The following is a 110,399-nucleotide window of genomic DNA, read 5'->3' as shown; positions in this document are numbered from 1 at the left end:
ACCACGGCACCCGGGCCGGGCCGGGAACGGCTGCTCGCCGGCGCGGGGGCCGCGCGGCGGGTGCTCGGTGACGACGTGGTGCTCGACCCCGACGCCTTGGACGGAACGGTTCTGCGCGATCTGCGCTCGCTGCTGGCCAAGTTGAGCGCCACGGCGCCCCTGCTGATCCTCATCGACGACCTTCAGTGGGCGGACTCCTGGTCGCTGCGCTGGCTCGCCCATCTCGCCCCGCGGCTGGACGGGTTGCGACTGCTGCTCGTGTGCACCCTGCGGGACGGCGATCCGGGCTCGCGCGACCCCCTGGTGCACGAGGTGGTGGGCGCCTCGGCCCGGATTCTGCGTCCCGTGCCCCTGTCTCCGGCCGCCACCGGGGAACTCGTACGGGCGCGCTTGGGTGAACCCGCCGACGAAGACTTCGTCCACGCCTGCCACGACATGTCCCAGGGGCGTCCGCTGTTCCTTCTGTCCGTGCTGTCCGAAGTCGCCCTCATGGGCTGCCCGCCGGTCGCCGCGAGCACCGGCCTCGTGCACGCGACGCTCCCTGCGCAACTCCGCGACCGCTTACTGAACTGCCTGCTGCTCCAGCCGCAACCGGTCCGGGACGCGGCGGCCGCGATCGCCACGCTGGCCGGGCACGAGGAGCCCGCACTCCTCGGCCGCCTCGCCGGCCTCGACGACGTCGGCTTCACGACGGCGCTGCGCGTCCTGCACCAACTCGGCCTGACGGCCGGGGAGGACGAGGCGCGCTTCGCGCACCCGTCCGTACGGGAGGCCGTCGAATGCTCGATGAGCGCCGCCGAACGGCAGCGCTGGCAGGAGGCCGCCGCCGGGGTCCTGTACGACGCCGGGCTCCCGGCGGAGCAGGTCGCCGCCCAGCTGATGGCGATTCCGACGCCCCGGTACCCCTGGGCCGTCGCGGTGCTGCGCAGCGCGGCGGACACCGCACGGCGCAAAGGGAGGCCGGAACTGGCCGCCCGGTATCTGCGGCGGGCGCTGCTGGAAGCGGTCGAGCAGGACCGGACGAGGGCCCAACTGCTGGTCGAACTCGCAGGTGTCGAGCTGTCCTTCGATCCGCCGGCCGCCGAATCCCACATCGCGCAGGCACTGCCCCTGCTCCCCATGGCCCGTGACCGCGCTGCCGCGGTGCTGCGGCTCTCGCCCTGTGTGACCAGCCCCGTGACCCCGGCGGGGGCCGCCCTGCTCAGGCGCGCCGCCGAGGACCTCGTGGACCCGTACACGTGCGACGACCCCGGTGGCGAAGAGGCGCTGTCCCTGGAAGCCAGGCTGCGGTACACGGGCCTCGACGACTACGCCCAACTCGCCGACGCCGTCGGCAGGCTGCGCGTCCTGGAGCCCACGGTCCGCTCGCGCGGCGGCCGGGAACTGCTGGCCGTGCTGCTGCACGCGGCGACGCTCAGCGCCGACGGAGAGGCGTCGGAGATCGTACGGCAGGCTCGCGGCATCCTCGACTGGGAACCGGCGACCGCCACCGGCGGCGGCTCGGTGATGCAGTTGGTGATGTTCTCCCTGGTGGGCGCCGACGCCCTGCAGACGGCCGAGTCCTGGCTGAACGCCGCGGAGCGGAGCGGGTACGGGGACGACGGTGGGGACGATGCCATGGGGCATGCGCGGCGCGCGCTGTTCCACATCGCGCGTGGCCGGCTGCCTCAGGCCCGGGAGCAGGCGGAGCGAATCGCCGAACTGGCCGACACGATCGAGGAGGAGAGCCGTTGCTTCGTCTACGGCGTGCTGGGCGCACTGGCGTTGTCGGCGCGTGATGTGCACCTGGGTTCACGCATCGTGGCCGAGGCGGCCGGCCGGGCCCTCGGGCCGATCCCGGCCGCACTGCTGAGCCTGCTCCGGATGGCGGAACAGGCCCAGGCGGGCGCGGCCGACACGGCCCTGGAGACGGCCATGGAATGCGGTCGGCAACTGGAGTGCGCGGGGTGGCGCAATCCCGTTCTGTTCCCCTGGCGTCCTTGGGCGATCTCCCTCTCCCAGCAGCTCGGCGACCATCACCTGGCCCGGACCCTGGCGGCGGAGGAGTACGCGCGGGCCAGGGAGTGGGGAGCGCCGGTGGCCATCGGCCGGGCACTGCGGCTGCGCGCCCGTGCCGACGGGGCGGACGACCGGGTCGACCTGCTGCGGGAGGCCGTGGCAACACTCCGCGACTCCGCCAGCGAACTGGAACTCTTCATGGCCGTACGGGACTTGGGGCGGTTGCTGGGGGACGGTGCCGAGGGCCGGGAGGCGCTGCGCGAGGCCGGCGAGCTGGCGGAGTCCTGCGGCGTCCCTTGGCTGGCCGGGCCGGTCAGCGCGGAAGGCCGGCCCTCCGTCCCGGTCGTACGGACGGCGCTCACCCGTACCGAGAGCCGTGTGGCATCACTAGTTGTCAATGGGCTCACCAATCAGGAAATTGCAGCTGAACTCCAAGTGAGTGCCCGAGCCGTGGAAAAGCATCTGACAAACTCCTATCGTAAACTTGGCATTACGGGCAGGCGTGAGTTGGCCGCAGTTCTCCAGGAAACCGGCGTGCATGCTCCCGGCTGAACGGGCGTTTGGTGTGCCCGTTTCTGTCGAAAATGCCCTCTGACCTGCTCTTTCGTAACCGTACCGAACCTTGGGTGCGGTGTCCGGGCGGCCGACCGAACCTTCCCCCGCAACTCCACAGAATCGGCGGGATCGGGCCGGTTCACGTTGACCCGGTCACCGTTGGCTCTCTAGAGTTCCAGGTGTGGTTCCGGTGGTAAATGGCGAATTGAAAGGTCAGGGAAACCGCGTCCCCCTCGGCATTCCTCTTCCATGAGAGAGGAGAAAGGAAAGCACTGGAGGGCCGGCGAGTTTCCTGACCCGGAAGGCCATCGGAAGCTGATACCTGTTCACCCATCACATGAGTACCAACCGCTGCGCAGACCGACGGTGCGGTGACGGCGACGAGAGGTCGAAAACCGGCAACGTTGTCAGATGCGTGAGGCACTGTCCACCGCCACATTCGTTGGTGTGCGCCCTCCAGGCAGGGGCGCCCGGGCGCCCTCGTGCCGAACCGTCCTGTCGTGGCCCGAACCGATCGGGTCCACCGCGCGCGGAGTACACCCCCCACCGCACGAAGGGCGATCATGCCGCAGGTCACCAACTCACGACGTGAGACGAGTTCGTTCACGTCCACCCTCCCTGTTTCGAGGAAGGGGCAAGCCCGCGACCTCCTCGAGCACGACGGGTCGCCGCAGACCGCGATGCTCGACGAGGGCCGCCTCAACATGGCACGTCTCGACCGGGCGTTGACCATCCAACAGGCCAGCGAAGGGTTCTTCTGGCAGTTCGGAGGCTCGTCCGCGGAGTTGTGCGGCCGGACCTTCAGCGACCTCGTCCACCCCAGTGTCCAGCAGCCGCTGATGCGGCAGTTCACCGGCCTCATCGAGGGCCGGCGTGATCGCTTCGCCACCGACGTCATCGCGGTGGGACGGGACGACGCCACGTTCACCGTCCCTCTGACGGCCCTCATGGTGCGCGGCGGTCTCCCGGACGAGTCCTCGATCCTGGTCATGATACCCAGCGCACAGAACGACTCGGCCGACTCGGAGGTTGTCGGCGGACGCAACAAGAAGCTCCTGAGCCCGATCGACGCCCGGATACTCGAAGGCATAGCCTCCGGACTCTCCACGATCCCGCTCGCCTCACGACTGCACCTGAGCCGACAGGGCATCGAGTACCACGTGACCTGCCTGCTGCGGAAACTCCGGGTGCCGAACCGGGCGGCGCTGGTCTCCCGCGCGTACTCCATGGGCGTGCTCAAAGTCGGCGTCTGGCCCCCGAAGGTGGTCCCGGACTTCATCAAGGACTGACGTCGCGGGGGGCCTGCCCCAGGCCGGATGATGTCGGCCGCTCGCGCGGGCCGGGGAATGCCTCGGCCCGCACACGGCGGCTCACATCAAGAAATGAAGGCATGCATCGCCAACTCCCGTGATTTCGATTTCAGTTGTTGACGCCGCCCGCCGGTGGGGATACAACCCGGAGAGAGCGCTCTCACGCCTGCTACCGCTCCACCCCCACGCACGCCGAACCGGCTTGAGGAGACCCGTATGCAGACCTTCTCCGGCGCACTCACCCGCAGACCGGCGACCACCGCCCCGCGTTCCCGCATGGCGCTCGGCCTGGTCGTCGTCCTGCTCGCCGCCTGCTTGGCCGCTCTGACACCGTCGTCCGCACAGGCCGCGGACCAACTGCTGTCCCAGGGGCGGCCCGCCGTGGCGTCCTCGGTCGAGAACGACACCTTCCCGGCCGGTGCCGCGGTCGACGGCAACACCGGCACCCGCTGGTCCTCCGCCTTCTCCGACCCGCAATGGCTCCGCGTGGACCTGGGCTCCGTCCAGCAGTTGACCCGCGCCACGCTGAACTGGGAGGCCGCCTACGCCAAGGCCTACCAGATCCAGATCTCCACCGACGCGAACACCTGGACCACGGTCCACTCCACCACCACCGCCACCGGCGGCACCCAGAACCTCGCCATCACGGGCAGCGGCCGCTATGTGCGCTTCTACGGAACCGAGCGAGCCACCCCCTACGGCTACTCGCTGTGGGAGTTCCAGGTCTACGGACCCGGCGGCACCACCCCGCCGGACGACTTCTGGGGCGGCACCGGCGACATACCCGCCGCGAAGAACGCCGTCGAGGTGAAAATCCTCAACCGCACCAACGGCAAGTACCCCGACAGCCAGGTGTACTGGAGCTTCAACGGGCAGGTCCACTCCATCGCCGAGCAGCCCTACCTCGACATGCCGGCGAACTCGGCGGGCCGCATGTACTTCTACCTCGGCGCGCCGGGCGGCCCCTACTACGACTTCATCGAATTCACCGTCGGCAACAACGTCTTCAACGGCAACACGACCCGCGTCGACGCCTTCGGCCTCAAGCTCGCCATGCGCCTGCACACCAAGGACGGCTACGACGTCGAGGTCGGCGAGAACCGGCAGACCTTCGCCGAGGACCGCGCCACCACCTTCCAGCGCTTCACCAACGCCGTTCCGGACCAGTTCAAGGTACTGGCCCAGACCCAGGCCCCGTACCGGATCATCGCCCCCGGCAGCGACCCCAGCTTCCGCGCGGGCGGCGCGAACGCCAACTACTTCACCTCGTACGCCCAGTCCGTCGGTGTCAACGCGGCCACCTCCGACATCTTCGGCTGCGCCGCCTCCCTGGCCGGCAACCCCGACATGTGCGCCGCCCTCAACCGGCACGTCGCCACACTGCCGGCCTCCCAGCAGTCCGACCCGGCCCAGTACTACAAGGCGGCACCCGCCAACTACTACGCCAAGTTCTGGCACGACAACGCCATCAACCGGCTCGCCTACGGCTTCCCCTACGACGACGTGGCGGGCCAGTCCTCCTTCGTCTCCCACGGCAGCCCGCAGTGGCTGCTGGTCGCCGTCGGCTGGTAACTGCCGGCCCGACAGACAGCGTTCCAACAGGCAGCGTTCCGGCAGCCTCTAGCGAGGAGTTGCGGCCCCGGGTGTGGGAAATGCCCGGGGCCGTTCAGTGGTCGGTGTCGTGCGGACCGGGTCGGGCAGGGCCGTGCCGCGGGTGCCGGCCGTCGCCGTACGGCTGGGCGTGCGGTTCGGCGTGCGGCTCGGCGCGGGAGGGACCCTCCTGGTCGCGGACCCCTCCTGGGGGCGGGGGGTGGGGGTGTCCGAGGGAAACGCCGTCCGTGCGGTCGTGGGGGTGGGGGCGGGAGCCGGTGCGGTCGCGGGAGGCGGCGGGGCCAGGGGGACCGTGGGCGTGACGGGTGCGGCCGGGGCCGACAGATGCAGCGGCAGTACGACGATGGCGGCCACCGCACAGGTCAGCGCCGCTCCGGCCGCGGCCCTCAGCAGCTTGCGGCGGGCGGCCGCGCGACGGATCGCCTCGTACTGGCCGGGGGGCGGGCCGAGACGGCCGGACGGGGGCCGCAGGAGCACCGTGAGCGGGTCGTCGGGCGCGAACTCCGGGTCGTTGTCAAAGCGAGTGGTCAAGGCTTCTCCTGAGGTGGACGCGGAGCAGTTCTCGGGCCGCGTGGAGGTCGGCTTTGACGGTTCCTTCCTTGCGTCCGGTCAGCACGGACACCTGCCAGATCGGCATGTCAGCGTAGTAGTGGAGGAGGATCGGGACGCGCAGTCGTTCCGGCAGGGACTGCACGAGCAGGCGCACCGACGGGTCCGTCTGCTCGGTGTGGGGGCGGAGCGCGGCCTCGGTGGTGACGCGGCGCACGGCGCGGCGCTCGCGTTCCTGCTTGCGCCAGTGGTCGCGGACGATGTTGGCCGCGGTCACATAGAGGAACCCGCGGGGCTCCTCCACCGACGTCCAGCGGGCCCAGAGGCGGGTGAACGCCTCGGAGGCGATCTCGTGGGCCGTCTCGTCGTCGTCGACGAGCCGGCGGCACCAGCCGGCGAGGCGCGGGTACAGGGCGGCGAACAGTTCGGACGCTGCCTTGTCGCGGGACCGTTTCAACGCTCTCCAGGGTCGGGGTGCCGAGTCGGGCACAAGTGTGTCGGGGCCACGGGCGGGGCGGCGGCTCCCGGGGGAGGATGCCGGGCCGGCGGTGTCGCGTTCCGCCGGCCCGGCCGCCGTCGCGGGGTACCGGCCCGTCAGCGGAGGGTGGCAGTGAGGGCGGCGAACACGATCACGTTGTCGCGGTAGCCGTCGCCGTCGCGCGGGCCGCCGCAGGTGATGAGCCGCAACTCCGGGCGGTCCACGTTCCCGTAGACGTCTTCGGCCGGGAAGCGCGCCTTGGCCACCGTCCGGGTGGAAGCGACGGCGAACTGCGCCTGTGTGCCGTTCCCCAGGCGGGCGGTGATCGTCTCGCCGGTCCGCAGCCGGCCCAGGTGGCGGAAGACTCCGTCGCCGTAGGAACCGACCGTGACATGGCCGAGGACGACCGACGGCCCGAGCTGCCCCGGTGTGGGCGAGTACCGGTACCAGCCCGCCTGGTCGTGTGCGGTGACCGGGGGGACCTGCACGGTGCCGTCCGGTTCCAGACCGAGGCTCAGCAGCGGGGTGTCGACCCCGATGGCCGGGATCCGGAGCCGGACCGGGACCGAACGCCGCAGGGGGCGCGGGGAGCCGACGCCCGGCGTGACGTCTCCGGTGTCCGGAGTGCCGCCGCCGCGGGTGCCGGTGGGATGGACGGTCGCGGACCGGCCGTTCCCGCTGTCACCGCAGCCCGCGAGCAGCGCGGTCAGCGCCGCGGTGCCGAACGCGCGCCTGGAGAGCGGCGTCATGCCCCGGTCGCCCGGCGGCGGCGGACGACGAGCACGGCCCCGCCGGCCATGACGAGCGCCACGCCGACGCCGCCGCCGATCAGGCCGTCCCGGGAGCCGGATTCCTGGGCGGGGGTGGTGACACCGGTGTCGGGCGCGCCCGCCGGCACCGCGCGGACCTGGCTACGGGCCGGGGCGCGGGTCGGTTCGGCGACCGGCGCGGGGGTCGCGGAGTCGGCCTCCGCGGGGGTGGCGGCCCTGGTGGGGACCGGGGAGGGAGTGGCCCCGTCGGCGAAGGCGGGTGCGGTTCCCGCCAGCACGGCGGTGCAGGCAACCGCCGCGGCGGTGAGGATGGTTCGGCGCATCGGATCGCTCTCTTTCGTCGGCGCCCGCCGGTCGGCGGGCGGTTGTGGATCGAGCGGAGAGACGAGGCGGGGCGGGAGCAGGTTGTAAAGGAATAGCAAAGTCGTGTTCCGGTCGTCCGGCATACGGCTGCCGGGCCGCGGGCTGCCGTTTCAGTGCCGGGCAGCAGGAAACCCCGACCGCTCGGGACCACTGGATGCGGGAAGGCACCGCTGTCGAAACCGTGAGGAACGAAGCCATGAGCGGAACGAATCCGGGTCGTCACGAGGAAAGGGCGACCCGAAGGGACTCCGGGACGATCGGCCGCCGCTCCCCCCGGACCGGCACGGAACCGGTGACCGCGCAGAGCCCGCTCGGACTGCGCCTGCTTCTGTCAGGCGTGTTCGTCCCGGTCTTCGCCGCGGCGACCGCGTACTTCGCGGTGTGGGCGGCGGACTCGGGGTCGGGGGACAGCCCCGGGCCCGGCCCGCTGACCGCCATCGCCGTGGTGTGCGGGGTGCTCGCCCTCTTTGCGATGGTCGATCTAGTGGTCGTCGCGCGGCGGCTCAGGCGTGAATGAGGCACCGCCTCGACCACACGTTGAGCGGCCGGCCTGATCCTGCTATCCCGGTTGTGCGCCCCGCGCGACGGACGGGTGTCGCTGCGGCGGCGTGTGCATGACCGCGATGGCCGCGGCATCGTCGGCGAGCCGGCCCCCCACGTGTGCGAGGAGGTCGCCGTGCAGGCGCTGGAGCACGTCGCCGGGCGTGCGGTCACCCCACGTGGCGAGACGTTCGGCGAGCCGGTAGAAGGCGCCGGACTCGTCGCGGGCCTCGACAACGCCGTCGGTGTACAGCAGCAGCAGGTCGTCCTCCTCGAAGGGGAACGTGTCGAGGACGTACTGGCCGTCGTTGAACTCGCCGAGCCCGAGCGGTGGCGCCGACTCGCTGCGGTTGAGCGGCTCCACGATGCCGCCATGGAGCATCAGCGGCGGGGGGTGTCCGCAGTTGACCACGTGGACGCAGCCGCCGTGGTCGGGGAAGTCGAGGAGCACCGCCGTGATGAAGCGCTCCTCGCCGTCGTCTGCGCCGCTGTGCGGATCCCAGCTGACGCTGCCGTCCAGGTGTGCCGCGAGGGCGGGCAGGGACGCCTGGCGGTAGGCGAATCCGTAGAAGGACCCGAGCAGCATCGCGGCGTCCCCGACGGCCGCCAGCCCCTTGCCCCGGACGTCGCCGATGAGCAGCCGGGTACTGGTGCTGGTACGTGTCGCGGCGTACAGGTCACCGCCGATCTGTGCCTCGGCTTCGGCGGCGAGGTAGACCGAGGCGACCGTCAGTGGCCCGATGCGGTCCGGCAGCGGCCGCAGCAGGACCTTCTGCGCGGCCTCGGACACGGACCGCACCTGGCTCAGCACGCGCCTGTGCCGGTCGCGTACGGCCGTGAAGACGACCACCACGATCGCGCCGACGGCCAGCGCGGCGATCCCCGCGCTCCGGCTCTCGTCCCCCAGCGTGTGCTGGAGCGAGGCCACCGTGACACGGGCGCCCACGGCCAGGACACTGACCAGCGCGGTGAGCCGGGGGCCGGCGAACGCGGCGCTGACGGCGGGCGCCGCCATCAGCAGCGGTCCGAGCTCCACGTACGGCGGAGTCAGCGCGTCCGCGAGGGAGATCGCCGCGATCAGCGCGAACGGCAAGGCCACGAGGGCACGCTGCCCCCGCGCCTCCTCGAAGATGCCGCCGGCTCCCACGTCCGTCATATGGCCCTCACTGTGTGGCATACGGCGCCGCGCAAGGCTGGTGCCGCCGGGCCAAGGGTCCGGCCGCCGTTCGAATCCATAAAAGGCCTATATCAGACCGTACAGTGACAAAAGCTACCTGCCAGGTGGTGGGCCGGATGGTGGGTGGAGGGAAAGGTGGACTGGGACGCTGTCGTCGACGAGCTGTACGGCCTTCCGCCGGGCGACTTCACCGCCGCCCGCGACGAGCGGGCCAAGGCCGCCCGCGCGGCAGGCGATCCCGAGCTGGCCTCCCGAATCCGTCATCTGCGCCGCCCCACCCTGGCCGCGTGGGCCGGCAACCTGCTGGTGCGCGAGCGGCCGGACGAGGTCGAACGGCTGCTGGAGCTGGGTGCGGCGCTGAGGCAGGCCCACCAGGATCTGGACGGCGGGCAGCTCCGGGAGCTTTCGGCGCGACAGCACCGGCTCACCTCCGCCTTGGCCCGGCAGGCCGGCCGGCTGGCGGCCCAGGCCGGGCAGCGTATCGGCGACGACACCCGGCAGGAGGTCCAGGACACCCTGCACGCGGTACTGGCCGATCCCGAGGCGGCCGAGCAATGGGCGGAAGGGCGCCTGACGAAGCCGCTGAGCGCCCCGGTCGGCTTCCCCGCCTTTTTCTCAGCCACCGAGGAAGCTCCGGCCACCCGCCGCACCCGGCCCGCCGGCGAGGTGGCCGACCTGGACGCCGCGCGCGTCCGGCGCCGCGAGCAGCAAGAGCAACTTGAGCGAGCCCGGCAACTGGCCGCGGACGCCGAGCGGGAGCTCCACGACCGTGAGAACGAGCTGGCCGACGCCAAGGAGGAGCAGAGCCGGGCGGAGGAAGAGCAGCAGCGGGCCGAGCAGCGCGTCACCGAGCTGTCCCGGCAACTCGAACACGCCGAACGTGAGCAGCAGGTGGCCGGGGAAGCCGCCCACAAGGCCCGCGACCGCACACGGGACCTCGACGGGACGATGCGTGAGGCCCGGCGCCGGGCCAAGGGCGCCGCAGCCCGTGCCCGGAAGCTCGCCGAACAGGCACAGCAGCACAAGGGCTGAGAGAAAGGTGCTCAAGAAGCCTCCCACTTGGCCGCGAGCCGACATGGGCAGGATCATGTCGCCATGGCTGATCACCTCCATCCCGCGCCGCCGGCGGTAGTGCGGCTCACGCACTACACAGAGGCCGAGAAGAAGGAGATCCTCGGCGACGGCACCGATCCCTTCGGCGTCGCGTACGCAGGACTCACCTGGCTGCCGAAGGAACACCACTTCGGCGTCAGGCTGGAAGGCCGCCTCGTGGCGCATGCCGGGCTGCTCCGGCTGCCCATGTCCATCGGCGGTGACAGCACCGAAGTAGTAGGCGTCGGCGGAGTGGCCGTCGCACCGGATGTGCGGGGGCGCGGATTGGCGCGCCAAGTCGTCACGGCGGCCCTGGAGCACGCACGGACGATGGGACCGCGGCACGGACTTCTCTTCTGCCGCCGGCCCCTCGTCCCCCTCTACGAACGGCTCGGCTGGCGAGCGCTGGACCAGGACGTGCATGTCGAGCAACCCGGCGGGCCCGTGCTGATGCCGCTGCGGACCATGGTCACGCCCCTGCACGACCGGGCAGGCTGGCCGGCCGGAGCCGTACGCCTGCTGTCGTTCCCCATGTGACAGGGCGCCGCTGTCACTGCCGTGCGTCATGCTCTGCCCGTGAACGAGAACGCCTTCTGGCAGCTCATCGACGACTGCACACCGTCCGCGCCGGACCCGGACGCGGAACAACTGGCCGCGGCGCTGACGGACCGTCTCTCCGCGGAGACACAGGCGACGGTCGTCGGGTTCGCCGAGCAGCTGTCATGGGCCCTCTACCGGCTGGACCGCGAGGAGTACGGGCACGACCTGTCGGGGGACAGCTTCCTCTACACCCGCGCAGCCGTCGTGGCCGCCGGCCGGGACACGTACGCGGCGGTACTCCGCGACCCGCGCCTGTTCGCCCCCTACGCCGAAGACCTCGTCTGGGCGGAGCACCTGCTCCACGTGCCGGACGAGGCTTACCGGCGGGTCACCGGCGAGGAGTGGGATCGCGGTACCCGCTACTCCTACGAGTCCTACTCGAACTCCGCCGGGTGGGCCGACGCGTAGAGATCGAGGGGGACGCTCCCGCACCCTGCGGCATGGCACCCGTGACGACGTCTCGCGCGCGCGGCGGTCACGTGGGCCGGGCGCGCGGCGGACCGTGCCGTGCGGCCCGTGGCCGGTGGGTCCAAGCTGGGAGGGAGAGCTGCGAGGGAGAGGCCATGCGGGTGGGAGTGCTGACCGGAGGCGGCGACTGCCCCGGACTGAATGCGGTGATCCGCAGCGTCGTACGCAAGGGCGCGCAGGAGTACGCCTGGGAGTTCGTCGGGATCGCGGACGGCTGGGGCGGCGCCGTCAAGGACGTCACCCGTCCCCTGGACGTCGCGGCCGTGCGCGGGATCCTGCCGCTCGGCGGCACGATCCTCGGCTCCTCCCGCACCAACCCGCTCCGGCTCGACAGGGGCATCGACCGCATCCGCGAGACCCTCCGTGCGCACGAGATCGACGCTCTCGTCGTCATCGGCGGCGAGGACACGCTCAGCGTCGCGAGCGCGCTGTCCGACGCCGGGGTCGACCTGGTCGGCGTGCCCAAGACCATCGACAACGACGTGGGCGGCACCGACTACACCTTCGGCTTCGACACCGCGGTCGGCATCGCGACCGAAGCCATCGACCGCCTGCACACCACCGCGGAGTCGCACAAGCGCACGCTGGTCGTCGAGGTGATGGGGCGCCACTCGGGCTGGATCGCCCTGCACGCGGGCGTCGCCGGCGGCGCGAACGCCATCCTCATCCCGGAGGTGGAGTTCGATCTCGACCGGGTGTGCGCCTGGGTGGAGAGGCGTTTCGAGATCAACTACGCGCCGATCGTCGTCGTGGCGGAGGGGGCCGTCCCACGGGCCGGGCAGATGGTGGTCAAGGACGAGTCGCGCGACGAGTTCGGGCACGTGCGCCTGTCCGGGATCGGCGACTGGCTGGCCCGGGAGCTGGAGAGCCGTACCGAGAAGGAGGCGCGTACGACGGTGCTCGGCCACGTCCAGCGGGGCGGCACGCCGTCCGCCTACGACCGGTGGCTCGCCACCCGCTTCGGTCTGCACGCCGTGGAGGCCCTCAGGGACGGCGCCTTCGGCACGATGGTGGCCCTGCGCGGCACGGACGTCGTACGCGTCCCGCTCGCGGACGTGACGGGCACGAACAAGCTGGTCCCCATGGAGCTGTACGAGGAGTTCGACGTCTTCTTCGGCACCTGAGGTGCGGTCTGACGTGTGGTCACCCGTGAGGCACGACGACCACTGGACAGTGGGAGTGGTGCAGGACGGCGTGGGCCACGGGACCCAGCCGCTGCTCGGCCGCCCGCGGGCTCGCGTGCCGGCCGACGACGAGCAGACCGGCCCGCCGCGAGGCGTGCACCAGCGCGTAGGCCGGGTGGAGCAGGACGACGTCGGGCAGCACGGAGACGTCCGGATACCTCTCGCGCGGCTCCCGGAGCACGTCGGACAACCGCTGGACCTCCTCGTCCTCCCACGTCGCCCGGTCCTCCTCGGGCACCGCGAGCGCGGTCCAGAGCGGGGCGCCGGCGAGGGACCACGCGTGCACGGCCCGCAACCGGGCCTCACGGAGTCGAGCGGCACCGAAGGCGAAGCCCAGAGGGGACCCGGCCGCCGTGCGCACGTCGTCGACGCCCACGGCCACCTCGGCATCGTGCAGGGCGGCGGCGGGAGGCCGGGGCACGACCGCCACGGGACAGGGCGCGCAACTCGCCACCGCCAGCGCCGTCGAGCCCACCGCGAGGCCGTCGAATCCGCCGTCCCCCCGAGCCCCGACGACGAGGAGCTCGGCCGTCCGGGCAGCGGAGAGCAAGGCGGCCGGGGCGGAGCCGGCCACCTGCACGCCGCTCATCGCCACACCCGGACTCCCCGCGGCGAGACCCGCCTCGGCGCGCCCCAGCACCTCCTCGCCGGACCGCTGCCAGGAGAGGGCGACCGGTGGATCGGCGATGTCATCGGCGGGGGCGGGCACGGCGTGCACCAGACGAAGCTCCAGATCGCGGCGGGCCGCCTCCTCGGCCGCCCACTCGGCCGCGACGAGGCTCTCCCGGGACGCGTCGATCCCGGCCATGAGGAAACGGGTCATCCGGTCCTCCTTGCGGGCCGAAGCACCATTGTGGACGGGCCGTGACGGCGCCACCAGCCGGACCGGCCGGGCTCCCGGTGCCCTCCCCCGCAGGGGCCGATAATGTGGCTGGCAAGTGGGTGAGACGGCTTTCGGTGGTGCGCGGGGGTTTGGAGGGTCGCCGGTGGGTGGTTCCGGGGAGTCAGGGGAGGCCCGTGTGCGGCTGCCGCAGTTGCGGTTGGACGAGTTGCTGGGGGAGCTGCAGGCGCGTCTGGACGCGGCGCGGGGTACCCGGGACCGGGTGCACAGCCTGCTGGAGGCGGTGCTCGCGGTCGGTCGGGAGCTTGACCTGGAGCAGGTGCTGTACAGGATCGTGGACGCCGCGGCGACGCTGGTGGACGCCGAGTACGCGGCGCTGGGCGTGATCGGTCCCGACGGCAGCCGGTTGTCGGCGTTCCACACGGTCGGTGTGGGCGAGGAGCAGATCGGGCGGATCGGCGCGTACCCCGAAGGGCACGGGATCCTGGGCGAGCTGATCCGGCATCCGGAACCGCTGCGGCTGGCGAAGCTGTCGGAGCATCCGGCGTCGTACGGCTTCCCGGAGCACCATCCGCCGATGAACACGTTCCTCGGCGTTCCGATCCGGGTGCGGGACCAGGTCTTCGGCAATCTGTACCTGACCGAGAAGCGCGGCGGGCTGGAGTTCGACGAGGACGACGAGTCGGTGCTGGCCACGCTGGCCGTGGCGGCGGGCGTGGCGATCGACAACGCGCGGCTGTACGAGGAGTCGCGGCTGCGGGAGCGCTGGCTGCGGGCGATGGCGGAGATCACCCAGAGCCTGATGTCGGGTGCCGACCAGGCGGAGGTCCTCGGGCTGATCGCCGAGCGCGCGCGGGAGATCACGGGGGCGGCGCTGGCGGCGATGTCGACGCCGGTGAAGGGGACCGGCACGCTGAGTGTGGAGCTGGCGATCGGCCAGGAGGCGGAGGCGCACCGGGGGCTGGTGCTGCCGGTGGAGGGCACGCTGACCGGGGAGGCGTTCGCCGGCGGGGTGCCGGTGAGCAGCCCGGACATCGCGCGGGACCCGCGGGTGACGGCGGGTCCGCCGCGGTTTTCCGGCCTGGGTCCCGCCGTGGCGGTGCCGGTCGGCGATCCGGGCGATCATGTGCGCGGCGTGGTCCTGCTCGTGCGGGAGGCCGGCGGGACCGACTTCTCCGGCAAGGAGCTGGAGCTGCTGAAGGGATTCGCGGCGCAGGCCGCCGTGGCGATGGAACTCGCGGGACGGCGGCGGGACGCGGAGCAGATCACGCTCCTTGAGGACCGCGACCGGATCGCCAGGGACCTGCACGACCTGGCGATCCAGCGGCTGTTCGCGACGGGCATGACGTTGCAGAGCGCGGGCCGGTTCATCGACCATACGGGCGCCAAGGAGCGGGTGCTGCGGGCGGTGGACGACCTGGACGAGACCATCAAGATCATCAGGTCGACGATCTTCGGTCTGCGGGCGCACGACGACGAGGCGGGCGCCGGACTGCGGACGCGCGCGGTGCAGGTGGTCGGCGAGGCCGCGCCCGTGCTGGGGTTCGCGCCCGGGGTCCGGATGGAGGGGCTGCTTGACACCCATGTGTCCCGGGAGACCGCGGACGAGGTGGTGGCGGTCCTGTCGGAGGCGCTGACGAACGTCGCCCGGCACGCGCACGCCGACCGTGTGGACGTGGCGCTCGAGACCGACGGCCGCAGCGTGCGGCTGACGGTCACCGACAACGGCGTGGGGATTCCCGCCGACGGGCGCCGCAGCGGACTGGCCAACATGGCCGAACGGGCCCGCAGGCTGGGCGGCGGCCTGGAGTGGACCACACCCGAGGGCGGAGGCACCAGGCTGCTCTGGCACGCACCGGTGGGCACGACGGAGGCCCCGCGGCCTTCAGCGGGGGAGTGAGGGGGTTTCACCGGGGCGGTGGCCGGGGTTTGGCCGGGGGAGTGACGGGGGTTTCACCGGGTCGGTGACCGGGCTCCACCGGGGTGGTGGCTGGGGGTTTTACGGCGGGAGTGGCGGGGGTTTTACGGGGGCGGTGGCTGGGGCTTCATGGCGGGAGTGGCCGGGGTTGGGCCGGGGGAGTGACGGGGGTTTCACCGGGGCGGTGACCGGGCTCCACCGGGGTGGTGGCTGGGGTTTTACGGCGGGAGTGGCCGGGGTTTGACCGGGGGCAGTGACCGGGCTCCACCGGTGCAGTGGCCCGGACTTCAGCGGAGCAGTGACCCGGGCAGGGCTGCGCGGGTCTTATCAGCCGTGGTGTTCGTGCTCCGGGTGCACCACGACCACCGGGCAGGACGCGTGCTGGGCGCAGCGCTGGCTGACCGAGCCCAGCATCGCGCGGGCGAAGCCGCCGCGGCCCCGGCTGCCCACGACGAGGACGTCCGCCCCCGCCGAGGCGCGGATCAGTACCTCCGACGGATCGCCCTCGACCAGGTACTCCACCAGGTGCGCCGGGCGGTCGTCCGCGAAGACGGCGTGCAGTCCCTCCGCGAAGCGCTCCCGGGCCTGCTCCAGGTCGAACTCGGGATCGATCGCGGGTCCGGTCCAGCCGACGACCGACGGCGTGTCCCAGGCGTGGATCGCCTCCACGACGCCGCCGACGAGTTGGGCGTACTCCGCCGCCCAGCGCAGCGCCGCGCAGGAGGACGGCGAACCGTCCACGCCCACGACCACCCGGCGTCGCGGTTCGGAGGGTTGCATGGCCACCTCACTGAGCAGTCGTTGTCCCTACGTCCACGCTGCCCGGCCCGACACGACCGTGCCAGCCAGGGACCGCCCCGCCCGGCGGCCGGGTACGCGCGAGGCCACCCCGGTGGGGCTCGGTCAGGGGGCCGGTCGGCCCTGGTGCGGGACCAGCGGCCCATGGCCACCGCGCCGGGTGGCGGCGATTCTCGGAAGCGGATCAACTGATCACCGAAGTGCCCGTCGAGACAGCGTCGCAGGAGGTGGGAGACCATGCCCCGCACCGTAACCGTCGGTCTCGACGGTTCTCCCGAGAGCAGGGCCGCCGCCGAATGGGCGGCGCGGGAGGCGGAGCTGCTCGGGCTGCCGGTGCGGCTCGTCCATGTGGGGGAGCCGGTGCCCGAGCCCCTGGCGCAGGCACCGCTGCTCGGTGCGGAGACGTACCGGCACCGGACCGAGCGGGTGCCCCGCGAGGCCGCCGAGGGGCTGCGGTTGCGCCATCCGGGTGTCGAGGTGCGCGCCGAGCACCTGCCCGGCCGTCCCGCCGAGATCCTCACCGACGAGGCGGCCGACGCCGAACTGCTCGTGCTGGGCTCGCGCGCCCTCGGCGGGCTCGGCGGCTTCCTTGCCGGCTCGGTCGGGCTGTCCGTCGTGGCGCGCGCCGAGCGGCCCGTCGTCCTGGTGCGGGCCGGGGAACAGGCCGCCGACCAGCACGAGAGGGACCCCGCGGGCATTCCCTCCGCCGCGGCCGCCTTCCGGCCCGTCGTCCTGGGCCTGGACACCGCGCACCCGGACGAGGACCTGATCCGGTTCGCCTTCGAGGCGGCCGCGCGCCGGGGCACCTCGCTGCGCGTCGTGCACGGCTGGTACCCGCCGCTGTACTACGGCTACGGCGTGCCCGCCGACGCCGAACTGCTCACCTCGCCCACGGTGGCCGAGGCCGCCCGACTGACCGAGGCGCTGTGCCCCTGGCGGCGGAAGTACCCGGACGTCGAGGTCGCCGAGGTCTCCCGCCCCGGCAGCGCCGCGGAACTGCTCGTCGACGCCTCCCGCGAGGCATCCCTCGTCGTCGTGGGCCGGCGCGAGCGCCGCAACCCCCTGGGCGCCCGCATTGGCCACGTCACCCACTCCGTCCTGCACCATGCCGCCGCCCCCGTCGCGGTCGTCGCGCACGCCTGACCGGCACCACGAGCACGGCCCACCGAACACCACAGGACCCCACCCGAGGAGTGAGGATCATGAAGGCTGCGGTCGTACGGACCTTCGGCGAACCGCTGGTCGTCGAGGAGCGCCCGGACCCCGAGCCCGGACCCGGCCAGGTCCGCGCCCGCGTCGAGGCCTGCGGGTTGTGCCACACCGACATCCACGCCGCGCACGGCGACTGGCCGGTCAAGCCGAACCCGCCGTTCGTGCCCGGCCACGAGGGTGTCGGCCTCGTGGAGAAGCTCGGCGCGGGCGTCACCCACCTGTCCGTCGGGCAGCGGGTGGCCATGCCGTGGCTCGGCCATGCCTGCGGCCGCTGCGAGCACTGCCTGTCCGGCTGGGAGACGCTCTGCGAGCAGCAGATCAACACCGGATACGGCTGCGACGGCGGGTACGCCGAGAAGATGCTGGCCTGGGCCGACTTCGCGCAACCGGTGCCCGACGGCGTCAGTGCCCTCGACGCGGCCCCGCTGACCTGCGCGGGCGTCACCACGTACAAGGCGCTCAAGGTCGCCGGCGTCCGGCCGGCCCAGCTCGTCGCGGTCTCCGGGGTCGGCGGACTCGGCCACCTGGCCGTGCAGTACGCCAAGATCGCGGGCGCCCGGGTCGCCGCGATCGACGTCACAGACGACAAGCTCGAACTCGCCGCCGAACTCGGCGCGGACATCCTGATCGACGCCCGCACCCAGGACGTCGGCCAGGAGCTCAAACGGTACGGCGGCGCGCACGCGGCCATCGCCCTCGCGGTGAACGAGGCCGCCTTCGAGGCGGTGGCCTCCGGACTGCGGCGCGGCGGCAAGCTGGTCATGGTCGCCCTGCCCGCGCAGGGCACGGTCCGGGTCCCGATCTTCGACACCGTGCTCGGCGGCACCTCCGTGATCGGCTCGATCGTCGGCACCCGGCAGGACCTCGCCGAGGTCTTCCAACTGCACGCGGAGGGCCGCACCCGGGTCATCCGGGAGAGCCGGCCGCTCAGCTCCGTCAACGAGTCCATCGACGAGGTACTGCGCGGTCAGGTCAAGGCCCGCATCGTGTTCGACCTCGGAGAGGGAGGATGAGGACCATGGATCTGCCGCTGGTCGTCGGAGTCGACGGTTCCGAATCCAGCCTGCGGGCCGCGGACTGGGCCGCCGACGAGGCCGCCCTGCGCGCGGTGCCGCTGCGGGTGGTGTACGCCTCCCTCTGGGAGCGCTACGAGGGCGCCGCGCTCGCGCGTGAACTCGGCAAGCCGGACGGCCAGGTGGAGGCCGAGGAGGTCGTCGCGGCCGCCGCCCGGCGCGCCCGCGCCCGCCACCCCGACCTGCCGATCAGCCGGGCCGCGCTGCCCGAGGCGCCCGAGTACGCGCTGGTGCGGGAGGGCAAGAACGCCTCCGCCCTGGTCGTGGGCGCCCGCGGCCGCAGCGCGGTCGTCGACCTGCTGCTCGGTTCGGTCAGCCTGTTCGTGGCCGCGCACGCCGACTGCCCCGTGATCGTGATCCGCGGCAGCCACGACAACCAGGCCCGTTCCCCGGTGCACGGCCGCGTCGTCGTCGGTGTCGGGGACAGTTCCGCGGCCGCGGTGCGCTTCGCCGCCGAGGAGGCCCTGCGCCGCGGTGCCGAACTGGAGGCCGTACGGGCCTGGCGGTGCCCCGCGCACGAGACTCTCGACCATCCGCTGATCGGCGGGGAGCCCGAGCGGGTGTACGAGGAGCGGGCCGCCGACGCCCTGGAGGCCGCGCTGCGCGACCTGCCGCCGGAGGTGAAGGTGCGCCGGCGCACCGTGGAGGGTCCGGCCCGCCGGGTGCTGCTGGCCGCCGCGCCGGGCGCCGACCTGCTCGTGGTGGGAGTCCGGCGCCGGGCGGGACGGTTCGGGCTCCAGCTCGGCCGGGTCGCCCACACCGCCCTGCACCACTCGGCCTGCCCGGTGGCCGTGGTGCCCGAACGGGCCTGAGGTCACAGGTCCGCCGTGTGATCGGGGACGTAGGTCTGCAGATCGCGCGGCGGCCGCTCGTAGCCGGTCGGCGCCGGCCGCTCCGGCAACCGCAGCACCTTGGGTGAGATCTCGTGGTAGGGCACGGTGCCGAGCAGATGGGCGATCATGTTCAGCCGGGCGCGGCGCTTGTCGTCGCTCTCCACGACGTACCACGGTGCCTCGGAGATGTCCGTGTGCACCATCATCTCGTCCTTGGCCCGCGAGTACGCCTCCCAGTGGGTGATGGACTCCAGGTCCATGGGCGACAGCTTCCAGCGTCGCAGCGGGTCCTCCAGCCGGCGCAGGAAGCGCTCCTGCTGCACGGCGTCGCTCACCGAGAACCAGTACTTGCGCAGCAGGACCCCGTCCTCCACCAGCATCCGCTCGAAGATGGGGCACTGGCGCAGGAACCGCTGGTGCTCCTCCTTGGTGCAGAAGCCCATCACGTGTTCGACCCCGGCCCGGTTGTACCAGGACCGGTCGAACAGCACGATCTCCCCGGCGGCCGGCAGTTGCTCGACGTACCGCTGGAAGTACCACTGGGTGCGCTGGCGCTCGGTCGGCGCGGGCAGCGCCACGATCCGGGCGATGCGCGGGTTGAGGTGCTCGGTCACCCGCTTGATGGTGCCGCCCTTGCCGGCCGCGTCCCGCCCCTCGAACACCACGACCAGCCGGGCCCCGGTGACCCGCACCCACTCCTGGAGCCTCACCAACTCCGTCTGAAGGCGCAGCAGTTCGCTCTCGTACGTCTTGCGCGGCAGCGCCGCCCCTTTGTCGGCCCTCACAGCAGGACACCGTACTTCTTTTCCGGCGGGCGTCCGCGCACCCGTGCGTGCGGGGGCGGCGGACTCCGCTCACGCCGACGTCAGTGGCCTCGATGCCCCCTCCGGCCGGGCGAGATGGGTGGTGAACCAGTCCTGGGCCAGGTCCGCCGCCGCCTCCACCGTGTCCGGCTCGGTGAACAGGTCGGTGGCACCGGGCACGGGGACGACCTGGTGGTCGCAGCGCATCCAGTCCGCCGCGAGCCGGTTGAGTCCGAGGAGCCGGGTGTCCCGGGCACCGACGACGAACAGGCAGGGGGCGTGCACCCGGGCCAGCGCCGCGGGCGGGGCCAGGTCGGGGCGGCCGCCGAGGCAGACCACGGCGCGGATGTCGTCCTCCGCCGCCGCCTCCAGCACGGCGCCCGCGCACGTACCCGCCCCGCAGTGGCTCACGGGCAGGCCGGTCTCCCGGCGCAGCCAGTCGGTGGCGGCCCGCAGGCGCCGGGCCAGCAGCACGATGTCGAAGGCGTTGTGCGGGGTGCGGTCCTCGTCCTCGGTGAGCAGGTCGATCAGCAGCGTGCCCAGGCCCGCCCGGCGCAGGGCGGCGGCGACGCGCTGGTGGGCCGGCCGGTGCCGGCCGCTGCCGCAGCCGAGGGCGTAGGCGACCGCCACCGGCGGCGTGGGCGGCAGGGCCAGCCGTGCGGACAGGCGCACCGGACCGGCCGGCACCTCCACCTCCCGGTCCGGAGAAGGGGACTCCGAGGGGGATCCGGGGAGCGGCCCGGTGGCAGTCGTGGTGGCCCGCTGGGCCTCGGCCAGCAGGGTGGCGACCTCCGCGTCGGTGACCTGCCCGAAGTCCGCGTACCAGGCCCCGACCGAACCGAGGTGGCGCAGCGGCTGGAGGCAGACGACCCGGTCGGCCACCGTGCGCAGGTGCGGCAGCGCCGCCTCCGGCCCGACCGGGACCGCGAGGACCACACGCGCGGCGCCGCGGGCCCGCGCCACCCGGCAGGCGGCCTCGGCGGCGGCGCCGGTCGACAGCGAGTCGTCCACGACGAGCGCGGTCCGCCCGGCCACGGGCAGCGGCGGGCGGCTGTCGCGCAAGTGGCTCAGGCGCCGCTCCAGTTCGGCCCGCTCGGCGCGTTCGACGGTCTCCCGCTCGGCGGGATCCAGTCCGCTCTCCGCCAGGACGGCCCGGTCGATGACGCGTACCCCGTGCTCACCGAGGGCACCGAAACCGAGTTCCGGCTGCCAGGGCACGCGCAGTTTGCGCACCACGGCCAGGTCGAGCGGAGCGCCCAGGTGCCGGGCCGCCTCGAAGGCCACCGGAACGCCGCCCCGGGGCACTCCGAGCACCACCACGTCCTCGTCGCGCAGGAATTCCAGGTACCGGGCCAGGCGCCGTCCGGCGTCCGCGCGGTTCTCGTAGCGCATGCGCCGCCACCTCCTTGTACGTGGTCCCGGCGGCGCGGCGGCAGACCGCCTCGACTCCATTCGAACGCTTCCGGGACCCGAACGCCTCCGGGACGTCCGGGCCGGCAGGGGCGGCTCAGCTCGTCTTCTGGTCCCAGCGCGGGCCGACGAGCTCCCACTCCGCGCCCCACAGGTCGTGGCGGCGCCGGTCCAGCCGCCGGCGGACCAGGGCCGTCGATCCGTAGACCAGGCCGCCGAAGGCGAGCGCCACGGAGGTGCCGAACAGGGTGGCCTGCGCGGTCGCCTCCGCCGGGCCGGGCGGCTCGCTGGTCAGATGGCCCCGGCCGTCCTGCCAGACGGTGACCGCCGCACCGGCCGGCAGGTCCGTGCTCACCAGCGTCTGCCCGGTACGGGTGGTGCCGTCGGGGCCCGTCCAGCGGACCTTCGCCGGTGCCTGGTAGCTCGCGTTCTCCGTGGGCGTGGCCGCCGGGGCGGCCGTGAACAGCACGGCCCGGACCGGGTGCCGGTCGGCGCGCTGCCAGGCGAGTTCCTGGCCCGTGGCGCGCGCCGCCACCGTCCCGGCGACCGCCCCGCCGACCACGATCACCACCCACGTCACCAGGATCGCCCACGCCTCGACGATGTCCTCGTGGCGGCGCAGCGGATTGCGGCGCCACCGCCACAGCCTCCGCCGCGTGCGTCCGCGGCCCGTCCTGCCGCTCACCGGTCGTGCCTCCCCTTCTTTCGTTTCTTTCGTTTCTTCCGTTCTCGCCCGTTCGCCAGCCCGTGCATCGGACGTCCTTCCCCGCGCCGGCCCCCACCTTTCGTCCCACCGCGGTGGCTGCTCGTCCGCCGTTCATCCCTGGCCCGCGGCGACCACCCCTTGCCGGGGGACGGGCCCGGCGGCCGGGGTCCCCTCCCCGAACTCCGGCAGTACCTGGAAGACACCGGTCAGGCCGGTGTGGCGCAGGATCCGCCGGAAGGACGAACTGCCGCTGACCAGCCGCAGCCGGCCACCGCGGGCCGTGACACGGTTGCGGACCCGGCACAGCAGGCCCAGCCCGGCACAGTCGATGAAGGGCACCGGCCGCAGGTCGAGCACCAGGTCCGGCCGCGGCTTGTCGGTCAGCGCGTCGAGGCGCGCGACGAGGGACAGTCTCGTGACGAGGTCCACGTCGCCGCTCAGTGTCACGACGGTCGTGGTGCCGACCATGCGTTCCGCGTGGCTCACGGCGGGCCCGGTGGGACGTTCGGACATGTCGTCAGCCAAGCCGGTCCGGAGCGGTGAGGGGAAGGGCCGTTCGGTCCCCTCCGCGGCGGCCGAAGAGCCCGAGGCCGCACCGCCCCGCGGGCACCCGCCCCCGCGGGCGGCCGATGGGGCCGACCGGCCCATGCGGAACCCCGAACCGTCGGAGAAGCTGAAGGCGTGGGCGGTCCCGGTGGCGCGCCGGAGCGCGGGCCCCGCCCGCCGGCCGCGGACCGCCGGGTCCCGGCCGTCCGGCCATGAACGCCGTCCGTCCGCGAAGGTCGTCCGTCCGCGAAGGCCACCCAAGGCCACCCGTCCCCGGAGTGAAGAGGGTGAGGTTCGGCATGAAAGGCTACGTCTTCCACGGCCCCGGGCAGTCCGCCTGGGAGGAGGTCCCCGACCCGGACCTCGAGGAGGCCACCGACGCCGTCGTGCGCGTTGACGCCGTCACCATCTGCGGGACCGACCTGCACATCCTCAACGGCGACGTGCCCGAGGTCCGCCCCGGCACGGTGCTGGGGCACGAGGCCGTCGGCGAGATCGTCGAGGTCGGCGCCGAGGTGCGCAGCGTACGGCCCGGCGACCGGGTCCTCGTCTCCTGCATCACCGCCTGCGGCCGGTGCCGTTTCTGCCGCGAGGCCATGTACGGCCAGTGCCGCGGCGGCGGGGGCTGGATCCTCGGCCACCTGATCGACGGCACCCAGGCGGAGTTCGTCCGGGTGCCCTTCGCCGACCTCTCCGTGCATCCGCTGCCCGCCGCGGTGACCGACACGGACGCCGTGCTGCTGACCGACATCTTCCCGACCGCCTACGAGGTCGGCGTGCTCAACGGGCGGGTACGCCCCGGGGACACCGTCGTCGTGGTCGGCGCCGGACCCGTCGGCCTCGCGGCGATCGCCACCGCCCGGCTGTTCGCGCCCGAGCGCGTCATCGCCGTGGACCTGGCCGCCACCCGTCTGGAGGCCGCCCGCAAGCTCGGTGCCGAGGCCGTGGCCGATGCGCGCGAGGCCCCCGAACAGCTGGTCGACGACCTCACCGGAGGGCTCGGCGCGGACGTGGTCGTCGAGGCGGTGGGTGTACCGGAGACCTTCGAGCTGTGCACGCGCATGGTGCGGCCCGGAGGCCACGTGGCCAACGTCGGAGTGCACGGCAAACCCGCCACCCTGCACCTGGAAGACCTGTGGATCAAGAACGTGACCATCACCACGGGCCTGGTCGACACCCACTCCACGCCCACCCTGCTGCGGATGGCGGCGGCCGGCCGGCTGCCCACCTCCCAACTGGTCACCCACACGTTCCCGCTGGAGCGCATCGAGGAGGCCTACGACGTCTTCGGCCACGCCGCCGAGACGGGGGCGCTGAAGGTCGTGCTCGGTGGCCCGCGGCGCGAGGTCGTCCCGGTGCCCGCGGCCTGACGGGCCGGACGCCGGGCGCGGACCTCGTGCCCGGCCGCCGGGGCCGCCCCGGGACGGGGACACGCGGGAGAGGTGCAGAGGACACGCAGGAGACGCGGCGCGGAACGGCCGCTCGCGCTCCGCCAGGTGGAAAGACGGATGACTGATGTATCGCAACGACGGCTTCCGCGAGCTCGGGCGGCAGGAGTGCCTGCGGCTGCTGGCCAAGGCGCCGGTGGGCCGTATCGTCCATACGCGGCACGCCCTGCCCGCGGTGCTCCCGGTCAACTTCGCCCTGGACGGCGATGGCGCGGTGCTGCTGTGCACCTCGGCCACCTCCGAGCTGGTCCGTGCGATCGACGGTGCGGTGGTCGCCTTCGAGGCCGACGAGGTGGACGCGGTCGCGCACTCGGGCTGGAGCGTCGTCGTCACCGGCCCCGCCTCGGTGGTGACCGACCCCGCCGAGCACCGGCGCCTGCTCCACGGCGGCCCACGCTCCTGGGTGCCCTCGCCGCAGGTGGTCTTCGTCCGCATCGAACCGGAACTGGTCACGGGCCGGGAACTCGTCGGCGGACTCAGCGTGTACGGCCTGGACCACCTCGTCTGATCTTCGTGCCCGCCCCTCTTCGAGTCCGCCGGAGGACACCATGCAGGCTTCCCAGTACACCGTCGGCGACGTGATGACCCCGACCGTCGTCGCGCTGACCGGTGGAGCGATGTTCAAGGAGATCGTGCGGACCATGGAGCAGTGGGGTGTCAGCGCGATGCCCGTGCTGGACGGCCGGGGGCGGGTGCTCGGCGTCGTCTCCGAGGCCGACCTGCTGCGCAAGGAGGAGCTCCGCGACAACGATCCGGACCTGCCCGGAGGGTCGCCTCCCGTGGCCGGCTCGCGTTCGGCCAAGGCCCGGGCCGTGACCGCCGAGGAGCTGATGAACACCCCGGCCGTCACCGTGCACCCCGCCGCCACCCTGGGCCGGGCCGCCCGCCTCATGGCCCGGCACGGCGTCAAGCGCCTGCCGGTCGTCGGCGACGACGGTGTGCTCATCGGCATCGTCAGCCGTTCCGACCTGCTCAAGGTGTTCCTGCGTGGCGACGAGGACATCGCGGCGGAGGTCCGCCGCCAGGTCGTCGCCGCCGGGCTCTTGGCGGACTCGGTGGGCGTGGCGGTGTGCGAGGGGGTGGTCACGCTCACCGGCCGGGTCCCGGACGCCTCCCTGATCCCGCTCGCCATCCGCCTGGCGCGCAGCGTCGAGGGCGTGGTGGACGTGCGCTGCGACCTCACGGGACCGCGCCGCCGTCCCCTCCTGGAACCCGATCTGGTCGACGAGCGGCCGTCGTCGCCCGCCACGGGGACCGGCCCCGAGAGCTGACGGCGCGCGGACCGTTCGCGCCGAGCCGAGGCGAACCGGAAGACGGCGCGGTGGGAGGGCCGAACGGTCCCCGGAAGGACCGAACCGCTCTCGCGCCGTGTCCTACCGGATGCGACGGTGAAGGTGGGATGCGCTGCCGCAGGAGGCGGCAGCCCCGGCGGAAGGCGGTGGGGTCGGTGGAACTGCCCCTGGTCGTGGGTGTCGACGGGTCGGACCCGAGCCTGACGGCGGTGGACTGGGCGGTGAGTGAGGCCGCCCGGTTCGGTCTCCCGCTGCGCCTGGTGTACGCGTCCCTGTGGGAGCGGTACGAGGGCGCGGTGCCGTCCGGGACGGTGGAGCGTCCCTCGGAGCAGGTGATGGCGGAGCACATCGTCGCCTCCGCCGCGGAGCGCGCCCAGCGGCGCGACCCGGAGGTGAAGGTGTCCACCGACATCCTTCCGCAGGACACGGTCGCCGCCCTGCTGGGCGAGGCCGCCAACGCCTCCGTGCTGGTCACCGGCTCTCGCGGGCGGGGTCAGCTGAAGGGGCTGCTCCTGGGTTCGGTCGGTCTGGCCGTGGCGGCCCGGGCGCACTGCCCGGTGGTCGTGGTCCGGGGCGACCAGGCGGGCCTGGCCGGCAGCCACGAGCGGATCCTGCTCGCCGCCGGTGACTCCGACACCGGGCACGAGGCCGCGCGGTTCGCGTTCCGGGAGGCCGAGGTGCGCGACTGCGTCCTCGACGTCGTACGCACCTGGCGGCGCCCCGTGCACGAGGGCATCGGCAGCCCGGAGCTCGCCGAGGAGCCGGCCCGGCGGCAAGAGGAGCGGGCCGCCGCCGTGCTGGAGGAGCTGCTGCGCGAACCGGGGGCCGAGTACCCGACGGTGCGGGTGCGCCCCGCCACGGTCGAGGGCCCGGCGCACCGGGTGCTCGTGGACCGCTCGGCCGCCGCCGACCTGGTGATCGTCGGGGTCCGGCGCAGGGAGGGCCACTTCGGTCTCCAGCTGGGCCGGACGGCCCACACCCTCCTGCACCACGCGCACTGCCCGGTCGCCGTCGTACCGCAGCGGGTGTGACCGCGCCGTGCCGGAGACGACGGCTCGGACCTGGGCCTACGACGGCTACGACGCCGCGCAGGAGCGCCTGAGGGAGGCCCTGTGCGCCCTGGGCAACGGCCGCTTCGCCACACGCGGAGCCCTGCCGGAGTGCGCCGCGGACGAGGTGCACTACCCGGGCACCTACCTGGCCGGGTGCTACAACCGGATCGTCTCCCACGTCGCCGGCCGCCAGGTCGAGAACGAGGACCTGGTCAACCTGCCCGACTGGCTGCCGCTGCGCTTCCGCCTCGCGGGCGGCGCCTGGCTCACCCCGGACACGGCGCCGGTCCTCGAGCACCACCAGGTCCTGCACCTGGACCCGGGCGTGCTGGAGCGCCGCACCCGGTACGGGCTCGGCGACGGGCGGACGCTGACCGTGCGCCAGCAGCGGATCGTGCACATGGCCGACCCGTATCTGGCGGCCCTGCGCACCGAGTTCACCGCCGGGGGCGGCCCGGCTGATCTGGAGGTCGAGGCGGCGATCGACGGCGGTGTGACGAACGCCGGGGTGCGCCGCTACCAGGACCTGGACGGCCGCCACCTCACCCAGGTGCACACCGGCACCGCGGCCCCGGACACGGTGTGGCTGCGCTGCCGGACCCGAACCTCCGACATCCGGATCGGCCTGGCCGCCCGGCTGACCGCCGACCGGGCGGCCGGACCGGTCGGCACCCGGCACGAGCACCCGCGCGCGATCCAGCGGGTACGCCTGAGCCTGGTACCCGGCCGTACCGCCGCCCTGGACAAGACCGTCGCCCTGCACACGTCCCGCGACCTGGCGATCAGCGATCCGCTGGACGCGGCGATCGACCGGGTGGGCGCGGCGCCCGGCTTCGCCGGGCTGCTGGAGAGCCACCGGACGGCCTGGGGGCGGCTGTGGCGCCGGGCCGCCATCGACGTCCCCGGGGAGCCGGGGCGCATCCTGCGCCTGCACCTCTTCCACGTGCTCCAGACCCTCTCCCCGCACACCGCCGACCTGGACGTCGGCGTACCGGCCCGCGGCCTGCACGGCGAGGCCTACCGCGGCCACGTCTTCTGGGACGAGCTGTTCGTCCTGCCGTACCTGAACCTGCACTTCCCCGAGGTCTCCCGCGCCCTGCTGCACTACCGGCACCGGCGCCTGGAGCGGGCCTGCTCGGCGGCGCGCGCGATCGGCCGGCGCGGCGCGATGTTCCCATGGCAGAGCGGCAGCGACGGCCGGGAGGAGAGCCAGCGGCTGCACCTCAACCCCCGCTCGGGCCGCTGGCTGCCGGACCACTCCCACCTCCAGCGCCATGTCGGCTCGGCGGTGGCCTACAACGTGTGGCGGTACTGCGAGGCGAGCGGCGACGCGGAGTTCCTGCACACCAAGGGTGCCGAGACACTGTTCCAGATCGCCCGCTTCTGGGCCGACTCGGCCACCTGGGACGAGCGTCTGGGACGCCACCGCATCCTCGGCGTCATGGGCCCCGACGAGTACCACGACGCCTACCCGGACGCCGAGCGGCCCGGCCTCGACGACAACGCCTACACCAACGTCACGGCCGCCTGGGTGCTCGACCGCGCGCTGGAGGCGCTGCGCGTCCTGCCCGAGCCGCGCCGCCGTGAACTCGTCGAGCGCACCGGCGTGGACGGCGCCGAGCTGGACCAGTGGGAGCACGTCTCCCGCACGCTGCACGTGCCCTTCCACGACGGCGTCATCAGCCAGTTCGAGGGGTACGGCGGCCTGGCCGAGTTCGACTGGGCCGGATACCGCGAACGCTACGGCGACATCCGCCGCCTGGACCGGATCCTGGAGGCCGAGGGCGACAGCGTCAACCGCTACAAGGCGTCCAAGCAGGCCGACGTGCTCATGCTCGGCTACCTCTTCTCCCCGGCCGAGCTGCGCGCGCTCCTCGGCCGCCTGGGACATCGTTTCGACGAGGACCTGTGGCGGCGCACCGTCGACTACTACCTGGCCCGTACCTGCCACGGCTCCACCCTCAGCGGCCTGGTGCACGGCTGGGTCCTGGCCCGCGCCCGCCGCGCCGACGCGTGGGCCTTCGTCCAGGAGGCGCTGCGCAGCGACATCGCCGACGTCCAGGGCGGCACCACCGGCGAGGGCATCCACCTCGGCGCCATGGGCGGCACCCTCGACCTCGTACAGCGCGGACTGACCGGTCTGGAGACCCGTGAGGGCGCGCTGTGGCTCGATCCCGCCCCGCTGCCGGAGCTGTCCTCCTACGGCGTCTCGATCCGCTACCGGGGGCACTGGGGCGTGCGGCTGCGGCTGGAGCACGGCCGGATCCGGATCGCCGTGCCCGAGTCCGGCGGCTCGCCGATCGACGTGCGCCTGACCGACCGCGCCGTCGGCGTCCAGCCGGGCGAGACGTGCGCCCTGGTGCTGCCCGACTGAACCACGTTTCCGGACCTCTCCCGCACCCGCCGCCGAAGAGGCGCAGAAATACCCCGGGGGGTACTCGTGTTAGTGTCTGACGAGATACCCCTGGGGGTAATTCTTCGCTAGGAAGGGAGCATCCTGTGTTCTTCGTGGAGACGATCGAGCTGGCAGGACTCGGCAACCGCAGCTACCTGGCCGGAGGCGAGCGCACCGCCGTGGCGGTCGACCCGCCCAGGGACGTCGACCGGGTGCTGGCGGCGGCCGCCCGGCACGGGGTGCGCATCGCGTACGTCGTCGAGACGCACGTCCACAACGACTACGTCTCCGGCGGTCTGGAACTCGCCCGGCTGACCGGAGCCGACTACCTCGTCCCGGAAGGCGCCGACGTCCGCTTGGCGCGCACCCCCGTCCGCGACGGCGACACCGTGACCGTCGACGACGGCGCCCGGCTGACCCTGCACGCCATGGCCACCCCGGGACACACCCCGCACCACACCTCCTACGTCCTCCGGGAGGCCGGCACCGCCCGCGCCGCATTCACCGGCGGCTCACTGCTGATCGGCACCGTCGGCCGCCCCGACCTGGTCGAACCGCGGCTGACCGAGGGCCTGGCCCGCGCCCAGCATGCCTCCGCCCACCGGCTCGCCGCCGCACTGCCCGACGCCACCGCGGTACTGCCCACCCACGGCTTCGGCAGCTTCTGCTCCTCCGGTCAGGCGGAGGGCGACAGCACGACCATCGGCCGGGAGCGCGTGGTCAACGACGCGCTCACCCGGGACGTCGACACCTTCGTCGCCGACCTGCTCGCGAGCCTGGACGACATCCCCGCGTACTACACCCACATGGGACCGGCCAACGCCGCCGGACCCGCGCCGGTCGACCTCACCCCGCCCGCCGTCGCCGACCCCGAGGAGATAGCCGCCCGGCTGGCCGCGGGGGAGTGGGTCGTCGACCTGCGCAACCGGGTGGCCTTCGCCGAAGGGCACGTCGCGGGATCGTTCAACTTCGAGGCCGAGGGCAAGCTCGCCACCTACCTCGCCTGGCTGGTGCCCTGGGGCAAGCCGGTGACGCTGCTCGCCGAGACGCCCGCGCAACTGGCCGACGCGCAGCGCGAGCTGGCCAGGGTCGGCATCGACCGCCCGGCCGCCGCGGCCACCGGCGGGCCGTCCGCTTGGCTCCGCCCCGGCGAGGAGCCCGCCTCCTTCCCGCGGGCCACCTTCGCGGACCTCGCCGAGCGGCACCCGGGGGAGGGCGTCGTCGTACTGGACGTGCGACGCGACTCCGAACGCGCCGGGGGCTTCGTAGAGGGCTCGGTGCACATCCCCGTCCACCAGCTGCACCGGCGGACCGGAGAGGTCCCCGACGGCCAGGTGTGGGTGCACTGCGCGGGCGGCATGCGGGCCGCCGTGGCCGCCTCCCTGCTCGACGCGGTGGGCCGTGACGTGGTCGCGGTGGACGACGGGTTCGAGTCCGCGGAGAAGGCCGGACTCACCGTACGGACCGAACGGGAGGAGCAGTGCCGATGAGCCCGGTCCGCCGCGGTCCCGCCCGGATCACCGCCCCGGAGGCCGCCGCACGCACGGGCCACGCCCCGGCGGGCGGCGCGCCCGGCGGCGGATCCGGCGGCGCCGTGCTCCTGGACGTGAGGGAAGCGCGGGAATGGCGCGCGGGACACGCTCCCGGCGCGCTGCACCTCCCCCTGAGCGCGCTCGCCTCGGGCGCCGGCGTGCCACCCGAGGCGCGCGGGCGGCTCCTGGTCGTCGTCTGCCGCTCCGGCAACCGCTCCCGGCAGGCCGCCGAGCTGCTGTCCGCCCGAGGCGCCGACGCCGTCGACGTGATCGGCGGGATGCGGGACTGGGTACGGGCCGGACTGCCCGTGGTGGACCAGCGGGGCGAGGACGGCACGATCGCGTGAGTGCTCTGCTCCTCGCCCTGGCCGCCGGGGCCGTCATCGGCCTGGCGCTGGGCACGCTCGGGGGCGGCGGTAGCGTCCTGGCCGTCCCCGCCCTGATCTACCTGCTCGGCTTCACCCCGGTCGCGGCCACCACCGCGAGCCTGGTCATCGTCGCCGTCACCTCGGCCACCGCGCTCGTCGCACACGCCCGGGACGGCCATGTGCACTGGCGTACCGGTCTGCTGTTCGCCGCCGCGGGCGTCGGCCCGGCCCTGCTCGGCGGCGCGGTCGCCGGACGGCTGCCGGACGCCGTGCTCACCGCCGCCTTCGCGCTGATCGCGGCGGTCGCCGCGGCCCGGATGCTGCGCCCGCGCCCGGCGCCCGGGGCGGACCGCCCGGTCCGGCCCGGCCGGGCGGCGGCCGCCGGCGCCGGACTCGGCGCGATCACCGGCGTCCTCGGCGTCGGCGGCGGCTTCCTCGCCGTACCCGCCCTGGTGGGCGTGCTGTCCCTGCGCATGCGCGCGGCGGTGGGCACCAGCCTGCTGGTCATCACCGTCAACTCGCTGGCCGCGCTGGCGATGCGGGCCGGGACGGTCGACGGGCTGGACTGGGCGGTGATCGCGCCGTTCGCCGGTGCCGCGGTCCTCGCCGCGTGGGACGGCAAGCGGCTGGCCGCGAAGGTGTCCGGGCCGGCGTTGCAGCGGATCTTCGCCGTGGTGCTGCTGGCGGTGGCGGCGTTCATGCTCGTCGACGCGGTGGCCTGATGAGCGCCGACCGGCCGGCCCCCGTACCGGGCCGCGGGCGGCCCGCCCTCACGCCAGCGACAGGAACAGCTTCTCCATGCGGGCCCGCATCTGCGCGGGGTCCTGGCCGTTCGTCCGCCCTGCCTCGATGTCGGCCACGCACTTCTGCAGGCCGCTGGCGATGATGGCGAAACCGGCGCGGTCCAGAGCACGGGAGGCGGCGGCGAGCTGTGTCACGACCTCCTCGCAGTCCCGCCCCTCCTCGATCATCCGGATCACCCCGGAGATCTGGCCCTGCGCCCGGCGCAACCGGTTCAGCACGGCCTTGAGGTCCGTGCCCTCGAGCTCCAGTTCCACGATCACTCCTTGCAAAATACCCCTGGGGGTACTGTACGTCCGTCCTCGTGACGACGTCGACCACCCCACCGACCGGAAAGGACCCGTTCTGCCGTGACCGTTCCCTCCACCCCCGTCTCCCTCGCCGTCGAGCAGGCGCGCACCAGGCTCGACGAGCTGACCGTCATCGACGTGCGCACGCCCGGCGAGTATGCCTCGGGACACCTCCCCGGCGCTCTCAACATCCCGCTGGACCGTGTCCGGCAGGCGCTGCCCGAGATCCGGCACGCGGCGGGGCGCGGCGAGGTCCTCGTCGTCTGCGCCTCGGGCGCCCGCTCGGCCAAGGCCTGCGTGTACCTGGCCCGGCACGGCGTGGGCGCCGCCACCCTCGCCGGAGGCACCGGGGCCTGGGCGACAGCGGGTCACGAGCTGCACCGGCCGGCGGCCTGCGAGACCTCGGCCGGCTGGAGCATGGAACGCCAAGTGCGCTTCACCGCCGGATCGTTGGTGCTGCTCGGCGTGGTGCTCGGACTGCTCGTCCACCCGGCCTTCCTGATCCTGTCGGCGGGGGTGGCGGGCGGACTGGTCTTCTCCGCGCTCACCGACACCTGCGGCATGGCAGTCCTGCTCGCCAAGCTCCCCCACAACCGGCCGCGCGCGGCCCGGCTCGACGCGACGCTCGAGACGCTGCGGAGCAGGTGAGACCGGCGGGGCGGCCATCCGGCCGCCCCGCCGAGTCCGGCCGCCTCGGCTCCCACCGGGCCGGCGTTTCCGGCGATGCCGCCCTCCTGCGCGCCGGACCGGCCCCCGCAGGCCGTCCCGTGCGGCGCGGACTCATTCCTCGGGGCCCTCCTCGTGTTCCAGCAGGTGCCCCATGCGGTCGCAGAACAGATGGCCGAACAGCGCGCCGCCGTAGACGACGAACCCCGCGCCGACCAGCCAGGACTCCACCACCAGGATGGTGCCGATGGCGCCGTAGCTGACCGCGTTGGTCACGATCAGCGGGGTGAACACCAGGAACGAGAAGGCCCGCAGACCCACCAGACCCACCATGGTGGCGACGGCGCCGGGGAGGAGGAGCCGCCAGCGCACCTGGTGGCCGAGCAGGAAGTGCGGGCCCCACCAGAAGAACAGCACGCCGATGCCCACGCTCAGCAGCATGCGATAGGTCCCGTCGAACACGGTGCGGGTGAGCACCTGCACGTACAGGTACACCATGAGCGCGATCAGCCAGACGGCCTGCCGCCAGATCCGGTGCCACGGCCCGGCGGGCAGCCGCCACACCCGCTCGTAGCCGTTCTGCACGCTCGACGCGAAGGACACGCCGAACACCGCCAGCAGCACCAGACCCCACACGCTGGTGCTGCCGGCCACCTTGCGGGCCGGGCTGAAGACCTCGGAGAGCACGTCGGCGGACCGGCCGGACAGGTCCATGCCGTCCACCAGCCACAACGCGAACCCGCCGTGGTGCAGCGGATCGAGCGCGGCCACCACGATCAGCAACGGGGCGAGGGTGACCAGGGAGAGCGTGGCGAACCCCATCGCCCGGTGCATGAGCTCCAGCCGCTTGCCACGCCGGTAGAGCTCAGCGGCCCACCCCAGGTGTGTCGTCGGGCGGTCGGCGGACTCCCGCTCGCTCAACTCGGCCGCCGTGAGCGCCCGTCTTCGTGACCGGTGCCGCTCGACGCCGGGCGGGACGGAATGGGACGTGACATGGCGACGGCGCCTCCTCTCCGAGTCCCGGGTGACCGGCGCGCGGCCCGCGCATACCCATCATGGCGACCCGCCCGCCCGGCCGCACCCGGGCAGACGGGAATGCGGCGGCAGAGCTGGTGCTGCGACCGGAAAGGTTCACCGGCTCGCGACGCCCGGCACGGTACTCCCCCCAGCCTTCGGCCGGGGGTACCCCCACGCCGCGTTGTCGAGTCGCCCGAGTACATCCAGTACGCGGGTGACGCTCCGCCTTGCGATGCTCCTGCACTGCCTGAAGGGCGTGGGAGATGTCCCCAGCACCGGACGCCGCGAGCTTTCCGGCAAACCAATCCGGTCACAGCACTAGGTCGGACGGTCGCGCTGCACCGCGACCATGGTCACGTCGTCGCCGAGGCCTCTGCCCACGTGCCCCCGCAGGTCGCGCGAAGGCGCCGCGGCGGCGCACGTGCACGGCGGCCAGCTGGGGCCAGGTGGTGCGGGCGCGGTGCCGAACGGTTCGGCGCCGGTGCCTCCAAGGCGGAGGTCGCCAAGTATTTACGGGTGAGCGTGCGTTCGGTTCAGCGGTGGCGCCGGGCCTGGCAGGACGCCGGTACGGACGCTCTTCGGTCGGTGGGGCCGGTGTCCCTGCCCAGGCTGAGCGAGAAGCTGTTTGCGGTACTGGAGCGGGAACTGCGCCCTCCGGCGGGGACTGCGCCAGGTCCAGTACCAGCCCGACCTCATCGACGGATGCCTTACCGGCACCGGACTCACCCTGACGACACCACACCCACAACGTCATTAACGATGTGGCATGACGACACATTCGTTAATGAGTCCCTCAAATGGTGGATCCAGGCTCAAGCGTGACGCCTCCTGGACGATCACCTAATACATGATCTGTTTTGGCGTGTGCGTCGGCTCGGCCGAGAAGTTTCAGCGATTCGCAGTGCCCGGACTGCAGCGCATCTGCGAACCGGACAGCGTCGTGATCGAGCGCTCCTCGGAGACATCGATCTTCGAGGCGTACAACAAGGTGCTCGACGACGCGCGGGGCCGGAAGGACCTGGAAGCACTCGTGCTGCTGCATGAGGACACCGAGATCGTGGATGACGGTTTCGTCAAGAAGATCCGGGCGCGGCTCGATGAGCCTGATGTCGGCGTGATCGGGGTGGTTGGGGGGCGGGGGGTGAGGAGCCTGTCGTGGTGGGACTATTCCCCTGCGGGGCGTGTGGTCGAGACGAGGGGCCTGATCGACTTCCAGGATGGCGGCTGCGATGTCGACATGGTCGATGGCTTGATCATGGTGCTCTCGCCGCGCGCCGTGCAGCAGCTACGCTTTGACGAACAGGCGTTTACCGGGTTTCACGGCTACGACGCTGACATCTGTTTCCAGGCGCGTCGTGCTGGGATGCGCGTCGTTGTCGACGATCTCGAGGTGATTCACCACACCAAGGGCGGCTACGGAGATCGGGCCGCGTTCTTGGCTGCTGACCGCGCGTTTCGCGCGAAGTGGATCGCGGGGGCAGAGCCGGCCGCGGGCACACGGGCCCATCGCGTCGAGGAGTTGGGCGTGTACTACGAGGGGGACCGGCCAGACCTCCGAGCGCTCGTGCCCCAGACAGCGCGTCGAATTCTCGATGTCGGCTGCGGAACTGGTTCCCTCGGCGCCGCGCTCAAGACGGAGTTGGGGGCGTGGGTCGCCGGGGTTGAGCTCTTCCCGCAGGCGGCTGAGATCGCGGCGGGGCGTCTCGACGAGCTGATCGTCGCCGATCTCGATACCGTCTCGGACCTACCTGACAATCTCGATGCCGCCCTCTTCGGCGATGTGCTCGAGCATTTGCGTGACCCGGCCCGGCTGCTGTCAGTCGTTCGCCGCCACCTCGCCCCCCAGGGCGTGATCATCTGCTCAATCCCCAACGTCAAGCATTGGACGGTGCTTGCGCCGCTACTGGTCCAGGACCGCTGGCACTACGAGGATCAGGGGCTGCTCGATCGCACCCACATTCACTTCTTCACGCGGCACGAGTTCGACCAGATGCTCACCGCCACCGGCTTCGAGCCAGTGAGCGTGGCATGCCACGAGGTGCCGCTGCCCGCCAGCCTTGAGTCACTGGTGGACGTCGCCGTCGGCCTCGGGGCGGAGCGGGTTGAGACACACCGTCGCCTCAGCGCCTACCAATACCTCGTGGTCGCGCGCCGTCGCTGAGCGCCGGGGGCCGCTCACCAAAGGGTCTCTTGACGGTCGCCGGAAGGGTGGCCGGTCGCGATGGCGGCGGACTCCTCGCCCGGGGCGGCCGCAAGGATGGCGTCCCACCCGTGCTCGAAGCAGCTGCTCGCCCTCGGCCACGGCCGGCGGTGCTGTCCCCTCGCGCGCTCGCAGCCGCGACGGCGGGAGTACGGCGCCCGCCGCAGTCGGCAGCGCGCCCGCAGTCCCCGCCGGAGGGCGCGCATCAGGTGGGCGGGGTCGGTGAAGGCAGTGTTGGCCTGGCAGCGCCTGCGGAGCAGGGACCAGATGCCCTCGACGGGTTGAGGCGCGGCGCGTACGGAGGCAGGTAGTGGACGGTGACCCAGTCCTGGGCGTCGATGAACGCGCGTAAGCGACGGTCGCGGTGAACGTTGAGACTGTCCAAGACCAGGACGATCGGCTTGCCGAGTTGCTGGTGGGCCGCGATGAGCAGGTTGCGGTAGTCGGTCCACGCGAAGCTGCGTCGCCCACCCGCCTTGTGGTCCGGGTGGACCATGGGCCGGTAGATGAGCCGCGAGCGCTCGCCGGGTTTGTAGCAGGCCAGGGCCGCGATCGAGATCCGGCCCTGGGAGCGTCCCCTCACCGTGATGACCGGGGTGTCGCCACGACGGGACCAGGTGCGGGCGGTCGGCGGCGTCATCGAGAAGCCGGCCTCGTCCTCGAAGACGAGGGAGGCATCGGAGCGCCGCCGCGCTGCTTTCACGTGCGGGAAGGTCTCCTTCACCCACCCGGCCACGGCCACGTCCCCCGCTCGACCGCTCGCCGGGCCGGGACCTGGTGACTCCAGCCGTGACGACGCAGCATCTGGGAGACACCCGAGAGAGTGAACGACTTGTGGAACCGCCGTCCGATCAAGGTCTTGATCCGGGCCGGCGTCCAGGTCTGGTCCGGCCAGCCGTGCGCGACCGGCCCCTTGCCCAGTTCCTGCTCCAGTACCGCAAACAGCTTCTCGCTCAGCCTGGGCAGGGACACCGGCCCCGCTGACCGAAGACCGTCCGTGCCGGCGTCCTGCCAGGCCCGGCGCCACCGCTGAACCGAACGCTCCGTTACGGTGCTCCGCATGACCGGCGAAGCCCCTGCATGTCCCGAGTGCAGTCAGCCCATGCAGTCCGGCGGCTTCGTCCTCACCAAGCGGGAGGACGATGGCCGGCGGACTTGCCGGACACTGTGGCGGTGTACCGATCGGCATGTCTGGTGGGGCTGGATCGACCGGCCGGACGAGCCTTTGGAGGTCTGCCCGGTGCCGGAGCTGTTCGCGGACATCCAACGTTGACATCTACGACCGCGGACGGCGGCGACACCAGCGCCACGACCAACTCGTCGCCCTGCGCTCGCTGTTCACATGGGCCAAGCAGAACGGGCTGATCTTCCGCAACCCCACCAGCCGGATCAAGGTCGGGCAATACGAGTACGCCGTGCTGCAACCGCTCGTCCCCGAGCAGGTCGACCGCTCCGTCGCGGCGGCCACCACCCCGGCGACGCGGCTCATCCTCGCCCTCGCGGCGGTCCACGCCGCCCGGGTCGCCCAGATCGCCAACCTCATGCTCGACGACATCGACCTCGGCAACCGACGGCTGACCATCGCCGGACGCGTCCGCCCACTCGACGACCTCACCCGGAAGCTGCTGCTGGACTGGCTGAAGCACCGGCGAAACCGGTGGCCGAACACCGCGAACCTCCACCTACTGATCAACAACCAGACCGCCACGAAGACCAGCCGCGCCAGCAACCACTGGATCAGTGCCGCGATGCGCGGGCAGGACGCGACACTGGAACGGCTCCGCGTCGACCGCCAACTCGAAGAGGCCCTGACCCACGGGCCCGATCCACTCCACCTCGCCGAGGTGTTCGGACTCGATGAGAAGACCGCGATGCGTTACGCCGACTCGGCCCGTCAGCTGCTTCTGGCCTCGCCCGGTGAGCCCCCCGGCGGAACTGTCAGAGAAGCCGAATAAAGTCCAGTGACGTCCGTATCCAGTAGGAGAGACCGTGGCTCTCGACGCCGTTGAAGCGATCCGCCAGCTTCAAGACCGGAGTTCCGCCAAGCGCCGCTCGGCCGCGAAGCGACTTCGAAAACTGGGCGACTCAGATGCCGGTCCTGCCCTGCTCGAAGCCCTGAAGAATGAGGTGAGGGATCCGCGGACCTGGGAAACCCAGTACCAGATGACGATGGCGCTTGGTACTTGCGGCTCCCCGTCCGACCTTCCCTACCTGCGAGATCTCGTCCTTCAGCGCGACACTCTGCATGCGGTTCACACTGCCGGGGGCGACGCCGTCGTCCGGCTGAGCTACATGGAGCACTCCCACACCGAGGCGATTAGCTGGTGCATGAGTACCGGTAACGAGACTCTTGTGGGCGGAGCGTTGCAGGCCGTGGCCATGCTCCGGCTTGCCCTGGATCAGGAAACCGTGACCGACGTCCTCGACTTCATCGAAGCCAGGTCCCCACAGGATGGGATCTACTTCTGGCCCGCTGTTGCCGCGGCCGGCTGGACGGGGCAGCGAGCGCACGACTTCCTCGCCTCATGCGTCTCCAGCCCCCGATCCGATGTCGCCGAAGCCGCCACTAACTCCCTTGCCGGTAACTACGGCACCTACCGACCCTTGTAAGCGGTCCCGCACCCCGGGTTCGTCGTGAACCCGGGCCCACTCGCCTGAGAATCGGCTGTCAGACCCGTGGGTTCCTACCGAGAACCCATCAGTTTTCGCGAACTCACGGGGCTCTGGGGGGCTGAGGAACATCGGTGTCAGATCGTGCGCTGAGGGTACTGAGATCCTGCTGACCGCCGAGACCCTGGACGCGATCAACCTCATGCCACCCGAGTTCGCCTCCATGCTGCGCGAGGCCGTCCGGCGCGGTGAACTGCAGGACATGCGATAGCCGGTATCCGGCGAGCGAGGACACCCGCTGCGGGACCGCGACCGCCTCGGGCGGCACTCCGCCGGCCCGAGGCGGTCGCGCTCGCCGGGTGTCCGAGCCCGCCCGGGGCGCGGCGAGCGGGGTCAGTCGCCGTCGGCGGCGACGGAGACCCGCTCCCAGTCGGCCCAGGTCCGCAGCCGCTCGGCGTAGACCTGCTTGACCAGGTGGTGGGGCGCGGCGCCGAACAGGACGCGCAGCGGCGGCTGTTCGGCGTCGACGACCTCCAGCAGGGCGGTGGCGGCGGCCTTCGGGTCACCGTACTTCGTCCCGTCGGCCAGCGCGGCCAGCGCGTCGCGGGCCGGCTGGTAGGCGTCGATCGGCGCGGCGTGCGCGGCGGAGGGGCCGCTCCAGTCGGTGCCGAAGCCGCCCGGCTCGACCAGGGTGACCTTGATGCCGAAGCGGGCGACCTCCTGGGCGAGGGACTCCGTCATGCCTTCCAGCGCCCACTTGGAGGCGTGGTAGAGGCCCAGGGACGGGAAGGCGACGACGCCGCCCATGGAGGAGATCTGCACGATGTGCCCGCCGCCCTGGGCGCGCAGCAGGGGCAGCACGGCCTGGGTGACGTTGAGGGCGCCGAAGAAGTTGGTGTCCATCTGCGTGCGGGCCTGCTGCTCGGTGACTTCCTCGACCATGCCGAACAGGCCGTAGCCGGCGTTGTTGACCACGATGTCCAGGCGGCCGAAGTGCTCGTGCGCCGCGGTGACAGCGTCCTGGACGGCCTGGCGGTCGGTGACGTCCAGCTTCAGGGGGGACGGCGTCGCCGTGGGCGTCGACGAGGTCCTCGCGCTGGGCGAAGGATGCCTGGCCGCCGCCCCTGTATGTGCCGCGGAAATCGCGGAAATGGCGACCGGTGGCGCGTCCGGCGGAAGCGCGGTGGTCGGCGGCGGGGCGGTCGCGGCCGGGGCCTAGGCACTGACCGTAGGCAAGAGCATGCCGAAGGGGCCGGTGACCCTGTACGGTCCGTTCCACCGGCTCGCCGGTAGAAGGAGCCAGACGCCCGCGGTCGCTCAGATGATGGTCGAGTCCGGCGAGTTGTGGGGCCGGGCCCCGAAGCAGGGAGGCAGCGCCACCGCTCAGGCGTGGCGTGGTCCGTTTCCGAGGGACGCCAAGCCGGGAAGCGTGGAGTTCTACACCACCGTGAAGCCCAGGGCCTACGACCGCAGTCTGACAGGACAGGCCGCGTGGGAGGCTGAGAGGGAGCCTGACGTCAGGTCCTTCGAAAAGGACGGCGACGAATGGGCCTCCATCCCGATCATCATCACGGAGGCGAGGTAGGTATGGATCTGCGGAAGCTGGAGCCAGCAGGTCTGAAGCGGATCCGCGAACAGGATGTCAGCCCGCGTGACATCAGATGGCTCGTCCAGGTCGACGTCGAGCGTGCGGCACTCGAGGAGCGTTGGGGCGCGCCAGAGATCGCCCACGACGACTTCGCGGAGTGGTTCTGCTTCGCCTTCTCCCCGGCGGAGGGGGAGGCGTTCATCCTGCTGCTGCAGGTGGACCATCCCGTGGCCGGATTCGTCCTCAGCGTGACCAAGGGGCTCTTCTCCCCGGAGGCCGCCGAGCGGATTGTCCAGGCCCTGGACATTCCTGGTGCGCGGATCACTCGCACGAACTCCGAAGCCACCTCGTAGCATCCGACGCGCCCGGCGCGGGCCTCCCCTTCCCGGGGAATGGCCGCACCGGGCACAAGGCCGTTCGCCATCAACCTACGTCGCGCGAAGGTGCACCGCTCAACAAACGCGGGCGCCGTGTTAACCCAGTTCGTCCGAGAGGATCTGCATTATGGCGGTGGGGCCATCCAGATTGTCTCCTGGGCCGTGATGAACCGGGCGTCCAGCATCCAGGGTCCGATCGATCATACGGAGGGCAAGCGCAGGCTTCGTGGCGAAGCCGACCTCCTCGGGAATCCCGGCCAACCGGCAGCGGGCCGCATCCGTGATCCACGAGCGCGGCACATACAGTTCCCGGTCGATCGCCGCGTGCCCGCGTCGGCTGGAATAGGCGAGGTAGACGGCGACCTGGCTGTTCTCGATGCGCCCGGCAGTGCCGGTGTACTGGCGCTGCACGCCGACAGTGGCGGTGCCCTTCTTCAGGTCACCGGTCTCATCAACCACCAATACCGCACCCTCATCATGCAGTTACTCGAAGGCGAAGCCACACAGATCGTCCCGGACCGCATCGGCATCCCACTTCGTCCTCGACAACAGATGCTGCAGGCCGTACGGGCTGTCATCGCCGGCGTGCTCGGCCAGCGTCCAGCAATGCGTGGCAGGTCCGACAAGAGCCCGAGCACGAACTCCCGCGCCAGCCGCCGTGGTTCCACCCGGGTGAACCGTCCCGCGATGCGGCCCATCAGAGCCTCGAACATGTCCTGCCAGCAGGCTGGATCTACGCTGTGACCTGCGGCCACCGCCTGAACTTCTGTCTTCACACACCGATGATCACCGATGATCACCGGTGATCGCATCCGTATCGCATGCCGCCGATCATTGAGCAGAAGATGCCGGAGCATCGGTGCCGTGATCGGGCTGACTCAACCAAGCGACTACAAGGCAACAACGAGCACACAACGAGTGGGTGGCGACACTGCGGCCAGACGCCGCTTGCCCCTAACATCCGGGGCAGGGGGCCCCACGCGCACCCCGGGCAGGGGCTAATCATGTCGTCGACCACTTCACGTCCGGTGTTCCGGCACTTCGTCGGCGCCGTCGCGGTCGGCGTGGCCCTGGCCACAACCTCAGGATGCACGGTTCCCGCCGACGCCGTCGCCGGCATCTCCGTGACCGCCGACGGCCACCTGCTCGGCGTCATGATGGTCTGCGGACATCAGATCGATGGCGCGACCCTCTACGTGGACAGCGACGACGTCAACAAGCAGGTGACGGTCGGCTCATGGACCGCCGACCGCCCCCTCGCGCTGGGGCTCGCCACCTGGACCCTCGATTCACCTGCTGCTGGCTGGACCGCAACCAGATCCCTCGCTCCGCTCACCGCCAAGACCACCTACACGCTCTACGGGTGGACCAAAGACAACTCGTGGTCAGCGAACAGCATCTCCTTCACCCTGGCCGACCGGGACACGCTCACCCCGGGAAAGGTCCGCTACGACAGCGTCTCGAACAACGGCGACGAATCCACAATCACCGTCTCCATAGCGGAGTTCAAAGCCAAGGCCTGCCAGAACATGTAACGCTACGGCGCCTCCGACCAGGTCGAGGCGCTCCCGTTGTCGGGAGGCACGCGCTCAACCCTCGCCGCCGCAAGACACAAGATCACGATCTACAGGCGAGGCGGTAGGAGTCGGTGCCGGTCTCGATGATGGTGCCGTTGAAGGTGAGACGGTCGACGATGGCCGCGCAGAGGCGAGGGTCGGTGAACCAGATGGCTACGCTGGATCCGCAAGCTGGAGGAGGTTGCGATCTGTATGGGTGACGGGCACGGGCCCGGACGGTCTGAGCAGGAGGATGCGCTCGGAGCCGGATGGGAGAGGCACCGGCCCGCGGTTTTCGGTGTGGCCTACCGGCTGCTGGGGAGTGTCGCCGATGCCGAGGACGTGACCCAGGATGTGTGGCTGCGGGCGGCCGGAGCGGATCTGCAGGGCATCGGTGATCTGCGGGCCTGGCTGGTGACGGTGGCCGCGCGGCGGTCGTACGACATTCTCAAGAGTGCGCGCTTCCGCCGGGAGACCTATGTCGGACCGTGGCTGCCAGAGCCGCTGCTGACGGGGCCGGACGCGTCGCAGCCGGTACTCGCCGATGAGTCCGTCAGTTCGGCGATGCTCCTGATCATGGAGGAGCTGTCCCCGCCGGAGCGGGTGGCCTTCGTCCTGCACGACGTCTTCGGTCTTGAGTTCGGCCGGATCGCCGAAGTGCTGGACGTCTCTGTGCCGGGTGCCCGGCAGTTCGCCTCTCGGGCGCGACGGCGGGTGGCCAAGGCGAAGCAGTCCATGCCGCAGGCGTCGAAGGCGGAACGCGAACGCGTCCTCGCGGTTTTCCGCGCCGCCTACGAGGCCGGGGACCTGGCCGGCCTGGTCAGGCTCCTGCACCCGGACGTCGTCTACGTCACCGACGGCGGCGGCAAGGTCTCTGCGGCACGCAAGCTCATACACGGCGGCGAGCGCGTCGCCGAGGTTATGGTGCGTGTGGGGCGCCAGTGGCACCCGGACCGCATCGACTTCGCCGAGGTCGGCGGCGAGCTCGCCCTGGTGTTCTACCGCGAAGGCCGGGTCTACTCCGTCGACACGGTCCAGATCACAGACGGTCTGATCACCGCGTACCGCCGGGTCATCAATCCCGACAAACTCCTGCGCGTCTGAGCTGTCACACCCGGAGGGGCTACCTCGTCTCCCTGATGAGAACGCAAAACGGGCGATGACGATCATGCGGAACGGCAATACATCCACGTGCTGCATCTTCCCGATGACGAGCCGCTATGAGCCCTGCGTGTCGGGCTGCATGCTCGAGTCGCCCCTCCCAGTAAGGACCTGTATGCAAGCCATCACTGTCCGAGACCGTGACGCCGGTCTTGCCGGGATGTCCCTGACGGACATGCCCTACCTCCATGCGGCCGAGAATGACGTCATCGTGCGGGTGCACGCGGCGGGCTTCACCCCTGGCGAGCTGGACTGGCCGGGCACGTGGACCGATCGCGCCGGCCGCGACCGGACGCCGAGCGTGCCCGGGCACGAGCTGTCTGGTGTGGTCGCAGAGTTGGGGTATGGCACCACGGGCCTGAGCGTCGGCCAGCGGGTGTTCGGCCTGGCCGACTGGACCCGCAACGGCTCGCTCGCCGAGTACGCCGCGGTGGAAGCCCGCAACCTCGCGCCGCTGCCGGCGGACATCGACCACACCCTGGCCGCCTCACTGCCGATCTCCGGGCTGACCGCCTGGCAGGGCCTGTTCGACCACGGCCGCCTCACCACCGGCCAGACCGTCCTGATCCACGGCGCCGCGGGCGGCGTCGGCTCGATCGCGGTACAGCTCGCCCGCGAGGCCGGCGCCCGCGTCATCGGCACCGGCCGGTCCGCCGACCGGGACAGGGCACTCGCCCTGGGCGTCGACACCTTCCTGGACCTGCAGACCGAGAAGCTGGAGGACGCCGGCGAGGCCGACGTCGTGTTCGACGTGATCGGCGGCGACATCCTCGACCGCTCGGCCACCCTGGTCCGGGCCGGCGGCACGCTCGTCACCATCGCCATGCCGCCCAAGGTCCAGCCCAAGGACGGGCGGGCGGTCTTCTTCGTCGTCGAACCCGACCGCGCCCGGCTCACCGACCTCGCCCAGCGAGTAAGGGACGGCCGGCTCAAGCCGGCCGTCGGTGCTGTGCGGCCGCTCGCCGAAGCACCCGCTGCGTTCGCCCCCGGCAAGCGCACTCCGGGCAAGACGATCATCCGCGTCACGCAAGACCGAACAGGAGACCGATCGTGATCGGAATGCGGATCGCCGGTGGCTTGCTGACCGTCGCCACGCTGACTGCGGCCACGGCCTGCTCGACCTCCAACCAGCCTGCCCACGCCAAGGGGCCGACCGAGGCCGTGGCATCGACGCGCCCCTCCGAAACCCTCAAGCCGCTACTCCAGCAGGCCCTTCCGAATGTGAAGGGCAAGACGTTCACCTCGGCGGTCGTCGACTTCCCGCCCAACGCACGCGCGATGCCGCACCGGCACGGCCAGGCCTTCGTCTACGCCTACGTCCTCGAAGGCACCGTGCGCAGCAAGCTCGACGGCAAGCCCGTGAGCACCTACCACCAGGGCGAGAACTGGGTCGAGCAGCCGGGTGCCCACCACGTCCTCACGGAGAACACCAGCCGGACCAAACGGGCCAAGCTCCTGGTCATCTTCGTTTCCAACACCGGGGACAAGCTCAAGGTGGACGACCCGAGGTCGTAGCCCGGGGCACGCAGCGGGCGGCAACGCTCCGCACGAACTCTGCCCCGGCCGGAACAGTGCAGTGCGATGGCGCGGGCCAGGTCGCCCAGGGCCAGGTGGGAGCTGGCGACATTGGCACGGGCGTTGAGGGTGTGAGGGTGGTCCGGGCCGTGGATGCGCTCGAAGTCGGCCGACCACTATGGCCGGGACAACCTGGCGGCGCGGGGAAACATGCTGGCGGTGTCGACGCCGTTGCAGCAGATGGTGGACTGGTTCCGGGAGCACCCGGAGGGGTGAGGATCCAGTATTGCGCGGAGGCCGGCCCCCTCCGGGTGCGGCTGGTGGCACGGTCTTTCCGGCATGAGGTCCTGGCGTACTGAACTTTACGGAACAGACTGGCCGTCCCCAGCCAAGTGCCTAGAAGTGGCTGATCTCCGTACGAAAAGTGCCGGAACGGCGCTGCGCCGCTCCACCCCACGGCACTTGGCTGGGGAGCCAGTCTGTTCCGTAAAGTTCAGACGGTGGCGTCCAGGCCGGGGAGAGACGGCGGGGCAGCCCTTACTCCGAAGCACCAGGGCCACCGCGCCGTTCCTACGAACGGCGCCGTGTGACGCGTACGCGCACTGCACAGACGTCTGGTTCTGTTCACCAGATTCGGCTCTGGCTCAACTTCTGTGGTTCCGTGTCTGGCGCCAATTTGGGACCGGTCTACCGTGTCGCACCATGACAGTTTTGATCATCGGCGGCAGCGGCTTCCTGGGCGCCGAGTTGATCCGGCAGGCGATTTCGGCCGGGCACGCGACAGCCGCGACCTACGCGACCAAGCCCGGTAACACTTCCGAGGCCGCGTGGTACCCGCTGGACCTGCGGGATACCGGACGCGCGGACGACGTCATGGCCGAGGTTGACCCGTATCTTGTCGTCAACGCGTCGAGCGGCAAGGCCGACTGGGCGGTTACAGTGGAGGGCCCCGTCCGGCTGGCGATGGCGGCGGCGAAGTACGGAAGCCGCCTGGTCCACGTGTCCAGCGACGCGGTGTTCTCCGGCGCCCGAGTCCATTACGACGAGTCCTGCCTCCCAGACCCCGTCACCCCGTACGGTGCTGCGAAAGCGGCAGCGGAGACTGGAGTCCTACTCGTGAATCCGGAGGCCGTCGTCGCCCGCACGTCGCTGATCATCGGCGATGGGCGTTCCGTACACGAGCGCGTCGTGCACGAACTCGCCGCCGGCACCCGCGACGGCGTCCTGTTCACCGACGACATCCGCTGCCCGGTGCACGTCGCCGACCTGGCCGCCGCCCTTCTGGAACTGGCGTCGCACGACGCGGCCGGCATCCACCATCTCGCAGGGTCCGACGCTCTGAGCCGTCACGAGCTCGGCATCCTCATCGCCAGGCGTGACGGCCTCGACGCCTCCCGGCTGCCCACGGGCCTGCGGGCCGACAGCACACTTCCCGGCGCCCTCGACGTGCGCCTCGACAGCCGGGCTACCCAGAGGAATCTGCGCACCACGCTGCGCGGCGCTCACCAGTTCTGCATCGCACCAGCGTGACCGCCCGACCCGACGGCCTGCCTGGGCGAGATCAGGGATTGCTCAGCTCTGGCACACCGCCACAGAATGTGTGCCAGAGCCCGTTCTCGTGGACTGAGCCAGACGTCCGCCCTCGAGGACCGGGCCGCCGCCCGCAGTTCCTAAAGTGGCGCCACGAGCAGCAACACGATCCTCACCCCGGACCCGTACGCGATCCTCGACGGGTGGCTGTCCGGGGTGTACCGGCGGCCCGACGGCCAGGAAGTCCGCGGCCGCGCCTGGGACGCGGACACCCGCTACCGCTACGGGCTGCTGCTCGCCGGGATCGACGCTCCCGCCGACTGGCGCTGTGACTGGTTGCGCTACAACGGCGACTTGGTCTGGCACTTCGAGCCTACACATCCAGGACTGGGCCGCCCGCCTCACCAACCTGGACGGCACCCCCCTGGCGGCCGCCTCACGGGGCCGGGCGGTCTCCGCCGTCCGCAGCCTCTACAGGCACTGCGAGGAGGATCTCGGCGCCGCCCGCTGGAACCTCCCGCCCCGCCGCGCGCTGGCCGGTCCGACACCGCCGGCCGAGCGCGAGCGGTACACCCGGTTCCAGATGGACGCCCTGCGCACCGTCGCCGACCGCTACCGTGGCCCCCACGCCGAACGCACCGGCGATGAGGCGCGGGTGGGACCACATCACGATCCAGTGCTCCGGGTCGCGGCTTCGACCGTGCGACGAGACCACCACCTCCCCGCGGCCCGCCGTACCTCCCGCCACCGCGCGAAGACGGGAACGGGCCGGTCGCGCCGAGCCCCTCACGAGACCGGCACTCCCATCGTCGCGCCGCTGACGTGAACAGGCACACCGGGAGCACCGGTGGACGGGTCGGCTCAGGGCCCCCGGGTCCGTCCCGCCCCGTACAAAGCCGGGCGGCGGCTCGCCATACTGGACGAGGGCCTCCCCGCGGATCGGGCCGCGCCGGGACGGGCCAGGGGGCGGCCCGTCCGGCGGGCACGGCCCGGAGAGGCGGGGTACACGGCGACGGGGGCGGCGCGAGATGTCGGAGACCATGCTGATCCAGGGCCGTTACCGGCTGCTCGACACGATCGGGCGCGGCGGCATGGGGGAGGTCTGGAAGGCGCGGGACGAGTCGCTGGGCCGCTATGTCGCGGTGAAGTGCCTCAAGCCGCTCGGTCGGCACCACGACCCGTCCTTCACCCGCATGCTGCGCGAGCGGTTCCGGCGCGAGGCCCGGGTGGCCGCCGCGCTCCAGCACCGCGGGGTGACCGTGGTCCACGACTTCGGCGAGTCCGACGGCGTGCTCTACCTCGTGATGGAGATGCTCGACGGCCGCAACCTCGGACAGCTGCTGGAGGACAACGGCCACCGGCCCCTGACCGTGCCCGACATCGTCGAGATCGCCGAACAGGTCGCCGCCGCCCTCGCCTACACCCACCAACAGGGCATCGTGCACCGGGACCTGAAGCCGGCGAACATCATGCGCCTGACCGACGGCACGGTGAAGATCTGCGACTTCGGCATCGCCCGGCTCGGCCACGACATCGGCTTCACTGCCCGGCTGACCGGCACCGGCGTCGCCATGGGCACCCCGCACTACATGTCGCCGGAACAGATCGGCGGAACCGAGGTCGACCAGCGCAGCGACCTGTACTCGCTGGGCTGTGTGCTGTACGAACTCGCCACCGGGGTACCGCCGTTCGACTTCGACGACGCCTGGGCGATCCTCGTCGGCCACCGCGACACCCTGCCCGAGCCGCCACGCCGCCACCGCGCCGAACTCCCCGAGTACCTGGAGCGGATCGTCCTCGACCTGCTGGCCAAACTGCCCGAACAACGACCCGATGACGCACACGAGTTGAGCCGTCGCATCATCGCCGGCCGCACGGCGGCGCCGCGGTACGCGCCCACGGTGGCCACCCCGCTCCCCTGGCCCCGCCCGTCCGAGCCGGCCGGTCGTGACGCCCGCCTGCCGTCGTGGACGCGGGGCATGACGACCGGTCACAAGGCGGCGGGGGCGGGAGGACCGCGCACCGCACGCCCGGACGCGGCGGGCGGCCTGACGGGTGAGTGGACCCCACGTCCCGCCGCCGACGGCTCCGCGGAGACCGGGCGGACGCCCGGTGGACGGCCCGTCCCGCCGCCGGAGGCCGTCAGGGCGCTGGCCGACCGGCACCAGGCGGGCCTGAGTCTCGGCCGGCTCGGCCGCTGGGACGAGGCGGGCCAGGCGCACCGCGCGGTCGCCGGCGAGCGCGCCCGCCTCCTCGGCCCCGACCATCCCGATACCCTCGCCAGCCGCTACGAGCTCGCCTTCAGCCTCAGCCGCACCGGGCGCGCCGCCGAGGCGCTGCGCGAGTACAAGCAGGTGGCCGAGGCGCGCATCAGGGCCCTCGGCTCCGACCACCCGGACACACTCGCCGTGCGCCAGGAGATGGCGTACGTGCTGGGTCGCCTGGGCCGCCACTTCGACGCGCACCAGGTGTACACGGCGGTGCTCGCCGCGCGCGAGCGCATCATGGGCCCGGACCACCCCGACACCCTGCGCTGCCGGCACAACCTCGCCTTCAGCCTCAGCCGGCTCGGCCGCCTGGACGACTCCTACCGCATGGCCTGCCAGGTCGCCGCCGCCCGTGCCCGGGTGCTCGGGCCGCAGCACCCCGACACCCTGGTCACCAGGTTCGAAGTCGCCTACGCACTCGGACAGTTGGGACGGTGGGCGGAGGCCCTGGAGACCTACCGCGAGGTCGCCGAAGCACGCGCCCGGGCGCTGGGCTCCGACCACCCGGACACCCTGGCCGCCCGCTACGAGGTCGGCATCAGCCTGGGCCGGCTCGGCCGCAGCGCGGAGGCGCTCCAGCTCTACCGCGCCCTGATCGACGACCGCGCCCGGGTGCACGGCCCCACGCATCCCGAGACCCTGCGCGCCCGCCACGGTTTCGGGGTCAACCTCGGCCGGCTCGGCCGCTGGGAGGAGGCCCTCGCCGAGTCCCGCGACGTGTGCGTGATCCGCGGGCGCGCGCTCGGCCCCGACCACCCCGACACCCTCGTCAGCCGCCGCGAGGTCGCCGTGAGCCTCGGCTGGCTCGGCCGCTGGGCCGACGCGCTCACCGAGTACCGCGCCGTGGCCGACGCCCGCGAGCGCGTCCTGGGCGCAGACCACCCCGACACCCTCTCCAGCCGCACCGACGAGGCCCACTGCCTGGAACAGCTCGGCCGCGGCGGGGAGGCCGTCGAGCTGTACCGCAGGGTCGCCGTCCTGCGCGGGCAGCGCGCGGCCGACGGGCCCTAGGGTCCGTCGGCCGACCGAGCCCTGGTCGAAGTGGATCACCGCGTGTTACGAAGGACCATGAGCACACGCGAGGGACACGGGACGTACGACGCCGTCATCGTCGGCGGAGGGCACAACGGACTGGTCGCCGCCGCCTACCTGGCCCGGGCCGGACGGTCGGTGCTCGTGCTGGAGCGGCTGGACCACACCGGGGGCGCCGCCGTCTCCACCCGCCCGTTCGCCGGTGTGGACGCACGGCTGTCCCGCTACTCCTACCTGGTCAGCCTGCTGCCCCAGAAGATCGTCCAGGACCTGGGCCTGGACTTCCGGCTGCGCACCCGCACGATCTCCTCGTACACGCCCGTCGTGCGCGCGGGGCGGCCCACCGGTCTGCTCGTGGGCGGCGGCGAGGAGCGCACCCGCGAGGCGTTCGCCCGGCTCACCGGCTCCGACCGCGAGTGGGAGGAGTGGCAGCGCTTCTACGGCATGACCGGCCGCCTCGCCCGCCGGGTCTTCCCCACGCTCACCGAGCCGCTGCCCACCCGCGACGAACTGCGCCGCCGCGTCGACGACGAGGAGGCCTGGCGGATCCTGTTCGAGGAGCCGATCGGCGTCGCCGTCGAGGACCGCTTCGCCGACGACCTCGTACGCGGCGTGGTCCTCACCGACGCACTCATCGGCACCTTCACCGACGCCCACGACCCGTCCCTGGCACAGAACCGCTGCTTCCTGTACCACGTGATCGGCGGCGGCACCGGAGACTGGGACGTACCGGTCGGCGGCATGGGCGCCCTGACCGACGCCCTCGCCGCCGCGGCCCGCCGGGCCGGCGCCGTCATCGCCACCGGCCACGAGGCGGTACGGGTGGCGAGCGACGGGCGCGCCGCGGAGGTCACGTACCGCACTCGCGACGGCGAGGGCACCGTCGGCGCCCGGCACGTGCTGGTGAACGCCTCCCCGCAGGCCCTGGCCGCGCTGACCGGCGACGAGCCGCCGGAGCCCGCCGAGGGGGCCCAGCTGAAGGTGAACATGCTGCTCAAGCGGCTGCCCAGGCTCCGCGACACGACCGTCGACCCGCGCGAGGCCTTCGCCGGCACCTTCCACATCGCAGAGGGGTACCGGCAGCTCGCCGACGCCCACGCCCGGGCCGCCGCGGGTGAGCTGCCCGCCGCGCCGCCCTCCGAGATCTACTGCCACTCCCTGACCGACCCGACCATCCTCGGCCCCGACCTGGTCGAACAGGGCTACCAGACGCTCACCCTGTTCGGCCTGCACACGCCCGCCCGGCTCTTCGCGCGGGACAACGACGCCGTACGCGAGGAGCTGTTGAAGTCGACCCTCGCGCAGCTCGACGCGCACCTCGCCGAACCGCTCGCCGACTGCCTGGCCACCGACGGCGACGGACGGCCCTGCATCGAGGCCAAGACCCCGCTGGACCTGGAGCGGGACCTGGGCCTGCCCGGCGGCAACATCTTCCACCGGGAGCTGAGCTGGCCGTACGCCCAGGAGGGCACCGGCCGCTGGGGCGTGGAGACCCTGCACGCCAACGTGCTGCTGTGCGGCGCGGGCGCGGTGCGCGGCGGCGGGGTCAGCGGAGTGCCCGGGCACAACGCCGCCATGGCGGTACTCGAAGGGCGGGGCGCTTGAGGACGCACAACTCGCCCTCGCGCGCCCGGCGTGGAGAGGACCGGCGCCCCGCGGCCGGCGTGGTGAAGACCCGCGCCCCGCGCCCCCGCACGCCCCTCCGCTACCGGATCGCGGCGGTGTCCGCGGCCGCGGCGGGCAGGGTGTGCAGGGTTCCGCCGGAGGAGGCGGCGTGAACGCTGCGGCCACCGGGGGAGCAGGCCGTGGCCAGGATCTGGTCACTCATGCATGGTTGCGCTCGCTTACCCGACTTCGAGGGCCAGCAGTTGAAGACCCCCGATACGGCCGCCGACGCCCGCGGAGGCGGTCGGCGGCCGTTGTTGCACGTGAATCAGGCATGGAACGGCCAGGTGTCGATCTCGTCAGTCCGCGGAGGCCCTCCAGCCCTTCGCCTCGATCTGGGCCGAGTCCGCCGGGCGGGCCTCGTCGAACAGGACGGCGCGGCCGGTCTCGACCCGCTGAGCGTCGACGTAGGCGCCACGGCCCACGTACAGGCGGTCGGTCGTGTACCGCCAGCGCAGGGTCAGCCGCCCGGCCGCCGGGAGGTCGGCCGTGAGCCCGTGCCAGACCCGGCCCGAGTAGCCGGTGGCGATGCCCGCGGGGTGCCGCTCCGGCTCCTCGCCCCGGTGCCCGGTGGTGAACGGCACCGGCTGCCAGGTGGCGCCCCCGTCCGTCGTGCACTCCAGGACGAGCACGTCAGACCCGGGCTCGGTGTCCCACCACAGGTCGCACCGCAGCCGGGCGCCGCCGGTGGAGGTGTCGAGCGCGGGGAGGGCCAGAGTCGCCGTCGTGGCGTTCGCCATCCCGGAGAACCACGCCGTGCGGCCCCGCGTCGGACGGACCGGTACGGCCCGTGCCAGGTCGTTGCCGGTGGCGACGCGCGGAGCGGAGCCGGAGCGCCAGTTGCGCACCGGGTGCACGGAGTTGCCGAGGACGACCAGGAACGAGTCGGTGGTCGGGTCGAGGACCAGCGACGTGCCCGTGAAGCCGGTGTGCCCCGCGGTGCGCGGAGTGGCCATCGCGCCCATGTACCAGTGCTGGTGGAGCTCGAACCCCAGACCGTGCTCGTTGCCGGGGAAGGCGGTGTTGAAGTCGGTGAACATCAGCTCCACCGACTCGGGCCGCAGGATGCGGGTGTGCCCGTACGCGCCGCCGTTGAGCAGCGTACGGCCCAGGACCGCGAGGTCCCACGCGCAGGAGAACACGCCCGCGTGCCCCGCCACACCGCCGAGGCTGAAGGCGTTCTCGTCGTGCACCTCGCCCCACACCAGACCGCGGTCCAGGCCCGACCAGGGCTTGCGGGCGTCCTCGGTGGCCGCGATCCGTGGCTTCCAGGAGGCGGGCGGGTTGTAGCGGGTGCGGTCGAGGCCGAGCGGCCCGGTGATCCGCTCGTGCAACAAGGTGTCCAGCGCGCGTCCGGTGACCGCCTCCAGGACCAGCTGCATCGAGATCATGTTCAGGTCCGAGTACAGGTACGCGGTGCCGGGCGGGTTGATCGGCGCCTCGTTCCAGACGAGTTCCAGTTTCCCCTCGTACGTCGGGGCGTTGTACAGCGGGATCCAGGCGCGGAATCCCGAGGTGTGGGTGAGGAGTTGGCGGATGGTGACGTCCTGCTTGCCCGCGCGCCCGAAGTCCGGGAGGTAGGACGCGACCTTGCCCTCCAGCTCCAGCGTGCCCCGCTCGAGTTCCTGCACCGCGAGCATCGAGGTGAACAGCTTGGAGATCGAGGCCAGGTCGAAGACGGTGTCCCGGGTCATCGGTATCTGCTGTTCCGCCGGGAACTCCACGGCGGTGTCGGTCTTCTCGTCGTACGCCGAGTAGCGCACCGCCATGCCGATCGGCTCGTGCAGCGCCACGGTTGTGCCGCGCCCGGCGAGCAGCACGGCACCCGCGTACCAGGGATGCATCGGGGACGGGCCGAGGAACGCCTCGGCATCCTCGACGAGTTGGCGCAGCGGAGTGGCGAGCAGACCGGCCCGCTCGGGGGATCCGTGCCGCAGGGTGGGGCTGCCGTTCGCCGGCGCGGCGGCGGCCGGGCCCGCGGGCAGGGCCGCGAGCGCGAAAGCACCACCCAACGCCAGTGTTCCCAAGCCCAGTTGGCGGCGTGTCAGCCCGCCTGCCGCTCTGCCTGCCGCGCCGTCGGTCGTCATGAGGCCTCCCGCCCACCGTCTGAAAGTATCTTTCGGGGATGGTCGTGTGCGGTGAAACTTTCGTGTCAGGCGGGGGCTGTGTCAACGGTGCGTGCGCGCCTTGGGAGAACTGACCATACGTCAACTCATCACGGGCGGGCGGTCTCACGGAGGTTCTTGACCTCCCGCCGCGCCGGACCCAGGATCATCTGTCATGACCCCTGGACACGGCAGCACGGTCGACGGAGTCCTGCGGCGCAGCGCCCGCCGCACCCCGGCACGCGTCGCCGTCGAGTACGGCGAGCGCTCCTGGACGTACGCCGAACTCGACGACGCCGTCTCCCGCGCGGCGAACGTCCTGCTCGGCCAGGGCCTCGCCCCCGGCGACCGGGTCGGCGCCTACGGCCACAACTCGGACGCCTACCTGATCGGCTTCCTCGCCTGCGCCCGAGCGGGCCTGGTGCACGTGCCCGTCAACCAGAGCCTCACCGGCGACGACCTCGCCTACATCGTCGGCCAGTCGGGCAGCGCCCTGGTCCTCACCGACCCGGACCTGGCCGGACGACTCCCGGACGCCGCAAGGGCGTTGCCCCTGCGTGACGCAGGGGACTCGCTGCTCGCCCGGCTGCCGTCCACACCGCCCTACGACGGCCCCGAGCCGCGCTCCGAGGACCTCGTGCAACTGCTGTACACCTCGGGCACCACCGCCCTGCCCAAGGGCGCGATGATGACCCACCGGGCGCTGGTCCACGAGTACCTGAGCGCGATCACCGCGCTCGACCTCGCCGCGGGGGACCGCCCCGTCCACGCGCTGCCCCTCTACCACTCGGCGCAGATGCACGTGTTCCTGCTGCCGTACCTCGCCGTGGGCGCGACGAACATCGTCCTCGACGCGCCCGACGGTGACCGGATCCTCGACCTGGTCGAGGCCGGACGCGCGGACAGCCTGTTCGCCCCGCCCACGGTCTGGATCGGGCTGGCCAACCGCCCCGACTTCGCCACCCGCGACCTCGGCGGACTGCGCAAGGCGTACTACGGCGCGTCGATCATGCCGGTGCCGGTCCTGGAGCGTCTCCGGGAACGCCTGCCGGAACTCGCCTTCTACAACTGCTTCGGCCAGAGCGAGATCGGCCCCCTGGCCATGGTCCTCGGACCCGACGAGCACAAGGGCCGCATGGACTCCTGTGGCCGGCCGGTGCTCTTCGTGGACGCCCGCGTCGTCGACGAGGACGGCAAGGACGTCCCCGACGGCACACCCGGCGAAGTCGTCTACCGCTCACCGCAGTTGTGCCAGGGCTACTGGGACAGGCCCGAGGAGACCGAGGAGGCGTTCCGCGAGGGCTGGTTCCGCTCGGGCGACCTCGCCGTGCGCGACCCGCACGGCTACTACACGGTCGTCGACCGGGTGAAGGACGTCATCAACTCCGGTGGCGTACTGGTGGCTTCGCGCCAGGTCGAGGACGTCCTGTACGCGCACCCGCGGGTCGCCGAGGCGGCCGTGGTCGGCCTTCCCGACGAGCGGTGGATCGAGGCCGTCACCGCGTTCGTCGTCCGCTGCGGCGAGGTCACCGAGGCCGACCTGATCGCCCACGCCCGTGAGAAGCTGGCGTCGTTCAAGACCCCCAAGAAAGTGATCTTCGTGGACGCACTGCCGCGCAACGCCAGCGGGAAGATCCTCAAGAGGGAACTGCGCGACCGGTTCGGCGCGCGGTGACCGCGTACCCGTCGGCGGAGGCCGCCCCCGGCGTTCCCGCGCTGACCCTGCGCCCCTGGTGCGCTGCGGACGCCGCCGACCTGGTGGAGGCGTACCGGGACGAGACACTGCGCCGCTGGGGCGGTCCGGCCGTGGAGGACGAGACCGGCGCGGCCCGGTGGATCCGGGAGCGGCAACGGGACTGGGAGGCGGGGGACCGCTTCGCGTTCGCAGTCCTGGAGGCCCAGGGCCCCGAGGGCCGGGAGGGGCCCGAGGCGCGCGAGCGGTTGGTGGGCCACGCCGTCGTCAAGGGCGTCCGCCCCGGCGCCCCGTCCGCCGAGGTTGGCTACTGGACCGCGGCGCACGCGCGCGGCAGGGGAGTGGCACCCCGGGCCCTGCTGGCCCTGACCGACTGGGCCTTCGCCAGGTTCGCGGACGGGGGGCTGACCCGGCTGGAGCTGCTGCACCAGGTGGACAACACGGCTTCCTGCCGGGTCGCGCGGAAATGCGGCTACGAGCAGGCCGGGATCCTGCCGGCGGCGCCGCCCGACTACCCGCTCGACGGCCATCTGCACATCCGCGCACGGCTCCCGACGCGGTCTGACGCCCCTCCTGAAAAGTCCCCCTCACGTGGCCTGTTGACGCCGGGACTCGATGGCTAGGCTGACCCGCGGACGACGATTGGGGAGGAGCACGGACGTGGCCGAGACAACTGTCCAGCAGCACCCGCTCGCGGGATGGGACAAGCCGGAACTGGATCTCAGCAGCGCGCAGTGGCAGTCCAGCAGCGGCGGGCTGGGAGATGTCCAGATCGCCTTCGTCGAGGGATTCATCGCGATGCGCAACGGCGGCAGCCCGGAAAGCCCCTCCCTGATCTTCACCCCCGCGGAGTGGGGCGCGTTCATGTCAGGTGCGCGGCACGGGGAGTTCGATCTCACCTGACCGGACGCGACAGGGGGTGTTTCCCCTCGTGTTCGGGGACAGGGGACCTTGAAAGCCCTGCAGGGGCCGGCGGCCGAGTGACGCCGGCCCCGCGGGGAGGTCGCCATCCGGAGGAGAGGAACTCATGAGCACCCCACCGGTCGTCGCCGCCATCGACGGCTCCGACGACAGCCTGCGCGCCCTGGACTGGGCCCTCGACGCCGCCCGGCGGCGCGGGGCGCCCCTGCGGGCGGTCCACGTCCGTCAGTACGCGGCCCTGGCCCAGCCCGACGTCCTCGTCGCCGGACCGCCCGGCGACGACGGGGATCCGGTGCTCGACCAGGCACGCGCCCACCTGGGCGAGCGCACCTCCGGGACGGAGGTCGAGTACGCCGGTCTTGACGGGTTTCCGGGCGCGCTGCTGCCCGAACTCGGCGCCAACGCACAGCTGTTGGTACTCGGCTCACGGGGGCGCGGCGGCTTCGCCAGCCTGCTGCTCGGCTCCAGCAGCCTGGCCGCGGCCCGCGACGCCGAGTGCCCGGTCGTCGTGGTGCCCCGGCCCGGCCGCGAGGTCCACGGCGAGACGGCGGCCGGCCCGGGGCCGCGCGTGGTCGTCGGTGTCAACGCCGACAGCCCCGACGAGGCCTTGCTCGACTTCGCCTTCACGGAGGCCGCCCTGCGCGGGGCCCGGCTGCAGGTGGTCGCCGCCTACCCGTGGCCGCCCCCGGCCTGGGCGGCCCCGGCGGAAGTCACCACGCTCATGGTCGACCAGGACGCCGTGGAGAACGAGACCCGGACCCTGACCGAGGGCTTCCTCACCCCGCACCGCGCCCGCCACCCCGACGTGCTCGCCGAGCCCCACGTGGCGCCCGGCGACGCGGCCGGCCTGCTGGTCGCCGCCTCCCGCGACGCCGAACTGGTCGTGGTCGGGCGCCACCGCCGGCGCCTGCTGGCACCGGCCCGCATGATGGGCTCCGTCACCCAGGCCGTCCTGCTGCACGCGGCGAGCCCGATCGCGGTGATCCCCCCGTCATCGCCAGAGGAGTGACGACGGCCGCTCGGGTGACGGCTGGTGGGTGGCGCTGGTCACCGGGGAGTACGACAGGTTCCTGTCGCAAGGTGATGGCGCGGTCGCGGTCGAGGGGGGACCAGGAGGTGCGGCAGGTTTTCGTGTTCGGGCGATGTCGCCGTCGCCGTCGCCGCGGGAGGGGGTGACGGCGACACCGCCTGGTCACGGCGACCGGCTCCCCTGCCGTCGGCACGAGGCCGGACTCGCCGGGCCGGGACGCGCGGCGGTTCGCTCCGGTCCTCGCCCCGACCACCTCCGCCACGACGGCCGGCGTGGCACCTCCGCCGACCGGCCGCCGGCACCGAACCGAGCGCCGGGGCACCCGCCCCCGCCGCCGACCCCGCGCTCCTCGTCCACGCCGTGCGGCTTCCTCGTCCACGCCGTGCGACCCGGCCCGCCGAGCGACGCCGGCACCGACCCGCCCGCCGCGCGCACTCACATCCCGCCCACACGGCACTGGACCGAGGAGGCGGGCCACACCGCGGACGCGGTGGGGCTCGCTCACACCGCCCACGCGGTGGGGCCCGCCCATGCCGCTGATCGTCTTCCCGACCAGTGCCGACGGCCGGCGGAGACGAGCCGCCACCACGCGCGCCACCGTGTGCACGGCGCCGGGTGATTCCACCCCCGGTCGGTGGCCTCCCTCACGCCACGTGACAGGCCGGGGCACGTACCATGGCGGCATGTCGTTCCTCCGCCGCCGCAACGCCACGCCCGCCGGGCCCGACTTCGACGTCCTGGCCATGGACCCGGGCGACTGGCCCGGCAACCTGGGCGCCGGTCTGCTGCCCGCGCCCGACGGCACCTGCCAGGGCGTGTTCCTGCGTTACGACCTGTTCGGCGGCCGCGGCACCGCGATGATCATCGGCAATCTGCCCGAGGGCTCGGTCGCCCGCGAGGTCGCCGAGGGCGAGGTGCCCTTCGAGGTGGCGCAGCTGCTGCTGGCCCTGGAGAACGACGAGGAGGTCACCGTCGTCGGCAGCGAGGACATGCCCGTGCTCCAGGGCGACAACCTCCTGATCGTGCGCCGGCTCAAGCTCTCCGAGAGCCGTATCTCCTGCGTGCAGTTCGACCGCAGCGACGGCGTCCTGGTCACCATCGCCGCCTGGGACCGGCCGATCACCGACGACCTGTACGCCCTGCTCAAGCCGCTGCCCGCCGAGCTGTTCCAGCAGGGCTGACCGGGCGCCACGCGAAAGGGCCGGCCCTCACGGGACCGGCCCCTCACGTTCTCGTACGGTGGACGACCTCGGCCCGCTACCGGGACGACGGCTCCACCCGCACGTCCGCGGCCCGCACGAACGCCACTCGGTGGCCGAACTGGATCTGGTAGTACATGTCCTTGCCGACCACCACCCGGTGCGAGTCCGTGGTGAAGGTGGTCGAGTAGTAGTACTCACCCGGTTGCAGGTCGCCCACCGCGTACGTCTGGCCCGCGAGCAGCTTGTACGGCAGCGGCGACACCGCCTGGACGGGCACGCCCGCCGGATAGGCCCCTGCCTCCGGGTAGGCCCTGCCGTACACCGGCACGCTGTCCAGCCCGGCCTTCGGGGTCACCACCGTTCCGGCCGCGTCCACCGCCGTCTGCTGCTTCTCCGGGTTCTGGAACCAGGCCTTCTGGCCCAGGTACCAGATCGCCGTCCAGTCGCCCTGCCGGTCGGCGACCGCGTACTGCTGCCCGGTCTCCACCCGCGAGGCCACGTCGTTCACATCGATCGTCGACGGGCTGCCGCCCGGCCTGAGGCCGATGTCCTTGATCAGCGGCGAGGAGGTGTCGGGCTGCGAGTACAGCCGCACCTCGCTGGAGCCGTGCGCCGCGCACGGCTGGCCGCTGGTGACGCAGCCCGTGTACTCGGGCCGGTTTGCCTCGTAGTCGGGGCGGATCGTCACCAGGCCGCCGTTCTTGCCCGCGGAGGGCTCGAACGGGCGGCCCAGCAGCTTGAAGTAGTGCCGCCAGTCCCAGTACGGGCCCGGGTCGGTGTGCATGCCCGGGATGTTCGCGGTGGTCGGCCCGGGCACGGTGTCATGGCCGAGGATGTGCTGCCGGTCCAGCGGGATGTCGTACTTCCGCGCGAGGTACTTCACCAGCCGCGCCGAGGACCGGTACATCGCCTCCGTGTACCAGGCGTCCGGCGAGGCGAGGAAACCTTCGTGCTCCAGGCCGATCGACTTGGCGTTGATGTACCAGTTGCCCGCGTGCCAGGCCACGTCCTTGGCCTTCACATGCTGGGCGATGTGCCCGTCGGTGGAGCGCAGCGTGTAGTTCCAGGACACATAGGTGGGGTCCTGGATCAGGTTGAGGACGCCGTCCCAGCGGCCCTCCGTGTCGTGGATGACGATGTACCGGATGGACTGCGCCTTCGGCCGGTCGCCCAGATCGTGGTTGCCGTAGTCGTCACCGCCGAACTCCTCGTACGGCGCCGGGATCCACTCGCAGGACACCGAGGCCGGGCACTCCGTACCCTTCGCCGAGCGGTACGACAGGGCCGTCATCGCCAGCTGGGCGGTGCGAGGGGCGACGCCGGGCCGCGCGGCCAGGACGACCCGCTGGCCCGTATCGGTGGTGCGCCGCTCACCGGAGCGGATCACGTTGTACACATCGTCGGCGTAGGCCGCCGCCGTCGCGCGGTCGTCCGCGCCGGAGAACCGGGCCACCGCGCCGTACCAGGCAGCCGGATCCGCGCTCAGCGGCTCGCCGAGCTTCTTCTGGGCGGCCGCCAGCAGGGCCGCGCCGCCCGCGATGTTCGCCGACTCGTCCGCACGCAGCCGCCCGGCGGGGATCCCGGTCAGCTCGGCCGCCTCGGGCAGCGTCTTCAGCCGGGCGGGCAGGGCCGACTCCGCCGGCACCTTCGCCTCGGGGCGCAGGGCGGCCCGCGCGTCGTCCCCGCGCGCGTCCTCCGTGCCCTCGCCGTGGTGCGGGGCCTCGGCGAGCGCGGTGCGCGCGTCGGTCAGGTGCATCGGCCCGTAGCCGCCGGTCACGCTCGGGGCGCCGTCGTGCCCGTCCCAGCGCGACTGCAGATAGGACACGCCCAGCAGGACGCTGAGCGGCACGTGGTACTCGGCGGACGCGGATGCGAACGCCCGCTGTAACCTGCCGGTGTCATCCGTGGCGGCGCCCGCGGACGGGGTGCCGCCCAGCAGCGGCAGCAGCAGCGCCGCCGAGGCGACGACTCCCGCCGCGCTGCGCGTGCTTCTGCGTCTCGGCAGGGGTCGGGGGTCGATGGCGGATCCTCGCAATGCAGCCTCCTGGGGCGCTCGGGCGTAGCGGGGCGTGCGGGGTCGGCGTGGATCAGTGGTACCGGTTGTCCGACGATCCGTCAATCATGCGCGCAGCAAGGCGATTTCCCATGTCAAGCGGCATCTCGGCGAGTTTCGGCACGACGCCCCCAAGGCCTGCGCGGCGTCAGTGGCTTACACCAATGGCCCCTGCGGCCGCTACTCCGAAAGAGCCGAACGAGAGCCGGGCAAGGGGGGCGAAGGGGGCGGCCGGCGGAGATGTCCGGGCATGACAAAGGACCGCGGGCACCCGGGTCGATGGGTGCCCGCGGACCGTTGTCCCCGTCAGCGAGTGCCGACGGCTGCGCGTACGGCCCGGCGGGCCAGTTGGCAGTCGTCGTGGAGCCGCCGCAGCAGCAGCCGCTGTTCCTCGCCGGACGGAGCAGCACCCGGGTGGGCCGTGCCCGGTGCCGCCGGGGCCGTATCGTGCATGGAGCGCTGCACGGCCGTCTCGTAGGTGCGGATCTCCCGGGTGAGCACGAGCATCAGGTTCACCAGGAACGCGTCCCGCGTGGCGGGGCCCGCCGACTGGGCGATCTGGCTGATCTGCCGCCGTGCCAGCGGCGCGTCCCCGAGAACCGACCACAGCGTCGCCAGGTCGTAGCCCGGCAGGTACCAGCCCGCGTGCTCCCAGTCCACCAGCACGGGACCGGCCGGGGAGAGCAGGACGTTCGCGAGCAGCGCGTCGCCGTGGCAGAACTGGCCCATGCCCTGCCGGCCCGCGGCGTGCGCGATGCCGTGCAGCAGCTTCTGCAGGTCACCCAGGTCCCGGTCGGTGAGCAGACCCAGCTCGTGGTACCGGGAGATGCGGGCGGCGTAGTCCAGCGGGGCGTCGAACGTGCCCGCCGGCGGCCGCCAGGCGTTCAGCCGGCAGATCGCGCCCAGGGCAGCCCCGATGTCCGCCCGGGGCGGGGCCTCCACCGGGTGCCGTTGCAGAGCGGCCACCCGTCCCGGCGTCCGTTCGATCACCAGCGTGCAGTTGTCCGGGTCCGCCGCGATCAGCCGGGGCACCCGGACCGGGGGCCGATGCCGGACGAACGAGCGGTATGCGGCTATTTCATGCCGGTACCGCTCCGCCCACGCCGGGGAGTGGTCGAGTAAGCACTTGGCGACAGCCGTGCTGCGGCCGATGGTGCCGACGAGGAGCACGGACCGGCCGCTGCGGCGCAGCACCTGCACCGGAGAGAACTCCGGGCAGATCCGGTGCACCGAGGCGATCGCCGTGCGCAGTTGCGCGCCCTGCGGGCCGGACAGGTCGAGTCTCCCGCTCAATGGTTGTGTGCCGGGCCCCACGGCGTGCCGCGTCCGGCCGGCACCGAGCCCGGGGGCCGCCGGACGAAGGGGGTCGAGGTGGGGGCCGCCGGTGCCCGGGCGGGCACGCAGCGACCGGGGCGGGGCGGACACGGAGGACGATGCTGCATACATGTGGCGGGACCGATCCCTTCGTGTGCCTGATGCTTCAGCGCGCTCCCGGCCCGGCGCCCGGGTGCACCCTGGGGAATGTCCCTCGGCGACCGGGTCGGGGTGGCGCGTTCCTACCTGACACCCGGTGCGCACTGGCACACCATGTGGCGCACCCTGGCGAACCCTGGCGAATAGTCGCCCGGCAAGTCGCGGCGGGTCTACTGTCAACTCAGCCGAGTACCTGGGGGCTTGACGTGACAGGACAACCCAACACCCGTCTCGCGGACCTGTTCGGCCTGGCCGGCTGGTCCAAAGGGGAACTCGCGAGGCTGGTCAACCGGCAGGCGGCGGCCATGGGCCACCCCCAGCTGGCGACCGACACCTCTCGGGTGCGGCGCTGGATCGACATGGGAGAGATCCCGCGCGATCCCGTACCGCGAGTGCTGGCAGCCCTGTTCACCGAGCGTCTCGGCCGTGTCGTGACCATCGAGGACCTCGGTCTGGTGCGGCACGGGCGTACAGGGAAACGGCAGGTCGACGGGAGTGCGGAACATCCCGACGGAGTGCCGTGGGCGCCCGAGCGCACCGCCGTGGTCCTCACCGAATTCACGGGAATGGACCTCATGCTCAACCGACGCGGCTTGGTGGGCGCGGGCGCCGCGCTCGCCGCGGGCTCCGCACTCAGCAGCGCCATGCACGACTGGCTGCAATCCGATCCGACACTCAAGGCAGACACTCCAGCCCTCGACCATCCCCTGCACGCCGACCCCGCTGGGTTCGACCGCTACGACGCCGCCCCCATCGGGTCGCAGGAGATCGAGGAACTCGAACGCTCGGTGGAGGTGTTCCGAGCCTGGGACGCCGCCCGCGGCGGCGGGCTGCAACGCAAGGCCGTGGTCGGCCAGCTCAACGAGGTGGGCGGCATGCTCGCCTACCGCCACCCATCCCACCTCCAGCGGCGCCTGTGGGGCGTCGCCGCCAACCTCTCCGTCCTCGCCGGCTGGATGTCCCACGACGTCGGCCTGGAACCCACCGCCCAGAAGTACTTCGTCATCGCCGCCCATGCCGCCAGGGAGGGCGGCGACCGGCCGCGCGCCGGGGAGGCGCTGTCCCGCGCGGCGCGCCAGATGGTGCACCTGGGCCGGCCCGACGACGCGCTGGACCTGATGAAGCTCGCCCACTCCGGCGCGGGTGACCGCCTCCAGCCGCGCACCAAGGCGATGTTCCACACCATCGAGGCCTGGGCCCAGGCCTCGATGGGCAAGGGCCAGGCGATGCGCCGCACCCTCGGACAGGCGGAGGACCTCTTCGTCTCCGAAACCGGCGACGCGGAGCCGCTCGACTGGATGCAGACCTTCAAGGACGAGGACCTGTACGGGATGACGGCGCTCGCGTACCGCACGCTGGCGGAGCACGACCCGAACGCGGCCGCGCACGCCCAGCACTACGCGGAGAAGGCCCTGTCCCTGCGGGTCGACGGACGCGAGCGGTCGAAGATCTTCGACCATCTGTCCATGGCCTCCGCCTGCTTCATCGCGGACGACCCCGAACAGGCGGACCGGTACGCACGGTTGGCCCTGATGGCGATGGGATCGAACTCCTCCCGCCGCACCTGGGACCGGCTGCGCGAGATGTACCGGCTCACCGCCGAGTACGCCACCTATCCGAAGGTCGGCGAGTTGCGGGAGGAGATCCGGCTGGCCCTGCCCAAGCCGAAGGGCAGGAACACGGGCAGCGCACCGGCGTAGGGTCCCGGTTCCGTACGCGGGCTACGACGTCACTCGGGCGACCAGCACGCAGGCGTCGTCCTCGCGCCCGGTTCCGCCGAACTCCTCCACGACCGTCCGTAAGCACTCCTGCGCGCGGCGCGCCGCGGTGAACCGCGGGGCCAGGTCGAGCAGGCGGTGTGCGGTGGCCGTCCTTCCCTCACGCTCGGCTGCGCCGGAGCGCGCGGACTCCCGTCGCGGCACCAGTCCGTCGGTGTGCAGCAGGAGCAGGTCGCCCGTCTCCAGGGTCTCCTCGGCCTGCCCGTAGGAGGTTCCCGAGGCGGCGCCGAGCAGGACGCCGTCCGGGGCGTCCAGGATCCGCCCCGTCCCGCCGCGGAACAGCAGCGGGGCGGGGTGTCCTGCCCTCGCCCAGGTCAGGGTGCGGGTGGCGGGCCGGTAGCGGCAGCAGACGGCGCTGCCCAGGGCCGGCTGCACGGTGGCGTCCAGCAGTTGGTCGAGCCAGGTCATCAGCTGTCCCGGCCGGGCCCCCGCCATCGCCATGCCGCGCAGGGAACCCAGCAGCATCGCCGTGCCCGAGGTCATGCCCGGCCCGCGGCCGGTGAGTCCGCCGACGCTGAGCAGGGTGTCGCCGTCGGCCAGTTCCAGCGCGTCGTACCAGTCGGCCCCGATCGGCGTGCCGGTGGAGGACGGCAGGTGGTGGGCGGCCAGGTCGAGCCTCGGGCGGCCCCGGCGCGGGAGCCGCAGGGAGCCGCGCCACGGGGGGAGCGCGGCTTCCTGCGGCTCGACCGCGAGCCGGTGCTCGGTCTGCGTGCGACGCCGGTGGCGGTGCAGCGAGTCACGGGTCTCGCGCACCGCCGACTGACTGAGCCGCAGTTCGCTGACGTCCCGCAGCACCGCCCACATCGAGGCGGTGCCGCCGTCTGCGTCGAGCACGGGCTCGCCCATCATGTGCACCGCGCGGACGGCTCCGTCGGGCCGCACGATGCGGAACTCCCCGTCGATCGGCTTGGCGTCGACCAGGCAGTCGGTGACCATGGCGGTCAGCCGGGGCCGGTCCTCGTCCAGCACCACGGAGGGCAGTTCGTCGAGGGTGAGTGGGGGAACGGCGGGGTCGCGGCCGAGGATCAGGAACAACTCGCCCGACCAGGCGGCCTCGTCCGTCAGCAGGTTCCACTCGGCGCTGCCGACCCGGCTGAGCAGTGGACCGTGCGGTGGGGCGGTCGGCGTGCCGGACTCGGCCGCCGGTGCCGTGTGCACCGGTTCCGGGCCGTCCCGTAACTGCGCCAAGTGCTCGCCAATATCGCTGAGTTGGCGCAGCGCCAGGTCGCACAGCGCACGCTCCCACCGGCCCCGTGGATCCGAGGCGTCGCCCTGAGCGTCCCGCCGTACGGCGTCCACCTCGCCCTTGAGCCGGCGCGCCTGCGATATCAGCGCGTCGACCGGCCCGCGCCCTGGTGGCTGGGCGGGGGAGCGGTCCGCGGACACGTGGGGCGGCATGGCGCACTCCGATGCGGGGACGGTAGGGCCGAGGCGGCGGGAGGGACCGCTACGACTGTTGCACAGCCGGCGGCGCCCCGTAAGGGATTTGGCAAGACGCGATGCGAGGGTGCATCCGGCATATGCCACAGTCTTCCCCGGGCGGCTGACCGGCACTTTTGGTGTAGCCGCCCCGGTGGCCAAGGCGTAGACGACGTACGCGATTTGGCGGTCGTTCGGAGGCGGTGCCCGGATATTCAAGCGTGTGTTCTACGGTCGTGTGTTCCCTCCCGGCGGGCTGCCTGCCGCCGATCACCGAAGAAGTGACGTAGGTCACATGGATTGGTTGGGGCTCATGCGTAATGCGAACGGCCCCTTCGGGCTCCTAAGGACAACGGCACAACCGGCCGACCTGACGACCCGCAGGGGAGACCGACCATGGACACCACTCTCGAGCAGTCCGCCCGCGCCCGCCTGATCACCGCGGACGGGCGGGAACTCCCCGTGCCCGCCACCCTGCGCTACGCCTCCACCGACCCGCTGGCCGTGCACGTCGACTTCCCGCCCGAGGCCTCCCTCGACGGCGAGGCGGTCTCGTGGACCTTCGCCCGCGCCCTGCTGGAGGAAGGACTCGAAGGGCAGGCCGGGGCCGGGGACGTGCACCTGTGGCCGTGCGGAGGGTCCCGTACCGTGCTGGAGCTGCACTCGCCCGCCGGCCTGGCCCTGCTCCAGTTCGACACCCCGGCGCTGCGCCGCTTCCTGCTGCGCAGCTACGCGGTGGTCGCGTCCGGCCAGGAGGACCTCGCCACGGCCGTCGACCGCGGTCTGAGCGCCCTCTTCGGCACGGTCTGACCGGGCGGCCCGCCGCGCCGGGCCTCCCCGGAGGGGCCCCGGTGCCCGGCGCGGCCGTGCCCGCGCCGGCGTCAGTAGCGCAGCACTCCGGCGATCCCCTGCGCGTCGCCCAGGGTGCCGTCGGGAACGAAGCGCACGTCCGCGCCCGTCTCCAGGCACTGCTCGACGATCTCGTCCACGATGTCCTCGCGGGCGCCCGGCTCCTCGCTCTCCGCCGGAACCAGATGGCCGCCGGCGGAGTCGCGCACCGTCACGCGGTAGTTCTCCTCGACGGCCAGCAGCCGGATCCGGCCCTCCCGCGCGGTCTGCCAGACCTCGTCGACGCCGGCCGCGTACTCCTTGCGTCCGCGGGCCCCCTCCAGTTCCCGGGCCACCGCCTCGGTGTCGCCCCGCGTCTCCTCGCCGTGCACGGGCCCGATCGCCCGCCAGACGGCCTCGGGGGTGGCGTGCGCCAGACCGCCGTGCTGGACGGGCACCGCGCACTTGGCGACGCTGCCGACCTCCTCCAGGGCGGACAGCGCGGCCGGCTCGCCGGTGATGTACAGCCGGCGCGGATGCTCGCGCAGGACCGCGCTCATCGCGCCGTCCGCCTCCCGCAGGAACTGGCGGGTGCTCTGGTCCCGGAACGTGCTCGGCGCGTCGCCGATCTGCATCCGGCGCTCGGCGTCGAAGTTCTCGACGAGTTTCCTGGTCAGCGGGAAGCCGCCGGTGTGGTCCTCCGTGACCCGGTCGACGCCGCCGCTCCACAGCGTCACGCGGTCCGCGGAGACGGACAGTATCCAGAACGGGCGCTCGGCGGTCCGCGCGGAGACCAGGTTGCGGGTCAGGAAGGTGTCCGAGAGGACCACGCGCTCCGGAACGGTACGGGTCAGCGACCACACCTGGTGCTCGCCCGGGGCGGCGAAGATCGCCAGTCCGTCCTCGGCGTACGTCAGGTCCACCTCGGCGAGCGCCTGGTCGAGCTGCCGGACGACGTCGTTGCGCTGCTCCCGGCTGACCTGGGGGTTGGTCTCCAGTTGCCGCTTGGCCTCGGCCACGACGTTGCGCAGCCGGACCGGATCCTGTGCGTTGTCGGGCTCGCGGCGGTGTGTCGGCGTCAGCACCGACACCGCCGGGTAGGGGCGCGGACGCCGCAGCTCGGTGAGGATCGAGGGACTCAGCTCGTGCTCCATGACAGCACGATAGGTCCGATTCGCACTTCAGGCATTCGGGGCAACTCGACTGGCGCGCGGGGCCTTTCGCTGGTACGGCGCCGGAGGTGCCGCGGGCCCTGCGGCGTGCCCCGTCCGGGACCGCCCGCGAGCCGGGTCGCACGGGTCGGCGCGGCCCCGTTCGCCGACATTGGAGAAGTCTTTGCCCTTGCCCGGTTCCCGGCGCTCCACCCCTGGTACGAGGCCCTTTCCGCAATGTTCCGGAAGCAAAGTGCGGCCGGAACGAGCGGGCCACGGTGGCAACCGGGTGACGTCCGCGTTGACCGCGCTGGCCGCCCTCCGCCTGGCCGAGCAGGGCGAGAAGGTGCGCAGCTTCGCCGTCGATTTCGTCGGGCAGAGCGACCACTTCGTCGCCGACGACCTGCGCGCCACCCCCGACACGCCGTTCGTGCACGACGTGGCGCGCGCCGCCGGCACCGACCACCAGGACATCGTGCTCGACGCGCACGCCCTCGCCGACCCGGAGATCCGCCGGAAGGTGGTCCGCGCCCGCGACCTGCCGATGGGCTTCGGCGACATGGACTCCTCCCTGTACCTGCTCTTCCGCAGCATCCGGGACCACTCCACCGTCGCCCTGTCCGGCGAGTCCGCCGACGAGGTCTTCGGCGGCTACCAGCAGTTCTTCGACGAGGAGGCGCGCCGCGTCGACACCTTCCCCTGGCTGGTGCGCTTCCAGCGCGACTTCGGCGACGACGCCGGTGTCCTGCGCCCCGACCTCGCCCGGGCCCTCGACCTGCGCGCCTACGTCGCCGACGGCTACCGCACCGCCATCGGCGCCGTGAGCCGCCTCGACGGCGAGAGCGACTTCGAGTTCCGGATGCGGCAGATCTGCCACCTCCACCTGACCCGCTTCGTCCGGGCCCTGCTCGACCGCAAGGACCGGATGAGCATGGCGGTCGGCCTGGAGGTCCGCGTCCCCTACTGCGACCACCGCCTGGTCGAGTACGTCTACAACGCGCCCTGGGCCCTGAAGTCCTTCGACGGCCGGGAGAAGAGCCTGCTACGGGAGTCGACCGCGGACCTGCTGCCCAAGTCCGTCTACGACAGGGTCAAGAGCCCCTACCCGTCCACCCAGGACCCCAAGTACGCCCTCGCCCTCCAGGACCACGCCAAGGACCTGCTCGGCCGGCCGGGGCACCCGGTCTTCGACCTCGTGGACCAGGAACGGCTGCGCCGCCTCGCGCACAGCGACACCCCCCTCGGCGGCAACCAGGCGGCGCGACGCGGCCTGGAGCGGACGCTCGACCTGGCCGTCTGGCTGGACCTGTACCAGCCCCGGATCGTCTCCGGCTGAGGCCGGTCAGCCGCTCGCGTCCGGCTCCCGGTCCGCGCCGCACGAGCTGCCGTCGGCCGGCAGGGAGCCGTACAGCAGGAAGTCGTTCACCTTCTTGTGCACGCACCGGGAGGACAGGTACCCGGTGTGCCCGTCGGCCCGGTTGTCGAGCACCACGGCGGACGGGCCGAGCCGCCGCGCCGTCTCCAGCGTCCAGCGGTACGGGGTCGCCGGGTCGCCGCGGGTGCCGACCAGCAGCATCCTCGCCGTGTCGACGTTCTTCACCTTCTCGCGGATGAAGTCGGTGCCCTTGGGACGGCCGTAGCACATCAGCAGCTCGTTCAGCCGGGCGCGGCCGAAGACCGGCGAGGCCTGCTCGTACTCGGTACTCAGCCGGCCGAGGTCCCTGGTGAGCTGCGCGGCGCCGGGCCGGTCGGGGTCGTCGGCGCAGTTGACCGCCATGGTCGCGGCGGGCTGGTTGTCGGACGGTATCTCGGCGGAGCCGACCAGTCCGCCGTCCGCCGGACGCGGCGCGCTGCGCCGTTCCGGCAGGGCGCCGCCCCCGGCGGTGAAGGCCTCGATGCCGTGCGTGTCACCGTCCTCCACCAGGGAGGCCATCGCCCGTTCCAGGGTGGGCCACAACCGCCTGCTGTAGAGCGCCTGCCCGACGGCCCGGGCGAGGTCCTGCCCCGACAGCCTGCCGCCGAACCCGTTCGGCACCGGGTTCGCGTCGAGCGAGCGGACGAGCTGGACCATCTGGTCGCCGGCCGCGCGGCGGTCGTCGCCCAGCGGGCAGGCGAGGTCCCGCACGCACCAGTCGAGGAAGTCGTCGAGCGCGGTCTGCTGCGCCTCGGCGGCGACCAGCCCCTGCTCCGCCGGCGGCTCGGTCAGGGTGTCGACCCCGTCGAGGGCCATCCTGCCGACCTTGCCGGGGAACAGCGCCGCGTACACCGCGCCGAGCCGGGTGCCGTAGGAGAAGCCCAGGTAGTCGAGCCGGTCGTCGCCGAGCGCCTGACGGATCACGTCCAGGTCCCGGGCCGCGTCGACGGTGCCCATGTGCGCCTGGACCGGGCCCGAGCGCCGGGCGCACTCGGCGGCCGTCCGCTGCCAGGCCGTGAGTTTCTCGCGGGCGACCTTCGGGTCGCCGAGGTTCCCGTTCCCACTGGTCAGCTGCGAGGCCCGGTCGTCCGTGCCCAGGCCGCAGCCGACCGGAGAGGACCTGCCGACGCCCCGCGGGTCGAAGGCGACCACGTCGTAGCCGTTGGTCAGGTCCATGAACCGTCTGCCGTCGTTGGTCAGTCCGGGCACGCCCGCGACACCGGGGCCGCCGAAGTCGAGCAGCACCGAGCCCCGCGAGGGGCCGGTGGCCCGGTAGCGGGCCAGGGCGAGGTCGAGGCTGCCGGCGCCGGGGTGCGCGTAGTCGAGGGGAACGGTGACCTTGCCGCACTGCATGTCCTTCGGGGCGCCCGCCTCGCACGCCGACCACGCCACCCTCTGGCGGTAGAACCGGTTCAGGTCCGGCACGTCGCCGTCGGCCCCCGCGGGCAGTCCCGCGCCGAGAAGGACGAGCGTGGCGGCCCCGACGCACGCACCGCGCCGGGCCGCGCGCCGCGTCGACAGCTTGGCCAGCATGGGCGCCTCCAGCAACGCTCCGCCGCGGACCGGGAACAGGCCTTCGCCCACCTTAGGAGGCCCCTTTGAACGCCGCCTCCCGGCGGCCGGCCGCACGGTCGCCGCACCGGGACCCACCGCCCGGCATCGGCGGCTTCGCGCACGTTCGATAACAGGCCCCCCGATGGAGTGAAAGGACGACAGGCCATAACCCCAAATCCTTCACCAGCGTTTTACGGGATGCGGGTGAGCGCCCGCGACCATGTCTGGAAGGCAGGGAACCTATGAAACGGGTCACCCGGAACAGTGTGATCGCCGTGGCCGCCGCCTCCGGCGCGATGGCGATGGCCATGCCGGTGTCCGCCTTCGCGGCGGACGGCGGCGCCGCGGCGGAGGGTGCCGCGGTCGGCTCGCCCGGTGTGCTCTCCGGCAACACCATCCAGCTGCCGGTGGACGTTCCGGTGAACGTGTGCGGGAACACCGTGGACGTGGTGGGGCTTCTCAACCCCGCGGCGGGCAACCGGTGCGCCAACGCGTCCGACGGGAGGGACCGGAAGCCGGCAGCCGACGGCGCGGCGGCACAGGCAGGCTCACAGGATTCCCCGGGTGTGGTCTCCGGCAACACCATCCAGCTGCCCGTGCACGTTCCGGTGAACGTCACCGGCAACAGCGTGAACGTGGGGGGCATCGGCAACCCGGCCTCCGGCAACACGTCCACCAACACCCCGGGCGACCACGTCGCCCCGACGCCTGTGCCGCCCGTGCGGTCCGAGCCGCAGCCGCTGCCGAGGCCCGTGACGCATCCCGAGCCCGCGGCCGTGCCCCAGGCGCAGGCGTCGCTCGCCCACACCGGCGCGGATCAGACCGTGCCGGTAGCGGCCGCGGGGGCGGCCCTGGTGCTCGGCGGAGCCGTCCTGTACCGGCGTTTCCGGCCCGCCGCGTACCGCTGACGCGGCCCGCGACCGCGGCGGAGGCCCACCGGACCTGACCGGTGGGCCTCCGCCCGGTGGGGACCACGCCCGAGGGACCCGCACCGTAAACCTGTTGCCGTGGACGTCTGCGGTCTGTTCCAGTCGGCGTATGGATCACACCGCGGTACTCGCCCTGTACGACCGGGACCTGCGCGAGGGCGCTCGCCCCGACGGCCCCGGCCTGCGCGTGGAGCGCGCCGGGAAGGTGGTGCGCCAGGTCGGCGCGGAGCAGGACTGGAACGGCGTGCTGTGGTCGGACCTGGACGAGGCCTCCGTGGACGCCGCGATCGCCGAACAGACGGCCCGCTACGGCGAGTCCGGCCTCGCCTTCGAGTGGAAGGTGTACGGGCACGACCGCCCCGCGGACCTCGGGCGGCGCCTGCTGGCCGCCGGCTTCACCCCCGAGCCGCAGGAGGCGCTGATGGTCGGCGAGATCGCCGATCTGCACCTCGACGCCGACCCGCCCGAGGGCGTCCGCCTGCGCACGGTCACCGACGAGGCGGGTGTCGACCTGCTGGTCGGCGTGCACGAGCAGGCGTTCGGTACGGACGGCTCCCGTCTGCGCCACCGCCTCCTCGCCCGGCTCGCCGCCGAGCCGGACACGCTCGTCGCCGTCGTCGCCCTCGCCGGTGACGTGCCGGTGAGCGCGGCGCGCATGGAGCTGGTGCCCGGGACGCCGTTCGCGGGCCTGTGGGGCGGTGGCACCGCAGAGGGCTGGCGGGGCCGGGGCATCTACCGCGCCCTCGTCGCCCACCGCGCTCGTGCCGCCGCCGACCGCGGTTACCGCTATCTCCAGGTCGACGCCTCCAGCCAGAGCCGCCCCATCCTCGAACGCCTCGGCTTCGTCGCGCTGACCACCACGACGCCGTACGTGTACGAGCCGTGAGCCGCCTCCCGGACCGAACGGGGTCGCCGGCTCAGCGGTGACCCGCCTCCCGGGCCGAGCCGGGGTGCCGGCTCAGCGGTGACCCGCCTTCGCCCGGTCCAGCGCGGTGACACCCACCGCGGCGAGGGCGATCTGGATGAGCCACTCGATCCAGTCGACCCCCTTGGTGTCGGCGACACCGAGTGCGGAGGCGATCGCCGCACCGACCAGGGCGGCCACGATGCCGATGAGGATCGTCCAGAGAACGCCTATGTGCTGGCGGCCGGGAACGACGAGCCGTCCCAGGACACCGATGATCAAGCCGATGACGATGGCACTGATGATGCCGGTGATCTCCATCTTCCGCCCCTCTGCGTCGTGACCCCCGCGCCCTTCGAATGCCCGCTGGAACCGGAGCCACACCGGTCGGTTCCACCGCCCCGGCTTGACATGCAGGCAAATGCCTGCATAACTGGAGTGTGCAATCACGCGGCGACTCGGGGATGGACACGGTCTTCAAGGCACTCGCCGACGAGACCCGCAGACGGCTGCTGGACCGTCTGCACGAGCACAACGGGCTGACGCTGGGCGAGCTGTGCGCGCGCATCGACATGACGCGCCAGTCGGTCACCCAGCACCTGGCCGTACTGGAGGCCGCCAACCTGGTCAGCACGGTGCGGCGGGGGCGGGAGAAGCTGCACTACCTCAATCCGGTCCCGCTCCACGAGATCCAGGAGCGGTGGATCGACAAGTTCGAACGCCCGCGTCTGAGCGCGTTGGGCGCCGTGAAGCGACGAGCCGAGGAAGCCATGGCCAACCCGCCGAGCTATGTGTACGTCATCTACATCGAGAGCACGCCCGAAACGGTCTGGGACGCCCTCACGGACGCCGACCTGACCGCCGTGTACTGGGGCCACCGCAATGTCTCGGACTGGCGGCCCGGCTCCCGCTGGGAGCACGTCCGCACGGACGGTTCGGGCGTCGCCGACGTGGTCGGCGCCGTGGTCGAGGCCGACCGCCCCACCCGTCTGGTGACGACCTGGGCCGCGCCCGAGGACGCGGAGCGGCCCGACAGGCACTCCCGGGTCACCTTCGACATCCGGCCGCACGGGGACATCGTCCGCCTCACCGTCACCCACGAGGACCTCAACGACGAGGGCGAACTCGCCGACGTCTCGGGCGGTTGGCCCGCGGTCCTGTCCAATCTCAAGTCCCTCGTGGAGACGGGCAGTCCGCTTCCCCAGGAGCCCTGGCTGGTGCCCGGTCACTGACCCGGGGGAGCTGGTCCCGGGGCAGCCGGTCCGCTCACGCGCGGGCCGGTCCGGACTTCTCGCACCGTTCGTGCATCGCATACCGGTCCTCACCGCACGCCTGCGGCTCCAGGCGGCGGCGCAACTGGTGCAGGCCCCGGCGGGCGTGGCTCTTGACGGTGCCCAGCGGCCAGCCCGTGCGCGCCGCGATCTGCGTCTGGGTCAGGTCCTCGAAGAAGGCCAGACGCAGCACACGCCGCTGGGCGGCCGGGAGCCGGTCCAGCTCGTACCGGACCAGGACGCGGTCCAGGGCGGCCTCCGGCCGGCCGCCGGCCGGATCGGCGGTGCCCAGGGCCGACCCGGCGGCCGCGACCAGTTCCCCACGACGGGTCCGGGCGGACAGCGCGTCGGCGATCTTGCGCCGGGTGATGCCGACGATCCACCCGGCGAGCGGGCCGCGTTCGGGCCGGTAGCCGTGCCTGCCCCGCCAGACGCCGAGGAAGACCTGCTGGGTCACGTCCTCCGCCTCCTTGGGGTCTCCCAGGGACCGCCAGGCCAGCGTGTGCACCAGTGCCGACCAGCGGCGGTAGGCGGCGGCGAGGCAGGCGTCGTCGCCCGCCACCAGGCCGCGCGCGAGCTCCTCGTCGGGTGCCCGCGCGGACACCTCCGCGAGACGGTCCGCAGCGGAAGCACAAGCGGAAGCCGACGCGGCAGCGGGATGCGCGGTGTCGGTCAGGACGGAGGTCGGATGCGGTGTCATGACGACGGCTCCTGTGACGGTTCCCGGGGCTCGCCCCCGTGCCGCCATCGTGTGAGCCCCGGCGTGCCCCCTCAACTTGCATCGATCCTGCGTCGTTTCCCGGACGGGCGCGGCTCCTCACTCGCGTCCGCGGGCACGCTTGAAGCGGGCCAGTCCCTCGGACAGTTCCACGACCGGGTCCGGGTAGTCGAGGGCGGCCCGCGCCTGCCCCTGGAGCTTCCACGGCTCGTGCACGGCCGGCCCGTCCAGCCCGGCGAGTTCGGGCACCCAGCGGCGTACGTACGTGCCGTCGGGGTCGTACCGCTTGGCCTGGATGACCGGGTTGAGCACCCGGTTGGGCCGGGTGTCCGTGCCGGTGCCCGCCATCCACTGCCAGTTGAGCTGGTTGTTGGCGATGTCGCCGTCGACCAGGTACCGCAGGAAGTGCCGCGCGCCCACCCGCCAGTCGACGTACAGGGTCTTGGTGAGGAAGCTGGCGGTCAGCAGGCGGCCCCGGTTGTGCATCCAGCCCTCGTGCAGCAGCTGGCGCATGGACGCGTCGACGATCGGGTAGCCGGTGCGGCCCTCCCGCCACGCCTCGACGTCCTCGCGCGCCGATCGCTCGGACCGCCACCGGTCGTGCTTCGTGCGGTAGTCGGCGCTCGCCGCGGCGGGCCGCGCAGCCAGCACCTGGCGGTGGAAGTCGCGCCAGGCGAGCTGCCGTACGAAGGCCTCCGCGCCCGGACCGCCCGCGCCGCGGGCCCGGTGCACGAGCTCGACCGGCGAGAGGGTGCCGAAGTGCAGGTGAGGGGAGAGCCGGGACGTGGCGTCGCCGGCCAGGTCGTCGTGGCGCTCCTCGTAGGCGCCGACGCCGGAGCGCAGCCAGGCCGCCAACCGCTTGCGGCCCTCCGCCTCGCCGCCCGGCGCCAGTCCCGCCGACAGGTCCGCGGCGGCCGGCCGGGAAGGCAGCTCCTCGGAGGCGACGCCGTCCGGCACGCGGATGGTGCGGGGGGCGCCGAGCGGAGCGCGCAGCCGCTGCCCCGACCACTGCCGGAAGTAGGGGGTGAAGACGGCGAAGTGGTCCGAGGAGGACGGTGTCAGTGCGCCGGGTGTGACGACCGTGGTCACCGTGTCGTGCACGTGCAGCCGGCGTCCGTCCGCCTCCAACGCGCGCCGCAGCCGCTCCTCGCGGCGGTGGGCGAAGCCGCTGACGTCGGCCGCCATGTGGACCTCGTCGGCATCGGCGTCGCGGGCCACCTCGCACACCTGGTCGACGAGGCTGCCGCCGCGGACGACCAGCCGGCCGCCGCGCCAGCGCAGTTCCGCGTCGAGGCCGTGGAGGCAGTCGGCGAGGAACGCCAGCCGGTTCGGGGCGGCGAAGCCGGCCCCGTCCACGGCCCGGTCGCGGACGAACAGCGGGACGACGTGCCGGGAGCCGTCGAGGGCGGCGCGCAGCGGCGGGTGGTCGTGCACCCGCAGGTCGGCGGTGAACAGGACGACCGAGACGTTCATGTGCGGTCTCCGTGGAGGGGACGGGAAAGGCCGGACGGAGCGCTCCGGAACGCTCCGGAGCGCTCGGATCGCTTCGGGCGCGGCGCGTCCGGCGGATGCGGGCGTCAGCGCACGGAGGTGCGTTCCCCCGCCGGGGTGAGCCGGGCCTGCTCGGCCGCCGCCCCGGCGATGTTGCGCGCCATCCCGCCGAACACGAGCGCGTGGAAGGGCGAGACACTCCACCAGTAGGCGTGCCCCAGCAGCCCGTGCGGATGGAACACCGCGCGCTGGCGGTACAGCGTGCGGCCCCGGGCGTCGGTACCGACGCGCATCTCCAGCCAGGCCAGACCCGGCAGCCGCATCTCGGCCCGCAGCCGGAGCAGCAGTCCCGGCTCGATCTCCTCCACGCGCCAGAAGTCGAGCGAGTCGCCGGCCCGCAGCCGCTGCGCGTCACGGCGGCCCCGGCGCAGCCCGACCCCGCCCGCCAGCCGGTCGAGGCCGCCGCGCAGCGCCCAGGCGAGGGGGAAGGAGTACCAGCCGTGGTCGCCGCCGATGCCCTCGACGACCCGCCACAGGGCCTCGGGCGGGGCGTCCACCGTGCGTTCCCGCCGGTCCGTGTAGAGGCTGCCACCGGCCCAGTCGGGATCGGTGGGCAGGGGGTCGCTGGGCGCGCCGGGCACCGACGCGGACGACCAGCGGGTCGTCACCTGCGCGTCGCGGACCCGTCGCAGGGCCAGCCGCACCGCCTCGTCGAAGCCGATCGGATGCCCGGGAGGGTCGGGCACGTACCGCAGGATGTCGTGCTCGCGGCAGACCACTTCGTGGCGCAGCGACTCGGCGAGCGGCCGCGCGATGGCCGCCGGTACGGGGGTGACCAGGCCGATCCAGTGACTGGACAGACGGGGGGTGAGGACCGGGACGGGGACGATGACCCGGCGGGGCAGGCCCGCCACCGCCGCGTACCGCAGCATCATGTCCCGGTACGTCAGGACGTCCGGCCCGCCGATGTCGAAGGCCCGGTTCACGTCGGCGGGCATCCGCGCGCTGCCCACCAGGACGCGCAGGACGTCGCGCACGGCGATCGGCTGGATGCGGGTGCCCACCCAGCTGGGGGTGACCATCACGGGCAGGCGCTCGGTGAGGTAGCGCAGCATCTCGAAGGAGGCGGAGCCGGAGCCGATGATGACGGCGGCGCGCAGGACGGTGGTCGGCACACCCGAGGCCAGCAGGATGGCGCCGACCTCCGCACGCGAGCGCAGATGCGGGGACAGCTCCCGCCGCGGCACACCGGTGGGGGTCAGGCCGCCGAGGTAGACGACGCGCCGCACGCCCGCGGCCCGGGCCCGCTCCCCGAAGACGCGCGCGGCCCGGCGGTCGGTCTCCTCGAAGTCCTTGCCGGTGCCGAGGGCGTGCACCAGGTAGTAGGCGACGTCGACGTCCCGCAGGGCCGCGGCGACCGACTCCGGGTCGGTGACGTCCCCACGCACCACCTCCGTGCGAGCCGCCCACGGATGGTCGCGCAGCTTGCCGGGGGAGCGGGCCAGGCAACGCACCCGGTGGCCGGCGTCGAGCAGTTCCGGGACCAGCCGGCCGCCGATGTACCCCGTGGCGCCCGTCACCAGGCAGAGCGGCCCGTCGCCCGTGTCCTCACCGTTCATCGGCCTCGGTCCCTCGTATGTCGGTGCCTTGTGACCGTCCGGATCACTTCTCCATCACTTCCACCGGGACGGCCCTCGCGGATGCGTGCCCGGCGCTTTCCGTGGGCCGATCGCGTGGCCGAGGCTGCCGCAGCGCGCCGGCCGGGGAAAGGATTCCGCCGAGGCCGTCGGGCGAGGTGCCGGTGCGGCCCGCCGTTCGTGTACGAGGTGGGACGACGGCACGACGCCAAGGAGAACGTCATGAAGTACTACCTGCTCAGCGTGATCCAGCCGGCCGAGGGCGAGCCGCCCTCGGCCGAGGCGCTCGCGCGGATCATGCGCGACGTCGAGGGCTTCCACCAGGAGCTGCGCGAGGCGGGCGCCTGGGTCTTCGCCGGCGGGCTGCACGGCCCGGAGACCGCCGTCGTCCTGCGCCCCCGGGGCGGTGAGGTGCGGGTCACCGAAGGCCCCTACACCAAGGGCGACGAGTACCTGGGCGGCCTGTGCCTCATCAAGGCGTCCGACCTGGACGCGGCCCTGGAGTGGGGCCGGAAGGCCGGCCTGGCCACCACCCTCCCCATCGAGGTGCGGCCGTTCCTGCATCCGGCCGGGGACTGATGCCCGGCGCGGACGCCGTCGAGGCCGGCGCCGAGTACGGCCGCGCCGTCTCCGGCCCACCGGAGCAAGGGATTTGACTGGTCTATACCCTTGACTGGTACAGGCCAATGCGGTTGAGTGCCCCCAACCCCCCACCGCGGCCGCCCCCCACCGTGCCCGGTACTGCCGGCGCACGCACGCGAGGACCGGCTCCGTCCGGCCTCGCGGGGGTGCGGCCGTGCTTACCGGGTCCTCGAAGTCGTCCCGGGCGCCGACCTGTTCCGCTGACGTCCGGCCGCCGTGCGTGGTGTCATGCGCCTGACCATCCTGGCCGACGGTGTCATCGGCCGCCGGGGCGCTCTCCCGGGGGCGCGGCCACCGTCCGGACGAAGGGCACACCGCCATGCGCACCCCCCACGCGCTGCTCGCCACGACCGCGGCGCTCGCCGCCGTCGTGGCGCCCCCCGCTCCCGCGAGCGCCACGGCACAGGCTCCGGCCGCCGGGGCGTACTACGTCCAGAGCGTCACGACCGGTCTGGCCGCGGCGGCAGCCGGTGCCGGCGCCGTGGAACAGCACAACCCCAGGGGCGACGAGGACCACCAGCAGTGGAACCTGAGGGCGAACGGGCCGTCGTACGTCCTGGAGAACGCCGACCTGACCGGCACCTGCCTCGGCCGCTCGGGCGACCAGGCGCGCACCGTCGCCTGCGCCGGCGCGGAGGCGGCCTGGGAGATCGCACCGGCCGGAGACGACCAGTACACGCTCAAGTCACCCGGCATCGAACGCTACTTGACCGTCGCGGCCAAGCCGTCCGGCGCCAACTACCCCGCCCCGCTGGCCATCGGGTCCACGGGCGACCTGGCCCGCTGGTACCTCACCCCGGTGACGCCGAACACCCGGCCCATGCCGCCGGCGGACCGGCGCACCCTCGACCAGGTCACCTTCCTCACCGCCCACAACGCCTACGCCAACGGAGCCGACGGCGGCTTCGCCCCGCCGTTCGTCAACCTCTTCCCCAACCAGAGCCGCGGCATCGACCACCAACTCTCCGACGGTGTACGCGGGTTCATGCTGGACATCCACCAGACCCCGGACGGCGCGATCCTCTGCCACAACAGCTGCACGCTGGTCAGCAGGCCGGTCGCCCTGTGGGTGGACCTCCAGCGCATGGTGGACTTCCTGAAGGCGCACCCCGACCAGTTCGTCACCGTGTTCCTGGAGGACTACGTCGATCCGGGCGTCCTGCGCGCCGAACTCGCCCGTGTCCGCGGCCTGTCCGATGTGCTCTACCGGCCCGACCGGACCGGAGTGCGCAACGGCGGCTGGCCCCGGATGGCCGACCTGATCGCGGCGAACGACCGGCTGCTGATCTTCACCGACCACAGCCGCTCCGCCGACGAGGCCGCAGGCCTGACCCGGGACGGCTTCGGCGTGATGTACCAGCGCGAGTGGACGGTCGAGAACCACTGGTCGATGGGGCCGGGCCTCGGCGCGTCCGACTGGTCCTGCCACAGCCGCTGGTACGGCGCCGACCTCAACATCCCGCTGACGCACACCGAGCCGGGCTTCCGGCCGCTGTTCGTGATGAACCACTTCCGCGACAGCACGATCGCCGCCACGGCACAGACCGACAACACCAAACTCGCCGACCGCGCCCAGCGGTTCTGCGAGCCCGCAGCACGCAAGAAGCCCAACTTCCTCGCCGTGGACCGCTACGACCTGGGCGGCCCCGCGGCGGCCGTGGATGCGCTGAACACGCACGCATATCCCTGACATCCGCCCGTACGGCGCACGGGACCGCGGCACGCGGGTGTGCGAGACTCCGCCGATGACCTCCGAATCGATCACCGCGGACGCCGCGGGCACCTGGGAACTCGGCGGCCTGCCCGTCCACCGCATCGGCCTCGGCGCGATGCGGCTGACGGGCAGCGCCGCCTTCCACCTCGGCACACCGAGCGACAGGTCCCGCTCGATCGCCGTCCTGCGCCGGGCGGTCGAGCTCGGCGTGAACCACATCGACACGGCGGCCTTCTACTTCTCCGCCCGGCGCTCCGCCAACGAGCTGATCAACAGCGCCCTGTCGCCGTACCCGGACGGCCTGGTCGTCGTCACGAAGGTCGGTCCGTTCCGGAACTGCTCGGGGGAGTGGGGCCCCTCCGCGCGCCCCGACGACCTGCGCGGCCACGTCGAGGAGAACCTGCGTCAGCTCGGCCGCGACCACCTGGACGTGGTGAACCTGCGCCGGATGGGGCAGGACTCCATCGCCGAGCACTTCGGCGCGCTCGCCGAACTGCGCGAGGAGGGCCTGATCCGCCACCTCGGCATCTCCGACGTGGAGCCCCGCCACCTCGAAGAGGCCCGCGCCATCGCGCCGGTGGTGTGCGTGCAGAACCGCTTCGGGCTCGATCTCCACGACCCGGGCACCGACGAACTGCTGCGGGTCTGCGGCGAGGAGGGCATCGCCTTCGTGCCGTTCTTCGCCATCGCCGGGGAGGGCGGCTCCCAGGGGGCGGCGGGCGGTGCGCACGACGAGGAGGTCGCGGCCGTCGCGAAGGCCCACGACGCGACACCCGCACAGGTCCGGATCGCCTGGACCCTCCAGCAGGGCCCGCACGTACTGGCCATCCCCGGCACCGGCAACCCCGACCACCTCGCGGAGAACGTGGCCGCGGGCGCCCTGCGCCTCACAGAGGAGGAGATGGCCGGTCTCGACGCACTGCACACCGGGACCGACTGAGCGTCCTCCCGCGCCCGCCGGCCCCGGCCGCGGCGTCCGGTCACGGTCAGTCCAGCTGCCGGTGCAGGAACGCCACGGTGCTCTGCCAGGCGCGGTCCGCCGAGCCGGGCTCGTGGCTGGGGCGGTGGTCGTTGAAGAAGGCGTGGCCGGCCGGGTACAGGCGGAAGTCCGCGGTGACGCCCGACTGCCGCCGGATCGTCTCGCCCAGCTCCTCGACCTGCTCCGGCGAGATGCTCCGGTCCTGTTCCCCGTAGTGGCCGAGGAGCTGGGCGCGCAGCCCGGAGAAGTCGGGCAGCTCGCCGCGGACGACGCCGTAGAACGGCACGGCCGCGCTCACCCGCGGCTCGATCGCCGCGAGGTACAGCACGAACCCGCCACCCATGCAGAAGCCGACCGCGCCGACCGTGCCGGAGGTGACCTCTGGCAGGGACAGCAGATGACCGACGGCGCCGGAGAGCAGTTCGACACCGCGGGAGACCGGCAGGGCCTTCGTCATCCGCAGGGCTTCGTCGGCGTCGTGCGCCACGCTGCCGCCGTACAGGTCGGGTGCCAGGGCGACGAAGCCCTCGGCGGCGAGCCGGTCGGCCACGTCGGCGATGTGGTCCGTCAGCCCCCACCACTCCTGGATGACGAGGACGCCCGGACCGCTGCCCGACGGGGGCAGCGCGAGATAGCCGTGCGCGGTGACTCCCGCGCTCGGGAAGGTGACGTTCTGCCGGGCGGGCGTCTCGGCGGGCCTGGGCCGCTCGGACATGGCGCTCAACTCCTTGCCGGGTTGCGGATCGGCGCCCCGCCGGGGCTGACGGAGGGCCTCCACGGATCCTTACCGCGTTCGCCGTGCCGATTCCGCCCGCCGTTCACGGTCCGGTTCGCGCCCCTTCGTACGCTACTGCCGGCGGTCCGGTCGCGCGGCGGGCCGCCGGAGCGCACCAGGGCGCGGGTGCGCGCATCCCCGCGGCCATTCCCGGCGGCTCCTTCCATAATGGGCGGGCGGCGAGGCCGCGAGCGGATCACGGCGCCAGACTGACTACAATCATGTAGACGATCTACGACTGTGGGTGACGACGGGGTGAGGAAGTACCCATGACCGACGACGACAAGGATGAACGCAGGCCGGCCGGCGAGCTCGAAGCCAGCGTCATGGCCGTCCTGTGGGCGGCCGGCGCCCCCCGGACCCCCGGCCAGGTCCAGCTGGGCCTCGGCGCCGGGCTGGCCCGCACCACGGTCACCACCATCCTGACCCGGCTGCACGACAAGGGCGTGGTCGAGCGTCGCCGCCAGGGCCGGGGGTACGCCTACTACCCGGTCCAGGACGCGCACGGGCTGACCGCCCGCCGCATGCACTCCGAGCTCGACCGCGACACCGACCGCGAGACGGTCCTCGCCCGCTTCGTCGCCCAGCTCAACCCCGACGACGAGCGCGTCCTGCGCGACCTGCTCGAATCAGGTGAGCGATGACCCCAGCCCTGCTTCTGCTCCTGCCCCTGCTGCTGCCGTTCGCCGCGCCGGCGCTGGCCCGGCGCGCGCTCGACCGCCTCGCCCCCGTCACCGCGCTGTGGATGATCACCCTCTTCGCGGTCGTGCTCGCCGGCTGCTCCGTCGCCGCGCTCGGCGCCTTCGTCCTCTCCGGCCTGCTCAAGCTGCCCCTCGTCGCGGCGCTGGGCAAGCTCGTCCACCCGCTGCCCACCGCCTCCGACCTGGTGGTCGTCCCGACGGCCGCGGTCTCCGTCGGGGCGCTCGCCGTGTGCGCGTGGACGCTCGGGCGCGCCGCGCTCAGGGAGTTCCGCGCCTTCCGCAGCGCGCAGACGGAGGCCGGCCGCAGGCCCGCCGCCGGCGACCTGTGCGTGGTGGACTCCCCGCACCCGGACGCCTACGCGCTGCCCGGCCGCCCGCACCGCATCGTCGTCACCACCGCGATGCTCCGCAGCCTCGACGCGGCCGAGCGCGAGGCGCTGTTCGCCCACGAGCGGGCCCACAACCGGGGCGGGCACCACTACTTCCTGGCCGCCGCCGAGCTCGCCGCCCACTGCCATCCCGCGCTGCGGCGGGTCCGCGGGGCGATCCGCCTCGCGGCCGAGCGCGCGGCCGACGAGGCCGCGGCCGCGGCCGTCGGTGACCGCCGCCTGACCGCCCGCGCCATCGCGCGCGCCGCCCTGGCCGGCCAGGAGGCCCGCTCCGTGCGCCCGGAGTTCGCCCCCGCCGCCACCTCCGGCCCGGTCCCGCACCGCGTCAAGGCCCTCCTGACCGCCCCGCACGTCACGCGCCGCGCCGCGACCCGGATCGCCGCGCTGCTGATGGCCTGCGCCGCGGTCTCCTTCGCCGCCTCGGCGACCGGCATGATCGACTTCCATCACCGGGTCGAGGTCGCCCAGGGCGACACCTCCCGCTGAACCCCTGCCGACCGGTGCCCGGGATGACTGGCGCCAACGACGTTTTACGTATAACCTCACCCGACGATCGCCCGCTCCGAAAGGCCCCGATGAGACGCATCGCCCTGATCACCCTCGTCGTCGACGACTACGACGAGGCGATCCGCTTCTACACCGGAGCGCTCGGCTTCCGTCTCGCCGAGGACGCCCCGCGCCCGGACGGCTCCCGCTGGGTCGTCGTCGAACCGGGCGACGGGGCCGGGACCGCCCTGCTGCTGGCCCGAGCCGGGACCGCGCCCCAGCGCGCCCGGGTGGGCGATCAGACCGGCGGACGCGTCGGGTTCTTCCTGCACACCGACGACTTCGCCCGCGACCACGCCCGGATGCGGGCGGCGGGCGTGACCTTCCTGGAGGAGCCGCGCCGGGAGCCGTACGGCACGGTCGCCGTCTTCGAGGACCTGTACGGCAATCGCTGGGACCTGCTCCAGCCCGCCCCCGACGCGGGCTGACCCGCCGAACGCCACCACCGCCGAACACCATCACCGCTCGACTGCCCTAGGAAACGCCCCATGACCGCGCCCCGCATCGACACCGACACCCTCCGCCGGCTCCCCAAGGCCGTGCTGCACGACCACCTCGACGGCGGCCTGCGCCCCGCCACCGTCGTCGAACTCGCGGACGCGGTCGGCCACACCCTGCCCACCACCGACCCCGCCGAACTCGCCGCCTGGTACTACGACGCGGCCAACTCCGGCGACCTGGTCCGCTACATAGCCACCTTCGAGCACACCCTCGCCGTGATGCAGAACCGCGAGGGCCTGCTGCGCACCGCCGAGGAGTACGTCCTGGACCTGGCCGAGGACGGCGTCGTCTACGGCGAGGTCCGCTACGCCCCCGAACTGATGGTCAACGGCGGGCTGACCCTCACCGAGGTCGTGGAGACCGTCCAGGAGGGCCTCGCGGCGGGCATGGCCAAGGCGGCGGCCCAGGGCACGCCCGTCCGGGTCGGCACGCTGCTGTGCGGCATGCGGATGTTCGACCGCACCCGCGAGATCGCCGACCTGGCCGTCGCCCACCGCGACGCCGGTGTCGTCGGCTTCGACATCGCCGGCGCCGAGGACGGCTTCCCGCCCGCCGACCACCTGGACGCGTTCGAGCATCTGCGCCGCGAGAGCGTCCCGTTCACCATCCACGCCGGCGAGGCGCACGGCCTGCCCAGCATCCACCAGGCCCTCCAGGTGTGCGGCGCCCTGCGCATCGGGCACGGCGTGCGCATCACCGAGGACATCGTCGACGGCAAACTGGGCCGGCTGGCCGGCTGGGTGCGCGACCGCCGGATCGCCCTGGAGATGTGCCCGACCTCCAACCTCCAGACCGGCGCCGCCACCTCGATCGCCGAGCACCCCATCACCGAGCTGAAGGACCTCGGCTTCCGGGTCACCCTCAACACCGACAACCGCCTGGTGTCCGGCACCACGATGACCCGCGAGATGTCCCTGCTGGTCGAGCAGGCGGGCTGGACGGTCGAGGACCTGCGCACGGTCACGGTCAACGCCGTCAAGAGCGCCTTCATCCCCTTCGACGAGCGCGTGAGCCTGATCCGCGATGTGGTGTTGCCGGGCTACGAGTCCGCGCTCTGAAGCAGACCCCTGACGTAGGCGGCCTGTCCGGCGTGCTGGAGATCGTCGGACAGGACGCTGACCAGGCGCACGCCCAGGGTGACCGGGGGGTCCCAGCCCTCGTCGACGACGCTTTCCAGGTCCTTGGCGGTCAGTTGGCGCAAGGCCGTCAGGGTCTGCTCGTGCACGGCGTCGTAGTAGCCGGTCAGCAGCTCACCGGAGTCGACCCGTACCTCCGCGACCTTCGCCGGACTGTGCCCGTAGCCGGTGTCGTGGCGGTTCAGGGGGAGTCCGAAGCGCTTCTGCCAGTCCCGCGCCAGCCACACCTGGTCGAGGCCGAAGGCGTCGGCGACATGGTCGTCCTGTACGCGCGTGAGGTGCCAGACGAGCCAGGCCACGGAGTTGGCGTCGGCGGCGGGACGAGAGTTGAGCCAAGCGGCCGGCAGGCCGTCGACGACGGCATGGACCTCTTCCCGGATGCGGCCGTAGCCCTCGATGAGGATGTCCTTCGCGTGCATACGTCCACCTTGTCGCATCGCTTCCCGTCCCGCGTCCGGAACCCGGACTCCGTCAGACGGCTCCGGGCTCTTCCGGCCGGAGCAGGGTGATCAGGGCGCGGGCCGCCGGACTGGTGGCCTGTTCGGACGGCAGCAGGGCGACGGTCTCGTACTCCGTCTCCGCGGCGCCCTTGAGCGGCAGCGCGGTGAGCGAGGGCCGCTTGTGCCGGAAGTGGCGGGGGACGACGGCGATGCCCAGGTTCTCGTCGACCAGGTCGAGCAGGCCGTGCACGTCGTTGACCTCCAGGGCCACCGTGCGCCGGACGCCCGCGGCGGCGAAGGCGGCGTCCGTGGTCCGGCGCGGCCCCCAGTCCGGGTGGAAGTCGACGAAGACCTCGCCGTCCAGGTCCCGCGGCGTCAGGACGGCCTCGGCCGACGCGAGCCGGTGCCCCGGGTGACACAGCACCGTCATCGGCTCGCCGGCCAGGGACACCGAGCGCAACTGGTCGGTGTCCGCGCGGGTCCGGTAGGCGAACGCCAGGTCGAGCCGGCCGGCCGCGACCTCCTCCGCCAGCGCCCCCGAACCCGTCTGCCGCAGCCGTATCTCCACATCCGGATGCCGCCGCCGGAACGCGGCGAGCAGCCCGGCCACGTGCACCCCGGCGATGCACTGCTCGGTGCCCAGCGAGAGCGTGCCGCGCAGCACGCCCTGCACCGCCGCCACCGCCTCGTGCGCCGCCCGCACCTGCGCCAGGATCCGCTGCGCCTCGCCGAGCAGCGCGCGCCCGGCCTCCGTGAGCGTCACCCGGCGTGTGGTGCGCACGAACAGGGAGGTCTGCAACTCCCGCTCCAGCGCCCGGATCGACGCCGAGAGCCCCGACTGGGAGACCATCAGGCGTTCCGCCGCCCGGGTGAAGTGCCGGTCCTCGGCGACCGCGACGAAGTGCTGGAGATGACGCAGTTCCATGATTGAGCAGCGTAACCGTTGAATCCCATCGGATTCTCCTGTTGGACCGCTGCCCACGGGACGCGAGAGAGTGGGGACACCGGTTCCGCCGGAACCGTTCACCCCTGTGCCAACCCTGATGGAGTCGCGTTGTTCACCGCCCACCCCGACCGCTACGCGGACATGCCCTACCGGCGTACCGGACGCAGTGGCCTGAAGCTTCCCGCGCTGTCGCTCGGCCTGTGGCACAACTTCGGCCCGGACCGTCCGGTCGACACCCAGCGCGCCATCCTGCGCCGCGCCTTCGACCTCGGCGTCACCCACTTCGACCTGGCCAACAACTACGGCCCGCCGCCCGGCGCCGCCGAGTCCGCCCTCGGCGACGCGCTCCGCGCCGACTTCGTGCCGTACCGCGACGAGTTGGTGATCTCCACCAAGGCCGGCTACCTGATGTGGCCCGGCCCGTACGGCGAATGGGGCTCCCGCAAGTACCTGCTGTCCTCGCTCGACCAGAGCCTGAAGCGGATGGGCCTGGAGTACGTCGACATCTTCTACTCGCACCGCCCCGACCCGGACACCCCGCTGGAGGAGACCATGGGTGCCCTGCACTCGGCGGTCCAGCAGGGCAAGGCGCTCTACGTCGGCGTCTCCAACTACTCCGCGGAGCAGACCCGCGAGGCCGCCAGGATCCTGGGCGAACTGGGCACCCCGCTGCTGATCCATCAGCCCCGCTACTCGATGCTCGACCGGCGCCCCGAGGAGGAGGGCCTCCTGGACACCCTGGACGAGCTCCGGGTCGGCTCCATCGCCTACTCCCCGCTGGAGCAGGGCCTGCTCACCGACCGTTACCTCGACGGCATCCCCGAGGACTCCCGGGCGGCGAGCGACAGCCCCTTCCTCGACTCCGCCGCGGTGACCGGCGAACTGGTCGGCAAGCTGTGCGCGCTGGACGAGATCGCCAAGTCGCGTGGGCAGTCCCTGGCGCAGATGGCGCTGGCCTGGGTGCTGCGCGGCGGACGGGTCACCTCGGCCCTGGTCGGCGCGAGCAGCCCGCGACAGCTGGAGGACAGCGTCGCCGCGACGCGGTCCCTGGACTTCGACGCGGAGGAGCTGGCCCGCATCGACGCGCTCGTCGCGTCGTAGGACGCCTTCGGCCCACGACACGGGCCGGATGCGCGCTCGTACCGGCCCCGGCGGACACCCCGCCGGGGCCGGCCCTCGTCCCCGGGCGGGCACCCGGTCACCTCATGCCCCGGCGGGCACCCGGTCGAGGAAGCCGAGTACGGTCCGGATCCTGCCCTCGGCGTCCAGGGTGACCACGTCGGACCCGGCGACCGGCGCGGAGCCTCCTCCAGAGGGGGTACCCCCAGCCTCGCTCACCAGCTCCCAGGAGAAGCGTGCCGTGTGATGGTGCCCGTCGACGGCCCCGGTGAGCCGGAAGGCGAACCCGGGGAACTGCTCGCGGGCGGCGGTGATGACGGCGGTGATCTCTTCGTGGCCTCCGGCGTCGGTCAGGGGATCGGTGTAGCTGCCGTTCGGGGTCCAGGCGTCGGCCACGGCCTTCGTCCGGGCCTGGGTGTCCGGCGCGTTCCACGCCTCGAAGTAGCGGGTGACGGCGATCGTGTACCGGTCGGTCTGCGCGGACATGCTGAATCAGCCTCCATCGAGGTCGTCAACGCTGGTCGGAGCCCGGGTCCCGGTGATCGGCGACCCGATGGGACCACCCTGCCGCGCGGGTGTCGCCGGGGTCGATTACCGCGCGGGTCATGCCCGCGCGGTCACGGACTGTCGCGCTTTCGGCCACCTGGCGTGATGAATATGCCAGGAGACTGGCTGGAAAGTCGTGGTGACAGTGGTTCAGCAGTGAACATACTCGAATTCAGGGGCACTTCACCGCATAAAAGCCGTACGCAGGGCGAGGCGGGGCCGGCCGGGCGGCGACGCTACGGGGGAGGAGCAGTGCACGACGAATTCCTGTGCCATGTCACCGCGTACGGGGTGTGTGACGGCCGTCGCATCGGCGTACCGCTCGGCACCTACCGGGCGCCCACCCTGGCCCTGGCCCTGTGGTGGCTGCGTGACCGCGCCTCCTGGATCGCCGAGCGGCTCGACCCCGGCCCCGACACCCCCCATGTCCCGCCGGGCGCTCTGGTCCCGGTGCCGGAGTCCGTGCCCGACGTCCCCGGCATCCTGCGGGCCTGGTGCGCCGACCTTGCTCAACAGGGGATCGCGGCGGACGAGTTGACCGAGGGAAGGCTGGTGCGGATCGCCGCCAGTGACGAGACCACGGAATACGAGCTGCTCGCCGAGTCGGTGGACGCGCTGCGCATGCACCGGACCCTGCCCGCGCTCGTCATGCCGATGGCCTGACCGCCCGGTGACGTGACCGGTGCGCCGGCAGAGCACCCAGGAAGCCCGTGACCAGACCCCACAGGGCGGCGAGGCCCAGCGCACCCCAGAACCGGGGACGCAGCAGCAGCTCTCCGGAGAGGTTGCCGCCCACGTCTCCGATGCCGAGGAGCGACAGACCGTAGTGCGCGGAGATCCGGCCCACGGCACAGATCGTCAGGACCGTCAGCACCAGGGCGACGGCCATGCGCAGGGCGTGCCGCCAGGCCGGCGTCCCGGCCGGGGAACGCGCCGCCATCAGGAACGCGGCACCCAGCAGCAGCACCGCGTCCACGACCACCAGCCACCACACGCGGCCGTCGTGCTCGGCGAGCGTGCGCAGGTTGAGCGTGGAGACGTCCGGCGTGCGCAGCACCTCGTCGAGCAGCCGCGGCATCGGCAGCCCGAACGGGCCGTCCACCCGGCCGTCCCAGGTGGCTCCCAGGCCGATGGTGAACACCGGCCAGACCACGTTCGGCAGCCCGAGCAGGATCACGGCGAAGTGCTCCGCCGGGCGCCCGCGGGTGGCCGCCGTCACCAGCGCGACGACCAGTCCCACGGCCACGCACGCGAGCAGCAGGGCCACCATGGCGTACGCCGCCGGACGCACCGACTCCCGCCATCGCAGCAGCCGCGGCGGCAACGGCGCCCCGGGTGCCACCAGCAGGGCCAGCACCAGCACGCCCGCCAGCCACAGCAGCCCGAAGACCACGGTCAGCGGCACCTGCGCGGCGAAGCCGACCTCCGGCGCGGCGCCGAACAGGCCGCCGATGGCGCCGAGCACCCCGTTGCCCAGGTCGATGGCGAAGGTCTGCCGGGCGCCCAGCGCCAGTCCGATCAGCGCGAGCAGCCACAGGACGGCGATCCGGGCGGCCCACCCGGCCAGTTCCCGCGCCCCGGCCACCGCACGGTGCCGCAGCGGCCGCAGAAAGCCCGCGGCGACGACGAGCGCGCCGGCCAGCGTGACCGACAGCGGCATCACCGTGATGCCCGCGTGGGTCCGGGCGAGATCGCCCGCGTCGCCCGACAGCTCCACGCTGCCGCCGACCGACGTCACCAGGGTCGCGGCGACCACCCGGGGGAAGGCGTTGTCGGGAAGGCCAGCCGCACCGGCCGCCCACAGCCCGAGCGCGGCGACCACACCCATGGCCACCACCGCGGCCAGTACCGTGGCCAGGGCCTGTGCCCAGCCGTGGCGGGCCGCCGACGGGACCGGGGGGCTCACGGGGCTCACACCGCAACGCTATGCAGGACCCCGGCGCCGCGCCTGCCGGAAGGTCCGTCCGCGTCCGCCGGCGGGCGGGGACTGCCGGGCGCGGCTCGGGGTAACAGCACAGGTGCAGCAGTGTCCGGCCTGGCCGGCTTCCCGAGAGAGACACGCATGACCGACCATCTGGACGGGGCAGTGATAGCGACTGGCTTCGACGTTCCCGTGGAACCGCTCCGGCGGGCGACGCACTACACCGGCGAACCGGGTTGCATCGCCGAGGCGCGTTCCTTCGCCGCGCACTTCCTGGAGCAGCTCAGGACCGAGTGGTGCGCCGAGATCGGCCGCCGCTGCGGCGACGCGCTCATGCTGGTGGTCAGCGAACTGGTCACCAACGCCGACCGGCACAGCGACGGGCCGTACATCCTGGAACTGGAGGGTACGGACAACGCGGTGAACGTGTGCGTGTACGACAGCAGCGCCGTACTGCCCCAGCGCTTTCCCCGGGATCCGCGGCGCGTGGGCCGGCACGGCCTGGAGATCGTGCACGCGCTGGCACTGGAAGTGACCGTGGAACGCGTCCCGGTGGGCAAGCGGGTCCGCGCGCTGGTCGAGCTCGGCGGCGAGTGACCGGCGCGCGACGGCGCGAGCGACCGGGAAGTGACGGACGCGTGACCGGCGCGGACGCGCCGGTGGACGCTAGGCGCAGCCCAGTTCGCCGAGCATGCCCTGGCGCAGCTGGGTGATGATCCGCTTGATCAGCCGGGAGACGTGCATCTGCGAGCAGCCGAGCCGTTCGCCGATCTCCGCCTGGGTGGCCTCCTCCACGAACCGCAGATGGATGATCTCCCGGTCGCGTTCACTGAGCCCGGCCACCAGCGGCGCGAGGGCGTGGAAGTCCTCGACCAGCCTGATCCCGTCCTCCTCCACGCCGATGAAGTCGGCGAGCACCGCCTCGCCGTCCTCGGGTCCTTCACCGGTGAGGGCGGCGTCCAGCGACGCGGAGTTGTAGCCGTTGGAGGCGATCTGGGCCTCGACGACCTGGTCCTCGGAGACGTTCATGAGCGTGGCGAGCTCGGCGACCGTCGGGTCCCGGTCCAGGCGGCTGGACAGCTCCTCGCGCGCCCGGGCCAGTTCCACCCGCAGCTCCTGAAGCCGCCGCGGCACGTGCACCGCCCACGTGGTGTCGCGGAAGAACCGCTTGATCTCGCCGACGATGTAGGGCAGGGCGAAGGAGGTGAACTCCACCTCGCGCGACAGCTCGAACCGGTCGATGGCCTTGATCAGGCCTATCATCCCGGTCTGGACGATGTCCTCCATGTCGTCGCCGCGGTTGCGGAACCGGCCGGCCGCGAACCGCACCAGCGACATGTTCATCTCGATGAGCGTGTTGCGGGCGTACTGGTACTCGTGCGTGCCCTCGTCGAGTTCGGTCAGGCGCCGGAAGAAGTGGCGGGACAGCTCGCGCGCGTCACGCGGAGCGACCGACCGCGGGTTCTCCACCCCCGGCAGCGGCTCGCCACCCGTCACGGCCTGCCGGGTCTCCTCGACCGCTGCCCCGGACCGGATCGCGGTGGTGTCCATCGCCTCTCCCACGTAAGTCACGGCTCGCCCTCTGCCTCGTCGGCCTGCGTACGTCTGTTCCGGCGCCGGCGGCACCGGGCGGTTGCGCGACCCCCGGGTACCCGGCCCGCCGGAATGTATGCGCGCCGCCGGCCTCGGGGGTCGCGCTCCGCTCCCTGCCTGCCGGGCCGTTGGAGCTGCGGGTACCCGCAGTGACCCGGCGCATGCCCTTCGTGTGCCGGGCGGCGCGAATTCGCCGGTACGAGGCGGGGGTGACGGGGGATGAGGAGGGAGGCCCGGCCGCGAATTCACCCAGGGCGCAACCGCCCTCCCTTCCGCCCGCGTTCGGGACTCCTAGGCTGAGGGGATGAGTGAACGAGCGCCGAACCAAGCCCGCGTCATCCCCCTGCGACCGCCGGCCGCGCGCCCGGGGCCGTCCCGTCCGGCACCCGAACGTCCCGCGCAGGGCCGCACTCCGGCGGCGGCGCCGAGGGAACCCCTCTGGCGCGATCTCGTCGGCGACGTCCTGCGCCGCGAGCGGCGGGCGCAGGAGCGCACGCTCAAGGACGTCGCGGACGCGGCGCGGATCTCGATGCCGTATCTGTCGGAGATCGAGCGCGGCCGCAAGGAGGCCTCCTCGGAGGTCCTCGCGGCCGCGGCGCAGGCGCTCGGCTTCGGCCTCGGCGACCTGCTCTCACTCGCCCAGGACGAGCTGGCGCGGACCGTACGAAGCGGCGCCGTGCGCGGCCGCGGCCCGTCCGTCCCCCGTTATGACGGACTCTGCCTGGCCGCCTGACGGCCGCACCCGGGCCGGTGCCTCGGAGCCGCGAGCCGGACCCGCGGGAGGCGCCGGCCCGCGCGGGTCAGACCCGCGCGAGGCGCCGGCTCAGCACCTCGTCCGCCAGCCCGTACGCCACCGCCTCCTCGGCGGTGAACACCTTGTCCCGGTCCATGTCCGCGCGCAGCGTCGCCGCGTCGTGGCCGGTGTGCCGGGACAGCACCTCCTCGACCTGGGAGCGGATCCGGCTCATCTCCCTGGCCTGGAGCGCCAGATCGGAGACCGTGCCCTGCCGGCCGCCGGTGGCCGGCTGCCCCAGCAGCACCCGGGCGTGCTCCAGCACGAACCGCCGCCCCGGGTCGCCGCCCGCCAGCAGCACCGCCGCCGTCGAGGCCGCCTGCCCCACGCAGAACGTGGAGATCGGCGCCTGTACGAACGTCATCGTGTCGTAGATGGCCATCAGCGAAGTGAACGATCCACCGGGCGAGTTGAGGTAGATCGCGATCTCCTGGTCCGGGGCCGCCGACTCCAGGTGGAGCAGCTGGGCGATGACGACGCCTGCGACGCCGTCGTCGATCTCGGTGCCGAGGAAGACGATGCGTTCGTTCAGCAGCCTGCTGAACACGTCGTAGGACCGCTCACCCTGCGCGGTCCGCTCGACCACGTACGGAACCGTGTACGACCCCATGTCACAACCCCATCCGTCGGCGCGAGTGGGCCGGGCGGATGTCGGCGAGCGACTCCACCACGCGGTCCACCATCCCGTACTCCCTGGCCTGTTCGGCGGTGAACCAGCGGTCCCGGTCGCCGTCCCGCGAGATCGTCTCCTCGCTCTGCCCGGTGTGCTCGGCGGTGATCCGCTCGATGGTCCGCTTGGTGTGCTCCAGGTTCTCCGCCTGGATCTCGATGTCCGCGGTGGTGCCGCCGATGCCCGCCGACGGCTGGTGCATCATGATCCGCGCGTTCGGCAGCGCGAAGCGCTTGCCGCGCGCCCCCACCGCGAGCAGGAACTGGCCCATGCTGGCGGCGAATCCCATCGCCAGTGTCGACACGTCGTTCGGGATGAGCCGCATCGTGTCGTAGACGGCCAGCCCCGCGGTGACGGATCCGCCGGGGCTGTTGATGTACAGGGCGATGTCGGTGCGCGGGTCCTCGGCCGACAGCAGCAGCAGTTGGGCGCACACCCGGTTGGCCGACACCTCGTCGACCTGGGTGCCCAGGAACACGATCCGCTGGGCGAGCAGCCCGGCCGCGAGGTCGTCGTCGAACCGGCTGGGCGGGGTGTCGTGCTCCTCGGCGCGCGGCGCGAGCGCGCCGGGTGGGAGCAGTGCGGTCGGTGGGGTCATCGGGTCTCCTTGTCGTGGCACGGATGCCGTCGACCCCACTGTCGGCCCGGAGCCACCGCCGCGTACGTTTTCTCTGCCGGTGGCAGATTCGCCACCGGCAGAGCGGTCCCGTCAGCCCTTCTCGCGCAACTGCCGGAAGAACGCCCGCACATCCGCGACCAGCAGGTCCGGCTCCTCCATCGCCGCGAAGTGACCGCCCCGGTCGAACCGCGTCCACCGCACGATGTTCTCGGTGCGCTCCGCCCTGTGCCGCAGCGGGACCTGCAACTCGGCGGGGAAGACGGCGACCGCGGTCGGCGCGGTCGACGGCTCGGCGGGCGCGGCGGCCCGGCCGGAGGCGTGCGCACGCTCGTAGTAGATCCGCGCGGACGAACCGGCCGTCCCGGTCAGCCAGTACAGCATCACGTCGGTGAGCAGCCGGTCCCGGTCGACGGCCTCCTCCGGCAGCTCCTCGGAGTCCGTCCACTCGCGGAACTTCTCGACGATCCAGGCGAGTTGGCCGACCGGAGAGTCGGTGAGCGCGTACGCCAGGGTCTGCGGGCGGGTCGCCTGCAGCATCGCGTAGCCCGTGCCCTCCCGCTGCCAGGCGTCCCAGCGCCGCCACGACGCGAGCGTCCGCTCCCGTTCCTCCGAGCCGAGCCCGGCCAGCTCCTCCCCGGTCGGCTCGGTGGACTGCTGTGCGCCCGGCAGCAGGTTCAGGTGGACGCCGATCATCCGGCCGGGGTGGGCGCGGCCCAGCTCGCGGGAGATCGCCGCGCCCCAGTCGCCGCCCTGCGCGCCGAACCGCTCGTAGCCGAGCCGCCGCATCAGCTCGGCCCACGCGTCGGCGACCCGTCCCGCCTCCCAGCCCCGCTCGGTGGTGGGCCCGGACAGCCCGAAGCCCGGAATGGTCGGCAGTACGACGTGGAAGGCGTCGGCCGGGTCGCCGCCGTGGGCGGCCGGGTCGGTGAGCGGGCCCACGATGTCGAGGAACTCGACGATCGAGCCCGGCCAGCCGTGCGTGACGACCAGCGCGGTGGCGTCCGGCTCAGGGGAGCGGATGTGGGCGAAGTGCACGTTCGCCCCGTCGATCGTGGTCGTGAACTGCGGCCACCGGTTCAGCAGCGCCTCGGCCGCCCGCCAGTCGTAGTCGTGCCGCCAGTACCGTACGAGCTCGCGCAGGTAGCCGACAGGAACGCCGTAGTCCCAGCCCGCGCCCGGAAGCTCGTTCGGCCAGCGGGTGCGGTCGAGGCGGTCGTGGAGGTCGTCCAGATCGCTCTGCGGGACGCTGAGCCGGAAGGGCCGGATGCCGTAGGCGGTCGGTGACGTCGTCATGCCCGCGATGCTAGTTCGGGCCGCCGGAGCACCCCGCGGATTTTCTTCGGATCCGCCGATGAGTTTCGCGGCGCGGGCCGGTCGATACACACGACCGCGTCGCACACTCCAGGAGGAACCCGTGGCCACCGAAGGATTCACCACCTGTCTCTGGTTCGACGGCCAGGCCGAAGAGGCCGCCCACTACTACGTCTCGATCTTCAAGAACTCCGCCATCGGGCGGATCGGCCGCTACACGGAGGCCGGGCCCGGCCCGGCCGGATCGGTGATCGCGGTCGACTTCGTGGCCAACGGCCAGAAGTTCGTGGCGCTGAACGGCGGTCCCCAGTTCACGTTCAACGAGTCGATCTCCTTCCAGATCTACTGCGAGAGCCAGGAGGAGATCGACCACTACTGGACCAAGCTCACCGAGAACGGCGGCGAGCCCGGCCCCTGCGGCTGGCTCAAGGACAAGTACGGCGTCTCCTGGCAGGTGGTCCCGGACAGGCTCATCGACATGATCGGCGACCCCGACGCCGAGAAGGCGGCCCGCACCACGCGGGCGATGCTCGCCATGCGCAAGCTCGACATCGCGGCCCTGGAAAGGGCCTACGCGGGCGAGTGACGGCGGGCGGCGGGGCCGGTCCACCCATCCGGGGGAGTGGACCGGCCCCACCCTTGCGCGCACGGGCCCGGCGCGAGGTGCGGGCCCCGGGTCAGGACAGGTCGTTCACCAGCACCGCGGCCCCGTCGAACCGGCCGGCCTTGAGGTCCTCCAGCGCCTGCGGGGCCTCGGAGAGCGGATAGGTGTGCGTGGTGGCGCGCACCCCGTGCCGGGCGGCCAGGGCGAGGAAGTCCCGGCCGTCCTCGCGCGTGTTCGAGGTGACGCTGCGCAGCTCCTTCTCGTAGAAGAGCTCGCTCTCGTAGCGCAGCGGCGGTGTGTCGCTCAGGTGGATGCCGGCCACCGACAGGACGCCGCCGCGGTCGAGGGCCCGCAGCGCCACGGGCACCAGATCGCCCACGGGGGCGAACAGGATCGCGCTGTCCAGCGGCTCGGGGGGCACCGCGTACGCGTCCTGGGCCGAGGCCGTGCCCAGCTCCAGCGCGAGCCGCCGCGCGGCCGCCCCGCGGGTCATGACGTGCACCCTGGCGCCCTCCGCGAGTGCCACCTGCGCGCACAGGTGGGCGCTGCCGCCGAACCCGTACAGGCCGAGGCGCCCGCCGGGCGGCAGCGCGGCCCGGCGCAGCGCCCGGTAGCCGATGATGCCCGCGCACAGCAGCGGCGCGAGCGCGACGTCGTCGACCTCGCCGGGCAGCCGGTAGGCGAAGGCGGCCGGGACGGTCGTGTACTCGGCGTAGCCGCCGTCGGCGTCCCAGCCGGTGTACCGGGAGGCCGGGCACAGGTTCTCCGCGCCGCGCAGACAGTACGCGCAGGTGCCGTCGGTGCGGCGCAGCCAGGCCACGCCCACCCGGTCGCCGGGCGCGAAGCCGTTCACCGCCCGCCCCTGACCCGCGACCACGCCCACGACCTCGTGGCCGGGTGTGACCCCGGGCCTGTGCACCGGCAGATCGCCCTCGGTCACGTGCAGATCGGTGCGGCACACCCCGCACGCGCGCACGTGCACCAGCAGTTCGTCGTCCCCCGGCACGGGAATCGGCTTCTCCGCCAGCCGCAACGGGCGCTCCTCCACCGGCCGGGGCCCGGTCACCGTCCACGCACGCATCGTGCCGTCCGTCATCTCGCGCCCCGTCCGCCGAAGGCCGCCCGGTCCACCCGTGTCCGGTACACCCCTGTCCGTCCCAGTGTGGAACAGGCGGGCCCGCTCAGCGCGCGACCGGACCCGGCAGTCACTAGCGTGAGGACGGGACACATCACCGAACGGGAGAGGGCGGCGGCCATGGCGGTACGACCCGAGGGAACCCCCTGCTGGGCCGATGCGATGTTCAGCGACCTCGAGGGGGCCAAGAGCTTCTACGCCGACGTCCTCGGCTGGACCTTCGGCGAGTCCTCGTCGGAGTACGGCAACTACACCCAGGCCTACGCGGACGGCAAGGCGGTGGCCGCCGTCGTACCGCCCATGCCCGGGCCGGAGGGGCAGTCGCAGTGGTGCCTGTACTTCGCCTCGCCGGACGCCGCCGCCACCGCCCGCAGGATCCGCGACAAGGGCGGCGAGGTGCTGATGGAGCCCATGCAGGTCGGCGACTTCGGCACCATGTGCCTGGCCCGGGAGCCCAGCGGCGCCGTGTTCGGCGTGTGGCAGGGCGGCACCCACGAGGGCTTCGAGGCGACCGCGGTGCCCGGCGCCTACTGCTGGGCGGAGGTCTTCACCCGCGAGCCCGCGAAGGCCGACGCATTCCTCTGCGCCGTCTTCGGCTACACCGCCAAGCAGCTCCAGGACGAGGCGATCGACTTCCGCCTGTTCGACGTGGGCGGCGAGACGGTCCTCGGCCGGATGACGATGACGGACGACTTCCCGCCCGAGGTGCCGTCGTACATCAACGTCTACTTCACCGTCGCGAACTGCGACGACGCCGTCGCCGCCGCAACCAGCAGGGGCGGTGTGCTGCGGTTCGGTCCGCACGACAGCCCCTTCGGCCGGTTCGCGGCGCTCACCGATCCGCAGGGTGCGAACTTCTCGGTGATCGACATCACCACGACGCAGGGGGAGAAGCCGCAGGTGGCGGACGTCTCCTAGGCGGCGGTCCGAAGGGCCCGGCCGGCGTGGCATGATCGGGCCCATGCGTGAACGTGTGGTGGCCGCCTGCGACGGGGCGTCGAAGGGAAATCCGGGTCCGGCGGGCTGGGCATGGGTCGTTTCGGACGATGCCGGGACCCCCGTCCGCTGGGAGGCGGGAGCGCTCGGCACCGCCACCAACAACGTCGCCGAACTCACCGCGCTGGAGCGGCTGTTGACGGCGACCGACGCGGACGTGCCACTTGAGGTGCGGATGGACTCGCAGTACGCGATGAAGGCCGTGACCACCTGGCTGCCCGGCTGGAAGCGCAACGGCTGGAAGACGGCCGCGGGCAAGCCGGTCGCCAACCAGGAACTGGTCGTGCGGATCGACGAGCTGCTCCAGGGCCGCTCGGTCGACTTCCGCTACGTGCCCGCCCACCAGGTCGACGGCGACCCGCTGAACGACTTCGCGGACCGGGCGGCCAGCCAGGCGGCGAGCGCGCAGCAGTCCGCGGGCAGCGCCCTCGGCTCGCCGGAGCCGCCGCCGGCCGCCCCCGCGTCCGCCGCCCCGCGCCGCCGCGCGAACGGGACCAAGGCGGCACGGCCGCGCGCCGGCGGCGCCTCGTCCCGCACGATCAAGGCGAAGTTCGCCGGCCGCTGCGTGTGCGGCCGCTCCTACGCGGCCGGCGAGTCCATCGCCCGCAACGACCAGGGCTGGGGCCACCCGGAGTGCCGCACGGCGGCCGCCGGATAGCCCCGGTCGGCGCGCACAGGGCGCCGGCTCCCGCGGCCGCCGCCGGCGCTCCTGCCCGGGTGAGCACCCGGAGCGGCCCGGCCCGCGCGGGCGGACCGCTGATGACAGACTGTCGCCATGGACGAACGTGAATTCGGCAGGTCGCACCAGCACGCGTCGGTCGTCGGGCTCGGCACCTGGCAACTGGGCGCCGACTGGGGCGACGTGGACGAGAAGGAAGCCCTCTCCGTCCTGGAGGCGGCCGCCGAGTCCGGGGTGACCTTCTTCGACACGGCCGACGTCTACGGCGACGGGCGCAGCGAGTCGGCCATCGCCACCTTCCTCGGCAGCCGGCCGGACCACCACGTGCTGGTCGCCACCAAGATGGGCCGGCGCGTCGACCAGATCCCGGAGAACTACGTCCTGGACAACTTCCGCGCCTGGAACGACCGTTCGCGGCGCAACCTGGGCGTCGACCGCATCGACCTGGTGCAGCTGCACTGCCCGCCCACCCCCGTGTACTCCAGCGACGCGGTGTTCGACGCGCTGGACACCCTGGTGGAGGAGGAGCGGATCGCCGCCTACGGCGTCAGCGTGGAGACCTGCGCCGAGGCGCTGACGGCGATCGCCCGGCCGAACGTGGCCAGCGTGCAGATCATCCTCAACCCGTTCCGCATGAAGCCGCTGCGCGAGGTGCTGCCCGCGGCGCGGGAGGCGGGCGTCGGCATCATCGCCCGGGTCCCGCTCGCCTCCGGGCTGCTGTCGGGCAAGTACACCAAGGACACCGTCTTCGCCGCCGACGACCACCGCACCTTCAACCGGCACGGCGAGGCCTTCGACCAGGGCGAGACCTTCTCCGGCGTCGACTTCGCCACGGGCGTGGAGGCCGCGGCCGAGTTCGCCGCGCTCGCCCCCGAGGGCTGGACCCCGGCCCAGCTCGCGCTGCGCTGGATCATCCAGCAGCCCGGCGTCACCACGGTCATCCCGGGCGCCCGCTCACCGGAGCAGGCACGCGCGAACGCCGCCGCCGGGAAGTTGCCCCCGTTGGGCGAGGAGATCCTCGCGGCGATCCGGGACCTCTACGAGCGCCGGATCAAGGACCAGGTGGAGGTTCGCTGGTAGCAGCGGGTCGGGAACCGCTCGCCGGGGAACCCGCACGACACAGGGGCCGGGCCGGGAGGCGGGCCGGCCCCGGGGGCCGGAAGCCGGGAGGCGGAATGGCGGTGACGGGAGACGGTGACGCGGGGCGCCGGGGGCGCCACGAGACCGAGGAGGAGCGGGCCGATCGCAGATGGGTGGAGCTCATCCAGGAGGTGCGGGTGGCCCAGACGGGTGTGCAGATCCTCTTCGGCTTCCTGCTCACCGTCGTGTTCCAGCCGAAGTACGACCACCTGAGCCACACCGACCATGTGATCTACGTCGTCACCGTCGTCCTCGGCGCCGCGACGACCGGCGCGCTCACCGGCCCGGTGTCCCTGCACCGCCTGGTCGCCGGGCACCGGATCAAACCCCAGGCCGTGGCCTGGGCCTCACGGCTGACCTTCGTCGGTCTCCTCCTGCTGCTCGCCACCATGACCTCCTCCCTGCTGCTCATCCTCAGGGTGGCGACGCGCGGGGGGTTCGTGTCCTGGCTGGTCGCCGCGGTGGTGGCCTGGTACCTGCTGTGCTGGTTCGCGCTGCCCCTGTGGACCCGGCGCCGCCACACCACCCGGTGAGGCGGCGGCACCTAGTGCCGTGCCGGGCGTCGCAAGCCGGTGAACCTTTCCGGTCGCAGCACTAGCTCAGCTCCCCGCGAGCACCTCCGCGAGGAAGTCGTCGACACCGGTCTCCTCCTCGCCCGGCGCCACCACGGCATGGGTCTCGCGCAGGAAGGCGGCGACGGCGGACGCCCACACGAACACCGTCGCGTGCTGCCGTCCCCCGTCGGCGTGGGCGTCGCCGTAGAACTCCATGCACAGCTCCTCCGACGCGCCGCCGGCGACGGGGCGGAAGCGGACGTCGCCGACGCCGACAGGCTTCGTCAGCCCCTCGCCGAGCATGCCCCGGTCCACCTTCCACCGGGCCAGCACCCGCCCGTCGTGGGCGAAGACGACCGTGACGGCGAACGGCTCGTCGGCGTCGTACCCCAGGTGCGCCAGCACGGGGAAGCGCTCCGTGCCGTACGCCTGCAACTGCACCACCAGACTCTTGTGCACCAACGCGTTCACGATTTCGGCCCTCCGAGGACGACATCGGGACGTAGAACCCTCTGGTACCCCTGATCCGCGCGAGATTCCCGGACATCCGACCGGATCTCCCCGCGCCGCGACGGCCGGGACCGGGGCGCGCGGGGCGCGTGTCAGCGCAGTCCGAACCGGTCCGCCCAGGACATGACGTCGGCGACCGCCGCGTTGCCGCCGCACACCACCAGTCCGAGCCGGACGTCCGGGCCCATCCGCTCCCGCACGTGCCGGGCGGCCGGCAGCAGGCAGCCCGCCGCGGGCTCGGCCCAGACCTTGGCGTGCTCGGCGAGGTCGAGGCAGCCTCGCACGGCCTCCCGGTCGGGCACCACGAGCACCTCGTGGACGAGGGCGCGGACATGGTCGTACGTCAGCTGCGACACCGTCGGCGCGCTCAGCGTCGTCACGATCGAGGAGAGGGCGACCGGCACCGGGCCGCCGGACGCCAGCGCCGCGGACATGGCCTGGGCGCCCTCGGTCTCCACGCCCCAGATCCGCACCCCGGGCCGCAGTGCGTGCAGCGCCGCGGCGACGCCCGCGATCAGCCCGCCGCCACCGATGCTGACGAGCACGTCGGTCAGCTCGCCGGCGTCCGCGGCCAGCTCCAGGCCGACGGTGCCCTGGCCGGCGACCACCACCTCGTCGTCGAAGGGATGGACCAGGGTGAGCCCCTCGTCCCGCAGCCGTGCGGCCGTGGCGAACGCCTCGTCCATGCCGTCGGTCAGCCGCACCGACGCCCCGGCCTCCTCCGCGATCGCGACCGACCGGGCGGGCGCCGAGCGCGGCATGACGACGGTGGCCTTCACATGCAGCGCGGCGGCCATCACCGCGAGCGCGATCCCGTGGTTGCCGCCGCTGACCGCGACCACGCCCGCGGCCCGCTCCGCCTCGTCGAGCGAGAGCAGTCGCGCCGTCGCGCCGCGCGCCTTGAAGGAGCCCGTGCGCTGCAGCAGCTCCAGCTTCGCGGTCACCGGGGCACCGAGCAGCGCGGACAGGCCGGGACTCGGCACGGTGGGGGTGCGCACGACGTGTCCGGCGATCCGCTCGGCCGCAATTTCGATCTCCGAGATGCCGATCAAGGCAGTCCACCTTTCCGGCGCGGGTGGTGATCCGCGCCGACCCGACCCTCACCTGCCGGGGGCGCGCAGGTCAACAGGTCTGGCCCGATCCCGGCCCGCGAGAGGGGCCGGCTTTTCAGTGCTGCTGCGGCCGGTGCGGCGTCGCCTCGCTCGGCCGGACGACGACGACCCCCTCGCCCTCCAGCATCAGCTGCACCGCCTCGCCCGACCCGCCGCGCAGCATCGAGCCGAACGACTGCGAGCGGTGCAGCGACGTCCGGAGGCGGGCGGTCCAGCCGACGACCGCGTTCGTGTCGACGTACACCGGCTGCTGCGGCGTGACCGGTATGACCAGCGGGCTGCCCTCGCACACCAGGCCCAGGAGTCCCTGCCCGGTGAACACGCTGTTGAACAGCCCGCCGCCCGCTATGCCCGAGCCCTTGACCGTCTTGATCTGGTACGACAGCGTCGCGTCGAAGCACAGCACGTTGCGGCCGTTGACGGTGAACTCGTCACCCGGGTCGACCTCGACGACGAAGCAGTTCTGGGCCTCCTGCGCGAACCAGGCCTCGCCCTGCCCGCGCACCGCCATCAGCGGCAGCCCCTCCCCGGTGACCGCGCGCTTGAGCATGCCGCCGACGCCCTGGCCCTTGCGCTCGAACCGCAGATCGCCGCGGTAGGCCACCATCGAGCCCTGGCGGGCGAACATCTCGCCGTCCACCGTGTACTTGACGCACTTGGAGTTCTCGACGGACATGCCCGGCGCGGTCGCGGGGCCCACCACGTACTCACTGGAAAACAGGTCACCCTTCATGCGGGCATCCTGGCCCGGAGGCGCCCGTTCCGCCAAGGTCACTTGGCGAGGTCGTACTCCACGGCCCTACCGGGCAGTTGGGCGGTGCCGCGCACCTTCGTCCGCTTGCCGCAGAACGCCGACTCCAGTGTGCGCAGCATCGTCCGGTGCACCGCGCCGTTGTTGGAGGTGTTGGCGAGCGCGGCCAGGCTGCGTCTGCCGTCCTTGCTCGTGAACGCGTAGGTGTAGTAGCCCTGCACGGCGCCGGTGTGCCCGTACACCGACACCCCGCACGACAGGTCGCGGCGGCGCAGCCCGAGCCCGTACGCCTGGGCCGTGCCCGCCGGGATCCACCGCTCCATCTGGTCCAGTTGCGCGGGGGGCAGCAGCCGTCCGCCCAGCAGCGCCGAGAAGAACGTGTTGAGGTCGCGGGTGCTGGAGATGAGCGCGCCGGCGCTCTGCGCCCAGGACGCCGTCTGCTCGGTGGCGTCGACCAGGGGCGACTTGGCCTTGTCGGGGGTGAGATAGCCGTGCGCGTACCGGCCGGGGATCTGCATGGCGGGGTGGACGTAGAAGGTGTCGCTCAGCTTCAGCGGCTTGATGATGCGGTTCTCGTACGCGGTGCGCACCGAGTGGCCGGTCAGCTTCTCGATGAGCATGCCGACGACGACGAAGTTGGTGTTGGAGTAGGAGTAGGCGGTGCCGGGCGCCTGGGTGCGCGGGTGTTTCAGGGACACGGCGAGCAACTGGCGGTAGGTGAACACCCTGGTGCGCACGGCCTCGAAGCCGGACACGCTCCCGGCGAACATCTCGTTGCTGTAGTCGTACAGACCGCTGCGGTGGCTGAGCACGTGCCGCACCGTGATCCGGTCGTCGGGCAGCAGTCCCGGCAGGTAGCGGTTGACCGGGTTGTCGAGCTTCACCCGGCCCTCGGCGGCCAGTTGCAGCAGGACGACCGCGGAGAAGCTCTTGGTGACGCTGCCGATGCGGAACCGGTCGGCCGTGTTGATCCAGTCCCCGGTCCCGCGGTCGGCGACTCCCTCCATGGCCTTGTAGACCGTGGGGTGGTCGTCGTAGGACGAGCGGTGGTCGTCGATCCGCGCCATGGCGCCCGGCGCGCCCTGCTTCAGCGCCGTGCGCAGGAGGGTGCCGAGTGCCGCCGTGTCCGGCGCGGGCAGCGCGTCCGGTGCCGCTGTCCCGGGCCGGTGGCCCGCCGCGTGCGCCGGTCCCGCCAGCAGGGCCAGCACCAGCGATCCGAGTACCGCACCGCTGCCCACCGTTCGTGAGGCCATACGCTTTTCTCCCGTCTCCGTCCGCGCGGTGATCCGTGCGAGATCGATCACATTCGGGCAACGCAACCTTCTCCCATCCGGTCACATCTCCACAGACGACACACAGTTGGTCCTTCGCCGATCACTGAGTGGGATGGATTGGCAAAGGATTGTCCTGTACCGCACGGAATGGATCATTCGTGCTTTACATGTGCATGATCCATCCATGAGAGTTCCGTCCCGGGGGCCCGACCAGCTCCCATGGCGCACCGGCGCCATCTCCCGGCGGCCGGCGATCCGGGCCTCCGCCACGAACGAAGGAACTCCCGAGAGTGCACAGACCCCATATACGCACCGTGGCGCTCGCCGTCGCGGTGGCGACGGCCGTCACGGGCCTGGCCGGCCCGGCGCTGGCCGCCCCCGCCGGGGGGCAGGACCACACCGTGTCGTCCGCAGGCACCTCCACCGCCTCGGTGGTGGCCGCCGCCGTCGCCGCGGCCTTCGCCCACGCGTCGGCGACCGGCGTCACCCAGGGGGACGAACTGCGGGCGCAGGACGTGCTGTTCGACCCCGAGGGCGCGCGCCACGTCCGGTTCATACGCACCCACCGGGGACTGCCGGTCCTCGGCGGCGACCTCGTCGTCCACCTCGACCGGCAGCTGAGGTACACCGGCGTCACCCGGGCCGCCGGCCACACCGTCCGGCCCGCCGCCACCCGGGCCGCGCTGACCCCGCGACAGGCGGCGGCCAGGGCCGCCTCGGCCGCCCACGGCGAGGCGGGCACCGCGCGGCTCGTCGTGGACGCCCGCGGCGGAGCCTCCGCCCTCGCCTACGCGGTGCGGGTCACCTTCCCCGCGACCACCGAGAGCGGCGGCTCCCGGACCGTCGTCGTCGACGCCGTCACCGGCGAGGTGCGCAGCGACACGCCCGACCGGGACGAGTTCCTCTCGCCCAGGCTGGTCGAGACCCTGCGCAGGCGCGGCGAGACGCTCGACCCGGCCACCGGCAGCGTCCCGCCGGCCGCCGCCCTCGCCGCGACGCCGTCGGCCGTGGCCGCCGGCTACCCGCGGACCGCGACGGGCACCGGCTCCTCCCTGTTCGTGGGCAAGGTCTCCCTGACCACCACCCAGACGGCGAGCAAGAGCTTCCTGCTGAAGGACCCCAGCCGGTACGGCACGGAGACCCGGGACGCCAAGAACAAGCCGCTGGAGAACTTCGCGCGGGGTACGAAGTTCACCAGCACCACCAACAAGTGGGGCAACGGCGCCGTCTCCAGCCGCGCCAGCGCCGCCGTCGACGCGCAGTACGGCATCACCAGGACCCTGGACTTCTACAAGAAGTCCTTCGGGCGCAAGGGCATCAAGAACAACAGCAAGGGTGCCCAGGCCATGGTCCACTTCGGCAACAAGGTCGCCAACGCGTTCTGGGACCCGGCGTGCACCTGCATGCTGTACGGCGACGGCGACGGCCTGATGTTCAAGAAGCCGCTCGTCGCCCTCGACGTCACCGGCCACGAACTCACCCACGGGGTCGTCGACGCCACCGCCGGACTGGAACCCACCTTCGTGGACTACGCCGGCAACCAGTACGGCGAGCCCGGGTCGCTGAACGAGTCACTGGCCGACATCTTCGGTTCCGGCGTCGAGTTCCACGCCAACAACCCGAAGAACCCGCCGAACTACCTGATCGGCGAGAAGCTGGGCCTGGCGCAGAAGTTCCTGCGCCGGCTCGACCGGCCGTCCCTGGACAAGCTCGAGGGCGCGATCGACTACTGGTCGCCCGAGGTGTACTTCACCGAGGTGCACGCCGGTTCCGGCGTCTCCTCGCACGCGTACTACCTGCTCGCCGAGGGCAGCGGCAGCAAGCAGATCGGCGCCGTCACCTACAACTCGCCCACCTACGACGGACTGCCGGTCAAGGGCATCGGCCGCACCAAGGCCACGGCCGTGTTCTACCGGGCGCTCACCCGCTACATGGTCTCCACGACCGACTTCCACGACGCGCGCGTCGCGACGCTGAAGGCGGCCAAGGACCTCTACGGCGCGACCGGCACCGAGTACAAGGCGGTGGACCGGGCCTGGGCCGCGGTCAACGTCACCGCCGCCAACACACCGGCCGCCCGCCGCTGACAGACCGTCCGAACGCGGTGACCCGGATGCCCCGCCCGGGCGGGGCATCCGCACGTACGGCAGGGGGCGCGGCTCAGCGCAGGGTGTCCGCCCAGTTCGCCGGGACGCGTCCCTCCGGGCCCGGGGCCGGCTGGTTCGCCGGGTGGCTCTCGGGCGGCGCGAGTTCGGGTCCGGACTCGTAGAACTCGTTCGTGTCGTAGTTCCAGAACCAGCCCTCGCCGGGCTCGTAGCTGCGGATCACAGGGTGACCGGTGGCCCGGTGGTGGGCGGTGGCGTGCTTGCCGGGGGAGTCGTCGCAGCAGCCGATGTGGCCGCAGCGGGCGCAGCGCCGCAGATGGAACCACCAGCCGCCGGCCGTGTCGCACTCGGCGCAGCCGGTGCCGCTGGGCGGCACGCTGGGGTCGATTCCGGTGTCACGGGTCATGTCGGCTCCTCGGATGTCGGGTGGTCCTCGGCGGTGAGCGGCGGTCCGGCCGCCATTTCGTCGTCTTCCCCGGCGCTCAGCGGCAGCAGCACCTGGAACCGGGTGTCGCCGGGCACCGAGTCCACACGGAGGGCGCCGTGGTGCTTGTTGACGACGATCCGCCAGGAGATGTCCAGCCCCAGGCCGGTGCCCTGGCCGACTGGCTTGGTGGTGAAGAACGGGTCGAAGATGCGGTCCCGGATCTCCGGCGGCACCCCCGGCCCGGTGTCCCGGAACTCGACCAGCAGCCGGTCGTCGTGGAGCGCGGTCCGCACGGTCAGCGTGCCCTCGCCGCCCGCGCCGTCCATGGCGGACACCGCGTTGTCGATCAGATTGGTCCACACCTGGTTGAGTTCGGCCGGGTAGGCGGGGACCCGCGGCAGCGTACGGTCGTACTCCTTGACGACATCGATACGCGGACCGATCTTGCCCGACAGCATCAGCAGGGTGCTGTCGAGGAGTTCGTGCACATCGGCGACCTGGTAGGGGGCACGGTCCAGCTGGGAGTACTGCTTGGCGGCGTCCACGAGACGGGAGATCCGGGTGGTGGAGTCCGCGATCTCGTCCATCAGCAGCTCCGTCTCCACCGTGTAGTTGAGCCACCCCACGGCACCCGGCAGGATCTCCTCGTCGACGGCCGCCGCGACCTGCTCCAGCCAGTCGACGTCCAGCCCCGCCTGCACGAAGGCGGGGGCCAACTGCGTGCCCTGCTCGACGCCGTGGTCCTCCAGCCAGTCGGTGAGGGCGTCCTCGCGGTCGGCCGCCTGGAGCGGGCTGAGGTCCGGGGCCTTGGCGACCCGCTCGGCCGTACGCTCCTGGATCTCCATCAGGCTGGTCAACTGGTCCCGCGAGAACGGACCCTCGGCGATCAAGGCGAGCTTGCGCCGCATCTTGGCCACCCGCTCCCGTAGCGTCGCGGTGGCCCGGACGGCCGCCGCCGCGGGGTTGTTGAGCTCATGGGTCAGTCCGGCGGACAGCGAGCCGAGTGCCAGCAGCCGCTCACGCTGCCCGACGGCCGCCTGGGTGCTCTTGGACCCGAAGAACAGCCCCTCCAGCAGGTGCACCGCCATCGGGAACCATTCCCGCATGATGTCCGCGAACGCGTCGGCGGGCAGCACGAAGAACCGCGTCGGCTCCGTGACCCGCATCGAGTTGATGTAGACCTGCCGCAGCCGGTCCCCGAGGTAGGCCTGCATGGCGCCCGAGTACACCCCACGCTGCGAGGTTCGGATGACCTCCACGTCGTCTCCGCCGACCCGGCGGGAGAGCACCACCGTGCCCTCGATCATCACGTAGAAGCAGGTGGCCGGCTCGCCCTCGGTGTACACCGGGCCGGCGTCGAACATCTCCACCCGCCCCTCGGCGCACAGCCGGCCCATCTGCTCGGGCCGGAGCTTCTCGAACAGGAACAGCGAGCCGATCTCACCGGGGCTGCACGGCATCCGCCGGCCGCTCACGACTGCTCCAGGTAACGGTGGACGAGCAACACGGCCATGGCTCCCTCTCCGACGGCGGACGCGACCCGCTTGGCGGACTCCGCCCGCGCGTCACCGGCGACGAACACGCCGGGCACGCTGGTCTCCAGGTGGTACGGCGGCCGGTCCAGCTCCCACCCGGGGGGCGGCCGGCCGTCGGCGGTGAGGTCGGGCCCGGACAGGATGAAACCGCGCCCGTCCCGCAGCACCGTGCCGCCCAGCCAGTCGGTCCGCGGCGCCGCGCCGATGAACACGAACATCCACTGGGTGTCGACGAGTTCGGTCTCCCCGGTGGCCGTGTCGCGCAGGGCCAGCTTCTCCAGGTGGCCCGAGCCGTGCGCGGCGTCCACGACGGTGCCCGTGCGCACCGTGATGTTGGGGGCCTCTTCGATCTGCTGGATCAGGTAGTACGACATCGACGCCGCCAGTGACGCCCCGCGCACCAGCAGGGTCACCGACTTCGCGCCCCGGGACAGGTACATCGCGGCCTGCCCGGCGGAGTTGGCGCCGCCGACGATGTAGATGTCCTGCCCCTGGCAGGAGGGCGCCTCGGTCAGCGCCGAGCCGTAGAACACCCCACACCCCGTCAGCTCCTCCACGCCGGGCGCCGGGAGCTGCCGGTAGGACACGCCGGTCGCCAGGATCACGCTGTGCGCGGCGACCGCCGAACCGTCGGAGAACCGCACGATCCGCGCCGCGCCGCAGATCTCCAGGCCGGTCACCTCGCGCGCGGTCAGGATCTCCGCGCCGAACCTCGTCGCCTGCCGGCGGGCCCGGTCGGTGAGCTGGGCGCCGGAGACGCCGTTCGGGAACCCGAGGTAGTTCTCGATCCGGGAGCTCTGCCCCGCCTGCCCGCCGGTCGCCGAGCGCTCCACGAGCACCGTCCGCAGCCCCTCGGAGGCCCCGTAGACGGCCGCGCCGAGCCCCGCCGGGCCGCCACCGACCACCACCAGGTCGTAGAAGTCGGCCGCCGGCGTCGTCGCGAGCCCCACGTGGGCCGCGAGTTCGGCCGGCTCCGGTTCGAGCAGCGGGGTGCCGTCCGGGGTGACCACCAGCGGCAGCCGCTGACCGTCCTGCCCGGCCGCGGCCAGCAGCCGCCTGCCCTCCGGTTCGTCCGAGGAGTACCAGCGATACGGCACCTGGTTGCGGGCCAGGAACTCCCGCACCTGGGAGGACCGCGCCGACCAGCGGTGCCCGACCACCTTCGTGCTCGGCACCGGCCGGTAGTCGCCGGCCCGCCAGACCTGGAGCAGGTCGTCCAGGACCGGGTACAGCTTCTCCTCGGGCGGGTCCCAGGGCTTGAGCAGGTAGTGGTCGAGGTCGACGACGTTGATCGCGTCGATCGCCGCGTCGGTGTCCGCGTACGCGGTCAGCAGAACCCGCCGGGCGCCCGGGTGGATGTCCAGGGCGCGTTCGAGGAACTCGATGCCGTTCATCCGCGGCATGCGGAAGTCGGCCAGGATGACGGCGACGGGGTCGCCGCGCAGCTTCAGCTCGCGCAGCGCGTCCAGCGCGGACTCGCCGGACTCGGCGCGCACGATCCGGTACGACCCGCCGTAGCGCCGCCTGAGGTCCCGGGCGACGGCGCGGGAGACCCCCGGATCGTCGTCCACGGTCATGATGACGGTCCGGGCCTGCTCCACGGCCTGTGTCATCCGGCTGTCACCCCGCGTGCTCGGATCGGCTGCCCGGTGCGCCCCCGTCGTCACCACGCCGGCTCCTGCCCATCGTATGTGCGGCCGTCCCGCTTCGCCCGGGTACGCGGCAGGCGATCGCCCCGGCCGCCCGCTCCGGTGATCGGCCGGTAGGGGAGACTGGCACCGAGAACGGCTCACCACACAGGGAGGCACACGGCATGACGCGCCCGATCACGGCAGGGGTGGACGGATCGGAGGAGAGCCTCGCCGCACTGGCGTGGGCCGCCCGGGAGGCCGAGCGCCGCGGGCTGCCGCTGCGCCTGGTGCGGGCCTGGCGCCACGAGGTGCACGACGCCTTCGACGCGGGCGACCGGGACACCCAGCGCCAGTGGGTGCGCGAGTCGGTCGCCGGGGCCGCCCGGACCGTCACCGAGTGCCATCCCGGCCTGACCGTGACCGCCGACGCCGTGGAGGACGACACCGTGCCGGCCCTGCTCGGCGCCGCGGCGGAGTCGGAGGCGCTGGTGCTCGGCTCACGCGGACGGGGCGCCCTCGTCGGGTTCCTGGTCGGCTCCGTCGGACAGCAGGTGATCGCCGGGACCGAACGGCCCGTCGTCCTGGTGCGCACAGGAGACCGGCCGGCCGCCGAGGCCGCGGGCCGGGAGGTCGTCGTGGGCCAGCAGGGCGCCCCCGAGGACAGCGCCGCGGCCCTGGAGTTCGCGTTCGGGACCGCCGCCGCGCGCGGCGCCGGGGTGCGGGCGGTACGCGCCTGGACGCTGCCGCCGGTGTTCGCCTACAGCCCCGGCTCGCTCAAGCTGCTCGACGAGGCCGGCGGGCTGGAACCGTACGAGCGGAAGGCGCTGGCCGCGGCGCTCCAGCCGTGGCGGGAGCGCTTCCCGGACGTCCCCGTCGTCGAGCACGTAGAGATGGGCAGCGCGGGCCAGGTGCTGCTGGCCGCGGCCGAGCACGCCCAGCTGCTGGTCGTGGGCCGCCGGGCGCGCCGCACCGCGGTGGGCGCGCGGATCGGCTCCGTCGCGAGCGGGATGCTGCACCACGCCGGCTGCCCGGTGGCCGTCGTCCCGCACCCGTGAGTCACCCGGGCGCCGTGTCCGGCGCCCGGCGTGCCCCGGGCAGGACGTTCCTGACGTAGTCCTGCACCGCGGTGTCGAGGCCGATGTCGTGCTGCGCCCGCTCGGACAGGTACCAGCGGTGCTCCAGCAGCTCGTGGTACAGCTCGGCCGGGTCCATGGTGCCGCGTAGCTCGCCCGGCACCGCCCGCACGGTGGGACGGAACACCTCCCGCACCCAGCGGTGCGCCAGCACCTCCGGACGCGCGGCGAGCGAATGCCCGCCGCCCGGCTCCGGCCGGGTGCCGCCCGGCGCGTAGTCGTCCTGGGTGGCCATCCAGCTCTCCAGGTCGGTCAGCAGCCGTCGCGCCTGGTTCTCCTCGGTGTCCAGGCCGGTCAGGCGCAGCAACTGCCGCTGGTGGTGGCCGGCGTCGACGACCTTGGGCACGAAGGTGACCGTGTCGCCGGTGGTGGAGCTCTCGATCTGCATCTCGGCCACGTCGAAGCCGAGGTCGTTGAGCCGTCTGATCCGGCGCTCGATGTAGTGGTACTTGCCCGCCGGGTAGACCGAGGTGCGGGTCAGCTCCTGCCACAGGCCGCGGTAGCGGGCGCAGATCTCGGTGCCGAACTCGACCGGGTCCACCGAGGGGTGCAGCGCCCCGGAGGCCTCCAGGTCCAGCAGCTCGCCGCTGATGTTGACGCGGGCCAGGTCGAGGTCGTACTCCCGCTGTCCGGGGCTCAGCCGCCGGTGCAGCTCGCCGGTCTCGGCGTCCACCAGGTAGGCGGCGTACGCGCCGGCGTCGCGC

At 72.6% G+C, this 110,399-nt stretch carries 108 protein-coding genes and 5 pseudogenes (2 of these 113 only partly in view); 67 read left to right on the top strand and 46 right to left on the bottom strand.

What is annotated here, in order from left to right:
• The 3 genes from ACWEK3_RS12075 to ACWEK3_RS12065 form a co-directional block, all read left to right on the top strand.
• On the top strand, positions 1-2,550 hold the 3' portion of the coding sequence (locus ACWEK3_RS12075; protein ID WP_453249613.1) for an ATP-binding protein. It extends 240 nt beyond the left edge of the window; 2,550 of the gene's 2,790 nt are visible here — the last part of the coding sequence; its start codon lies beyond the left edge, outside the window; its stop codon occupies positions 2,548-2,550.
• A gap of 707 nt (positions 2,551-3,257) precedes the next feature.
• A complete protein-coding gene (locus ACWEK3_RS12070) occupies positions 3,258-3,842 on the top strand; it encodes a LuxR C-terminal-related transcriptional regulator (RefSeq protein WP_453249642.1) in 585 nt (194 codons plus the stop codon).
• A 237-nt stretch (positions 3,843-4,079) separates the two neighbouring features.
• The gene (locus ACWEK3_RS12065) at positions 4,080-5,435 is read left to right on the top strand and encodes a beta-1,3-glucanase family protein (protein WP_453249612.1); all 1,356 of its coding nucleotides are present in this window, start codon (positions 4,080-4,082) and stop codon (positions 5,433-5,435) included.
• 48 nt (positions 5,436-5,483) lie between these two features.
• On the opposite strand, the gene ACWEK3_RS12060 is transcribed toward ACWEK3_RS12065, so the two are convergent.
• The 4 genes from ACWEK3_RS12060 to ACWEK3_RS12045 all read right to left on the bottom strand — a co-directional run bounded on the left by ACWEK3_RS12060 (position 5,484) and on the right by ACWEK3_RS12045 (position 7,594).
• Positions 5,484-6,005, bottom strand: a complete 522-nt coding sequence (locus tag ACWEK3_RS12060; RefSeq protein WP_450539851.1) for a hypothetical protein — start codon at positions 6,003-6,005, stop codon at positions 5,484-5,486.
• The gene (locus ACWEK3_RS12055; protein ID WP_141364263.1) at positions 5,989-6,480 is read right to left on the bottom strand and encodes an RNA polymerase sigma factor; all 492 of its coding nucleotides are present in this window, start codon (positions 6,478-6,480) and stop codon (positions 5,989-5,991) included. The genes ACWEK3_RS12060 and ACWEK3_RS12055 overlap by 17 nt, the downstream gene beginning before the upstream one ends.
• A gap of 137 nt (positions 6,481-6,617) precedes the next feature.
• A complete protein-coding gene (locus tag ACWEK3_RS12050) occupies positions 6,618-7,250 on the bottom strand; it encodes a class F sortase (RefSeq protein WP_450539852.1) in 633 nt (210 codons plus the stop codon).
• A complete protein-coding gene (locus tag ACWEK3_RS12045; RefSeq protein ID WP_450539854.1) occupies positions 7,247-7,594 on the bottom strand; it encodes a sortase-dependent protein in 348 nt (115 codons plus the stop codon). The genes ACWEK3_RS12050 and ACWEK3_RS12045 overlap by 4 nt, the downstream gene beginning before the upstream one ends.
• 236 nt (positions 7,595-7,830) lie before the next feature.
• On the opposite strand from ACWEK3_RS12045, the gene ACWEK3_RS12040 reads away from it, so the two are divergent.
• The gene (locus tag ACWEK3_RS12040) at positions 7,831-8,151 is read left to right on the top strand and encodes a DUF6343 family protein (protein ID WP_450539856.1); all 321 of its coding nucleotides are present in this window, start codon (positions 7,831-7,833) and stop codon (positions 8,149-8,151) included.
• 42 nt (positions 8,152-8,193) lie between these two features.
• Here the strand turns inward: ACWEK3_RS12040 and ACWEK3_RS12035 are convergent, their stop codons facing one another.
• Positions 8,194-9,330: a PP2C family protein-serine/threonine phosphatase gene (locus ACWEK3_RS12035; protein ID WP_450539858.1), complete on the bottom strand. Its 1,137-nt coding sequence runs from the start codon at positions 9,328-9,330 to the stop codon at positions 8,194-8,196.
• A gap of 156 nt (positions 9,331-9,486) precedes the next feature.
• Between ACWEK3_RS12035 and ACWEK3_RS12030 the strand changes: the two genes are divergently transcribed.
• The 4 genes from ACWEK3_RS12030 (at position 9,487) to ACWEK3_RS12015 (ending at position 12,635) form a co-directional block, all read left to right on the top strand.
• Positions 9,487-10,383 (top strand): hypothetical protein, encoded by an 897-nt coding sequence (locus ACWEK3_RS12030; RefSeq protein ID WP_453249611.1) that lies wholly within the window; start codon positions 9,487-9,489, stop codon positions 10,381-10,383.
• Between the two features lie 63 nt (positions 10,384-10,446).
• Entirely contained in the window at positions 10,447-10,980 is a 534-nt protein-coding gene (locus ACWEK3_RS12025; protein WP_390875778.1) for a GNAT family N-acetyltransferase, read from the top strand.
• A 39-nt stretch (positions 10,981-11,019) separates the two neighbouring features.
• Positions 11,020-11,451, top strand: coding sequence for a DUF4240 domain-containing protein (locus ACWEK3_RS12020; protein ID WP_453249610.1), 432 nt, complete (start codon positions 11,020-11,022; stop codon positions 11,449-11,451).
• A 155-nt stretch (positions 11,452-11,606) separates the two neighbouring features.
• Positions 11,607-12,635 carry a 6-phosphofructokinase gene (locus ACWEK3_RS12015; RefSeq protein WP_390729452.1) on the top strand — a complete coding sequence of 343 codons (1,029 nt, stop codon included), beginning with the start codon at positions 11,607-11,609 and terminating at the stop codon, positions 12,633-12,635.
• Positions 12,636-12,654: 19 nt separating this feature from the next.
• On the opposite strand, the gene ACWEK3_RS12010 is transcribed toward ACWEK3_RS12015, so the two are convergent.
• Entirely contained in the window at positions 12,655-13,518 is an 864-nt protein-coding gene (locus tag ACWEK3_RS12010) for a universal stress protein (RefSeq protein WP_450539865.1), read from the bottom strand.
• Positions 13,519-13,714: 196 nt separating this feature from the next.
• Here ACWEK3_RS12010 and ACWEK3_RS12005 point away from each other — a divergent pair, with 196 nt between their 5' ends.
• Entirely contained in the window at positions 13,715-15,436 is a 1,722-nt protein-coding gene (locus ACWEK3_RS12005; RefSeq protein ID WP_453249609.1) for a sensor histidine kinase, read from the top strand.
• A gap of 345 nt (positions 15,437-15,781) precedes the next feature.
• Here the strand turns inward: ACWEK3_RS12005 and ACWEK3_RS12000 are convergent, their stop codons facing one another.
• Positions 15,782-16,234: a universal stress protein gene (locus tag ACWEK3_RS12000; RefSeq protein WP_384093151.1), complete on the bottom strand. Its 453-nt coding sequence runs from the start codon at positions 16,232-16,234 to the stop codon at positions 15,782-15,784.
• Between the two features lie 255 nt (positions 16,235-16,489).
• Between ACWEK3_RS12000 and ACWEK3_RS11995 the strand changes: the two genes are divergently transcribed.
• Genes ACWEK3_RS11995 through ACWEK3_RS11985 form a run of 3 tightly spaced genes read left to right on the top strand, consistent with a single transcriptional unit; the run spans position 16,490 to position 19,349 of the window.
• Positions 16,490-17,395, top strand: a complete 906-nt coding sequence (locus ACWEK3_RS11995) for a universal stress protein (RefSeq protein ID WP_453249608.1) — start codon at positions 16,490-16,492, stop codon at positions 17,393-17,395.
• 59 nt (positions 17,396-17,454) lie between these two features.
• Positions 17,455-18,477, top strand: a complete 1,023-nt coding sequence (locus ACWEK3_RS11990; protein ID WP_453249607.1) for a zinc-dependent alcohol dehydrogenase — start codon at positions 17,455-17,457, stop codon at positions 18,475-18,477.
• A gap of 5 nt (positions 18,478-18,482) precedes the next feature.
• Positions 18,483-19,349: a universal stress protein gene (locus ACWEK3_RS11985; RefSeq protein ID WP_450539870.1), complete on the top strand. Its 867-nt coding sequence runs from the start codon at positions 18,483-18,485 to the stop codon at positions 19,347-19,349.
• Between the two features lie 2 nt (positions 19,350-19,351).
• Here ACWEK3_RS11985 and ppk2 read toward each other — a convergent pair whose 3' ends face one another.
• The 4 genes from ppk2 to ACWEK3_RS11965 all read right to left on the bottom strand — a co-directional run bounded on the left by ppk2 (position 19,352) and on the right by ACWEK3_RS11965 (position 22,802).
• Positions 19,352-20,155: a polyphosphate kinase 2 gene (gene ppk2, locus ACWEK3_RS11980; protein WP_450539872.1), complete on the bottom strand. Its 804-nt coding sequence runs from the start codon at positions 20,153-20,155 to the stop codon at positions 19,352-19,354.
• A 69-nt stretch (positions 20,156-20,224) separates the two neighbouring features.
• Positions 20,225-21,565 (bottom strand): phosphoribosyltransferase family protein, encoded by a 1,341-nt coding sequence (locus tag ACWEK3_RS11975; protein WP_450539874.1) that lies wholly within the window; start codon positions 21,563-21,565, stop codon positions 20,225-20,227.
• A gap of 115 nt (positions 21,566-21,680) precedes the next feature.
• Positions 21,681-22,268, bottom strand: a complete 588-nt coding sequence (locus ACWEK3_RS11970; RefSeq protein ID WP_453249606.1) for an Rv1733c family protein — start codon at positions 22,266-22,268, stop codon at positions 21,681-21,683.
• 132 nt (positions 22,269-22,400) lie between these two features.
• Positions 22,401-22,802 carry an STAS domain-containing protein gene (locus ACWEK3_RS11965; RefSeq protein ID WP_450539878.1) on the bottom strand — a complete coding sequence of 134 codons (402 nt, stop codon included), beginning with the start codon at positions 22,800-22,802 and terminating at the stop codon, positions 22,401-22,403.
• 332 nt (positions 22,803-23,134) lie between these two features.
• On the opposite strand from ACWEK3_RS11965, the gene ACWEK3_RS11960 reads away from it, so the two are divergent.
• The 8 genes from ACWEK3_RS11960 to ACWEK3_RS11925 all read left to right on the top strand — a co-directional run bounded on the left by ACWEK3_RS11960 (position 23,135) and on the right by ACWEK3_RS11925 (position 31,644).
• Positions 23,135-24,205 (top strand): zinc-dependent alcohol dehydrogenase family protein, encoded by a 1,071-nt coding sequence (locus ACWEK3_RS11960; RefSeq protein WP_453249605.1) that lies wholly within the window; start codon positions 23,135-23,137, stop codon positions 24,203-24,205.
• Between the two features lie 145 nt (positions 24,206-24,350).
• Positions 24,351-24,791: a pyridoxamine 5'-phosphate oxidase family protein gene (locus ACWEK3_RS11955; RefSeq protein ID WP_365428185.1), complete on the top strand. Its 441-nt coding sequence runs from the start codon at positions 24,351-24,353 to the stop codon at positions 24,789-24,791.
• 40 nt (positions 24,792-24,831) lie between these two features.
• Entirely contained in the window at positions 24,832-25,554 is a 723-nt protein-coding gene (locus ACWEK3_RS11950) for a CBS domain-containing protein (protein ID WP_453249604.1), read from the top strand.
• Positions 25,555-25,730: 176 nt separating this feature from the next.
• A complete protein-coding gene (locus tag ACWEK3_RS11945) occupies positions 25,731-26,606 on the top strand; it encodes a universal stress protein (RefSeq protein ID WP_450539883.1) in 876 nt (291 codons plus the stop codon).
• A gap of 7 nt (positions 26,607-26,613) precedes the next feature.
• The gene (locus ACWEK3_RS11940) at positions 26,614-29,001 is read left to right on the top strand and encodes a glycoside hydrolase family 65 protein (protein WP_450539885.1); all 2,388 of its coding nucleotides are present in this window, start codon (positions 26,614-26,616) and stop codon (positions 28,999-29,001) included.
• 125 nt (positions 29,002-29,126) lie between these two features.
• Complete coding sequence (locus ACWEK3_RS11935; protein WP_450539887.1) at positions 29,127-30,512, top strand: MBL fold metallo-hydrolase; 1,386 nt, start codon at positions 29,127-29,129, stop codon at positions 30,510-30,512.
• Positions 30,509-30,901, top strand: a complete 393-nt coding sequence (locus tag ACWEK3_RS11930) for a rhodanese-like domain-containing protein (protein ID WP_450539890.1) — start codon at positions 30,509-30,511, stop codon at positions 30,899-30,901. Before ACWEK3_RS11935 ends, ACWEK3_RS11930 begins: the two co-directional genes overlap by 4 nt.
• Positions 30,898-31,644: a sulfite exporter TauE/SafE family protein gene (locus tag ACWEK3_RS11925; RefSeq protein ID WP_450539892.1), complete on the top strand. Its 747-nt coding sequence runs from the start codon at positions 30,898-30,900 to the stop codon at positions 31,642-31,644. The genes ACWEK3_RS11930 and ACWEK3_RS11925 overlap by 4 nt, the downstream gene beginning before the upstream one ends.
• A 48-nt stretch (positions 31,645-31,692) precedes the next feature.
• Here ACWEK3_RS11925 and ACWEK3_RS11920 read toward each other — a convergent pair whose 3' ends face one another.
• A complete protein-coding gene (locus tag ACWEK3_RS11920; protein ID WP_141364307.1) occupies positions 31,693-31,980 on the bottom strand; it encodes a metal-sensitive transcriptional regulator in 288 nt (95 codons plus the stop codon).
• Between the two features lie 93 nt (positions 31,981-32,073).
• Between ACWEK3_RS11920 and ACWEK3_RS11915 the strand changes: the two genes are divergently transcribed.
• Entirely contained in the window at positions 32,074-32,661 is a 588-nt protein-coding gene (locus ACWEK3_RS11915; protein ID WP_450539893.1) for a rhodanese-like domain-containing protein, read from the top strand.
• A 132-nt stretch (positions 32,662-32,793) separates the two neighbouring features.
• Here ACWEK3_RS11915 and ACWEK3_RS11910 read toward each other — a convergent pair whose 3' ends face one another.
• Positions 32,794-33,600 carry a ribonuclease BN gene (locus ACWEK3_RS11910; protein WP_361410830.1) on the bottom strand — a complete coding sequence of 269 codons (807 nt, stop codon included), beginning with the start codon at positions 33,598-33,600 and terminating at the stop codon, positions 32,794-32,796.
• 552 nt (positions 33,601-34,152) lie between these two features.
• Between ACWEK3_RS11910 and ACWEK3_RS11905 the strand changes: the two are divergent.
• A pseudogene (locus tag ACWEK3_RS11905) lies at positions 34,153-34,344 on the top strand (helix-turn-helix domain-containing protein); the annotation flags it as partial.
• A gap of 199 nt (positions 34,345-34,543) precedes the next feature.
• Positions 34,544-35,857 (top strand): methyltransferase domain-containing protein, encoded by a 1,314-nt coding sequence (locus tag ACWEK3_RS11900; RefSeq protein ID WP_453249603.1) that lies wholly within the window; start codon positions 34,544-34,546, stop codon positions 35,855-35,857.
• A 218-nt stretch (positions 35,858-36,075) separates the two neighbouring features.
• Here the strand turns inward: ACWEK3_RS11900 and ACWEK3_RS11895 are convergent.
• Positions 36,076-36,973 (bottom strand): annotated as a pseudogene (locus ACWEK3_RS11895) (IS630 family transposase); the annotation flags it as partial.
• Here ACWEK3_RS11895 and ACWEK3_RS11890 point away from each other — a divergent pair.
• From ACWEK3_RS11890 to ACWEK3_RS11880, 3 genes are all read left to right on the top strand, one after another.
• Positions 36,957-37,169: a dehydrogenase gene (locus tag ACWEK3_RS11890; RefSeq protein WP_453249602.1), complete on the top strand. Its 213-nt coding sequence runs from the start codon at positions 36,957-36,959 to the stop codon at positions 37,167-37,169. The pseudogene ACWEK3_RS11895 and the gene ACWEK3_RS11890 sit on opposite strands and share 17 nt — an antisense overlap.
• A 142-nt stretch (positions 37,170-37,311) precedes the next feature.
• Complete coding sequence (locus ACWEK3_RS11885) at positions 37,312-37,851, top strand: hypothetical protein (protein ID WP_453249601.1); 540 nt, start codon at positions 37,312-37,314, stop codon at positions 37,849-37,851.
• 34 nt (positions 37,852-37,885) lie between these two features.
• Entirely contained in the window at positions 37,886-38,506 is a 621-nt protein-coding gene (locus tag ACWEK3_RS11880) for a HEAT repeat domain-containing protein (RefSeq protein WP_453249600.1), read from the top strand.
• 393 nt (positions 38,507-38,899) lie between these two features.
• On the opposite strand, the gene ACWEK3_RS11875 is transcribed toward ACWEK3_RS11880, so the two are convergent.
• A complete protein-coding gene (locus ACWEK3_RS11875) occupies positions 38,900-39,556 on the bottom strand; it encodes an SDR family NAD(P)-dependent oxidoreductase (RefSeq protein WP_453249641.1) in 657 nt (218 codons plus the stop codon).
• Here ACWEK3_RS11875 and ACWEK3_RS11870 point away from each other — a divergent pair.
• The 3 genes from ACWEK3_RS11870 to ACWEK3_RS11860 are packed head-to-tail and all read left to right on the top strand — an operon-like array spanning position 39,546 to position 40,447.
• Positions 39,546-39,725, top strand: a complete 180-nt coding sequence (locus ACWEK3_RS11870) for a hypothetical protein (protein WP_453249599.1) — start codon at positions 39,546-39,548, stop codon at positions 39,723-39,725. The two genes, ACWEK3_RS11875 and ACWEK3_RS11870, sit on opposite strands and share 11 nt — an antisense overlap.
• 36 nt (positions 39,726-39,761) lie before the next feature.
• Positions 39,762-40,091 carry a hypothetical protein gene (locus ACWEK3_RS11865; protein WP_453249598.1) on the top strand — a complete coding sequence of 110 codons (330 nt, stop codon included), beginning with the start codon at positions 39,762-39,764 and terminating at the stop codon, positions 40,089-40,091.
• A gap of 2 nt (positions 40,092-40,093) precedes the next feature.
• A complete protein-coding gene (locus ACWEK3_RS11860) occupies positions 40,094-40,447 on the top strand; it encodes a hypothetical protein (RefSeq protein ID WP_453249597.1) in 354 nt (117 codons plus the stop codon).
• 162 nt (positions 40,448-40,609) lie between these two features.
• Here ACWEK3_RS11860 and ACWEK3_RS11855 read toward each other — a convergent pair.
• Positions 40,610-41,169, bottom strand: a pseudogene (locus tag ACWEK3_RS11855) (IS701 family transposase); the annotation flags it as partial.
• 306 nt (positions 41,170-41,475) lie between these two features.
• Here ACWEK3_RS11855 and ACWEK3_RS11850 point away from each other — a divergent pair.
• Complete coding sequence (locus ACWEK3_RS11850) at positions 41,476-42,006, top strand: hypothetical protein (RefSeq protein WP_453249596.1); 531 nt, start codon at positions 41,476-41,478, stop codon at positions 42,004-42,006.
• Positions 42,007-42,088: 82 nt separating this feature from the next.
• Here the strand turns inward: ACWEK3_RS11850 and ACWEK3_RS11845 are convergent.
• Positions 42,089-42,193 (bottom strand): annotated as a pseudogene (locus ACWEK3_RS11845) (IS21-like element helper ATPase IstB); the annotation flags it as partial.
• A 47-nt stretch (positions 42,194-42,240) separates the two neighbouring features.
• Here ACWEK3_RS11845 and sigJ point away from each other — a divergent pair.
• The 8 genes from sigJ (at position 42,241) to ACWEK3_RS11805 (ending at position 51,137) form a co-directional block, all read left to right on the top strand.
• Complete coding sequence (gene sigJ, locus ACWEK3_RS11840) at positions 42,241-43,131, top strand: RNA polymerase sigma factor SigJ (protein ID WP_450545756.1); 891 nt, start codon at positions 42,241-42,243, stop codon at positions 43,129-43,131.
• Positions 43,132-43,303: 172 nt separating this feature from the next.
• Complete coding sequence (locus tag ACWEK3_RS11835; protein ID WP_453249595.1) at positions 43,304-44,242, top strand: NADP-dependent oxidoreductase; 939 nt, start codon at positions 43,304-43,306, stop codon at positions 44,240-44,242.
• A gap of 5 nt (positions 44,243-44,247) precedes the next feature.
• Positions 44,248-44,703, top strand: a complete 456-nt coding sequence (locus tag ACWEK3_RS11830; RefSeq protein WP_453249640.1) for a cupin domain-containing protein — start codon at positions 44,248-44,250, stop codon at positions 44,701-44,703.
• A 153-nt stretch (positions 44,704-44,856) separates the two neighbouring features.
• A complete protein-coding gene (locus ACWEK3_RS11825; RefSeq protein WP_450545752.1) occupies positions 44,857-44,979 on the top strand; it encodes a hypothetical protein in 123 nt (40 codons plus the stop codon).
• Between the two features lie 426 nt (positions 44,980-45,405).
• Positions 45,406-46,233: an SDR family oxidoreductase gene (locus ACWEK3_RS11820; RefSeq protein ID WP_453249594.1), complete on the top strand. Its 828-nt coding sequence runs from the start codon at positions 45,406-45,408 to the stop codon at positions 46,231-46,233.
• A 328-nt stretch (positions 46,234-46,561) separates the two neighbouring features.
• Complete coding sequence (locus ACWEK3_RS11815; RefSeq protein WP_453249593.1) at positions 46,562-47,059, top strand: hypothetical protein; 498 nt, start codon at positions 46,562-46,564, stop codon at positions 47,057-47,059.
• 202 nt (positions 47,060-47,261) lie between these two features.
• Positions 47,262-49,511 carry a tetratricopeptide repeat protein gene (locus ACWEK3_RS11810; RefSeq protein WP_453249592.1) on the top strand — a complete coding sequence of 750 codons (2,250 nt, stop codon included), beginning with the start codon at positions 47,262-47,264 and terminating at the stop codon, positions 49,509-49,511.
• A gap of 57 nt (positions 49,512-49,568) precedes the next feature.
• Entirely contained in the window at positions 49,569-51,137 is a 1,569-nt protein-coding gene (locus tag ACWEK3_RS11805; RefSeq protein ID WP_453249591.1) for a phytoene desaturase family protein, read from the top strand.
• A 100-nt stretch (positions 51,138-51,237) separates the two neighbouring features.
• Here ACWEK3_RS11805 and ACWEK3_RS11800 read toward each other — a convergent pair whose 3' ends face one another.
• Together ACWEK3_RS11800 and ACWEK3_RS11795 are read right to left on the bottom strand one after the other, a co-directional pair.
• Positions 51,238-51,360 (bottom strand): hypothetical protein, encoded by a 123-nt coding sequence (locus tag ACWEK3_RS11800; protein ID WP_453249590.1) that lies wholly within the window; start codon positions 51,358-51,360, stop codon positions 51,238-51,240.
• A 136-nt stretch (positions 51,361-51,496) separates the two neighbouring features.
• Positions 51,497-53,284 (bottom strand): serine hydrolase, encoded by a 1,788-nt coding sequence (locus ACWEK3_RS11795; protein WP_453249589.1) that lies wholly within the window; start codon positions 53,282-53,284, stop codon positions 51,497-51,499.
• A 193-nt stretch (positions 53,285-53,477) separates the two neighbouring features.
• Here ACWEK3_RS11795 and ACWEK3_RS11790 point away from each other — a divergent pair, with 193 nt between their 5' ends.
• The 5 genes from ACWEK3_RS11790 to ACWEK3_RS11770 all read left to right on the top strand — a co-directional run bounded on the left by ACWEK3_RS11790 (position 53,478) and on the right by ACWEK3_RS11770 (position 58,127).
• Positions 53,478-54,977: an acyl-CoA synthetase gene (locus ACWEK3_RS11790; RefSeq protein WP_453249588.1), complete on the top strand. Its 1,500-nt coding sequence runs from the start codon at positions 53,478-53,480 to the stop codon at positions 54,975-54,977.
• Positions 54,974-55,618 carry a GNAT family N-acetyltransferase gene (locus tag ACWEK3_RS11785; protein ID WP_453249587.1) on the top strand — a complete coding sequence of 215 codons (645 nt, stop codon included), beginning with the start codon at positions 54,974-54,976 and terminating at the stop codon, positions 55,616-55,618. The genes ACWEK3_RS11790 and ACWEK3_RS11785 overlap by 4 nt, the downstream gene beginning before the upstream one ends.
• 37 nt (positions 55,619-55,655) lie before the next feature.
• The gene (locus ACWEK3_RS11780) at positions 55,656-55,898 is read left to right on the top strand and encodes a DUF397 domain-containing protein (RefSeq protein ID WP_365432440.1); all 243 of its coding nucleotides are present in this window, start codon (positions 55,656-55,658) and stop codon (positions 55,896-55,898) included.
• A 124-nt stretch (positions 55,899-56,022) separates the two neighbouring features.
• Positions 56,023-56,925, top strand: a complete 903-nt coding sequence (locus ACWEK3_RS11775) for a universal stress protein (RefSeq protein WP_453249586.1) — start codon at positions 56,023-56,025, stop codon at positions 56,923-56,925.
• 704 nt (positions 56,926-57,629) lie between these two features.
• On the top strand, positions 57,630-58,127 hold the full coding sequence (locus tag ACWEK3_RS11770) for a hypothetical protein (RefSeq protein WP_141364343.1): 498 nt from the start codon (positions 57,630-57,632) through the stop codon (positions 58,125-58,127).
• Positions 58,128-58,203: 76 nt separating this feature from the next.
• Here ACWEK3_RS11770 and ACWEK3_RS11765 read toward each other — a convergent pair whose 3' ends face one another.
• Both ACWEK3_RS11765 and ACWEK3_RS11760 read right to left on the bottom strand, forming a co-directional pair.
• Positions 58,204-60,183 (bottom strand): N-acetylmuramoyl-L-alanine amidase, encoded by a 1,980-nt coding sequence (locus ACWEK3_RS11765; RefSeq protein ID WP_453249585.1) that lies wholly within the window; start codon positions 60,181-60,183, stop codon positions 58,204-58,206.
• 324 nt (positions 60,184-60,507) lie between these two features.
• Positions 60,508-61,647 (bottom strand): aminoglycoside phosphotransferase family protein, encoded by a 1,140-nt coding sequence (locus tag ACWEK3_RS11760; protein WP_390728676.1) that lies wholly within the window; start codon positions 61,645-61,647, stop codon positions 60,508-60,510.
• Between the two features lie 233 nt (positions 61,648-61,880).
• Between ACWEK3_RS11760 and ACWEK3_RS11755 the strand changes: the two genes are divergently transcribed.
• The gene (locus ACWEK3_RS11755; RefSeq protein ID WP_450545731.1) at positions 61,881-63,374 is read left to right on the top strand and encodes a DNA-binding protein NsdB; all 1,494 of its coding nucleotides are present in this window, start codon (positions 61,881-61,883) and stop codon (positions 63,372-63,374) included.
• A 21-nt stretch (positions 63,375-63,395) separates the two neighbouring features.
• On the opposite strand, the gene ACWEK3_RS11750 is transcribed toward ACWEK3_RS11755, so the two are convergent.
• Complete coding sequence (locus ACWEK3_RS11750) at positions 63,396-64,850, bottom strand: PP2C family protein-serine/threonine phosphatase (protein ID WP_453249584.1); 1,455 nt, start codon at positions 64,848-64,850, stop codon at positions 63,396-63,398.
• Positions 64,851-65,267: 417 nt separating this feature from the next.
• Between ACWEK3_RS11750 and ACWEK3_RS11745 the strand changes: the two genes are divergently transcribed.
• Positions 65,268-65,681, top strand: a complete 414-nt coding sequence (locus ACWEK3_RS11745; protein WP_390728673.1) for an SsgA family sporulation/cell division regulator — start codon at positions 65,268-65,270, stop codon at positions 65,679-65,681.
• 71 nt (positions 65,682-65,752) lie between these two features.
• Here the strand turns inward: ACWEK3_RS11745 and ACWEK3_RS11740 are convergent, their stop codons facing one another.
• Positions 65,753-66,853, bottom strand: coding sequence for a baeRF3 domain-containing protein (locus ACWEK3_RS11740; RefSeq protein ID WP_390728672.1), 1,101 nt, complete (start codon positions 66,851-66,853; stop codon positions 65,753-65,755).
• Positions 66,854-67,145: 292 nt separating this feature from the next.
• Between ACWEK3_RS11740 and ACWEK3_RS11735 the strand changes: the two are divergent.
• Positions 67,146-68,186: pseudogene (locus tag ACWEK3_RS11735) on the top strand (asparagine synthetase B family protein); the annotation flags it as partial.
• A 6-nt stretch (positions 68,187-68,192) separates the two neighbouring features.
• Here the strand turns inward: ACWEK3_RS11735 and ACWEK3_RS11730 are convergent.
• On the bottom strand, positions 68,193-69,797 hold the full coding sequence (locus tag ACWEK3_RS11730; protein WP_450545757.1) for an alpha/beta hydrolase: 1,605 nt from the start codon (positions 69,795-69,797) through the stop codon (positions 68,193-68,195).
• A 263-nt stretch (positions 69,798-70,060) separates the two neighbouring features.
• Between ACWEK3_RS11730 and ACWEK3_RS11725 the strand changes: the two genes are divergently transcribed.
• Positions 70,061-70,726 (top strand): chaplin family protein, encoded by a 666-nt coding sequence (locus ACWEK3_RS11725; RefSeq protein ID WP_450545725.1) that lies wholly within the window; start codon positions 70,061-70,063, stop codon positions 70,724-70,726.
• 130 nt (positions 70,727-70,856) lie between these two features.
• Positions 70,857-71,633 (top strand): GNAT family N-acetyltransferase, encoded by a 777-nt coding sequence (locus tag ACWEK3_RS11720; RefSeq protein ID WP_450545723.1) that lies wholly within the window; start codon positions 70,857-70,859, stop codon positions 71,631-71,633.
• Between the two features lie 72 nt (positions 71,634-71,705).
• Here the strand turns inward: ACWEK3_RS11720 and ACWEK3_RS11715 are convergent, their stop codons facing one another.
• Positions 71,706-71,972: a GlsB/YeaQ/YmgE family stress response membrane protein gene (locus tag ACWEK3_RS11715; protein WP_141364363.1), complete on the bottom strand. Its 267-nt coding sequence runs from the start codon at positions 71,970-71,972 to the stop codon at positions 71,706-71,708.
• Positions 71,973-72,115: 143 nt separating this feature from the next.
• Here ACWEK3_RS11715 and ACWEK3_RS11710 point away from each other — a divergent pair, with 143 nt between their 5' ends.
• Positions 72,116-72,883 (top strand): ArsR/SmtB family transcription factor, encoded by a 768-nt coding sequence (locus ACWEK3_RS11710; protein WP_450542757.1) that lies wholly within the window; start codon positions 72,116-72,118, stop codon positions 72,881-72,883.
• A gap of 34 nt (positions 72,884-72,917) precedes the next feature.
• Here ACWEK3_RS11710 and ACWEK3_RS11705 read toward each other — a convergent pair whose 3' ends face one another.
• The 3 genes from ACWEK3_RS11705 to ACWEK3_RS11695 all read right to left on the bottom strand — a co-directional run bounded on the left by ACWEK3_RS11705 (position 72,918) and on the right by ACWEK3_RS11695 (position 76,750).
• The gene (locus tag ACWEK3_RS11705) at positions 72,918-73,622 is read right to left on the bottom strand and encodes a sigma-70 family RNA polymerase sigma factor (protein WP_450542667.1); all 705 of its coding nucleotides are present in this window, start codon (positions 73,620-73,622) and stop codon (positions 72,918-72,920) included.
• 117 nt (positions 73,623-73,739) lie between these two features.
• Positions 73,740-75,113 (bottom strand): cryptochrome/photolyase family protein, encoded by a 1,374-nt coding sequence (locus tag ACWEK3_RS11700; RefSeq protein ID WP_453249583.1) that lies wholly within the window; start codon positions 75,111-75,113, stop codon positions 73,740-73,742.
• Positions 75,114-75,217: 104 nt separating this feature from the next.
• Positions 75,218-76,750 (bottom strand): SDR family oxidoreductase, encoded by a 1,533-nt coding sequence (locus tag ACWEK3_RS11695; RefSeq protein ID WP_450542670.1) that lies wholly within the window; start codon positions 76,748-76,750, stop codon positions 75,218-75,220.
• Positions 76,751-76,990: 240 nt separating this feature from the next.
• Here ACWEK3_RS11695 and ACWEK3_RS11690 point away from each other — a divergent pair, with 240 nt between their 5' ends.
• From ACWEK3_RS11690 to ACWEK3_RS11680, 3 genes are all read left to right on the top strand, one after another.
• Positions 76,991-77,347, top strand: coding sequence for a YciI family protein (locus ACWEK3_RS11690; RefSeq protein ID WP_450542671.1), 357 nt, complete (start codon positions 76,991-76,993; stop codon positions 77,345-77,347).
• A gap of 382 nt (positions 77,348-77,729) precedes the next feature.
• Positions 77,730-79,100, top strand: a complete 1,371-nt coding sequence (locus tag ACWEK3_RS11685) for an RICIN domain-containing protein (protein ID WP_453249582.1) — start codon at positions 77,730-77,732, stop codon at positions 79,098-79,100.
• Between the two features lie 55 nt (positions 79,101-79,155).
• Positions 79,156-80,064 (top strand): aldo/keto reductase, encoded by a 909-nt coding sequence (locus tag ACWEK3_RS11680; RefSeq protein ID WP_450542674.1) that lies wholly within the window; start codon positions 79,156-79,158, stop codon positions 80,062-80,064.
• Between the two features lie 46 nt (positions 80,065-80,110).
• On the opposite strand, the gene ACWEK3_RS11675 is transcribed toward ACWEK3_RS11680, so the two are convergent.
• The gene (locus tag ACWEK3_RS11675; protein ID WP_450542676.1) at positions 80,111-80,818 is read right to left on the bottom strand and encodes a dienelactone hydrolase family protein; all 708 of its coding nucleotides are present in this window, start codon (positions 80,816-80,818) and stop codon (positions 80,111-80,113) included.
• 329 nt (positions 80,819-81,147) lie between these two features.
• Here ACWEK3_RS11675 and ACWEK3_RS11670 point away from each other — a divergent pair, with 329 nt between their 5' ends.
• The 4 genes from ACWEK3_RS11670 (at position 81,148) to ACWEK3_RS11655 (ending at position 84,073) form a co-directional block, all read left to right on the top strand.
• The gene (locus ACWEK3_RS11670; RefSeq protein WP_361410751.1) at positions 81,148-81,522 is read left to right on the top strand and encodes a BlaI/MecI/CopY family transcriptional regulator; all 375 of its coding nucleotides are present in this window, start codon (positions 81,148-81,150) and stop codon (positions 81,520-81,522) included.
• On the top strand, positions 81,519-82,454 hold the full coding sequence (locus ACWEK3_RS11665) for a M48 family metalloprotease (RefSeq protein ID WP_450542678.1): 936 nt from the start codon (positions 81,519-81,521) through the stop codon (positions 82,452-82,454). The genes ACWEK3_RS11670 and ACWEK3_RS11665 overlap by 4 nt, the downstream gene beginning before the upstream one ends.
• A gap of 89 nt (positions 82,455-82,543) precedes the next feature.
• Positions 82,544-82,942: a VOC family protein gene (locus ACWEK3_RS11660; protein ID WP_450542680.1), complete on the top strand. Its 399-nt coding sequence runs from the start codon at positions 82,544-82,546 to the stop codon at positions 82,940-82,942.
• A 60-nt stretch (positions 82,943-83,002) separates the two neighbouring features.
• Complete coding sequence (locus ACWEK3_RS11655) at positions 83,003-84,073, top strand: adenosine deaminase (RefSeq protein ID WP_450542681.1); 1,071 nt, start codon at positions 83,003-83,005, stop codon at positions 84,071-84,073.
• On the opposite strand, the gene ACWEK3_RS11650 is transcribed toward ACWEK3_RS11655, so the two are convergent.
• Positions 84,055-84,570, bottom strand: a complete 516-nt coding sequence (locus ACWEK3_RS11650) for a mycothiol transferase (protein ID WP_450542683.1) — start codon at positions 84,568-84,570, stop codon at positions 84,055-84,057. The two genes, ACWEK3_RS11655 and ACWEK3_RS11650, sit on opposite strands and share 19 nt — an antisense overlap.
• Positions 84,571-84,622: 52 nt before the next feature.
• Entirely contained in the window at positions 84,623-85,516 is an 894-nt protein-coding gene (locus ACWEK3_RS11645; protein ID WP_450542685.1) for a LysR substrate-binding domain-containing protein, read from the bottom strand.
• Between the two features lie 129 nt (positions 85,517-85,645).
• On the opposite strand from ACWEK3_RS11645, the gene mgrA reads away from it, so the two are divergent.
• Positions 85,646-86,638: an L-glyceraldehyde 3-phosphate reductase gene (mgrA, locus tag ACWEK3_RS11640; RefSeq protein WP_453249581.1), complete on the top strand. Its 993-nt coding sequence runs from the start codon at positions 85,646-85,648 to the stop codon at positions 86,636-86,638.
• A gap of 102 nt (positions 86,639-86,740) precedes the next feature.
• On the opposite strand, the gene ACWEK3_RS11635 is transcribed toward mgrA, so the two are convergent.
• Positions 86,741-87,142 (bottom strand): nuclear transport factor 2 family protein, encoded by a 402-nt coding sequence (locus ACWEK3_RS11635; RefSeq protein ID WP_453249580.1) that lies wholly within the window; start codon positions 87,140-87,142, stop codon positions 86,741-86,743.
• A 312-nt stretch (positions 87,143-87,454) separates the two neighbouring features.
• Between ACWEK3_RS11635 and ACWEK3_RS11630 the strand changes: the two genes are divergently transcribed.
• Complete coding sequence (locus tag ACWEK3_RS11630) at positions 87,455-87,865, top strand: hypothetical protein (protein ID WP_450542690.1); 411 nt, start codon at positions 87,455-87,457, stop codon at positions 87,863-87,865.
• Here ACWEK3_RS11630 and ACWEK3_RS11625 read toward each other — a convergent pair.
• Complete coding sequence (locus tag ACWEK3_RS11625; protein ID WP_450542758.1) at positions 87,849-89,030, bottom strand: streptophobe family protein; 1,182 nt, start codon at positions 89,028-89,030, stop codon at positions 87,849-87,851. The two genes, ACWEK3_RS11630 and ACWEK3_RS11625, sit on opposite strands and share 17 nt — an antisense overlap.
• A gap of 234 nt (positions 89,031-89,264) precedes the next feature.
• On the opposite strand from ACWEK3_RS11625, the gene ACWEK3_RS11620 reads away from it, so the two are divergent.
• Positions 89,265-89,720, top strand: a complete 456-nt coding sequence (locus ACWEK3_RS11620; RefSeq protein ID WP_453249579.1) for an ATP-binding protein — start codon at positions 89,265-89,267, stop codon at positions 89,718-89,720.
• Positions 89,721-89,789: 69 nt separating this feature from the next.
• On the opposite strand, the gene ACWEK3_RS11615 is transcribed toward ACWEK3_RS11620, so the two are convergent.
• Positions 89,790-90,674 (bottom strand): RNA polymerase sigma factor SigF, encoded by an 885-nt coding sequence (locus ACWEK3_RS11615; protein ID WP_453249639.1) that lies wholly within the window; start codon positions 90,672-90,674, stop codon positions 89,790-89,792.
• A gap of 346 nt (positions 90,675-91,020) precedes the next feature.
• Between ACWEK3_RS11615 and ACWEK3_RS11610 the strand changes: the two genes are divergently transcribed.
• The gene (locus ACWEK3_RS11610; protein ID WP_453249578.1) at positions 91,021-91,449 is read left to right on the top strand and encodes a helix-turn-helix domain-containing protein; all 429 of its coding nucleotides are present in this window, start codon (positions 91,021-91,023) and stop codon (positions 91,447-91,449) included.
• A 67-nt stretch (positions 91,450-91,516) separates the two neighbouring features.
• Here the strand turns inward: ACWEK3_RS11610 and ACWEK3_RS11605 are convergent, their stop codons facing one another.
• From ACWEK3_RS11605 to ACWEK3_RS11595, 3 genes are all read right to left on the bottom strand, one after another.
• The gene (locus ACWEK3_RS11605; protein ID WP_225079247.1) at positions 91,517-92,119 is read right to left on the bottom strand and encodes a ClpP family protease; all 603 of its coding nucleotides are present in this window, start codon (positions 92,117-92,119) and stop codon (positions 91,517-91,519) included.
• A 1-nt stretch (position 92,120) separates the two neighbouring features.
• Positions 92,121-92,777: a ClpP family protease gene (locus tag ACWEK3_RS11600; protein ID WP_450542698.1), complete on the bottom strand. Its 657-nt coding sequence runs from the start codon at positions 92,775-92,777 to the stop codon at positions 92,121-92,123.
• 111 nt (positions 92,778-92,888) lie between these two features.
• Positions 92,889-94,091: an epoxide hydrolase family protein gene (locus tag ACWEK3_RS11595; RefSeq protein WP_450542700.1), complete on the bottom strand. Its 1,203-nt coding sequence runs from the start codon at positions 94,089-94,091 to the stop codon at positions 92,889-92,891.
• Positions 94,092-94,212: 121 nt separating this feature from the next.
• On the opposite strand from ACWEK3_RS11595, the gene ACWEK3_RS11590 reads away from it, so the two are divergent.
• Complete coding sequence (locus tag ACWEK3_RS11590) at positions 94,213-94,695, top strand: VOC family protein (protein WP_450542702.1); 483 nt, start codon at positions 94,213-94,215, stop codon at positions 94,693-94,695.
• Between the two features lie 91 nt (positions 94,696-94,786).
• Here ACWEK3_RS11590 and ACWEK3_RS11585 read toward each other — a convergent pair whose 3' ends face one another.
• Positions 94,787-95,794 (bottom strand): zinc-binding alcohol dehydrogenase family protein, encoded by a 1,008-nt coding sequence (locus tag ACWEK3_RS11585; protein WP_450542760.1) that lies wholly within the window; start codon positions 95,792-95,794, stop codon positions 94,787-94,789.
• Between the two features lie 174 nt (positions 95,795-95,968).
• On the opposite strand from ACWEK3_RS11585, the gene ACWEK3_RS11580 reads away from it, so the two are divergent.
• The 4 genes from ACWEK3_RS11580 to ACWEK3_RS11565 all read left to right on the top strand — a co-directional run bounded on the left by ACWEK3_RS11580 (position 95,969) and on the right by ACWEK3_RS11565 (position 99,196).
• A complete protein-coding gene (locus ACWEK3_RS11580; protein WP_453249577.1) occupies positions 95,969-96,766 on the top strand; it encodes a VOC family protein in 798 nt (265 codons plus the stop codon).
• Positions 96,767-96,809: 43 nt separating this feature from the next.
• Complete coding sequence (locus ACWEK3_RS11575) at positions 96,810-97,502, top strand: ribonuclease H family protein (RefSeq protein ID WP_450542705.1); 693 nt, start codon at positions 96,810-96,812, stop codon at positions 97,500-97,502.
• Between the two features lie 117 nt (positions 97,503-97,619).
• The gene (locus ACWEK3_RS11570) at positions 97,620-98,603 is read left to right on the top strand and encodes an aldo/keto reductase (RefSeq protein WP_453249576.1); all 984 of its coding nucleotides are present in this window, start codon (positions 97,620-97,622) and stop codon (positions 98,601-98,603) included.
• Between the two features lie 95 nt (positions 98,604-98,698).
• Entirely contained in the window at positions 98,699-99,196 is a 498-nt protein-coding gene (locus ACWEK3_RS11565) for a DUF6328 family protein (protein ID WP_450542709.1), read from the top strand.
• 66 nt (positions 99,197-99,262) lie between these two features.
• On the opposite strand, the gene ACWEK3_RS11560 is transcribed toward ACWEK3_RS11565, so the two are convergent.
• From ACWEK3_RS11560 to ACWEK3_RS11545, 4 genes are all read right to left on the bottom strand, one after another.
• Positions 99,263-99,688 (bottom strand): SsgA family sporulation/cell division regulator, encoded by a 426-nt coding sequence (locus ACWEK3_RS11560; protein ID WP_384427548.1) that lies wholly within the window; start codon positions 99,686-99,688, stop codon positions 99,263-99,265.
• A gap of 131 nt (positions 99,689-99,819) precedes the next feature.
• Complete coding sequence (locus ACWEK3_RS11555; RefSeq protein ID WP_382618020.1) at positions 99,820-100,779, bottom strand: threonine/serine dehydratase; 960 nt, start codon at positions 100,777-100,779, stop codon at positions 99,820-99,822.
• A 115-nt stretch (positions 100,780-100,894) separates the two neighbouring features.
• On the bottom strand, positions 100,895-101,572 hold the full coding sequence (locus ACWEK3_RS11550; RefSeq protein WP_376401475.1) for an AIM24 family protein: 678 nt from the start codon (positions 101,570-101,572) through the stop codon (positions 100,895-100,897).
• A 38-nt stretch (positions 101,573-101,610) separates the two neighbouring features.
• Positions 101,611-102,843 carry a serine hydrolase domain-containing protein gene (locus ACWEK3_RS11545; protein WP_453249575.1) on the bottom strand — a complete coding sequence of 411 codons (1,233 nt, stop codon included), beginning with the start codon at positions 102,841-102,843 and terminating at the stop codon, positions 101,611-101,613.
• Between the two features lie 311 nt (positions 102,844-103,154).
• Between ACWEK3_RS11545 and ACWEK3_RS11540 the strand changes: the two genes are divergently transcribed.
• A complete protein-coding gene (locus tag ACWEK3_RS11540) occupies positions 103,155-104,951 on the top strand; it encodes a M4 family metallopeptidase (protein ID WP_453249574.1) in 1,797 nt (598 codons plus the stop codon).
• A gap of 73 nt (positions 104,952-105,024) precedes the next feature.
• Here the strand turns inward: ACWEK3_RS11540 and ACWEK3_RS11535 are convergent, their stop codons facing one another.
• From ACWEK3_RS11535 to ACWEK3_RS11525, 3 genes are read right to left on the bottom strand one after another with little or no spacing between them, the layout of a single operon-like run.
• Positions 105,025-105,375, bottom strand: coding sequence for a UBP-type zinc finger domain-containing protein (locus ACWEK3_RS11535; protein WP_361410683.1), 351 nt, complete (start codon positions 105,373-105,375; stop codon positions 105,025-105,027).
• A complete protein-coding gene (locus ACWEK3_RS11530) occupies positions 105,372-106,871 on the bottom strand; it encodes an ATP-binding protein (protein ID WP_453249573.1) in 1,500 nt (499 codons plus the stop codon). The genes ACWEK3_RS11535 and ACWEK3_RS11530 overlap by 4 nt, the downstream gene beginning before the upstream one ends.
• Entirely contained in the window at positions 106,868-108,544 is a 1,677-nt protein-coding gene (locus ACWEK3_RS11525) for an FAD-dependent oxidoreductase (protein ID WP_390727778.1), read from the bottom strand. The genes ACWEK3_RS11530 and ACWEK3_RS11525 overlap by 4 nt, the downstream gene beginning before the upstream one ends.
• A gap of 200 nt (positions 108,545-108,744) precedes the next feature.
• Between ACWEK3_RS11525 and ACWEK3_RS11520 the strand changes: the two genes are divergently transcribed.
• Positions 108,745-109,617 (top strand): universal stress protein, encoded by an 873-nt coding sequence (locus ACWEK3_RS11520; RefSeq protein WP_450542720.1) that lies wholly within the window; start codon positions 108,745-108,747, stop codon positions 109,615-109,617.
• Position 109,618: 1 nt separating this feature from the next.
• On the opposite strand, the gene ACWEK3_RS11515 is transcribed toward ACWEK3_RS11520, so the two are convergent.
• Positions 109,619-110,399, bottom strand: partial view of a DUF4032 domain-containing protein gene (locus ACWEK3_RS11515; RefSeq protein WP_384427533.1) — the 3' portion only. It continues 479 nt past the right edge of the window; only the last 781 of its 1,260 coding nucleotides appear in the window; its start codon lies off the right edge, out of view; its stop codon occupies positions 109,619-109,621.

Source organism: Streptomyces sp. NPDC004721 (assembly GCF_053601495.1).
Note: the sequence above shows the minus strand (reverse complement) of the source record. Positions and strands in the feature narration are given on the sequence as shown.

What these genes read in the sequence shown, in the direction of transcription:
- ACWEK3_RS12070 (WP_453249642.1), top strand. Translation starts at nt 3,258, where the DNA reads ATGGCACGTCTCGACCGGGCGTTGACCATCCAACAGGCCAGCGAAGGG.
- ACWEK3_RS12065 (WP_453249612.1), top strand. Translation starts at nt 4,080, where the DNA reads ATGCAGACCTTCTCCGGCGCACTCACCCGCAGACCGGCGACCACCGCC.
- ACWEK3_RS12050 (WP_450539852.1), bottom strand. Translation starts at nt 7,250, where the DNA reads ATGACGCCGCTCTCCAGGCGCGCGTTCGGCACCGCGGCGCTGACCGCG.
- ACWEK3_RS12045 (WP_450539854.1), bottom strand. Translation starts at nt 7,594, where the DNA reads ATGCGCCGAACCATCCTCACCGCCGCGGCGGTTGCCTGCACCGCCGTG.
- ACWEK3_RS12040 (WP_450539856.1), top strand. Translation starts at nt 7,831, where the DNA reads ATGAGCGGAACGAATCCGGGTCGTCACGAGGAAAGGGCGACCCGAAGG.
- ACWEK3_RS12035 (WP_450539858.1), bottom strand. Translation starts at nt 9,330, where the DNA reads ATGACGGACGTGGGAGCCGGCGGCATCTTCGAGGAGGCGCGGGGGCAG.
- ACWEK3_RS12025 (WP_390875778.1), top strand. Translation starts at nt 10,447, where the DNA reads ATGGCTGATCACCTCCATCCCGCGCCGCCGGCGGTAGTGCGGCTCACG.
- ACWEK3_RS12015 (WP_390729452.1), top strand. Translation starts at nt 11,607, where the DNA reads ATGCGGGTGGGAGTGCTGACCGGAGGCGGCGACTGCCCCGGACTGAAT.
- ACWEK3_RS12010 (WP_450539865.1), bottom strand. Translation starts at nt 13,518, where the DNA reads ATGACCCGTTTCCTCATGGCCGGGATCGACGCGTCCCGGGAGAGCCTC.
- ACWEK3_RS12000 (WP_384093151.1), bottom strand. Translation starts at nt 16,234, where the DNA reads ATGCAACCCTCCGAACCGCGACGCCGGGTGGTCGTGGGCGTGGACGGT.
- ACWEK3_RS11995 (WP_453249608.1), top strand. Translation starts at nt 16,490, where the DNA reads ATGCCCCGCACCGTAACCGTCGGTCTCGACGGTTCTCCCGAGAGCAGG.
- ACWEK3_RS11990 (WP_453249607.1), top strand. Translation starts at nt 17,455, where the DNA reads ATGAAGGCTGCGGTCGTACGGACCTTCGGCGAACCGCTGGTCGTCGAG.
- ACWEK3_RS11985 (WP_450539870.1), top strand. Translation starts at nt 18,483, where the DNA reads ATGGATCTGCCGCTGGTCGTCGGAGTCGACGGTTCCGAATCCAGCCTG.
- ACWEK3_RS11975 (WP_450539874.1), bottom strand. Translation starts at nt 21,565, where the DNA reads ATGCGCTACGAGAACCGCGCGGACGCCGGACGGCGCCTGGCCCGGTAC.
- ACWEK3_RS11965 (WP_450539878.1), bottom strand. Translation starts at nt 22,802, where the DNA reads ATGTCCGAACGTCCCACCGGGCCCGCCGTGAGCCACGCGGAACGCATG.
- ACWEK3_RS11960 (WP_453249605.1), top strand. Translation starts at nt 23,135, where the DNA reads ATGAAAGGCTACGTCTTCCACGGCCCCGGGCAGTCCGCCTGGGAGGAG.
- ACWEK3_RS11955 (WP_365428185.1), top strand. Translation starts at nt 24,351, where the DNA reads ATGTATCGCAACGACGGCTTCCGCGAGCTCGGGCGGCAGGAGTGCCTG.
- ACWEK3_RS11950 (WP_453249604.1), top strand. Translation starts at nt 24,832, where the DNA reads ATGCAGGCTTCCCAGTACACCGTCGGCGACGTGATGACCCCGACCGTC.
- ACWEK3_RS11930 (WP_450539890.1), top strand. Translation starts at nt 30,509, where the DNA reads ATGAGCCCGGTCCGCCGCGGTCCCGCCCGGATCACCGCCCCGGAGGCC.
- ACWEK3_RS11900 (WP_453249603.1), top strand. Translation starts at nt 34,544, where the DNA reads ATGATCTGTTTTGGCGTGTGCGTCGGCTCGGCCGAGAAGTTTCAGCGA.
- ACWEK3_RS11890 (WP_453249602.1), top strand. Translation starts at nt 36,957, where the DNA reads ATGACCGGCGAAGCCCCTGCATGTCCCGAGTGCAGTCAGCCCATGCAG.
- ACWEK3_RS11860 (WP_453249597.1), top strand. Translation starts at nt 40,094, where the DNA reads ATGGATCTGCGGAAGCTGGAGCCAGCAGGTCTGAAGCGGATCCGCGAA.
- ACWEK3_RS11850 (WP_453249596.1), top strand. Translation starts at nt 41,476, where the DNA reads ATGTCGTCGACCACTTCACGTCCGGTGTTCCGGCACTTCGTCGGCGCC.
- sigJ (WP_450545756.1), top strand. Translation starts at nt 42,241, where the DNA reads ATGGGTGACGGGCACGGGCCCGGACGGTCTGAGCAGGAGGATGCGCTC.
- ACWEK3_RS11835 (WP_453249595.1), top strand. Translation starts at nt 43,304, where the DNA reads ATGCAAGCCATCACTGTCCGAGACCGTGACGCCGGTCTTGCCGGGATG.
- ACWEK3_RS11830 (WP_453249640.1), top strand. Translation starts at nt 44,248, where the DNA reads ATGCGGATCGCCGGTGGCTTGCTGACCGTCGCCACGCTGACTGCGGCC.
- ACWEK3_RS11825 (WP_450545752.1), top strand. Translation starts at nt 44,857, where the DNA reads ATGCGCTCGAAGTCGGCCGACCACTATGGCCGGGACAACCTGGCGGCG.
- ACWEK3_RS11820 (WP_453249594.1), top strand. Translation starts at nt 45,406, where the DNA reads ATGACAGTTTTGATCATCGGCGGCAGCGGCTTCCTGGGCGCCGAGTTG.
- ACWEK3_RS11810 (WP_453249592.1), top strand. Translation starts at nt 47,262, where the DNA reads ATGTCGGAGACCATGCTGATCCAGGGCCGTTACCGGCTGCTCGACACG.
- ACWEK3_RS11805 (WP_453249591.1), top strand. Translation starts at nt 49,569, where the DNA reads ATGAGCACACGCGAGGGACACGGGACGTACGACGCCGTCATCGTCGGC.
- ACWEK3_RS11800 (WP_453249590.1), bottom strand. Translation starts at nt 51,360, where the DNA reads ATGAGTGACCAGATCCTGGCCACGGCCTGCTCCCCCGGTGGCCGCAGC.
- ACWEK3_RS11795 (WP_453249589.1), bottom strand. Translation starts at nt 53,284, where the DNA reads ATGACGACCGACGGCGCGGCAGGCAGAGCGGCAGGCGGGCTGACACGC.
- ACWEK3_RS11790 (WP_453249588.1), top strand. Translation starts at nt 53,478, where the DNA reads ATGACCCCTGGACACGGCAGCACGGTCGACGGAGTCCTGCGGCGCAGC.
- ACWEK3_RS11775 (WP_453249586.1), top strand. Translation starts at nt 56,023, where the DNA reads ATGAGCACCCCACCGGTCGTCGCCGCCATCGACGGCTCCGACGACAGC.
- ACWEK3_RS11770 (WP_141364343.1), top strand. Translation starts at nt 57,630, where the DNA reads ATGTCGTTCCTCCGCCGCCGCAACGCCACGCCCGCCGGGCCCGACTTC.
- ACWEK3_RS11760 (WP_390728676.1), bottom strand. Translation starts at nt 61,647, where the DNA reads ATGTATGCAGCATCGTCCTCCGTGTCCGCCCCGCCCCGGTCGCTGCGT.
- ACWEK3_RS11750 (WP_453249584.1), bottom strand. Translation starts at nt 64,850, where the DNA reads ATGCCGCCCCACGTGTCCGCGGACCGCTCCCCCGCCCAGCCACCAGGG.
- ACWEK3_RS11745 (WP_390728673.1), top strand. Translation starts at nt 65,268, where the DNA reads ATGGACACCACTCTCGAGCAGTCCGCCCGCGCCCGCCTGATCACCGCG.
- ACWEK3_RS11740 (WP_390728672.1), bottom strand. Translation starts at nt 66,853, where the DNA reads ATGGAGCACGAGCTGAGTCCCTCGATCCTCACCGAGCTGCGGCGTCCG.
- ACWEK3_RS11730 (WP_450545757.1), bottom strand. Translation starts at nt 69,797, where the DNA reads ATGCTGGCCAAGCTGTCGACGCGGCGCGCGGCCCGGCGCGGTGCGTGC.
- ACWEK3_RS11725 (WP_450545725.1), top strand. Translation starts at nt 70,061, where the DNA reads ATGAAACGGGTCACCCGGAACAGTGTGATCGCCGTGGCCGCCGCCTCC.
- ACWEK3_RS11720 (WP_450545723.1), top strand. Translation starts at nt 70,857, where the DNA reads ATGGATCACACCGCGGTACTCGCCCTGTACGACCGGGACCTGCGCGAG.
- ACWEK3_RS11715 (WP_141364363.1), bottom strand. Translation starts at nt 71,972, where the DNA reads ATGGAGATCACCGGCATCATCAGTGCCATCGTCATCGGCTTGATCATC.
- ACWEK3_RS11710 (WP_450542757.1), top strand. Translation starts at nt 72,116, where the DNA reads ATGGACACGGTCTTCAAGGCACTCGCCGACGAGACCCGCAGACGGCTG.
- ACWEK3_RS11705 (WP_450542667.1), bottom strand. Translation starts at nt 73,622, where the DNA reads ATGACACCGCATCCGACCTCCGTCCTGACCGACACCGCGCATCCCGCT.
- ACWEK3_RS11700 (WP_453249583.1), bottom strand. Translation starts at nt 75,113, where the DNA reads ATGAACGTCTCGGTCGTCCTGTTCACCGCCGACCTGCGGGTGCACGAC.
- ACWEK3_RS11695 (WP_450542670.1), bottom strand. Translation starts at nt 76,750, where the DNA reads ATGAACGGTGAGGACACGGGCGACGGGCCGCTCTGCCTGGTGACGGGC.
- ACWEK3_RS11690 (WP_450542671.1), top strand. Translation starts at nt 76,991, where the DNA reads ATGAAGTACTACCTGCTCAGCGTGATCCAGCCGGCCGAGGGCGAGCCG.
- ACWEK3_RS11685 (WP_453249582.1), top strand. Translation starts at nt 77,730, where the DNA reads ATGCGCACCCCCCACGCGCTGCTCGCCACGACCGCGGCGCTCGCCGCC.
- ACWEK3_RS11680 (WP_450542674.1), top strand. Translation starts at nt 79,156, where the DNA reads ATGACCTCCGAATCGATCACCGCGGACGCCGCGGGCACCTGGGAACTC.
- ACWEK3_RS11675 (WP_450542676.1), bottom strand. Translation starts at nt 80,818, where the DNA reads ATGTCCGAGCGGCCCAGGCCCGCCGAGACGCCCGCCCGGCAGAACGTC.
- ACWEK3_RS11670 (WP_361410751.1), top strand. Translation starts at nt 81,148, where the DNA reads ATGACCGACGACGACAAGGATGAACGCAGGCCGGCCGGCGAGCTCGAA.
- ACWEK3_RS11665 (WP_450542678.1), top strand. Translation starts at nt 81,519, where the DNA reads ATGACCCCAGCCCTGCTTCTGCTCCTGCCCCTGCTGCTGCCGTTCGCC.
- ACWEK3_RS11660 (WP_450542680.1), top strand. Translation starts at nt 82,544, where the DNA reads ATGAGACGCATCGCCCTGATCACCCTCGTCGTCGACGACTACGACGAG.
- ACWEK3_RS11655 (WP_450542681.1), top strand. Translation starts at nt 83,003, where the DNA reads ATGACCGCGCCCCGCATCGACACCGACACCCTCCGCCGGCTCCCCAAG.
- ACWEK3_RS11650 (WP_450542683.1), bottom strand. Translation starts at nt 84,570, where the DNA reads ATGCACGCGAAGGACATCCTCATCGAGGGCTACGGCCGCATCCGGGAA.
- ACWEK3_RS11645 (WP_450542685.1), bottom strand. Translation starts at nt 85,516, where the DNA reads ATGGAACTGCGTCATCTCCAGCACTTCGTCGCGGTCGCCGAGGACCGG.
- ACWEK3_RS11635 (WP_453249580.1), bottom strand. Translation starts at nt 87,142, where the DNA reads ATGTCCGCGCAGACCGACCGGTACACGATCGCCGTCACCCGCTACTTC.
- ACWEK3_RS11625 (WP_450542758.1), bottom strand. Translation starts at nt 89,030, where the DNA reads ATGGGTGTGGTCGCCGCGCTCGGGCTGTGGGCGGCCGGTGCGGCTGGC.
- ACWEK3_RS11620 (WP_453249579.1), top strand. Translation starts at nt 89,265, where the DNA reads ATGACCGACCATCTGGACGGGGCAGTGATAGCGACTGGCTTCGACGTT.
- ACWEK3_RS11615 (WP_453249639.1), bottom strand. Translation starts at nt 90,674, where the DNA reads ATGGACACCACCGCGATCCGGTCCGGGGCAGCGGTCGAGGAGACCCGG.
- ACWEK3_RS11610 (WP_453249578.1), top strand. Translation starts at nt 91,021, where the DNA reads ATGAGTGAACGAGCGCCGAACCAAGCCCGCGTCATCCCCCTGCGACCG.
- ACWEK3_RS11605 (WP_225079247.1), bottom strand. Translation starts at nt 92,119, where the DNA reads ATGGGGTCGTACACGGTTCCGTACGTGGTCGAGCGGACCGCGCAGGGT.
- ACWEK3_RS11600 (WP_450542698.1), bottom strand. Translation starts at nt 92,777, where the DNA reads ATGACCCCACCGACCGCACTGCTCCCACCCGGCGCGCTCGCGCCGCGC.
- ACWEK3_RS11595 (WP_450542700.1), bottom strand. Translation starts at nt 94,091, where the DNA reads ATGACGACGTCACCGACCGCCTACGGCATCCGGCCCTTCCGGCTCAGC.
- ACWEK3_RS11585 (WP_450542760.1), bottom strand. Translation starts at nt 95,794, where the DNA reads ATGCGTGCGTGGACGGTGACCGGGCCCCGGCCGGTGGAGGAGCGCCCG.
- ACWEK3_RS11580 (WP_453249577.1), top strand. Translation starts at nt 95,969, where the DNA reads ATGGCGGTACGACCCGAGGGAACCCCCTGCTGGGCCGATGCGATGTTC.
- ACWEK3_RS11575 (WP_450542705.1), top strand. Translation starts at nt 96,810, where the DNA reads ATGCGTGAACGTGTGGTGGCCGCCTGCGACGGGGCGTCGAAGGGAAAT.
- ACWEK3_RS11570 (WP_453249576.1), top strand. Translation starts at nt 97,620, where the DNA reads ATGGACGAACGTGAATTCGGCAGGTCGCACCAGCACGCGTCGGTCGTC.
- ACWEK3_RS11565 (WP_450542709.1), top strand. Translation starts at nt 98,699, where the DNA reads ATGGCGGTGACGGGAGACGGTGACGCGGGGCGCCGGGGGCGCCACGAG.
- ACWEK3_RS11550 (WP_376401475.1), bottom strand. Translation starts at nt 101,572, where the DNA reads ATGAAGGGTGACCTGTTTTCCAGTGAGTACGTGGTGGGCCCCGCGACC.
- ACWEK3_RS11545 (WP_453249575.1), bottom strand. Translation starts at nt 102,843, where the DNA reads ATGGCCTCACGAACGGTGGGCAGCGGTGCGGTACTCGGATCGCTGGTG.
- ACWEK3_RS11535 (WP_361410683.1), bottom strand. Translation starts at nt 105,375, where the DNA reads ATGACCCGTGACACCGGAATCGACCCCAGCGTGCCGCCCAGCGGCACC.
- ACWEK3_RS11525 (WP_390727778.1), bottom strand. Translation starts at nt 108,544, where the DNA reads ATGACACAGGCCGTGGAGCAGGCCCGGACCGTCATCATGACCGTGGAC.
- ACWEK3_RS11520 (WP_450542720.1), top strand. Translation starts at nt 108,745, where the DNA reads ATGACGCGCCCGATCACGGCAGGGGTGGACGGATCGGAGGAGAGCCTC.